The organism is Ralstonia mannitolilytica, assembly GCF_000954135.1.
In the GTDB taxonomy this organism is placed as follows: domain Bacteria; phylum Pseudomonadota; class Gammaproteobacteria; order Burkholderiales; family Burkholderiaceae; genus Ralstonia; species Ralstonia mannitolilytica.
Genome location: NZ_CP010799.1, coordinates 2715732 through 2828902, shown reverse-complemented (window position 1 = coordinate 2828902; position 113171 = coordinate 2715732). Strand labels below are relative to the sequence as shown.

Genomic DNA, 113171 nt, shown 5'->3' with positions numbered 1-113171 from the left:
ACGAGATCGAGCATGAGCACATCGCGCACGTGAGCGTCGATCTGCCGGTCCCGATCGGGTTCTGGCGCAGCGTTGGCCACTCGTATGCCGGCTTCTTCCTGGAGGGCTTCCTCAACGAGGTCGCGGCGGTGGCCAGGCTCGATCCGCTGGCGATGCGGCGGGACCTGCTGCGTGCGCATCCGCGCGAGTTGAAGGTGCTTGAGGCCGCGGCGCAGGCGGCGGGTTGGGGGCAGCCGCTCGCGCCGGGTGCCGATGGTGCCCCGCGAGCACGCGGCATCGCGCTGCACCCGAGCTTCGGCTCCGTGGTGGCGCAGGTCGCGGAGGTGTCGCTCAAGGACGGCAAGCCGCGCGTGCACCGCGTGGTGTGCGCCGTGGACTGCGGCACCGTGGTCAACCCGCGCATCGTCGAGCAGCAGATGGAGAGCGCCGTCATCTTCGGCCTGACGGCGGCGCTGTACGGGCGCATCGACATCAAGGACGGGCAGGTCGTGCAGTCGAACTTCCCAGACTATCCCGTGCTCAAGATGGCCGAGACGCCCGTGATCGAAACGCACATCGTGCCGAGCGCGGCCGCGCCCACCGGCGTCGGCGAGATCGGCGTGCCGCCCATCGCGCCCGCTGTGGCGCACGCCGTGGCGCAATTGACGGGCAAGCCTGTGCGGCAACTGCCAATGGCGTGATGCCGCTGCGGTAAAACGAAAAAGCCGCGGGCGCGAACCTGCGGCTTTTTCTTGTGCGGCGGCCGAAACCGCTCAGGCCGCGTCCGGAAACACCGGCTCGCCCAGGTTCAGCATCAGCCGGTTGGCCCACGCAAAGATGGCGACGGCGTGAATCAGGTCGAGAATCTCCGCATCGGTCAGCCCGGCGGCCTTGAGCGGCTGCAGGTCTTCCGCTCGGACGTCGCCGGGGCGCAGCGTCAGATCGATCGAGAACAGCGCGATGGCCCGTTCGCGCGCATTCGTGCCGGCGGTGTGCGGGTCTTCAAAGACCTGCTTGATCACGTCGTTGCGCTTGGCAAGCTGCTCGAAGCGCTGCGCGTGAACCGATGCGCAATACACGCAGCCGTTGACGCGCGACACCACCGCGCTGGCGAGTTCGCGCTCGGCACGCGACAGGCCGCCCGGCGCATACATGATCGCGTTGAATGCGGCCGAACGCTGACGCAGGATCTCAGGCTGGTGAACGAGAAACCGGTAGTAGTCCGACGTCTTCGCCTTCGGGTGGCTCTCTTCCAGCACGGCGATCTGCTCGGGCGTGGCGCGGTCGAGGTCGACCACATCGAGCCACGCCTTCCACTCCAGCGATTCGTTGGTGAAGCCGTGGGCGCGAATGATCTCGGTCATGCTGCGGTCTCCGTGGAAGCGGGGGAGGTGCTGGCGCCGTTCAGTGCCTGCAGCGCGCGCAGGCCGGCGACCAGCCGTGTCTGATACGACAGGAAGGCGATGAGCTGCGCCAGCGTCACGACGTCTGCGGTGGCAAGGCCCGCGGCGGGCAAGCGCAGCAGTGCATCGCGATCGCCTTCGATCGGGCGCTCGATCAAAGTGCGGGTGAACGTGAGGAGCGCACGCAGACGTGTGTCGGCAAGCGCGTCGACATCGCCGTGGTCCACGGCCTGCAGTGCGTTTGCGTCGACCGGTGTATCGGCCAGGCGCGCCCGGTAGTGGGCGGCCAGTTCGGGGGCGGGCGTGAGGCGGCACGCGTAGAGCGCCACGAGCAGCCGTTCGCTCAGCGTGAGGCCGGGCAAGGCCGCATCGAACAGTGCGTCGTAGCTGCCTTGCGTGGCAGCCGCGACTTTCTCTCGGGTGTGGCGCAGCGCGTGCGTGGCGCTGCCGTCGTCCAGGCCGGCAACCTGGTCCACCACATCTTGATCGGGCGTGAAATCCATCGATGAAAGGCTCCGGGAATCAGGTACGGACGCGCCGCGCGCGGCCACCGCGCTGGCGAGGAAGCGAAGCACTGCCGCCCACGACTGGGCATCGGCGCGGGCATTGGCACGCGGCTCGCCGCCACCCGTGCTGATGCGGCCCGACACCGGGTGCGCATAGACGAGCTGCGTGGTCGGCACGTACGGGAAGACGATGGCGTGGCCCGCGCCTTCGTAGTCGAAATGCTCGACGGGGTAGGGGTGGCGTACCTCGGCGAGCTTGGCGGTGACCATGCGCGAGTAGTCGCTCGACGGCCACGAACCATCGTCGGTGGCAGACAGCAGCAGCACCGGGCCACGCGTGCGTTCGACGCGGATGCGTGCGCGTGCCACGGCATCGGCGTCCTGCAGCGCGGTGCGGATCGCCCGTTCATGCCGATGCGGCGCAGGGCCTTCGTCGAACGGCGTCCAGGTGGCGGTGCGATTGCCTTCCCAGAGATGCGGCAGCGGCTGGCCGCGATACAGCCACGTCGGGCCTTCGCGGCCGACGGCGGGGTCGGCGGCGTTCTGCCCGCTGTGCACCACGGCGCCCGGCACGTAGCCGATCACCGCGGACACGGCCTCGGGGAAGGTCGCGCCAAGCAGCAATGCCAACTCGCCGCCGCGCGACTGGCCGCTCACGGCAACGAAGTCGTGCAGCGGCTGCACGCGCCTGCGCAGCCAGGCGAGCGCGCGCTCGAAATACTCCAGCGGCGTGTTCGAGATGTAGTCCGACAGCCCCGGCGCCTTGAAGTACGCCAGCGCGAAGGCTGCGTAGCCGTGCGAGGCATACAGCGCCGCACGTGGTTCGTTCATGCCGCCGCCCGAGCCGTTGAGAATCAGCACGGCGGGGCGCGGGCCCGGATGCGCATATGGGTCGGGCAGGTACAGCGTGCCGACCAGGCCTTCCCCGTTGTCGGCCGCACGCACCTCGTGGCGTGTCACGCCCGGCGCGGCCAGCCGCTGCACGAAGCGGGTGTGGACGGACTCGCCACCGGCCGTTGCCGTGAGCGTGGTGGTCAGCGGCTCGAAGCCTGTGGCGCACAGCGGCGGAAACACCTCACGCGCCTTGCCGTCCTCCGGGCGCTGGCTCCACACCAACCCCATGGCGCTGATGCCGGTGTAATCGCCGGAGACGGGCGCGTCGCGCGTGAGGTCGACCGCGCCCTGCGCATCGGCAACGAATGCGGCGCGGGCATGCCACAGCACGCCGTTGCCGCGGGCTGTCTGCGCGACGATGCCGACCTGCGCGCCCGGCGCCAGCCCCGTCACGACGATCTGGCGCGACACGTCGATCAGGTCATCCGCCGGCGTCACGCTGAGCGCGAAGGTTCCCATGGCGCTTACTTGCCGTCCTTGGTGACCATCTGCGCCGCGGTGCGGTCGCTCGTCATCGGCGTCACTTTCAGGCCCTTCCTGGCGGCCCAGACATTCTGGTAGTGGTACAGCGGCACCACGCCCACGTCGTCGGACACCAGCTTGACCGAGTGGCGCAGGATGGCCGCGCGCTTCTCGACGTTGAATTCCTCGGTGGAGGCGTTCAGTGCGTTGTCGACGGCCGGGTTGCTGTAGTGGCCCCAGTTGGAGGCGCCCAGGCCTTTCTTGGTGTCGACGGTGGCCAGCACGTTGACCAGCGCATAGCTTGCCTCCCCGGTGCCGTTGCCCCATGCCAGCATGCTCATCGCGTACTCATTCTTGTTGGCGCGGCCCGAGTAGACCGACCAGGGCACCACCTCCACGCGCGCCTTCACGCCGATGCGCGTCCAGAACTGCGCCACCGCCTGCGCGGTTTCTGGGCCTTGCGGGTAGCGGTCGTTCGGCACGTGCATCACGAGGTTGAAGCCCTGCGGAAAGCCCGCCTCGGCCAGCAGCTTCTTCGCCTGTGCGGGGTCATACGGAATGTCCTTCACGTCGGGGTTATAGCCGTACGTGTCCGACGGCATCCACTGGTTGGCGACGGTGGCGGCGCCTTGCAGAATGCGGTCCACGATGGCCTTGCGGTCGATGGCCAGCGACAGCGCGCGGCGCACGCGCACGTCAAGCAGCGGATTGTTCGGCAGCGGCTTGCCGTCGTTGCCGGTGATGTACTCGTTCGGCCCCTTGCGGAAGCTCGGCTGCAGCAGCATCACGCGCAGGCCGGGGTAGGCGAACACCTTCACGTTGGGCGACTGGCGCAGGCGCGCCAGGTCCGACACAGACACCTTGTCGATCACATCCACCTCGCCCGAGAGCAGGTTGGCCGTACGCGCGGCAGCATTGTTGATGTAGCGGTAGTTGACCTTCTCCCAGAGCTGCTTGCCGCCCCAGTAGTTGTCGTTGCGCGCCATCACCACGCGGTCGCCCGGCACATACGAGACGAACTTGTAGGGGCCCGTGCCCACCACGGCGCGGCCGGCGTTGTAGTCCTCAGTCGACGATTTTTCGCCAACATGCTTGCTGACGATGTGCACGGATGCGAGGTTCAGCGGCAGGTCCGGGTTGGGGATGTTCGTCTTGATGATGAGCGTCAGCGGGTCTTTGGCCGTGACGGACTCCACCGTGCGCAGATAGCCCGCGAACGTTGCCACGCTGCCCGGCACGCTGCGCGCGCGCTGGTACGAAAAGACGACGTCATCCGCCGTGAACGGCTGGCCGTCGTGCCATTTCACGTTCGGGCGCAGCTTGAATTCCCACGTCTTCGGATCCAGCGTCTTCCACGACAGCGCCAGGCCGGGCTGCAGCTTGTTCCACTTGTTTTCGACGAGCAGATCCCAGAAATGCACGTCGACGGAGCGGTCGCCGGCGTGGTTGTTCAACTGTGGGTCGAGCGACGACAGCGGATCGGCAAAGGCGATGTTCAGCGTCTGCGCGCTGACAGCGCCGGCAGCGGCAAACAGCGCTACAGCAAGCGACGAGGCTAGGAGGCGTTTCACGTGGGTTCCCTTTTCCTGTTTTTGGAATCGTTGGCTTATTGAATATCGTTCAGGTCGCGTCGTTCAGATGGCACGCGCTGACGTGGTTGACCGCAATGCCGCGCAGCGTCGGCGTCTCGGTCTTGCAGCGGGGCATGGCGTGCGGGCAACGCGGATGGAAATGGCAGCCGGTCGGCGGGTGCAGCGGGCTGGGCATCTCGCCTTGAATGGCGGTAAACGTCTTGTGCCGGGCCGACAGGCGCGGGATTTCCGCCAGCAAGGTCTGCGTGTAAGGATGATTCGGGCGGCGGAAGACTTCCTCCGCGGGGGCCGATTCCACCACGCGGCCGAGGTACATGATCACCACCCTGTCCGACAGGTGTTCCACCACGCCCAGGTCGTGGCTGATGAACAGGTAGGTCAGGTTGAGTTGCTCGCGCAAGTCCATGAACAGGTTCAGGATCTGCGCCTGGATCGACACGTCCAGCGCGGCCACCGCCTCGTCGCAGACGAGCATCGACGGCTGCACCGCCAGCGCGCGCGCAATGCCGATGCGCTGCCGCTGGCCGCCGCTGAACTGATGCGGATAGCGGTCGCGCAGAGCGGGGTCCAGGCCCGCGCGCTGCATCTGCGCAGCCACGTAATCGGCAAAGTTGGCGCGGTCGGTCAGGCCGTGCACGCGTGCCGCCTCGCCGACGATCTCTTCCACGCGCAGGCGCGGGTTGAGGCTCGCATACGGGTCCTGGAAGATCATCTGGATCTTCAGGCGGGCCGCGCGGGCTTCCTCGGCGGAGAGCGTGTCCACAGCCTTTCCGTCCACGCGCACCTCGCCGGCCGAGGGCGGCATCAGGCCCGCAGCAATCCGGCCGAGCGTGGATTTGCCGCAGCCCGATTCGCCGACGAGGCCGACGACTTCACCGGGCTGGATCGCGAGGTCGACGCCATCGACCGCACGAACGATCGCAGGCGGATGCGCCAGGCCGGCGCGCTGCAGAACGCGATCGGCCACGCCGACTTTGCGATCGCCAAAGCGTTTGCTGACCTGCTTGAGTTCGACGAGTGGCGTGCTCATGCGACCTCCTGCGAGGAAGCGTGCTGCGCGCCCGGATGGAAGCAACGCACGAGGCGGTTGGGTATTGGCTGCGTGATGTCGGGGCGTACGCCGCAGACCTCGGTGGCCCGCGGGCAGCGTGCCGCAAACGCGCAGCCCGCGGGCAGCGACAGCAGGTTCGGTGTCATGCCGGGAATCTGGCGCAGGCGCTGGCCGCGACGGTTCTCGCTGGGCAGGCTGTCGATCAGGCCCATGGTGTAGGGGTGCAGCGGGGCATCGAGCACCGCATCAACCGGGCCGTGTTCGACGATGCGGCCGGCGTACATCACGGCCACCTCGTCGGCCAGCCCGGCCACGACAGACAGGTCATGCGTGATCCAGATCAGCGCCGTGCCGTGCATGCGCGCGAGCTTCTGCACTTCGGACAGGATCTGCGCCTGGATGGTCACGTCCAGCGCCGTGGTCGGTTCGTCGGCAATGATCAGGTCCGGCCGATGCAGCATCGCAATGGCAATCGCCACGCGCTGTCGCATGCCGCCCGAAAGCTGATGCGGATAGGCACGCAGCCGTTCTTCGGGGCTCGGAATGCCCATCAGACCGAGCGTGTCCCGCGCATGGTCCCACGCCTGTTTGTGGCTCATGCTGCTGTGCGCGCGCACGGCTTCGATCATCTGGGCGTCGATGCGCAGCACGGGGTTGAGCGTCATCATCGGGTCCTGGAAGACCATGGCGATGCGGTTGCCCTGCAGCTTGCGCAATTCACGCGGGGGCAGCTTGGTGAGGTCGCGGCCCTGGTAGAGGATCTCGCCGCCGACGACGCGGCCGGGCGGGTCCACCAGGCCCATGATCGAGAACCCGGTGACGGACTTGCCTGAGCCGGATTCGCCCACCAGCCCGAGGATGCGCCCGCGCGCGAGCGAGAACGACACGTCGTCCACGGCCGGCAGCACGCCTTCGCGCGTGAAGAAATGCGTGCGGAGGTTGCGGACTTCGAGGGTGGTTGCGTTGGTGGACGCCGTCATCGTTGCGTCCTCGGGTTCAGCACTTCACGCAGGCGGTCGCCCACCAGGTTGATGGCCACCAGCGCCAGCAACAGCGCGATGCCCGGATAGAAACTGATCCAGTACTGGCCAGACAGCATGTATTGGTATCCGTTGGAAATCAGCAGGCCAAGAGACGGCTCGGTAATCGGTACGCCCAGGCCCAGGAAGGACAGCGTTGCCTCCAGCGTGATCGCGCGCGCCACCTGCAGCGTGCCCACGACGATCAGCGGCGGCAGGCAGTTCGGCAGGATGTGCCTGAGCGCAATGCGCCAGCCGGGCAGGGCGAGCGAGCGGGCGGCTTCCACGTATTCGCGCCGACGCTCGACCAAGGCTTGGCCGCGCACCGTCCGCGCGTAATACGCCCACTCCAGCAGCACGAGGGTCAGCACGACATTCGTGATGCTCTTGCCGAGATAAGCGAGGATCATCATCGCCACCAGCACCGACGGGAACGACAGCAGCAGATCGACCGTGCGCATGATGATGCTGTCGACGCGGCCGCCGGCATACGCGGCAATCAGGCCGAGCAGCGTGCCGATCATCGCGGCCACGGTCGCCGAGCCGATCCCCACGCCAAGGCTGATTCGCAGCCCATAGAGGATGCCCGAGTACAGATCGCGCCCCTGGCCATCGGTGCCGAGCCAGTACGTAAATGTCCCCAGGCCATTCGGCGAACCTGGCGGCAGGCGCGAGTCCAGCACGTCGAGCTGCATCAGGTCGTACGGGTTCTGCGGGGTGATCCACGGTGCGGCCAGCGCGGCGAGCATCAGGATCACGACCACCACGAGCCCAAAGACGGCGGTCTTGGATGCCAGAAAATCGGACACCACGCGGCGCCACGGCGATTGCTTGCGCGGGGCGGCAACCGCCGCTGCGGTGGTGGGTTGCGGAGTTGTATTCATCATGCAGCCTCCGCGCTGTCCGCCGCACGCACGCGCGGGTCCAGCAGCCGATACAGGATGTCGACGATCAGGTTGAGCGACACGAACAGGCACACCACGACGATGAGGTAGGAAACGATGACGGGCCGGTCCAGCGAGTTGATGCTATCGAGGATCAGCTTGCCCGCGCCGGGCCACGCGAAGATGCTTTCCGTCACCACCGCAAAGGCGATGGTCGAGCCCAGCTCCAGGCCTAGCACCGTCACCAGCGGGATCAGCGTGTTGCGCAGCACGTGCGCGAGCACCACACGCAGCGGCGACAGGCCCTTGGCCCGCGCGAACTTCACGAAGTCCTGCGGCAGCACCTCGCGCACGCCCGCAGACGTCAGCCGCAGCACCAGCGAGAGCTTGAACAGCGACAGGTTGACCGCCGGCAGCACGAGGTGCCGCAGGCCATCGACCGTCAGCCACGACCATTCGATGCCGAACAGGCGCGCGGTTTCGCCGCGTCCGCTGGCGGGCAGCCAGCCCAGGCTCACACTGAAGGCCATGATCAGCATCAGCCCGACCCAGAACGTCGGCAGCGAAAAACCCACCACGCTGCCCATCATCAGCAGCCGCGACACGGGATGCTGCGGATACAGCCCCGCGAACAACCCCAGCGGCACCCCGATCACCACCGCGATGATCAACGCGGCAAACGCCAGCTCCAGCGTGGCCGGCAGGCGCTGCAGGATCAGCTGGATGGCCGGCTCGTTGTAGACGAAGCTCTTGCCCAGGTTGCCGTGCAGCGCGCCGTTCAGGAACGCGACGTACTGCTGCCACAGCGGCTTGTCGAGCCCCAGCTCGGCAATGATGCGGGCGCGGTCGATCTGGTCGACGTCCTGCCCGATGAGGATGTCGACCGGGTTGCCGATGGCGTGCAGGCCGATAAAGACGATCACCGTCATCACCAGCACGACCACCAGCGCCTGACCGATGCGGCGGATCAGCCAGGCGGTCATCGTGCGGCCTCCTGGGTGGATGCAGCCTGGGCCTGCACGCCGGGCGGTGGGGCAGGCGTCCATTCATCGCCAAAGATCTCGGGTTCGGCATAAGCCTGGATGGCGGCGTAATGGGCTTCGATGTCTTCGCGGTAGAGGAGGCCGGCAATGCCCTGCGCCAGCCGTTTCGCGCCCTCGCTGATGGCCGGGATGTCGCCCGAGACGCTGCCGTGCGTGACGGATGCCGGATAGCAAAAGCAATGCACCCGCGACAGGCCGGGCAGCGCGCCGGGCGTTTTCTCGAGGAATTCGAAGGCGTGGCCCAGGTCAGGCGAGTCGGCCAGCTCTGCGTCCTCCTCGCCGGGCTGCGGCGTGTAGCGATCGCGCCACTGGCGCACGTGCGGCGCGAGGGTGCTGAATTCGGGCCGGGCCGCCCAGTCCGTGCGGAAACCCGTCGAAAAGATCAGGAAATCCAGTTCGAACATGCCTTTGCTCGTCATCACGTGGAGCACGCCATCGCGCTCCTCCACACGAAGGATGCCGCAACCGAGGTTGAAACGTGCATTCGGGTGTCGCGACACGCGCAGCGTGCTGCCGCGCGGCGGCGGCACCTGCTCCACGTTGATGTAATGGCGGATGCGCCATTTCCAGGCGTCGGGCAGGTGCAGATGCCCGTGCACCAGGCCGGGGCTGCCCGCGCCCTTGCCCTTGTTGACGCGGGGCAGGTCGGGACGCCGGATGAGCAGGTCGACACTGGCCGCGCCCGCTTCGAGCGCCGTCGCGGCCGAGTCCATGGCCGAGGCCCCTGCGCCGACGACGCCGACGCGCTTGCCGGCCAGCGTGCCGTAATCCATCTCGTCGGACGAGTGCGCCCACCGGTGGCGCGGCAGCGCACGCGCGAATTCCGGCACCGACGGGCCGCCGAGGCCATCACGGCCTGTCGCCAGGACCACGCGGCGCGCATAGATGCGCTGCGTCGGCTGGTCGGGCGCGTCGATGAGCAGCTCGACGGCGTCCTCGCGCGGATGAATCGCCTTGACGTGGTGCGCGTTGCGAACCTCGAGCTGCAGCACGCGGCGGTACCAGCGCAGGTAGTCCATCCACTGCAGGCGCGGGATCTTGTCGAGCGCTTCCCATGCGTCGGTACCGAACTGCGCTTCGAACCACGCGCGGAAGGTCAACGCGGGCAAGCCGAGCGCCGGGCCGGTCAGCTGCTTCGGTGAGCGCAGTGTCTCCATGCGCGCCGTGGTCGCCCACGGGCCTTCAAAGCCGGCAGGGGAGCGGTCGAACACCACTGCGCCCACGCCAAGGTGCTTGAGCGATGCCGCCGCCGCGAGGCCGGCCATGCCGCCCCCGATGACGGCGACATCGAGCACCGGCTCGCCATTGACGGTATGCGGCAGGGTCCACGCCTTTGCAGGCAGTTCAAGCCAGGCGAGGTCCTGGCGCAAACGGGCTTCCAGCGCCGCCAGCCCGGTGGCGTGCGGCGCGTTGTCGGGTTGCAGAGCGGTCATGCGGACGCGCCTTCGGTTTCGTTAAGGGGTTCCCCGTACAGCACCTGCAGCATGCTGGCGTGGCGTGCGGGGTCGTGCAGCTTGCAATCCGGCAGCAGCCGCTGCGCGGCGCGTGAGAGGGCGTCGATCAGCCACGTGACGGCGGGCATGGGGCGCTTCGCCTCGGGTGTGATCACGCCGAAGAAGAACGGGATATCGGCATCGATGGGGCGGACCGTCACGCCTTCGACGGGCACGCCATACGCCGTGACAGGTTCCAGCAGCCCCACGCCCAGCCCCGCGCGGACGGCAGTCAGGGCGTTGAGCGAGGCATTGGTTTCAATCAGCGAAGCCGGTACCACGCCGGCCTGCGCCAGCGCCTGATCGAGCCGGCGGCGCAGCCGGTACGGGTTGTGCATGGTCACAATGCGGCGGCCCGCGCAATCCGCCAGCGCCACGCGCTGTGCCTGGGCAAGCGGGTCGGTCTGATGGAGGGCGGCAACGCAGGCGGCTTCGCCAATCCAATGCACGGTGACACCGCGATGCTCCAACGGCAGGCTGCTGATGCCGAGATCCGCCGCGCCGGTCAGCACCGCGTGCACCACCTGTTCCGGCGAGGCGCTGCGGATCTGGACATGCTGGGCCAGCTCACGGTCGTCCGCCAGCGCCGCAGGCAGCAAGCCCGCCGCCAGCGCAGAGGTGGCCGCCAGCCGTAGCGGGCGGGGCTCGCCGCGGGCGATCTCTTCGGCGCGAGTGCGGATCTGCCGCAGGCTGATGAGCGTGTGCTCAACGTCTTCGTACAGCAGGAAGCCCTCCTCGGTCGGCGACACGCGCGGCCCAGCGCGGGTGAAAAGGGCGTAGCCGATCTCGGCTTCCAGATCCTGGATGAGCCGGCTGATGGCGGGCTGCGATCGGCCCAGCAGTCTGCCGGCCGCCGTCACGCTACCCGTCGACATGACGGCCGCAAATGCCTCGAGTTGTCGGAGTTCCATGTGCCGGGTTGATCGCCGTCATGCATGTGGTCTGTGCATTCTGGTAGAGGCAGTATGCGAATTCCAAATAGTATTTTCTTATGTACTCATGCGTTTTGCGTGGCGGCCGCTATACCTGGCGGGCGGCCCGGTTGCCCCGGGGTGTGTGCCATCCCAGAGAGAGCCGTCCCCCCCGGGAGGGCAAAAAAAACCGCCGTGCAAGACGGCGGCTTGTGCAGCAAGACAGTCGCAGATCAGTTGTTCTGCTTGGTGATCTTCGTACCCTCGATGGACGCACCTGCCATCAGGCCGGCATTGGTCAGGTTGAAGCCGATGACCGGCTGCTGAACCGTGTTGGTGTCCACCGCGCCATTGGCGCCGATCTTGGCCAGCGCCACGGTCGCGTCCACGCCGGCCGTCCAGCCATTGCTTTCCTGGAATTTGCGCAGCGCCTCGTCCGTCATGAAGAGGATGATGAGCGCGCGCGACTGGGCACCGGCCTGGAAGCCGACGGACGCCGAGGCGATGTTGTAGTAGCCCAGCGGACGGCCGCCGCTCGTGCGCAGTACGCCTTCGCCGTACTGGCCGCCGACCACGAAGCCGGCGTTGAGCACCGACGGGAACACGAGCACGCCCTTGGCGCGCGAAACCAGGTCGCGCGAGCCATTGGCTGTGGTGTACAGGCGCGAGAGCACCGAATCTGCCTGCGAGTTGGTGGTGGCGTGTTTGTTCGTCGACGTCATGACGTCAGAGCCCTGCGCATTCGGGCTCGTGGTGGTACAGGCCGCGATCTGGGTGCCCAGCAGGGCGGCGGCAGCGAGAGTGGCAGCGGTACGGCGGCTGATGAAGTTCTTTTTCATGGCGATCGTTCTCTCTGTCTCAGTTGAAGGAGGGGATACAGCCACGCGCATCCCGGCGATAACCGGGGCCCAAGCCATGGGCAACGGTGTCAACCACGAGGGAGCAAGCGGCGTGCCCGCCATATCGGATCAATACCGGGGCGCTCAGTTCCTGACATTAGGCGAGATTTGTGCCGCCGGTAGCGCTTTTTTCGTACAGGCTTGCGCCAACAAGAAAGCCGCGCAGAGGCGAGCGCCAACAAAAAACCGGCGCGAGGCCGGTTCCTGGGTTTTGCCGCTGCGGGATCGGTCAGAGCCAGATGATCAACGCCGCCACGCCAATGATGAGGCCGAACTTCACCACGTAGTAGACCTTGCGGTTCCACGCCTTGAAGCGGCGGCGGTATTGGCCCATCACCCAGACGTAACGGAACAGCTTGTTGATGCCGCCGGTCTGGTCGCCCTCGTCGTTGGGCGAGCTGGCGGCTGTCATGACCTTGCGGCCCAGCCACTTGTTGATGCGCTGCGCCCAGCCGTACTTCATCGGCCGTTCGATGTCGCAGAAGAGGATCAGGCGGTCCTTGTCGGAGCCGTTCTCCGCCCAGTGGAGGAAGGTCTCGTCGAAGACCACGCCCTGGCCGTCGCGCCAGCTGTGGCGCTGGCCATCCACCTCGATGAAGCAGCGGTCGTCGTTGGGCGTGGCGAGGCCGAGGTGATAGCGCAGTGAGCCGGCAAACGGGTCGCGGTGCGGGTTCAGCTTGCCGCCGGGGGGCAACTCGGCAAACATCGCGGCCTTCACGCTCGGCAGCTCGCGCAGCAGGGCGACCGTCTTGGGGCACAGTTGCTCGGCCGATGGGTGGCTCGCCTCGTACCACTTCAGGTAGAAGCGCTTCCAGCCATTCTTGAAAAACGAGTTGAAGCCTGCGTCGTCGTTCTTTTCGGCCGCCTTGATCTTGCGCAGGTTGATGAGCGCGAGACCCTCATCGCGGATCTGCGGCCATGCGGCTTGCAGCCTTTCCAGATCCGGAAAACGTTCCACCGGCACGTACGGCGTCTGGGGCACGCCCGAGAACGCATACATGAAGCAGTTGACCGGCGCGACCACGGCCGAGTGGTCGAACATCTGGCGCCAGAACTTCAGGCGCACCTTGCCGCGAAAATGCACATACAGAATGGAGCCCAGATAGAGGGCCACGATCATCCACTTGATCAAGACGGTTTCCTTGCCGCGCAAAAGGCGGTCAGCAATTGAAATGCAGGCGCTGGCTGCGCAATCCGCCATTTTACCCGCGGCGCGCCGCCTTCGCGTGGATGGCGGCCAACACTGGTGCCCGGTTTTGTGACGCAGCCTTACCGTTTGCGCGGTCTTCGCAATAGGAAGTTAGTGTGTAGATTTGTCGACAAATGTGCGCCGCGTTCTACAATCCGGCACGCACCCCATCCATCCAAAGGCTGGGGCGGATACCGGAGGCAGCCATGGACGCGAAGAAATGCTCGGAAGCACCCACTGAAATGCCGCGCGCTGGCATTGCAGCGGACGGCGCGGATTCGCTGGAGGCGTCCATCCGCCGTGCGCAGGAAGTGCTGTCTGCCGTGTCCGCACGGCTGGCGAGCCGAGGGCCCGCCGCTGGTCCCGCCGCCGAGCGCTTCATCGAGGCCGACGCCATGCAGCCCGCCGAGGCGCGCGCCGTGGCCGAGCGGTGCATGGCGGGCGAGCCGCAGGACGCCGCGCAACTGGCGCGGGCATTTTCCACGTTGCTTGGGCAGATCGATGCGCTGGAGGCCGACCAGGCCGGCCGGCGCCGCGTGCTGCGGCAGTGGATGGTGAGCCAGCTCACCTACAAGATGCTGTATCTGCATTACACCGGACAGGATCCGGCGGTGCCGCCTCGCGCGTTGCGGGCGCAGAAGGAGCGGGTGAAGGCGCGGGTTGCGGCGTTGCTCGACGCCGGGCGCTCCTACGCCGATGTGCGCCTGACCGATCTGCGCTTTGCCGAAGACGACAGCGCAGACGGCCAGGCCTAGGTGTCATTCCTCGTCGTCGTCCGGCTCGGAGTCGAGGAATTCGCGGCGGGCCAGCCAGTCGGCGATCGCCTCGTCGCAGGCCTTCTTCAGCTTGGCCTTGCTGTCCACCTTGTCGAACAGCGTGAAGTTCATCAGCGCCAGGCCCAGATCGGTGATGTAGAACATGCGCTTCGGGTTGTCGAAGTGGACGATCCGGCCGTCGATACCGGCGTCGTCTTCCGGTTCGGCGGGGGCGTCTTCGAGTTCGACCACGCGGCACGTAAAGCGCGGCGCGCGGGTGTGGGTCAGGTATTCGAACTCATCGTGCGACACTTCGCCGGACGGTGTGACGGCAATGGCGAACCCCCAGATAAAGCGCGGGGTCGGCAGATCCGACAGCTCGTCGATTTCATCCATCCTTGTTTCTCCAGTCTGATGACGGCTTGTATGAACGGCGCATTATCGCGCAGGAACAACACATTATGGCGCGGCGCAGAGCGTGCAATGCACGCGCGCGACCCGCGCGTGAGGCGCGTGGCCGAAGGGCTGGCCGTCCGCAGCGCTTTTGACGCCGATGCGCTGGTCCCGTGGATGGTGGCTGGCCAACCGGTCGGCTGGCTCAGCCGCGAACGTGCCGCGCTGCTTGCGCGCTGGCCGCGATGGTTCGAGGTGGGCGCATCGCGCGTCGACCTGGCGGACTCCCTGGCGAGCGAACCCGCCCGTACTGCCGCCCTGGACGAGGTCATCAGACGCTTGGCCGAAGACGGCCACGTGCGCGGCTGGCGCGACGAGCGCTTCCCCGTGGACACGGGCTGGGGAACGCCCGCGCTCGCGCTGATGGAGCGGGCCGCAGCGCGATTCTTTGGGATACGCACGTACGCGGCGCACATGAATGGCCTGATCGACGGCGCGCAGGTGATGCTCTGGCTGGCGCGCCGCGCCGACACCAAGCCGATCGACCCCGGCATGTGGGACAACCTCGTCGCCGGTGGCATCGGCTACGGTTTCGACGCACGCGGCGCGCTGGAGAAGGAGTGCTGGGAAGAGGCCGGCATCGGCGCCGAACTGTCGGCGCGGCTCGTTGCGCGCGGCACGCTCGACGTGTTGCGCGAAGTGCCGGAAGGCATCCAGAACGAAACGCTGTTCGCTTTTGACCTGACGTTGCCCCCCGACTTCATCCCCGCCAACCAGGACGGCGAGGTCGCGGGCCACCTGCGCGCCAGCCCCGACGCGGCGCTTGATATCATGGCGGACTGCGCGATGACGGTGGACGCCACGCTCGTCACCCTCGACGCCCTGGCGCGCCTGGAACCGCAACGGTTCGCGCCCGACAACAATACGTAAAACGATTGATGAGTCACTCCGGTTTCATTCTCACCCTGTCTTGCCCGGACCAGCCTGGCATCGTCCACGCCGTATCGGGCCTGCTGTTCGAGCAGGGCTGCAATATTCTCGATTCGGACCAGTTCGGCGACGAGTTCACGGGCCGCTTTTTCATGCGCGTCCATTTCGCTCCGCAGGGCCAGCCGCTCGACCTCGCGACGCTGCGCGAGCGCTTTGCGCCCATCGGCGACCGCTTCTCGATGCAGTGGGGCATGTTCGACGCCGCCATCAAGCCGCGCGTGATGATCCTCGTCTCGAAGATCGGCCACTGCCTGAACGACCTGCTGTTCCGGGCGCGGGCCGGCCAGCTGCCGATCGAGATCGCCGCCATCGTCTCGAACCACCGCGATTTCTACCAGCTCGCCGCGTCGTACGACGTGCCGTTCATGCACCTGCCGCTGCTCAAGGCCACTGACGCCCAGAAGGCGCAGCAGGAAGCCCGCATCTGGGAAATCGCCCAGGAGCAGCAGATCGACCTGGTTGTGCTTGCGCGCTACATGCAGATCCTCTCGGACGATCTGTGCCGCAAGCTCGAAGGCCGCGCCATCAACATCCACCACTCGTTCCTGCCCAGCTTCAAGGGTGCCAAGCCGTATTACCAGGCGCACGAACGTGGCGTGAAGCTGATCGGTGCGACGGCGCACTACGTCACGGCCGACCTGGACGAAGGCCCGATCATCGAGCAGGAGATCGAGCGCGTGGACCACAGCATGGACCCGGAGCAGCTCACCGCCGTCGGCCGCGACGTGGAATGCGTGGCGCTGGCGCGCGCCGTCAAGTGGCATGCGGAACATCGCATCCTGCTCAACGGCCACAAGACCGTCGTCTTCAAGTAATCCAGCCTCAGTAGGGAAGCGCGATGCGACAGATCGTTCTCGATACCGAAACCACCGGCCTGAACGCCGCCACCGGCGACCGCGTGATCGAAATCGGCTGCGTGGAAATGGTCAACCGGCGCCTCACCGGCCGCAATCTGCACTTCTACATCAACCCGGAGCGCGAAATCGACGCCGGGGCGATGGCGGTGCACGGCATCACCAACGAGTTCGTGGCCGACAAGCCGAAGTTTGCAGAAGTCGTCGACGAGATCCGCGATTACGTGCAGGGCGCCGAGGCCATCATCCACAACGCCGCGTTCGACCTGGGCTTCCTCGACATGGAATTCCAGCGCCTGGGCCTGCCGACGTTCCGCGAGCACCTGTCGGGCCATATCGACACCCTGCTCGAAGCGCGCCGGATGTTTCCCGGCAAGCGCAACTCGCTCGACGCCCTGTGCGACCGGCTTGGCGTGAGCAACGCGCACCGCACCTTGCACGGCGCCTTGCTCGATGCCGAGCTGCTGGCCGAGGTCTATCTGGCGATGACGCGCGGCCAGAACACGCTCGTCATCGACATGCTCGAGACGGGCGAGGGCGCCCTGGCCGAGGCGGTGGCCGTCGACCTGAGCGCGCTGCAGCTGCCCGTGCTGCTCGCCACGGAAGCCGAGATGGAAGCCCACGCCGGGGTGCTCAAGGACATCGACAAGGCCAGCGGCGGCAAGACGGTGTGGGCGCGGGAGATGCAAGACGCGGCGCCTGCCGCGTGATGCTCGAAAAAAGTGCGGTCGGGGTCTTTACACGATCGCGGCTTTTCGCCATAATCTCGTTTTCACCGCATTCGGGTGGTTAGCTCAGCGGTAGAGCACTGCCTTCACACGGCAGGGGTCACAGGTTCAATCCCTGTACCACCCACCAAACACACTTCCGGTAAGTTCCATGGAAGTCCAAAGACCCGCGAAAGCTCAAGGCTTCGCGGGTTTTTTCATTCCAGCGCCTTCCGATAAGTTGCATTGACATCCGGGGGTACGTGGGGGTATTTCTGGGGGTACATCTGATACCCCCAGCTGGAGATACCCCCAGATGGCACTCACCGACACCGCAGTCCGCAACGCCAAGCCTGCCGACAAGCCCATCAAGCTGTTTGATGGTGGCGGCCTGTTTCTCCACATCACGCCCGCCGGCCAGCGCTACTGGCGACTGAAGTATCGGTTCGCGGGTAAAGAGAAGCTGCTGGCCCTTGGCGTCTACCCGGACGTTGGCCTGAAAGAGGCGCGGGACCGGCGCGAGGAGGCCAAGCGGTTGCTGGGCGAGGGCATTGACCCGTCAGTCGAGCGCAAAGTGAGGAAGGTGGCGACCGTCGAGCGGGCGGCGAGCAGCTTCGAGGCCGTGGCCCGCGAATGGCACGCCAAGTACGCGCCGAACTGGTCCAAGAGCAATGCCGACAAGGTGCTGGCCCGCCTGGAGAACGATGTGTTCCCCTGGCTCGGCAGCCGGCCGATTGCCGAAATCAAGGCGCCAGAGCTGCTAGGTGTAGCCCGCCGTGTCGAGTCTCGCGGCGCCCTGGATACCGCGCACCGCGTGCTGCAGACCTGCGGCCAGATTTTCCGCTACGCAGTCGCCACTGGGCGGGCAGAGCGCGATCCATCGGGTGACCTGCGGGGAGCATTGCCGCCAGCCAAAGGGAGGCACTACGCCGCACCGACCGATCCCAAAGAGGTGGCCGGGTTGCTGCGCATGTTCGACGCCTTCACAGGCACATTTGTCGTGAAATGCGCTCTGCTGCTGGCGCCGATGCTTTTTGTCCGGCCTGGTGAACTGCGGGCAGCGGAATGGGCGGACGTTGACCTTGACGCGGCTGAATGGCGTTTCGTGTCATCCAAGCGGGACGTGGCTCACATCGTGCCGCTATCCAGCCAGGCCGTCGCAATCCTGCGTGATCTGCACGCACTGACTGGCCACGGGCGTTATCTCTTCCCAGGTGCTCGGGACAAAGCTAAGCCCATGTCCGAGGCGGCTATCAATGCGGCGCTCAAGCGCATGGGTATCGACACTCAGAAGGAATTCACCGGCCACGGCGTGCGCCCCATTGCCCGCACAATTCTGCGTGAGGTGCTTGGCTTTGAGGCCGAGGTGATCGAGTTGCAGCTTGCGCACCGGAAGAAAGACCCGAACGGGGCTGCGTATGACCGCGTGGCTTTTCTGGCCGTGCGCAAGCAGATGATGCAGGCGTGGGCGGACTATCTAGACGAGCTGAAACGCGGTGCGAAGGTGATTCCGATGCCGTCGAGCATGTGACAATCAAACGAGCCGCGCCTAGATCGGCCAATCGAAAACGGGTTCCCTCACCCGCCGGCGTGGCTCTCCTATTCGAGGGTTTTGCGCGAGGGCGCAGATGAAGAAGAAATCGCCCGCGGACATCAACGCGCGGAACGCCGAATTTTGGGCAGAGATCAAAAGCCGCATCGATCCTCTGTTGGAGGATCCCGAGCTGGTTGAGAGTGTCGCTACCAAGCAGTCACTCGATCTTGTGCGTGTGAGCGGAAACGTCGGCGCCCTCAATTCATTCGAGCACGATCTGATCGCCGAACATGAGCGGCGCGAGGGCTCAAAAGCGCGGGACACGTTGCTCAAGCGGCGCGAGAGCCAACTCAATAATCAGAAGAAGGCGACCGCTGAATCGCAGAAATACAGCGCCAGTGACAGGGCTACTTGGCAGCAGATTGCCGACACGCTTGCAGACCATTCCAAGGTCCGAAAAGCAGAAATCATCGCAGAGCGGCTCAAACTGCCATCGTCAGCAAAGCACACAATCCGTAAGGCCATCAAATAAACTTGGCAAGCCATTTAGGTTTGCCAAACTGTAAAAGCTTCAATGAGGCCATGTTCAACACGTTCCGAAAGGAGCCGTACATGGCCGCAAACATCCAAACAGCGATGATGATCCTGCGCAGGCCGCAGGTTGAAGCCGCAACGGGGCTCTCGCGCTCAACGATTTACGCCCGTCTCAGGGCAAAGACCTTCCCGCCTGCAGTCCGACTGGGCCCACGCTCGGTCGGGTGGCGCGCCGGCGACATTGACGCCTTCCTGGCCAACCCGGCCAGCTACCGCGCGGAGGGCTGAAGGATGGCAAAGAAAAAGGCCACGACTCGCGCCGCAGCCCTCAAGCAGATCCTCTTACAGATTCCCGGTAATGATAGCGCCTCGCAGCGCCAACGTGCGCTGACAGCGATGCAGGCGCTGGGCAGCGTTACCACCTTCGAGCTGATGCGTTACCTGGACGTGTACGACCCGCGTCCGCGCATTTTCGAACTGCGCCACCACCACGGCCACCGCATCAAGACCGTGACCCGCGTCGAGCAGACGGAAGCCGGCGTGCCTCACCGTGTCGGCGTGTACCTGCTGGAGGTCGGAACATGCTGAACTTTGCTGGCACTTGTAAACCTTCGGCAAAGGCGTATACTTTGCCTGTCGCCGAGACAACGGCGGCCGGGTGTGGAAACCCGATTCACGATGGCGGACATCGGCCGCTCTTGGCGGTATTTTTTCGTCCGTTGCGCTTGCGCACGCCTTCAATCATGGCGGGCCGGGCGGGGCAGCCTTCGGGCTGGCCGGTGCCATCGTGCCGGTTTTCCACCCCCGCTGTCAGGCCCGCCACCCCTCACGTGGAAATGAGCGGCGGGCCTTCCTCAATCACGATGGAGGCCGCCATGCGCCAATCTCACCACGCCCATTCGGGCATCGCCTATCGTTCTCAAACGCCAGACAGTGTTCGCCTGCTCGAACGCGTGTCGGTGGCATTGCTTGCCGCAGCAAAGGAGCAGCGCAAACCTGTTGCGATCTCCCTGACCGGTGACGCACAACATCGCCCGGCCACCCTCGCAACTGAGGAGGCTGCTATGCCTGAAGTTCTCGCTCGTTCTGAGCAATCCCGCTCTGTCTTTGCCCCGAAGGCTGGCAATCGCGCCGCTACGCCAGGCGCCGCGCATAAGCAGCGCAGTCAGGGGCAAGCTCGCCCGGCCCTGCGTATGACTGGCCACAGCATCGGTTTGGCCGACCGCGCTTTTGTCGGCTTGGTTGATGCTGCTGGCAATGAGCGGCCGTACGACCTTGCCGATGCGCTTGCCTTGGCGGAGCACATCGATCTACGCGACTTGCGAAACATAGTGGCGGTCCTGCGCTTTGACGCAGAGAAGGGCTACTTGGCCGCCGAAGATCTCGCAATCTGGCGAGGCCACGAGGCTCGCATCCTAGAGCTGCTGGGAGCCTGACATGACTCCAACACAACAAACCCACCTGCGCGGGCAGGTGGGCGGGGACGCTCACGCCTCGCGCTGCCCTGAGTGGCTGCAACCGCTGCATCGCGCCCGCGCATCGGGCCTGATACCTCGCGGCGGCTGGGTTGTCATTCAGGCCGGGGGCCGGCTCGGGAAATGGGTGCCCGCTATCTGCGTCACGCCCGGCTACAAGCCAAACCACGCCGATGACCTATCGGCTCTACAGGGCCTCGACTGCGAGCTGCTGATCGATGACGACACGAGCTATGGGCTAGTGCACGGCCTTGTCGCGGGCATCCTGCGGGCGGATCCGCAGCGCCTGCTGCTGTTGGCCTGCGGCCGGCGTCCCGCCATCGTTATCTTGAAGAAAGGGGGCACGCATGGGGCTCATTGAGAGCTTGGTCCCGGCCAGCCCTGAAGCGCAAGCCGCTTTCGAGGTGGTCCAGGCAAAGCAGGCGCAGCCGTCGGGCCTCCGCCTGTTGCTGACATGCGCCGCGGATGTCGTGCCTGAGGCGATCGTCTGGCTGTGGCCTGGATGGTTGCCGGCGGGGAAGATCTCGATCCTCGCCGGTTCTCCCGGGACCGGCAAGACCACGTTGGCGCTCGCCATGGCGGCGATTGTCAGCAACGGTGACACGTGGCCGGATGGCTCGCACATGAAGAAGCCTGGGCGTGTGCTGATCTGGTCCAGCGAGGACGACCCGGCAGATACATTGGTTCCGCGCTTGATGGCTGCTGGCGCTGATCTGCGGCACGTCCACTTTGCCCAAGCTGTGGCGGACGAGCACGGCGAGCTTCAGCCTTTTGATCCAGCGCGTGACATGCACTTGCTGTCGGAGCGCCTCTGCGAAATGGGCGGTGCTGACTTGCTGATTGTGGATCCGATCGTCTCGGCGGTGTCGGGCGACGCTCACCGAGTCAATGACGTACGCCGCAACCTGCAGGATCTGGTGAACGTCGCGGCGGCGCACCGATGCGCAGTGCTCGGAATATCGCACTTCGCCAAGGGCACCAAGGGAACGAGCCCAGCAGAGCGCGTTATCGGTTCCCAGGCGTTCGTTGCGCTGGCCCGTATGGTTCTGGTGGCCGGAAAAGATGAGGCTGCAGAGCGCCGCATCCTCGCCCGCGCTAAATCCAACATCAGCCCAGACGACGGTGGCGTGAGCTATGCCATCGAGCAGGTAGAGGCCGGTATCGGCATCACCGCTAGCCGGATCGTATGGGGTGAGCTGATCCAGGGCAGCGCGCGCGAGATCCTCGGCGACGTCGAGCAGGACGACGACCAAGAAGAACGAACCGAGCGAGACGAGGCCGCGGACTTTCTCCGCTCGCTGCTGGAAGGCGGCCCGATGTCGACCAAGGCAATCAAGGCTGACGCAATGGGTGCCGGGTTTTCCTGGCGAACGATTGAGCGGGCAAAACGCGAGTTGGGCATCGACGCACGCAAAGACGGAATGAAGGGCGGCTGGGTCTGGGTGCTTCCCGCCGAAGTCCGCCACGAAGGCGACGAACCCCGCCACTCTCTAAACGGTGGCGGTCTTCGTGATGATTGGCGGTCTTCTGGAAATACAAGGGTTTCCGGGGAGGTGAAGACCGCCACTTCTACCGAAGACCGCGAAGACCGCCACGCCACAGGGAGTGGCGGAGTTCATCCGAAATCCGACGAAACGGAGGATGACCTATGAGCGTCGCATCACTTTTGAGCAAGGCGCGCGCGATGGGTGTTCGCCTGATCCTGCATGGCGACGGGGTGAAGCTGCGCGGCCCGGCCGATTCAATTGCCGCGCTCAAGCCTGAGCTCGCAGCGCACAAATCCGAAATCGTCGAGTACCTGCGCCGCACCGCAAGCGAAGCCATGCAGATCCTCGGCTACCCGGTTCAGGACGGTCCCTTCACGCCGTACTGCGTGCCGATGACGCCGGAGCGTATCGATAGCCTGCTGACCGACCTCCGTACGACCATCGGCAAGGTGGCCGACTTGGAGCGATGGCCTGACGACCACAGGGCGCGCGTGCTGGGCCTAGTGTTGCGTCAGCCCATTTCCACCATCGCTGATGACCTGGCGCACTTCCGTGGGTGCCTAAGTGCTCTCGAGACCGTTGAGCGGGTCAGGCGTGACCGTGAAAGGGGGTACGCATGATCGATGTGCTGATCGCTGGAACCGTCAGCAACGAACCACGCGAGCGCATTGGTGATGACGGCCGACCGCGCACCCGCGTGAATCTCACCGCTTTGGATGGCAGCGGAAAAGTGCAGCTCATCTCATGCACATCTGGCAACCCAGAAGCACGGCGTGCGCTGATGCGCCTGCGCGTTGGCGATAGCGCTGCGCTGTCTGGGCACGCAACCGTGCATGTGTACCCGCGGCGGGAGGATGCCACGCGCGCCGCGATCCTTCGTGTCTCCGTAAACCGCGTGCTATCGCAGCGCGGCGACGATGACTTTGACGACTTCGAATAGGAATAGCCCATGAACGAACAACGGAAACGCCTCGCTGAGGCCATCGCAGCAAAGACAGATGCCGAAAGGCGGGTCGCAGATGCATCCGAGGCACACTGCCGCGCATTGCGCTTGCTCGCTGAAGCGGACACGGCCCTCGCGGCCATTGGTCAGAAGGCCAGGGCGGCGGCTGACTCAGACGCCGAGGCGATTGCCGAGCGCCTGCGTAAAGGTGAGCGGGTTGACTTGCTGCACCAAGAGGATTCCGACCTGCGAGAGCGACGTCTCGATGCAGAGCGTCGGCGCAGCGTAGCTCACTTGGCAGAGCAGGCTCTTGCCCGCGACCTGGAGAGAGCAAACGAGGCATTGCAGGCCACCAATGCAACCCTGGAGGCCGCCATGCGGGCTGCGATGGAGGGCGAGCGAGACAGGGTAGCGGCGGAACTCGCGGAGGTTCAGAAAACGGAGCGTCGGCTGCGCTACTTGCTGGTGGCGCTGGGTGACGCCCACATGCCTCCTGGACGGCCGATCTGGCTCACGAATGAACAGGGCCGCTTGCTCGATCCCCACAACGACCTCTTCATCCCACTCGGTGGCGAACATCATCCGACGAACATCGCCGCAAAGGAATGCGCTGCTTTTGTAACCGCGCTGAGGCACGACGCCGACGCGCAACTAGCCTAAGGAGGCTTTCATGAAAATGCGTTTTTGGGACCAAGTGCGGCACGTCAAGCCGACACGTGCCGGCGGGCGAGATGACGCCACCACGGCGCTTCAGACTGCCCTGCCTGGGGTGCCCGTTGTCGCTGAGTACTCGATGCTGGACTACATGTATGTGGTCGACGGCAAGACGATCAAGATCGTCCGGCGTGACACCCGGCTGGCCTCTCAGTCGCCAGGCGCGGCGACGGCAGACGCGATGGCCAAACAGATCAGCTCGATCAACCAGGCCAACGCACAGTACTGGAAGGAGAACGGTCTGAAGTAGTGCACAGCCCTCCGGCCCACCCGGCCGGAGCAAAACGCCGCAGCCATCTACATGCACTTAGGCAAGCAGCTTGGCAGCGGCCGTAACTCGATCCCACTGGTGAAAGATGACCCAACAATGGCTTAGAAAGGCTGAGTTGATTGTCGGTGACGATGCCGGCAATGCTCTGGATCTGTCGGCGCTGCACATTACGTTTTCAGTGCATGGAGCGACGACGCAGACCCTGAAGCGGGCGACGGTGCGCGTATACAACCTCGCTCAGGACACGATAAACCGCGTGCAGCGAGAGTTCACGCGATTCACCTTGCAGGCTGGCTACGACGGCGGCATTGGTCAGATCTTCTCGGGCAGCATCACGAAGATCAAGCGCGGAAGGGAAAACGCCACGGACAGCTTCCTCGAATTGGAGGGTGCCGACGGCGACAAGGTGTACAACTGGGGCGTGGTAAGCACGACGCTGGCGGCGGGCTGGACATACCAAGACAAGATTTCGGCCTTGGCGAAGGCCATGGAGTCCTACGGCATCCTGATGGGTGTGATGCCGCCGTTGCCATCCACGAAAGGGCCGGCCGGCATCACGATGTATGGCATGGTCCGGGACCATCTTCGTCAAACCGCAGATGCCATCGGCTGCGATTGGAACATCCACGATGGGCGTCTGAACTTCATTCCGAAGGGTGGGTATCTGACGAGTGACGCTATCGTACTGAGCCCGTCTACCGGGATGGTGGGTGTGCCCGAGCTGACGATGGAGGGCATCGTGGTCAAGTGCCTGCTAAACCCGAACATCAAAGCAGGGATGCGGGTCCAGATCGACAACTCTTTCATCACCGATACGGTGGTGAAGAAGCCGATGCAGCCGCAGACCCAGGACATCAAGATGCCGACCCTGGATGCGCGTGGCGTATACAAGGTGCTCTATGTCGTGAACAACGGCGACACGCGCGGTCAGACCTGGTACACGGAGATGATTTGTTCCGCGATCGATGGCACTGCGCCACTGAGTGGGCCGGCCGTCAACGCCGTGCCAGAGGTGACCCACTGAAGGCGCTCTAGCCTCCGGGTGGTTTGACAGGGCCTAGACAGGATGCAAATAGGACTTGCTGCGGAAGATGCCCGCAAAGCCCGTGCCGTAAGGGTTCTGGGGCAATTCCGATGCGCGCGCCGTTCAAATCCGGTCAAAGAGGTCTTCTGGGCATCAGGGCTTCCAAGCGCCTGGTATCCACGCCGGTATCCATGGTTTCCCCTCCGTGGTTACCGCCATGGTTACCACGAAGGTTTCCATGGTTTTGCCCGATTTCGAAACAGGGAAAACTGGCGTGGACCTGCTTGGCACAAGGGTTGGCGCCAGCAAGGTGCGTCGGGGTTTCTGAACGATTGGCGAGTTCGCCCAGGTTACGATACTTCTCCGGCCGCGGTGCGAGAGTCAGGCTGGGTTGCGGCTGAAAAAATGTCAACGGAAATCAAAGAGGGCGGGCGTCGCGAAACCACCCCATAAGGGGATACTCCTTGGAACCGCCTTTGACACCGGTAGGCACGCATGAAGATCAGTCTTTCGAAATGGGCCGCTAGGAATTACGACCCGCCGCCTCACATCAGTACGCTTCGCGCCTGGGCGCGCGACGGCAAGCTCTATCCACCGGCTCAGAAGGTCGGACGTGCCTACTACGTGGATGAGAACGCCGTGCACATAAGTGAGGTTACAAGCCGGCCGCGCCTGGTGGACCGTATCGGCTAAAGCAGTGCTCCAGACCGTGGATAAGTGGGGCAGCCGGGCACGTCTGGGGGTACTTTTGGGGGTGCTTTTTCTGCTGTAAAAAATGAGATGCCCACAAAGTGTGGCTTTGCGGCAACTATTTGGTAGCTGTACCACCACCAAATTGGCGAGAAATCGCCCTAAAAGGCCCTCAGGCAATCGCCGAGGGCCTTTTTCTTTGTGTTCGCACCGGCGTTGCCTGACGCCTTGCTTGGCAAAACTTTCTTTCCCGCGAAAAAAAAGACAACCCCGCCATGCCGGTGTCGGCCGTCTCGACGGTTGCCGGCTCGCTCCAGCCGGTTCAATCCTGCGCGCTCTGTTTTGAACAATGCGCTGTTGCGCGACGGCGAGAAGGCTTTCGCCGCAACGGGGAAAGCCCGCCGCCCACCCTGGCCATATCACGACGGCGTCGAACAACGAACGCAGGGATATCCCCATGCGGGCCGGCCCCCCAGACTGGGAACTCGCGCAGACCGGTTACGTACCAATTGCACGGGGCGCACCGAAGACATCGTGGGTATGGTTTCTGCTGGACTCGGGGTGCCTGTCCGCTGTGGCGTTGGCGCCGATAGGCCATGCAGAAGGATTTGGCACTGCAGGGTGCAGAGCGCTAACGCGGCAACGATTGGCTGTGCACCGCTTTGGGTTCTCAACCGTTCTTGTGCTCACGGGCGATTCGTCTACAGTGGAATTCAGCAACACCGGATTCAACGCACGCAAGAACTAGCCTGGCGCTCGCTCGACGGCGAACCCGGGAAGAAATCTACGGGGGAGATATGGATATTTTCCGCCACTACGCAACGCGTTTCGAAGCTCGCAAAGAGGACGAATACAGCATCCAGGAGTACCTGGACATCTGTAAGAAAGACCCGACCGCTTATGCGACCGCAGCCGAACGCATGCTGGCCGCGATCGGCCAGCCCGAACTGGTGGACACGCATCATGATCCCCGGTTGTCGCGGCTGTTCTTCAACAAGGTCATCAAGATCTATCCGGCCTTCCGGGAGTTCTACGGCATGGAGGATACGATCGAGCAGATCGTCTCCTTCTTCAAGCATGCCGCGCAGGGCCTGGAAGAGCGCAAGCAGATTCTTTACCTGCTCGGGCCCCCGGGCGGCGGCAAATCCTCGCTTGCCGAGAAGCTGAAGTCGTTGATGGAGCAGATTCCCATCTACGCGCTCAAGGGCTCGCCGATACACGAGTCCCCACTCGGGCTGTTCTCGCCCGAGGAAGACGGCAAGATTCTGGAGGAGGACTATGGCATCCCGAAACGCTATCTGAACTCGATCGCTTCGCCGTGGGCGGTCAAGCGGCTGCACGAGTTCAATGGCGATATCACGCGTTTCCGGGTGGTGAAGCTGCATCCGTCGGTGCTGTCGCAGATTGCCATTTCCAAAACGGAGCCCGGCGACGAGAACAATCAGGACATTTCGTCCCTGGTGGGCAAGGTCGACATCCGCAAGCTGGAGGACTATCCGCAGGACGATCCCGACGCATATTCGTATTCGGGCGGCCTGTGCCTGGCCAACCGCGGCCTGCTTGAATTCGTCGAGATGTTCAAGGCGCCGATCAAGGTCTTGCACCCGTTGCTGACGGCCACGCAGGAGGGCAACTACAAGGGCACCGAGGGCTTTGGCGCAATCCCGTTCGATGGCGTCATCCTCGCCCACTCGAACGAGGCGGAGTGGCAGAGCTTCAAGTCCGACCGCAACAACGAGGCGTTCCTGGATCGCATCTACATCGTCAAGGTGCCGTACTGCCTGCGCGTGTCGGACGAGGTCAAGATCTACGACAAGCTCTTGCGCAACAGCTCGCTGGCGGCCGCGCCGTGCGCGCCGAACACGCTCAAGATGATGGCGCAGTTCGCGGTGCTCACCCGCATCAAGGAGCCCGAGAACTCGAACATCTTCTCGAAGATGCGCGTGTACGACGGCGAGAGCCTGAAGGATGTCGACCCGAAAGCCAAGTCGTATCAGGAGTACCGCGACTTTGCCGGCATCGACGAGGGCATGACGGGTTTGTCGACGCGCTTCGCCTTCAAGGTGCTGTCCAAGGTGTTCAACTTCGACGGGTCCGAGGTGGCGGCCAATCCGGTGCACCTGCTGTACGTGCTCGAACAGCAGATCGAGCGCGAGCAGTTCCCACCCGAGACAGAAGCCAAGCTGATGTCGTACATCAAGGAGTACCTGACGACGCCTTATGTGGAGTTCATCGGCAAGGAGATCCAGACTGCGTATCTGGAGTCGTATTCGGAGTACGGGCAGAACATCTTCGACCGGTACGTCGTGTTCGCCGACCTGTGGATCCAGGATCAGGAGTACCGCGATCCGAACACCGGTGAGATTCTCGACCGCAGTGCACTGAACGACGAGCTGGAAAAGGTCGAGAAGCCTGCGGGCATTTCCAATCCGAAGGACTTCCGCAACGAGATCGTCAATTTCGTGCTGCGCGCACGTGCCAAGAACGGGGGCAAGAACCCGAACTGGACGAGCTACGAGAAGCTGCGCATGGTGATCGAAAAACGGATGTTCTCGACGACGGAAGATCTGCTGCCCGTGATCTCGTTCAACGCCAAGTCGTCGCATGACGACAAGGAAAAGCACGAGAACTTCGTCAACCGGATGGTCGAGAAGGGCTACACCCAGAAGCAGGTGCGCCTGCTGGTGGAGTGGTATCTGCGCGTGAGAAAGTCGTCTTAGGAGGAAAGCGCACCGGGCAGACCACTTTCAACAGAGGGCAGTCACATGGGCACGATCATCGATCGGCGGGAAAACGGCGGCGGCAAGAGTGCCGTCAACAAGCAACGCTTCATCAAGCGTTACCGAGACCAGATCCGTCGCGCGGTGGCCAAGGCGGTGTCGGGCCGGAAGATCATGGACATCGAGCAGAGCGGCCAGGTGTCCATTCCGGTGAAGGACATCTCCGAGCCCATGTTCCACCATGGCCCGGGCGGGCGCCGCGAGGGCGTTCACCCGGGCAACAAGGAGTTCATCCGCGGCGACAGCTTCGACCGCCCCCAGCAGGGCAGCGGCGGAACGGGCTCGCAGGCCAGCGACTCGGGCGAAGGCGAAGACGACTTCATCTTCACGCTCTCGCGCGAGGATTTCCTCAACTTCTTCTTCGAAGACATGGCGCTGCCGGATCTGGCCAAGCGCAGCCTGGCCAAGATCGCGGAGGTGCGAAAGGTGCGCGCCGGCTTCTCGCTCGACGGCACGCCATCGAACCTGTCGATCCTGCGCACGATGCGCAGCTCGATCGGGCGGCGCATCGCGCTGTCCAGCCCCTACCAGCGCCGTCTGCACGAGCTCGAGCAGGAATACAACGAAGAACTCGAAAGGGACGGCCCCTACAGCCCGCATGCCCAGGCGCTGATGAAGGAAATGCGGCATCTGCGCGCGTGCCTGGACCGCGTGCCGTTCATCGAAAAACTGGACCTGCGCTACAACAATCGCGTGATGCGCAAGCGCCCGCAGGCCCAGGCCGTGATGTTCTGCGTGATGGACGTGTCGGGCTCGATGGACGAAACGCGCAAGGATCTCGCCAAGCGCTTCTTCATGCTGCTGTACCTCTTCCTGAAGCGGAACTACGAGCGCATCGACGTGGTGTTCATCCGCCACCACACGGTGGCCAAAGAGGTAAACGAAGAGGACTTTTTCCACTCGCGCGAATCGGGCGGCACGGTGGTGTCGAGTGCGCTCAAGCTCATGGCGGAAGTGATTCAGGAGCGCTATTCGCCAAGCCAATGGAACATCTATTGCGCACAGGCCTCGGACGGCGACAACTGGGCGGGCGATTCGGAGCTGTGCGCTAAGCTGCTGCGCGAGACGATCCTTCCGGTGACGCAGTACTACGCCTACGTGGAGGTGGTGTCCACAGAACCGCAGAACCTGTGGGAGGAGTATCTTACGGTGAAAGCCGGGCACGACAACTTTGCAATGCAGCGCATTCTCAAGGCCGACGAAATCTATCCGGTGCTGCACGATCTGTTTCAGAAGCGCGCCGCCTGAGCGCGGCCAATCGCGCCGCCACGGCAACGCGCCCCACCCCGGCAATCATGTCGCGTGTGTGATGGACCAACGGGAACGAGCATGGCCTATCTTTCTACGGGCTCGGAGTGGACCTTCGATCTGATCAGGCGCTACGACCAAAGCATCGCCCACATCGCAGCCGAGTTCGGGCTGGACACCTACCCGAACCAGATCGAGATCATCACCGCCGAGCAGATGCTGGACGCGTACGCGTCCTCCGGGCTGCCGCTGGGCTACAACCACTGGTCATACGGCAAGCACTTCCTCGCCTCCGAGCGCGGCTACCAGCGTGGGCTGATGGGCCTGGCCTACGAGATCGTCATCAACTCGAACCCCTGCATCGCCTACCTCATGGAGGAGAACACGATGCCGATGCAGGCGCTGACGATCGCGCATGCCTGCTATGGCCACAACTCGTTCTTCAAGGGCAACTACCTGTTCCGCACATGGACGAACGCGGACGCCATCGTGGACTACCTGCTCTTCGCCAAGAATTACGTGGCCGAATGCGAGCAGCGCTACGGCGAGCAAGAAGTCGAACTGCTGCTCGACTCCTGCCACGCATTGCAGAACTACGGCGTGGACCGCTACCGGCGGCCCAAGAAGCTGTCGATCAATGAAGAGCAGGCGCGCCAGGCCGAGCGCGAGAAGTACCTCGAGGCGCAGGTCAACGATCTGTGGCGCACCTTGCCGACGCATCGCTCGCACGCGCTCACGGCGGAAGACGAAACGCGCGAACCCGAGCCGCAGTTCCCGCCCGAGCCGGAAGAGAACCTGCTGTACTTCATCGAGAAGAACGCGCCCAAGTTGCAGCCGTGGCAGCGCGAGATCGTGCGGATCGTGCGGAAGATCGCGCAATACTTCTACCCGCAGCGCCAGACCAAGGTGATGAACGAGGGTTGGGCGACGTTCTGGCACTACACCATCCTGCACAAGCTCTACGACGAGAAGCTCGTCAACGATGCCTTCATGCTGGAACTGCTGCAGGCGCATACGAATGTGATCTACCAGCCGCCGTTCAACAGCCCGTACTACAACGGCCTGAACCCGTATACGCTCGGCTTTCTCATGTTCCAGGACATCCGTCGCATCTGCGAGACGCCCGACGACGAGGATTACCGCTGGGCGCCCGAGATCGCCGGCAGCGACTGGCGCGAGACGCTCGACTTCGCCATGCGCAACTTCAAGGACGAGAGCTTCCTGCTGCAGTTCCTCTCGCCACGGGTGATCCGCGAGCTGAAGCTCTTCTCCGTGCTCGACGACGACCGCGACGCCAAGTTGCGCGTGACCGCCATCCACGACGAGGACGGCTACCGCATGCTGCGCGAATTGCTCGCCAGCCAGTACGACCTGTCCAACATGGAGCCCAACATCCAGGTGACCCATGTCGACATCGGCGGAGACCGCTCGCTGACGCTGCGCCACCTGCAGAGCGGCCGCCGCCCGCTGGCCTCGAATTACGAAGAGATGCTCCGGCACGTCGTTCGCCTGTGGGGCTTCACGTGCCGGCTCGAGGTGGTCTACGAAGATGGGCGGCGCGAGATGAAATACGAATGCAAGCCGGATTGACTGTTCCGGCGCGGGCCGCCGCCCGGATAGCTACATGCCGAAACGGAAATGTCCGCTGCGCAGCACGATGTTGTGCGAGTCGGTCAATTTGAAAAGCGACCGCGCCATGTCTTCGATGGTGCCGCGGTGTGTTTCCATGGCCTGCAGCAGGTCTTCCTGGCGCCATGAACGGGCGCCGAAGTGCTCCTCGAGTGCTTCGGCCGTCACCGCATAGCAGGCGGGCGTGCCGTCGACACTGGCGGTGCAGGTGAGTGTGAGGTCCGCTGCGCAATAGCGCGGCGGGCTGGCGTGGAATTCGATGGATTTCATGGCCGGCCTCCATGAAAAAACGGCGATGCCCCGCGCGTCGCCTGCCTCCAGTGTATGGCGCAACGGGGCGAATGCAATGCCGTTATGCGTTGCCGCTTGCTAGGCCCCGGCCTGCGCCGCCTGCCGCGCCATTTCCACACCCTTGTTGGCCAGCGCATCGGCGCGCTCGTTGCCGGGGTGGCCGGCGTGGCCCTTGACCCAGTGCCAGCTCACGTCGTGTCCGACGATGAGTTGATCGAGCAGGCGCCACAGGTCGTCATTCTTCACGGGCTTCTTGTCGGCGGTTTTCCAGCCGCGCGCCTTCCAGCCGGGCAGCCATTCGCTGATGCCTTTCTGCACGTACTGCGAATCGGTGTACACCGTCACGCGGCACGGGCGCTTGAGCGCGCGGAAGGCCTCGATCACCGCCATCAGCTCCATGCGGTTGTTGGTGGTGAGCGCCTCGCCGCCGAAGAGTTCTTTTTCGTGATTGCCCGAGACCAGCACGGTACCCCAGCCGCCTAGGCCGGGATTGCCCTTGCATGCGCCATCGGAATAGACGGTGACTTCCTGCATGAAAACAATGGGTAAGGGATGAGAGGGCGGCTGCCCGGCGGCCTCAGGCGCCGGAGTTTCCGTCGCATGCCGCAGCCGGCGGCGTCTTCGTCGAATGCGAACCGGACGGCGTGGCGACGGGCGTCCCGGCGGGCACCAGCGCTGGCGACTTGCGGGCCTTCCATGCGGGCCCGACCAAGCGCATGCCGCGCACGCGCTTGACCGCCTGCAGCATGTACACCGCGCCGAAGATCGGCCACCAGCGGTCGCCGGCCTTTTCCATGAAGGCGGTGCGCTGCAGCCATTTGTCGGTGCGGTTGGGTGGACAGTAGCAGCCAAAACGGCCGCGCACGATATCAAATCCGAGCAGCTTGAGCCAGTCCTTCAGGCGTGTGAAGGCAATCATCTGGCTCTGCGCCGGCAGGAACGATTCGGTGCCCAGCCGCCGCATGCCTTGGCGCATGCCCCACAGGCTCAGCGGGTTGAATCCGGTGATGACGAGCCGGCCTTCGGGCATCAGCACGCGGGCGACTTCACGCAAGACCTCGTGCGGGTCGTCCGTGAATTCCAGCACGTGCGGCAGGGCCACCAGATCGATGCTCTGCGAGGCAAACGGCAACTCGTCATAGCGGCACACGACGCGCGGTGTGGCTTGGCGCGGGAGTACGGCGGGGTCGGCTTCGCCTTCTGCAGGGTTGTTCGGGGGCTCGGCGGGGTCGCCGTCCATCGGGTCCAGTGTCTCGATGGGCGCGTTCGGGTCGATGTCGTCCACCACGCGGGCGATCATCGGGATGCGGTTTTCCCGCAAGGCGCCAAAGCCGGGGTGGCCAAGCTGCAATGCATGAAAGCCGAACATGTCGGCCACGGTGCGATCGAACTGGGCCTGCTCCCAGCGCAGGACGTATTGCCCAGGCGGCGAAGCGAGCCAGTGGTGCCAATCTATAATGCGACGATCGTTAGAGGAGTCGGACATGGTCCAGGGTGGTGTGCCGCCTGTAGTCGCGCTTGAGGTCGAGGCGATCGCTGCGTTTACCGACAATTATATTTGGGCACTTCACGATGGCCGCGTGGCCGCTGTCGTCGATCCGGGCGATGCGCAGCCGGTATTGCGCTTCCTGCGCGAACGCGGGCTCGCGCTCGGTGCCATTGTAATCACACATCATCACGGCGATCATGTCGGCGGGGTCCGTGAACTGGTGGCGGCATACCCGCAGACGCCCGAGGGCACGCCGCTGCCCGTGATCGGCCCAGCGCGCGAATCGATTCCATGCTGCACTCAGCCCGTGCAAGAGGGCGACGTCGTCACGCTCGCGCAGCCAGCCGCGATATTCCGTGTGATTGACGTGCCCGGCCATACCAGCGGCCACGTCGCCTATGTCGGTCGCCTGCAGGGCGAGGGGGCTCCCGCCAGCCTGTTTTGCGGCGACACGCTGTTCGCCACGGGTTGCGGCAGGCTGTTCGAAGGGACACCCGCGCAGATGCGGTCGTCGCTCGCCAAGCTGGCGGCGCTGGAGCCCGACACACGCGTCTATTGCGCGCACGAATACACTGTCTCGAATGTGCGCTTTGCGCGCGCCGTCGAACCGGGCAACGCTGCGCTCGCTGCCTGGGAGGACAAAGTGGCCGCGCTGCGGGCCGAGGGCCGATCGACCGTGCCGACCACCGTCGGCCACGAGCGCGCGACCAACCCGTTCATGCGGTCGGATGAGCCCGATGTGACGCAGGCGGTGGCGCGCCATGCCGGCGTCGATGCCGACGATCCGGTGTCGGTCTTCGCCGCACTGCGCGAATGGAAGAACGGTTTCCGTTGAAAAGATGTGTCGGCGGGCGTGCCGAGGCCGAATGGCGGGTGAACGCGGGTTGACGCGGCGGGATGCCTTTCATACTATCGGGGGCAATTTTCAGGTCCAACCCCTCAGAACTTGATGCGATCCGTGCGACTTCTTGCGGCATCTGTGCTCAGTCTGCTTCTCGCGGCCTGTGCCACGGCCCCCGGGCCGAATGCCGACACAGCCGGCACAAGCGCTTTCACCTCCACCGGCCAGGCCGCTGCGCCGGTCGTCAATGTCGATCAGCAGCCCGTGGCGTCCCTGAAGGGGCCCGCCAAGGATCTCTGGGCGCGCATTCGCCAGGGCTTCTCCATGCCCGACCTGCAAAGCTCGGCCGTGGACGACCGTACCGACTGGTATGCACAGCGCCCCGACGCGTTCCGCCGCATGGTGGAGCGCTCGAGCCGCTACCTGTATCACATCGTTGAAGAGCTGGAGCGGCGCAACATGCCCACCGAACTGGCGCTGCTGCCGTTCGTGGAAAGTGCGTTCAATCCGCAGGCTGTTTCCACCGCCAAGGCGGCCGGGATGTGGCAGTTCATCCCGAGCACCGGCAAAACCTACAACCTCAAGCAGAACGTCTTCCAGGATGAGCGCCGCGACGTGCTCGCCTCGACGGACGCCGCCCTCGACTATCTCTCTAAGCTGCACGACCAGTTTGGCGACTGGCAGCTCGCCCTGGCAGCGTACAACTGGGGGGAGGGTTCCGTCGCGCGCGCGATCGCCCGCAACCAGGCGGCCGGCCTGTCGACGGATTACGTCAACCTCAACATGCCGGCCGAGACGCGCATGTATGTGCCGAAGCTCCAGGCGGTAAAGAACATCATCGCCAACCCCGAGCGTTACGGCATCACGCTGCCCGAGATTCCGAACCATCCGTATTTCGTGACCGTCACCACGTCGCGCGACATCGACGTGGCTCTGGCGGCCAAGCTGGCCAACCTGCCGATGGACGAATTCAAGGCGTTGAACCCTTCGTTCAACCGCCCGGTGATCCTGGGTGCGTCGAACCCGCAGATCCTGCTGCCGTACGACAACGCTGAAACGTTCCAGTACAACCTGAACACGTATCGTGGCGGCCTGTCGAGCTGGACCGCGGTGACGGTTGGCAACCGCGAGCGGGTGGAAGCGCTGGCGGCGCGGCTGAAGGTGGACCCGGATACCATCCGAGAGATCAACCGGATCCCGAAGGGCATGCGCCTGAAGGCCGGATCCACGGTGGTCGTGCCGCGCGCGGATGGTGCCAAGACGGATGCGCCGGACATCAGCCCGGAACTGGCCGAGAACGCGACGATGGCCGTGGAGCCCGACATGCCGGACCTGCGCCGCGTGGTCGTGCGTGCCGGTCGGCGCGATACGGTGACGGCGCTGTCGCGGCGCTACGGGGTGTCGGTGGCGCAGATCCGCGCGTGGAACCAGTTGCCGGGCGACGCCATTCCGCGTGGCCACAACGTGGTCCTCATGCTGCCGCAGGCGCGCGCCGGCGGACGCGCCACCTCGCAGGTGCGCGCGATCCGCGTGTCGACGAAGGCAGCGCATGCCACCGCGGCTGCGACACGCGCACCGACGGCGAAGGTGGCCGGCAAGCCGGTCGTCAAAGCCAAACCGGTGGCAAGCACATCGGCCAAGCGCAAGAAGCGCTGAGGCCAGCAAGATGAGACGGCGTCCTGCGGGGCGCCGTTTTGCTTTTGGCGCGGGTAAGACCCGCGTAAGTTGAGGGCTGCACAGTAGGCAGATCCCGCACATCCATATCGAGCCGTCGAACACGATGGCCAGGAGACAACGTCATGCCCATGTCCGCCGCATACCGCGCGCTGTATCAGCGCTCCATCGACGATCCTGCCGGCTTCTGGGACGAGCAGGCCCGGCGCATCGACTGGCAGACGCCGTATTCCGCTGTGCTCGATGATGCGCGCCTGCCGTTTGCGCGGTGGTTCGTGGGCGGGCGCACCAATCTCTGCCACAACGCGATCGACCGGCATCTGGTCACGCGGGGTGAGCAGCCGGGGCTGGTGTACGTTTCCACCGAAACGGGCATCGAGACGACCTACACGTACCGGCAGCTGCACCGCGAAGTGAACCGCATGGCGGCCACGCTGCAGGCGCTGGGCGTCAAGCGCGGTGACCGCGTGCTGATCTATCTGCCGATGATTCCGGAGGCCGCGTTCGCCATGCTGGCCTGCGCGCGCATCGGCGCGATCCACTCCGTGGTGTTCGGCGGCTTTGCGTCCAACAGCCTCGCCACGCGCATCGACGACGCCACACCGCGCGTCATCGTCAGCGCCGACGCGGGCTCGCGCGCGGGCAAGATCGTCGAATACAAGCCGCTGCTCGATGCCGCCATCGACATGGCTGCGCACAAGCCCGAGCGCGTGCTGCTCGTCGATCGCAAGCTCGCGCCGCTGCAGCGCCATGCGCGCGATGTGGATTACGCGTCCTTCAGTGGTCGCTACGCCGATGCCGAGGTGCCCTGCGAATGGATGGAATCAAGCGAGCCGTCGTACATCCTCTACACCTCGGGCACGACGGGCAAACCGAAGGGGGTGCAGCGCGACACCGGCGGTTACGCGGTGGCGCTGGCCGCATCGATTCCTCTGATCTTCGGGGCGCAGGCAGGCGACACGATGTTCACGGCGTCGGACGTCGGATGGGTCGTGGGGCACAGCTACATTGTGTATGCGCCGCTGCTCGCCGGCCTGACGACGGTCATGTACGAAGGCACGCCGATTCGCCCCGATGGCGCGATCTGGTGGCGTATCGTCGAGCAATACCGTGTGAATGTGATGTTCACGGCCCCGACGGCCATTCGCGTGCTCAAGAAGCAGGACCCGGCGCTGCTGCAGCGTCACGACGTGTCGAGCCTGCGCCGCCTGTTTCTGGCCGGCGAGCCGCTGGATGAGCCGACCGCCAGCTGGATCGGCCAGGCGCTGGACAAGCCCATCGTCGACAACTACTGGCAGACGGAAACCGGCTGGCCAATGCTGGCCATTGCGCAAGGGGTGGAGCCATCCACGCAGAAGCTGGGCTCGCCTGGCTTTCCGGTGTATGGCTACAAGCTCGATATCGTGGACGAGGCGACCGGGCAGCCATGCGCCCCCGGCGAGAAAGGGCTGCTGGCCGTGGCGGCGCCGTTGCCGCCGGGCTGCATGAGTACGGTCTGGGGCGACGATGCGCGGTTCCTGAAGACGTATTGGTCGGCCTTCCCCGGCCAGCACATCTATTCGAGCTTCGATTGGGGGGTGCGCGATGAGGACGGTTACGTCACGATCCTCGGCCGGACCGACGACGTGATCAACGTGGCCGGCCATCGCCTCGGCACGCGCGAGATCGAGGAGAGCCTGTCGTCGCATCCTGCGATTGCAGAAGTGGCGGTGGTGGGTGTGGCCGACCAGCTCAAGGGCCAGGTCGCGATGGCGTTTGCCATCGTGCGGGATGCCTCGCGTGTGGCCGAAGCGGCGGACCGCCTTGCGCTGGAGGGCGAACTGATGCGTACCGTCGAGGCGCAGCTTGGCGCCGTGGCCCGGCCGGCGCGCGTGTTCTTCGTGGGGGCGTTGCCGAAGACGCGTTCCGGCAAGCTTCTGCGCAGAGCCATGCAGGCCGTGGCCGAAGGCCGGGATCCGGGCGATCTGACGACCATCGAAGACCCGACGGCGCTGGCCCAGGTGCAGGCTGCCATGCAAAGCGCAGAGGGCGCGAAAAAGTGACGCTTCCGGCGGTTTTGGTGCGGCCGGGACGGGCCACCCGGGGGTCACGGTTCCGCGCCCGTCCACTGTTAAGTCCTTCCTTTTATTGAGTTTTTTGTGGCGTCAGGGTATACTTTTCAGGTTTGAGTTCAGAAACCCCTCACCCTAGCGCCTACCGCTTCCTACCTCCCGTCTAACCGCCCCGTCTGCCTTGCTTTCCGGTGAATTCGCCCCGGGTGCAGCGCGCAAACGGCCCGGATTCCGCGCAGCCGGAATTCCGCTTTGGCGCCAAGACGTTCAGGTCGGCACAGGGTGAATCCAGCAGGAGCTACCCGTGTTGCCGTCTTTCCCGCCCGCCATTCTCGCGCTTGCAGACGGCACGGTCTTTCGTGGCTATTCCATCGGTGCGGCCGGTCATACGATCGGCGAAGTGGTGTTCAACACCGCGATCACCGGCTACCAGGAAATCCTCACCGATCCGAGCTACTCGCGCCAGATCGTCACGCTCACGTACCCGCATATCGGGAACGTCGGTGTGAACCGTGAGGATGTCGAAGCCACGAAAGTCCATGCCGCCGGTCTCATCATCAAGGATCTGCCGATCCTGGCGTCGAACTTCCGCAAGGAGCACTCGCTCTCGCACTACCTCAAGGGTGAGAAGGTCGTCGCCATTGCCGGCATCGATACCCGCAAGCTGACCCGAACCCTGCGGGAGAAGGGCGCCCAGAACGGCTGCATTCTCGCGGGCGAAGACAACGTGCAGAAGGCCATCGACCTGGCGCGCTCGTTCCCGGGCCTGTCGGGTATGGATCTGGCGAAGGTCGTGTCCGTGACCGAACCGTACGAGTGGACCCAGACCGAATGGGCGCTGGGCCGCGGCTACGGCAAGCAGGAAGCCCCGAAGTACCACGTGGTCGCGTACGACTTCGGCGTCAAGTTCAACATCCTGCGCATGCTGGCCGAGCGTGGCTGCCGCGTGACGGTCGTGCCGGCGCAAACCAGCGCAGCCGACGTGCTGGCGCATAACCCGGATGGTGTCTTCCTCTCCAACGGCCCCGGCGATCCGGAACCGTGCAACTACGCCATCGCCGCTGCCAAGGAATTCCTGGAGCGCCGCCTGCCGACGTTCGGCATCTGCCTGGGTCACCAGATCATGGGCCTGGCTGTCGGTGCCAAGACGCTCAAGATGAAGACCGGCCACCACGGCGCGAACCACCCGGTCAAGGATCTGCAGGACGGCCGCGTGGTCATCACCTCGCAGAACCACGGTTTTGCAGTGGACCCCGAATCGCTGCCGGCCAACGCACGCGTGACGCACGTTTCGCTGTTTGACGGCACGCTGCAGGGCTTCGAACTGACGGATCGTCCGGCATTCTGCTTCCAGGGCCACCCGGAAGCGTCGCCCGGTCCGCACGACATCGGCTATCTGTTCGACCGCTTCACCGCGGCGATGGACGCAGCCAAGCAGTAAGGCAACGAGAGCGCATCCACAATGAACGCCTTCATGCTCGCGCACTTCGGCATCACCGAGTTCTGGACCTTCCTGCTCGGCACGATCTTCATCGTGCTGCTGCCGGGCCCGAACTCGATGTACGTGCTGTCGGTGGCGGCCCGCCGCGGTGTGCGCGCGGGCTACCAGGGCGCGTGCGGTGTGTTCCTGGGCGATGCCATCCTGATGGTGTTGTCGGCAGCGGGCGTGGCTTCGCTGTTGAAAGCGAGTCCGGCGCTGTTCTACGTCGTGAAGTACATCGGTGCGGCCTACCTGGCGTGGATCGGCCTGCAGATGCTGCGTGGCGCGGTGCGCAATTGGCGCGTGCGCAAGGCCGGCGAGTCCGTCGCACAAGACGCGGCGCCGGCTGACGAGTCGCACCCGTTCAAGAAGGCGCTGATCATCAGCCTGCTGAACCCGAAGGCGATCCTGTTCTTCATCTCGTTCTTCATCCAGTTCGTCGATCCGCACTACGCGCTGCCGGTGGTGTCGTTCGTCGTGCTGGGGCTGGTCTGCCAGATCTGCAGCTTCCTGTACCTGACCACCATCATCTTCGTGGGCGCGCGGCTGGCCGCGGCGTTCCGCGCGCGACGACGTTTGTCTGCCGGTATGAGCAGCGGCGTCGGCGCCATGTTTATCGGCTTTTCCGCCAAGCTGGCGACGGCCACACTGAATTAATCGAATCGAGCGGGTTATGCCAAAACGTACAGATATCAAAACCATCCTGATCATCGGCGCGGGTCCGATCATCATCGGCCAGGCGTGTGAATTCGATTACTCCGGCGCGCAGGCTTGCAAGGCGCTCCGTGAAGAAGGTTTCAAGGTGGTCCTGGTCAACAGCAACCCGGCCACGATCATGACCGACCCCAACACGGCCGACGTGACCTACATCGAGCCGATCACCTGGGAAGTCGTCGAGCGCATCATCGCCAAGGAGCGCCCGGACGCGATCCTGCCGACGATGGGCGGCCAGACCGCGCTGAACTGCGCGCTGGACCTGCATCGCCACGGCGTGCTGAAGAAGTACAACGTCGAGCTGATCGGCGCATCGCCCGAGGCTATCGACAAGGCCGAAGACCGCCAGAAGTTCAAGGACGCGATGACCAAGATCGGTCTCGGTTCGGCCAAGTCGGGCATCGCACATTCGATGGACGAAGCCGTGGCCGTGCAGTCGCAGATCGCCAAGGAAACCGGCACGAGCGGCTACCCGATCGTGATCCGGCCATCGTTCACGCTGGGCGGCACGGGCGGCGGCATCGCCTACAACCGCGAGGAATTCGAAGAGATCTGCAAACGGGGTCTCGACCTCTCGCCGACCAACGAGCTGCTGATCGAAGAATCGCTGCTCGGCTGGAAGGAATACGAGATGGAAGTCGTGCGCGACAAGGCCGACAACTGCATCATCGTCTGCTCGATCGAAAACCTCGACCCGATGGGCATCCACACCGGTGATTCCATCACCGTGGCCCCGGCGCAGACCCTGACCGACAAGGAATACCAGATCCTGCGTAATGCCTCGCTGGCCGTGCTGCGCGAGATCGGCGTCGATACCGGCGGCTCGAACGTGCAGTTCTCGATCAATCCGAAGGATGGCCGGATGATCGTGATCGAAATGAACCCGCGTGTGTCGCGTTCGTCGGCGCTGGCGTCGAAGGCCACCGGTTTCCCGATCGCCAAGGTCGCTGCCAAGCTGGCGGTGGGCTACACGCTGGACGAGCTGAAGAACGAGATCACCGGCGGCGTGACGCCCGCGTCGTTCGAGCCGTCGATCGACTACGTGGTCACCAAGGTGCCGCGCTTCGCGTTCGAGAAATTCCCGCAGGCCGACAGCCACCTGACCACGCAGATGAAGTCGGTCGGTGAAGTGATGGCCATGGGCCGTACGTTCCAGGAGTCGTTCCAGAAGGCGCTGCGCGGCCTGGAAGTCGGCGTGGACGGTCTGGATGAAAAGTCCACCGACCGCGACGAGATCATCGAAGAGATCGGCGAAGCCGGTCCGGACCGCATCTGGTATGTGGGCGACGCATTCCGCCTGGGCCTGTCGATCGACGAGGTCTACGCCGAGACGTCCATCGACCCGTGGTTCCTCGCGCAGATCGAAGACATCGTCAAGACCGAAGCGCTGGTGAAGGCCCGCACGCTCGACAGCCTGTCGGCTGCTGAACTGCGTCTGCTCAAGCAGAAGGGCTTCTCGGACCGTCGCCTGGCCAAGCTGATGAAGACGACGGCCAAGGCCGTGCGCGAAAAGCGGATCGCCGAGAAGGTGCGCCCGGTCTACAAGCGCGTGGATACCTGCGCCGCTGAATTCGCGACCAACACGGCCTACCTGTACTCGACGTACGAAGCCGAGCATGGCGAGTGCGAAGCCGAGCCAACCGGCAACAGGAAGATCATGGTCCTGGGCGGTGGCCCGAACCGCATCGGCCAAGGCATCGAGTTCGACTATTGCTGCGTGCACGCCGCGCTGGCGCTGCGCGAAGACGGGTACGAGACCATCATGGTCAACTGCAACCCGGAAACCGTCTCGACCGACTACGATACGTCCGACCGCCTGTACTTCGAGCCGGTGACGCTGGAAGACGTGCTCGAGATCGTCGACAAGGAAAAGCCGGTCGGCGTGATCGTGCAATACGGCGGCCAGACGCCGCTGAAGCTTGCGCTGGACCTGGAAGCCAACGGCGTGCCGATCATCGGTACGTCGCCGGACATGATCGACGCCGCCGAAGACCGTGAGCGCTTCCAGAAGCTGCTGCACGAACTCGGCCTGCGTCAGCCGCCCAACCGCACTGCGCGTGCCGAAGACGAAGCGCTCAAGCTGGCCGAGGAGATCGGCTACCCGCTGGTGGTGCGTCCGTCGTACGTGCTGGGCGGCCGTGCGATGGAGATCGTGCACGAGCCGCGCGACCTCGAGCGCTACATGCGCGAAGCCGTGAAGGTGTCGAACGACAGCCCCGTGCTGCTCGACCGCTTCCTGAACGACGCCATCGAATGCGACGTCGATTGCCTCTCCGATGGCAAGCGCGTGTTCATCGGCGGCGTGATGGAGCACATCGAGCAGGCCGGCGTGCACTCGGGCGACTCGGCTTGCTCGCTGCCGCCGTACTCGCTGTCGCAGGCGACCGTCGACGAACTGAAGCGCCAGACCGCCGCGATGGCGAAGGCGCTGAACGTCGTCGGCCTGATGAACGTCCAGTTTGCCATCCAGCAGAAGGGCGGCGAAGACATCGTCTACGTGCTGGAAGTGAACCCGCGTGCTTCGCGCACGGTGCCGTACGTTTCGAAGGCGACCGGTGTCCCTTTGGCCAAGGTTGCAGCTCGCTGCATGGCGGGGCAGTCGCTGGATTCGCAGGGCGTCGAGACGGAAGTCGTGCCGGCGTACTACAGCGTCAAGGAAGCGGTGTTCCCGTTCAACAAGTTCCCGGGCGTCGACCCGGTGCTCGGACCGGAAATGCGCTCCACCGGTGAGGTGATGGGCGTGGGCAAGACCTTCGGCGAGGCGCTCTTCAAGAGCCAGCTTGCCGCAGGTTCGCGCCTGCCCGAGAAGGGCACCGTGCTGATGACGGTCAAGGACAGCGACAAGCCGCAGGCCGTGGAAGTGGCCCGCGCGCTGCATACGCTGGGCTACCCGATCGTCGCGACGCGCGGTACGGCCTCGGCCATCGAAGCCGCGGGCATTCCCGTGCGCGTGGTGAACAAGGTCAAGGACGGCCGTCCGCACATCGTCGACATGATCAAGAACGGCGAGATCGCGCTCGTGTTCACGACCGTCGATGAGACGCGCACGGCGATTGCCGACTCGCGTTCGATCCGCCAGGCCGCCCTGGCCCAGCGCGTGACGTACTACACGACCATTGCCGGCGCCCGCGCTGCGGTGGAGGGCCTGAAGCACATGCAGAATCTAGACGTGTACGACCTCCAGGGCCTGCACGCCGCCCTGTAAGGCGTTCGTCAGAACCCGCGGCGCGGCATCGCGTCGCGGCGGGCCGCCCACGGGGGGGCAGTTGCCGCCTCCGGACGGTTCGCCTACACTACAGCGTCCGTGTCAAAACAACGACAGCCGCCGTCAGGCGGGTGTGCGCTACGCGCCCTCCCGCTTCGCAGCGGCTGATTTTTTTGTGATTCCGAATTACTTACGATGAGCACCATTCCGATTACCAAACGCGGTGCCGAGATGCTGAAAGACGAACTGCAGCGTCTGAAGACCAAGGAGCGTCCGGCCGTCGTCAACGCCATCGCCGAGGCTCGCGCCCAGGGCGATCTGTCTGAAAACGCCGACTACGATGCCGCCAAGGAGCGCCAGGGCTTCATCGAAGGCCGCATCATGGAGATCGAATCGAAGCTGGCCGCAGCGCAGATCATCGATCCGGCCGCGCTGGATGCTGACGGCCGCATCGTTTTTGGCGCCACGATCGATCTGGAAGACCTCGATTCCGGCAAGGCCGTGACCTACCAGATCGTCGGGGACGACGAAGCGGACCTCGAAACCGGCAAGATCTCGATCAGTTCGCCGATTGCGCGCGCCTTGATCGGCAAGTACGAAGGCGACGTCGCTACCGTCGTCGCCCCGGGTGGCGAGCGCGAGTACGAAGTCGTCGCGGTCAAGTACCTCTAACGTATCCGTACCTCTAACGCACACTCGGAGTCGAACACCATGCCGCAGCGCTTTTTCCAGTTGCTTGTCACGGTGTGGTGCGGTTCGCTTTGGACGATCGGCTACATCGTCGCGCCGACGCTGTTTGCCATGTTGGAGGACCGCCAGCTTGCCGGCTCGATCGCGGGCCGCCTTTTTCACGCGCAGGCGTGGATCGGCCTGGCGACGGGCTGTCTGTTGCTGCTGACCGCCACGGCGTTGGTGCGGCGGGGGCAGTTCGGCTACAGGGCGGTGCGCTGGCTCGTGCTGGCCATGCTGCTCTGCGTGCTGATCGGCTACTTCGGGCTGCAACCGTTCATGGCGTCGCTGCGGGAACAGGCCGATACGCTGGGCGTGGCCGTCGGCGATTCGCCTTACCGCGCCCGCTTTGGCATGTTCCACGGTGTGTCGAGCATCTTCTATCTCGTGGAAAGCCTGCTCGGCCTGGTGCTCGTCTGGAAAGCGGCAGGTATCCGGCAAGGCGGTTGACAAAAAAAGACCGGCGTAAAGCCGGTCGATCTTTGTGCAGGCCAGAAACGAATCAGGAAAGCGCCTTTTTCTTCTGGCTGGACTGCCGCGGCTTGGCGCGCTTCACATTGCCACCGGCGGTGACGCGCTCGTTGCCGAGCACGCTCAGGCGAATCGGCTTGGGGCGGCGCGTGCTGTTCGGGTTGGGCTTGCGCACCACCACGGAACGCGGGCCGGCGCCGACGGAAGTCTTGCGGGGCGGCTTCAGGTCCTTCGGCTGGTTTTCCTTCAGATAGGCCGGACCTTCTCGCCAGATCACCAGCAGCTTGCCGATGTGCTGCACGGGCGCTGCCTGCAGGCGGGCGCAGATGGTGTCGTAGATTTCGATACGCGCTTCGCGGTCATCGCCTGCCACGCGCACCTTGATCAGCGTGTGTGCGGCCAGCGAGCGGTCGATTTCGGCCAGAACGGCCTTGGTCAGGCCCTCCGCACCGATGATGACGACCGGATTCAACGCATGTGCTTCCGAGCGCAGTTCCGATCGCTGGGCAGGGGTGAGGGTAAGGGCGGGCATAAATGAGGGCGGGATCGCGCAAATGGACAAACGGCGCGTATTATCCGCCAAAATCAGTCCAAGCCGCCATGATTGGCGCGACGTTTGGGCGATATTGCAACCAATTCGATGGCTAAGAACAAGTTCAACCAGTCGTGGCTGCACGACCATATCAACGATCCGTACGTGAAGCTGGCGCAGCGCGAGGGTTACCGGGCGCGCGCGGCCTACAAGCTCAAGGAGATCGACGAGCAGGATAAGCTGATCAAGCCTGGCCAGGTCATCGTGGATCTCGGCGCCGCACCGGGCAGCTGGAGCCAGTACGTGCGCAACAAGTTGGCCGCCTCGCCGCGCGCCAAGGATGGCCGGATCGACGGTGCCATCGTCGCCATCGACATCCTGCCGATGGAGCCGATTGCCGACGTCACGTTCATCCAGGGGGATTTCCGCGAGGAGGACGTCTTCCAGCAGCTCGAAAAGATCGTCCTGGATGCCACAGGCGGTGGCAAAGTGGACCTTGTTTTGTCGGATATGGCCCCCAATCTCTCAGGCGTGGCGTCGGCGGACGCCGCGCGCATGGAGCACATTGCCGAACTGGCTGTCGAATTTGCCATGGCACACCTGAAACCCGAAGGCGCCTTGCTGATCAAATGTTTTCACGGCAGCGGTTACAGTCAGATCGTCGAGATGTTCAAGCGCCATTTCAAGATCGTGGCGCCGCGCAAGCCCAAGGCTTCCCGCGACAAGTCTTCCGAAACGTTCCTGCTGGGACGGCAGCTCAAGCATGCGGGCTGACGGACGATACACGGGGTAGCATCCGGCGACAGGGCGGGAGTTCCGGTTTGCCGCCAATCAACCCGCGGCGGTGTCCGTGCATTACAATGCCAAGCATCCCGTCAAGGCATTTCTAAAGGAGTCTCGCCTTGAATAACAACTGGTTCCAGAAGGCGGCCATCTGGCTGGTGATTGCCTTGGTGCTGTTCACCGTCTTCAAGCAGTTCGACAAGCCGCGCGCCCAAGAGGGTGTGACGTATTCGCAATTCATGGACGACGCGAAGGGCGGCAAGATCAAGCGCGTCGAAGTCCAGGGCCGCACGCTGTTGGTCACGCCCAACGAAGGCAGCAAGTATTCCCTCATCTCGCCGGGCGACATCTGGATGGTTGGCGACCTGATGAAGTACGGTGTGCAGGTGACCGGCAAGGCCGAAGAAGAACAGGGCGTGCTTCTCACCGCGCTCTACTACCTGGGCCCCACGCTGCTGATCATCGTGTTCTGGTTCTACATGATGCGGCAGATGCAGGGGGGCGGGAAAGGCGGCGCCTTCTCGTTCGGTAAATCCCGGGCGCGGCTCATCGATGAGAACAACAACAGTGTCACGTTCGCTGACGTGGCAGGTTGCGACGAATCGAAGGAGGAAGTCGTCGAACTGGTCGATTTCCTGAAGGATCCTCAGAAATTCCAGAAGCTGGGCGGCCGCATCCCGCGCGGGGTGCTGCTGGTCGGCCCTCCGGGTACCGGTAAGACGCTGCTGGCGCGCGCCATTGCCGGCGAGGCCAAGGTGCCGTTCTTCAGCATCTCCGGCTCGGATTTCGTTGAAATGTTCGTCGGCGTGGGCGCGGCCCGCGTGCGCGACATGTTCGAAAACGCCAAGAAGCAGGCACCCTGCATCGTCTTCATCGACGAAATCGATGCGGTGGGCCGTCATCGTGGCGCGGGGATGGGCGGCGGTAACGACGAGCGCGAGCAGACCTTGAACCAAATGCTGGTCGAGATGGACGGTTTCGAGGCCAACTCCGGTGTCATCGTCATCGCGGCGACCAACCGTGCTGACGTGCTGGACAAGGCGCTGCTGCGTCCGGGCCGTTTCGACCGCCAGGTCTATGTGGGCCTGCCCGACATCCGCGGCCGCGAGCAAATCCTCAAGGTCCACATGCGCAAGGTGCCGATCGGCAACGACGTGGATGCCTCGGTGCTGGCACGCGGTACGCCGGGCTTCTCGGGGGCCGACCTGGCCAACCTCGTCAACGAGGCTGCGCTGTTTGCCGCTCGCCGCAACAAGCGCGTGGTCGACATGCAGGACTTTGAAGACGCGAAGGACAAGATCTACATGGGTCCGGAGCGCAAGTCGGCTGTCATCCGTGAAGAAGAGCGCCGCGCCACCGCGTACCATGAATCCGGTCACGCTGTGGTGGCCAAGCTGCTACCCAAGGCCGACCCGGTGCACAAGGTGACCATCATGCCGCGCGGCTGGGCTGGCGGCCTGACCTGGCAGCTGCCTGAGCACGACAAGCACTACGCGTACAAGGACACGATGCTCGAAGAGATCGCCATCCTGTTCGGCGGCCGTGCAGCGGAAGAGGTTTTCCTGGGCGCGATGAGCACCGGTGCTTCGAACGACTTCGAGCGTGCGACGAAGATGGCCCGCGACATGGTGACGCGCTACGGCATGAGCGATACGCTCGGCACGATGGTCTATGTCGATACCGAGCAGGACGGCTTCTTTGGCCGGATGGCTTCGAAGACGGTGTCGGAGGCAACGCAGCAGAAGGTCGACGCGGAAATCCGCCGGATCGTCGACGAGCAGTACGCCCTGGCCAAGGGCCTGCTCGAAGCCAACCGCGACAAGGTCGAGGCGATGACCGCCGCGCTGCTTGAGTGGGAAACCATCGACGCCGATCAGGTCAACGACATCATGGCCGGCAAGCCGCCGCGTCCGCCGCGCTACGGCTCCACGGGTGGCGGCAGCACGCCGCCGGGTGGTGGTACGCCGGCCGGTGTGAATCCGGGCAACGTGCCGGCGACGGCATAATTGCCGCCCCGGCGGCGACGCAAAGGAGCCGGTGCACGTGCACCGGCTTTTTTGTTGGCGCCTTTTTTGGCATGCTTCCGCCGCTGCTTCCTGACCAGTCTACCGTGCCTGCCTCCGTTCCCCCGATCACGCACTTCCAGTGCGGACGTTTCCGTTATCCGCGTGACCGGCGCCCGCTGGTCATGGGTATTCTCAATGTCACACCTGACTCGTTTTCCGACGGCGGGCAGCATGCCACGCGCGATGCAGCGCTGCGCCATGCCGAGCAGCTGATCGCCGAAGGTGTCGACATGATCGACATTGGCGGTGAATCGAGCCGCCCAGGTGCGGCGCCGCTGGCCCTCCAGGAAGAGCTGGACCGGGTGATGCCGATCGTCGAGGCGCTGCACGCGTGCGGCAAGCCGCTGTCGATCGATACGTACAAGCCGGAGGTGATGCGTGCCACGCTGGATGCCGGCGCGGACTTGATCAACGACATCTGGGGATTCCGGCGGCCGGGCGCGATCGAGGCCGTGGCAGGCACCAACGCGGGCCTATGCGTCATGCACATGCAGCGCGATCCGGAGACGATGCAGGAGGCGCCCCGTTACACGGACCTGATGAGCGAGGTCGCCGCGTTCCTGCGCGTGCAGACCGAGGCGCTGGCTGCCGCCGGCGTGGCGATGGAGCGCATCTCGCTGGACCCTGGATTTGGCTTCGGCAAGACGCCGGCCCACAATCTGACGATGCTCAACCGACTGGCGGAGTTCCAGCAGATCGGCTTGCCGCTGCTGGTCGGGCTGTCGCGTAAGTCGACCTTGGGGGCGGTGTTGGGTGGCAAGCCGCCCGCCCAACGCATCACGGCCAGTGTAGCGGCCGCGCTGCTGGCCGCGGAGCGGGGCGCCTTCATCGTCCGCGTGCACGACGTGCGACCCACCGTGGAGGCGCTCCAGACATGGTGGGCGATGCGTCAGGAACGCGTCGATCCGCCGCTGGAATGACAGCGACCGCACCTCGCACGGTCGGGGTCGGGCGAACAGACGATTGTCGGAGCAGGGCCGTCGCCTTACAAACAAAACAAACACTTTAGGAGAGATTCCCCATGTCCAGGAAGTATTTCGGCACCGACGGCATTCGCGGGCGTGTCGGCGAGAGCCCAATCACGCCGGACTTCGTGCTGCGTCTCGGTTATGCCGCCGGCCGGGTGCTGGCGCATGGAGGCGAAGCCCATGGCCACGGCCGGCCCACCGTGCTGATCGGCAAGGACACGCGCTTGTCGGGCTACATGCTTGAAGCCGCCCTGGAAGCCGGTTTCACGGCCGCGGGTGTGGACGTGCTGATGAGCGGCCCGCTGCCGACGCCCGGCGTGGCGTATCTGACACGCGCACTCCGGCTGTCTGCGGGCGTGGTGATTTCAGCCTCTCACAACCCGTATCACGACAACGGCATCAAGTTCTTTTCCGCCACGGGCGACAAGCTGCCCGACGAAACCGAGGCGGAGATCGAGGCCGAGCTGGAAAAGCCGATGGAGTATGCGGCGTCGGACGCCCTAGGGCGTGCGCGCCGCATCGACGATGCCGCAGGCCGCTACATCGAGTTCTGCAAGAGCACGTTCCCGAGCGATCTGAACCTGTTCGGCATGAAGATCGTGCTCGACAGCGCGCACGGCGCGGCCTACCACATTGCGCCGCACGTCTTCCACGAGCTGGGCGCGGACGTCATTTCCATCGGCAACCAGCCGAACGGCCGCAATATCAACGACGGCTATGGCGCGACGGCGCCAGGCAAGCTCGTCGAAGCCACGCGCGAGCATGGCGCCGACATCGGCCTGGCGTTTGACGGTGACGCCGACCGCCTGCAAGTCGTCGATCGCAACGGTCGTCTCTATAACGGCGACGAGCTGCTGTACGTCATGGTGCAGGCGCGCCGGGCTGCGGGGCTGCCGGTGCCGGGCGCCGTCGGCACGCTGATGACCAACCTCGCGGTGGAACTGGCCCTGAAGGCGCAAGGCGTGGAGTTCGTCCGCGCCAAGGTGGGCGACCGCTACGTGCTTGAAGAACTGAAGAAGAACGGCTGGCTGCTCGGCGGCGAAGGCTCCGGCCACCTGCTGTGCCTGGACAAGCACAGCACCGGCGACGGCATCATTTCGGCGCTGCAGGTGCTTGCGGCATTGCGCCGCAGCGGCCAATCGCTGGACGAGATGCTCGACGGCGTTCGTCTCTTCCCGCAAAAGCTGATCAATGTCCGGGTGGAGAAGGGCTTCGACTGGCGGGCCCACGCCGGCCTGGAGGCCGCGCTGAAGGCGAGCGAGGCCGAGCTCAACGGCAAGGGCCGCGTGTTGATCCGTCCCTCCGGCACCGAACCCGTAGTGCGTGTGATGGTGGAGGCGCAAGATGCCGATATGGCCAGCCAGCACGCCGAACGGCTGGCTGCCACGTTCCGCTGACGCACTTTCCTGCCTCACCACAAAAGCGACCTACGGGTCGCTTTTTTCGTGCGCGCGCGTCCACTTTCACGTACGCACCGTGAGCTGTGAGAAGTTTTCGTGTTGTCACAGAACTGTCATTTGGGCGGCCTAAAGTTCGGATGTCAAAAATTTGTCATCGCTCAACCGCTCCTCTGGAGGACACATGAAACTGGTCAAAACCGCGATCGCGGGCGTGGCTTCGCTGGCTTTCGTTGGTGTTGCGTTCGCTGCCGACATCACCGGCGCTGGCGCGACGTTCCCTGCTCCCGTCTACAGCAAGTGGGCCGATGCCTATCAGAAGGCGACGGGCACGAAGGTGAACTACCAAGCCATCGGCTCGGGCGGCGGCATCAAGCAAATCACCGCCAAGACCGTGGATTTCGGTGCGTCGGACATGCCGCTCAAGGACGCTGACCTGAACAAGGATGGCCTGCTGCAGTTCCCGACCGTGATCGGCGGCGTGGTGCCCGTGATCAACCTGCCTGGCGTGAAGGCTGGCGAGCTGATGCTGACCGGTGAAGTGCTGGGCAAGATTTACCTGGGCGAGATCAAGAAGTGGAATGATCCGGCCATCGCCAAGCTGAACCCCAAGGCCAAGCTGCCGGATCAGGACATCCTGGTGGTGCGCCGTGCAGATGCTTCGGGCACGTCGTTCATCTTCACGAACTACCTCTCGAAGGTGAACGCCGAGTGGAAGAGCAAGGTGGGCGAAGGCACGACCGTGAACTGGCCGACCGGCACGGGCGGCAAGGGTAACGAAGGCGTGGCGGCGTTCGTGCAGCGCCTGGGTGGCGCGATCGGCTACGTCGAATACGCCTACGCCAAGCAGAACCACATGACCCACGTGAACCTGCAGAACGCCTCGGGCGCCGTGGTGCAACCGACCGCCGAAGCCTTCAAGGCTGCAGCAGCAGGCGCCGAGTGGAACAAGTCGTTCTACCAGATCCTGACGAACCAGCCCGGCAAGGACGCATGGCCGATCGCCGGCGCAACCTTCATCCTGCTGCACAAGACGCAGGACAAGCCGGCGCAAGGCGCGGAAGTGATGAAGTTCTTCGACTGGGCCTACAAGGGTGGCGACGACGCTGCCAAGGCGCTGGACTACGTGCCGCTGCCGGATTCGGTCAAGAACCAGATCCGCACGACCTGGAAGTCGAACGTGAAGGACGCGTCGGGCAAGGCGGTCTACTGAACGTTGCCCCGGCATCGCACGCGATGCGTGCAAGGTGCGGGCGGCGGTGCAAAGACGGCCGCCCGCGCCAATTCAACAGCTTCACTCACGGCTGACCGGTTCCCACAATGGCCACGCTCTCTGATTCTTCTACCGCTTCCAGCATGCGCGCCCCGAGCCGCATCGGCGATCTGCTGTTCGGCGGCCTGACCCGCCTTGCCGCCATCGTCACGCTCCTGTTGCTGGGCGGCATCATCGTCTCGCTGATCGTCAGCGCCTGGCCGTCGATCCAGAAGTTCGGTCTGTCGTTCCTGTGGAATTCGGAGTGGGATCCGCCCGCCGACATCTACGGCGCGCTGGTGCCGATCTACGGCACGCTGGTCACGTCGCTGATTGCGCTGATCATCGCCGTGCCCGTGAGCTTCGGTATCGCGCTGTTCCTGACCGAGCTGTCTCCGGCGTGGCTGCGCCGGCCGCTCGGTACTGCCATCGAACTGCTGGCCGCCGTGCCGTCCATCGTCTACGGCATGTGGGGCCTGCTCGTATTTGCGCCGATCTTCGGCGAGTACTTTCAAAAGCCGCTGGCGGCGACGGTCGGCAAGGTTCCATTCATCGGTGCGTTGTTCCACGGTGCGCCGATCGGCATCGGCCTGCTGTGCGCCGGCGTGATCCTGGCGATCATGATCATCCCGTACATCTCGGCCGTCATGCGCGACGTGTTCGAGATCACGCCGACGCTGCTCAAGGAATCGGCCTACGGGGTGGGCTGCACGACCTGGGAAGTCATGTGGAACGTGGTGCTGCCGTACACGAAGGCCGGTGTGATCGGCGGCGTGATGCTGGGTCTGGGGCGTGCGCTGGGCGAAACCATGGCCGTGACGTTCGTGATCGGCAACACCAACCTGCTGGATAACGTCTCGCTGTTTTCGCCGGGCAACAGCATCACGTCGGCGCTGGCCAACGAGTTTGCGGAAGCGGGGCAGGGCCTGCACACGGCGGCGCTGATGGAGCTCGGCCTGATCCTCTTCGTCATCACGTTCTTCGTGCTGGCGGCGTCCAAGGTCTTGCTGCTGCGCCTGCAGAAGGGCGAGGGCCGCAAGTGAACCAACGCGATCTGCCTCAGGTGCCGACTCCAGCCATGAGACCGAATACCATGCGTACCCCTTCCATCCCTGCCGTCCGCGCCGACTCCGAGAAGATCAAGTCGCGCCTGCAGGCCCGCCGCCGCAACGTCAATCGTGTGGCGCTCACGCTGTCGCTTGCGGCCATGGCCTTCGGCCTGGTGTGGCTCGCCTGGATTCTGTGGACCACGCTGTCGCTGGGCGTGGGTGGTCTGTCGCTGTCGCTCTTTACCGAGATGACGCCGCCGCCCAATACGCCCGGAGGCGGTCTCGCCAACGCCATCGCCGGTTCGTTCCTGCTGGTGGGCCTGGCAACGCTGATCGGCACGCCGCTGGGCATCCTGGCCGGCATCTATCTGGCCGAGTATGGCAAGGGTTCGCCGCTGGCCAGCTGCACTCGCTTCATCAACGACATTCTGCTGTCGGCGCCGTCCATCGTGATCGGCCTGTTCGTGTACGCACTGGTGGTAGCGCGTGTGCAGCACTTCTCGGGGATCGCCGGCGTGATCGCTCTGGCGCTGCTGCAGATTCCGATCGTGGTGCGCACCACGGAAAACATGCTCAACCTGGTGCCGAATGCCATGCGTGAAGCCGCGATGGCGCTCGGTACGCCCAAGTGGAAGATGGTGTTGTCGATCACGCTCAAGGCGTCGTATGCCGGCGTGATTACCGGCGTGCTGCTCGCGATCGCCCGTATTGCCGGCGAGACCGCGCCGCTGCTCTTCACCGCGCTGAACAACCAGTTCTGGAGCCTGGATCTGAACCAGCCCGTGGCGACGATGCCGGTGGTGATCTTCCGCTTTGCGATGAGCCCGTTCCCCGAGTGGCAGCAATTGGCCTGGGCCGGGGTGTTCCTGATTACGCTGGGTGTGCTGGGGCTGAACGTCCTCGCGCGTGCCTTGTTCACCAAGAAATGACCATGACTGCTACGTCCCTCGAAGTGCGCGCGCAAAGCCCGAAGATCGATGTGCGCGACCTGAACTTCTACTACGGCAAGTTCCACGCGCTGAAGAACATCTCGCTGCAGATTCCAGAGAAGCAGGTGACGGCCTTCATCGGCCCGTCGGGCTGCGGGAAGTCCACGCTGCTGCGCACGTTCAACAAGATGTATGCGCTGTATCCGGAGCAGCGTGCCGAAGGCGAGATCAACATGGACGGCGAGAACCTGCTGACCTCGCGCATGGACATCGCCCTGCTGCGTGCCAAGGTCGGCATGGTGTTCCAGAAACCGACGCCGTTCCCGATGTCGATCTACGACAACATCGCCTTCGGCGTGAAGCTGTTCGAGCGCCTGTCTCGCTCCGAGATGGACGACCGCGTGGAATGGGCGCTGACCAAGGCCGCGCTGTGGAACGAAGTGAAGGACAAGCTCAACCAGTCCGGTTATGGCCTGTCGGGCGGCCAGCAGCAGCGGCTGTGCATCGCGCGCGGCATTGCCATCCGCCCCGAAGTGCTGCTGCTGGATGAGCCATGCTCGGCGCTGGACCCCATCTCCACGGGCAAGATCGAAGAGTTGATCGCCGAACTGAAGGATGACTACACGGTCGTCATCGTCACGCATAACATGCAACAGGCTGCCCGTTGCTCCGACTACACGGCGTACATGTACCTGGGCGAGCTGATCGAATTCGGCGAGACCGAGAAGATCTTCATCAAGCCCCAGCGCAAGGAAACGGAAGACTACATCACCGGCCGTTTTGGCTGATCCGGAGAACACGATGTCCGACAAACATCTGTCGACGCAATTCGATACCGACCTGACCTCCATCAGCACGAAGGTGCTGCAGATGGGCGGCCTGGTCGAAGCGCAGATCGCGCGTGCCATGCGTGCGCTCGCGAATTTCGACACGGCCATGTGCGACCAGGTGCTGGCCGTGGAGCTGGAGATCAACGCGCTCGAGATCGAGATCGACGGCGACTGCAACAACATCATCGCCCGCCGTCAGCCGACCGCACGCGACCTGCGCCTGGTGATGGCCATCTCCAAGACCATCACCAACCTCGAGCGCGCCGGCGACGAAGCCGAGAAGATCGCCAAGCGCACCAAGCGCATCATGCAGGACCCGTCGGCACACGCGCTGAACTACGCCGGCGTGGAGCGCTCGGGCGAAATGGCGGCGACGATCCTGCGTCACGCGCTGGATGCGTTCGCGCGGCTGGATACGGCGGCTGCGGTGTCGATCCTGCAGGAAGACAAGGCGATCGACGAGGAATTCCGGGGCTTCATGCGCGAACTCATCACGTACATGATGGAGAACCCGCGCACGATCTCGGTGGCGCTGGATCTGCTGTTCATTGCCAAGGCCATCGAGCGCATCGGCGATCATGCCAAGAACATCGCCGAGTTTATTATTTACATCGTCAAGGGAACCGACGTCCGTCACGCCTCGCGCGAAGCGCTGCAGCGCGAGATCCTGGGCGAGGGCGAATAAAAGGCAGGATTGGAGACGTGAGTATGCCGAGCAGTATTCTGGTCGTGGAAGATGAGCCGGCAATCGCTGAGCTGATTGCCGTGAACCTGCAGCACGCAGGGCATTACCCGATCCGCGCGTATAACGCTGAACAGGCACTGTCGCTGATGAGCGACGTGCTGCCCGACCTCGTCCTGCTCGACTGGATGCTGCCGGGCAAGTCGGGCGTGATGTTCGCCAAGGAGCTGCGCGCCAACGAACGCACGCGGCAGATCCCGATCATCATGCTGACCGCGCGCAGCGAAGAGCAGGACAAGATCATGGGGCTGGACAGCGGCGCGGACGATTACGTGACCAAGCCGTTCTCTCCCAAGGAACTGCTGGCCCGCATCAAGGCCGTGCTGCGCCGCCGCGCGCCGCAGCTGACCGACGACGTGGTCGCCATCAACGGCCTGAAGCTGGATCCGGCCACGCACCGTGTCACGGCCACGCAGCCGGAATCGGAGAATCCGATCAAGCTCGACCTGGGGCCGACGGAATTCCGCCTGCTGCATTTCCTGATGACGCACCCCGAGCGCGTGCACAGCCGCTCGCAGTTGCTCGACCAGGTGTGGGGCGACCACGTGTTCGTGGAAGAACGCACGGTCGACGTGCACATCAAGCGCCTGCGCGCGGCACTCGCGCCCGGCGGTTACAGCAACATGATCGAAACCGTGCGCGGCAGCGGATATCGCCTGGCCCGCAATCCGGGGCAGTAACACCGTCACCCGACCGGATACGCGAGCAGGTTGCCTGGTCGCGTATTCACACGATCTTCGCGGTCCAGCGCTTAGAATGCCTTCATGAACGTCTTCTGGACCCGCTTTTCCGTCTTTGCCGCGTTGCTGGGCATCGCCACGGCATGTCTCTATGTCTTCGTCGGCCATGCGGTTGCACTGGCTGCGCTCAGTGCGATGCTGCTGGCGACGCTGCTGTATTACGTCTACCAGATCCAGCGGCTGTGGCGTGTGCTGGACTCGCCGGCCTATGGCGAGATCCCCAGCGCGCTGGGCCTGTGGGGCGAGGTCTACTATCGCCTGCACCGGCTGATGAAAGGCTGGCGCACGCAGGTGCTGCAGGTCGAGCAGCAGCACAGCCGCTTCATCCAGGCCATCCAGGCGTCGCCCAACGGCGTGCTGATGCTCGATGGTGAAGACCAGATCGAATGGTGCAACGCCGTGGCCGAGGAGCACTTCGGCCTGTCTGCCCGGCGTGACCTGCGCCAACGCATTACCCACCTGATCCGCCGACCGGAGTTCGTGCGCTACCTGGCGCGCGGCGAGTTCGAGGAGCCGCTCACCATGCATGACGTGGGCCCGCACAAGCAAAGCATCGTCTCTGTCCAGGTCCTGCCGTATGGCGAAGACCGCAAGCTGCTGGTGTCGCAGGACATCACCAAGCTCGAGAACACCGAGGCCATGCGCCGCGACTTCGTCGCCAACGTCTCGCATGAGCTCAAGACGCCGCTGACGGTGCTCTCGGGTTTTCTCGAAACCGTGCGCGACATTCCGCTGCCCGAAGAAGACAAGAAGCGCTACCTGGACATGATGCACGTGCAGGCCATGCGCATGCAGCATCTGGTGGAAGACCTGCTGGCTCTGGCCACGCTGGAAGGCAACTCCGAGCCGCCGGCCGTCACGCCGGTGCCGATGCAGCGGATGATGCTGCAGCTCCAGCACGACGTTGAAGCGCTATCCGCCGGCCGTCACACCATCAGCATGACATGCGACCCAGGCGTGAGCGTGTGCGGGGCGGAGCTCGAGCTGCTGTCGGCCTTCAGCAATCTGGCGTCCAATGCCGTGCGCTACACGCCGGACGGCGGTGCGATCCGCCTCGACTGGAGTGTGAAGGACGGACACGCGGTGTACTCCGTGACGGACACCGGCATCGGTATCGCACCGGAACACATCCCGCGCCTGACAGAGCGCTTCTACCGCGTCGACCGCAGCCGCTCGCGTGACACCGGTGGCACCGGGCTCGGCCTGGCCATCGTCAAGCACGTGCTCTCGCGCCATGGCGGCGAGCTGCAGGTGACGAGCGAACACGGCAAGGGCAGCACGTTCAGCGCGGTGTTCCCGCCTGAGCGGACGGTGGTGCGCACCGCGGCCATCGGCGATGAACGCGCGGCCTGATCCAACGCCTGCGAGCTTCCGGAGCGCCCCATGAAAAACGCACGCCATTGAGCGTGCGTTTTCGTTGAGGTGGACCGGCTCTCAGCCAGCGGAAATCTCCACCGGAGCACGCACGGTCGGCTCAGCCGCTGTTGCCGCCGCAACCGCCGCTGCGGTTTCGGCAGCTGCAGCGGCCTGGGGCGAGAAGTGGTTCAGCAGCTCGAGCTGACTAACACGCACGTGCTTGCCGCGCGTGCGGCGCTGCACGTAGACCCCATCGGGCTGCATCACCCATGCCGATGCGTTGTCGCGCAGATGCACCTGCAGGCTTTCCTTGATGACGCGCGCCTTGAGCTTGCGATCGAGAACGGGGAAGGCCACCTCCACGCGGCGGAACAGGTTGCGGTCCATCCAGTCGGCGCTCGAGAGGTAGACGACTTCCTCGCCGCTGGCGTGGAAGTAGTACACGCGATGGTGTTCCAGGAAGCGCCCCACGATCGAGCGCACGCTGATGTTCTCCGACAGCCCCGGCACACCGGGCTTGAGCGCACACACGCCGCGCACGATCAGGTCGATCTTCACGCCGGCACGCGAGGCCTTGTACAGCTCGTCGATGATGGTGGGCTCCAGCAGCGCATTCATCTTGCCGATGATGCGCGCACGTTTGCCTGAGCGCGCGGCGCGCGCCTCGGCGCGGATATGCTCGATCAGGTTGTCGTGCATCGTGAACGGCGAGTGCCACAGATGATGCAGCTTGACCTGCGCGCCCGTGCCGGTCAGCAGCTGGAATACGTGATGCACGTCTTCGCAGATCTGCTCATTGGCCGTCATGAGGCCAAAGTCGGTGTAGAGGCGGGCGGTCTTGGGGTGATAGTTGCCGGTGCCCAGGTGCGCATAGCGGCGCAGCTTGACGGCCTTGCCCTTGCCGGCGGCCTCGCGGCGCACCACGAGCAGCATCTTTGCGTGGCACTTGTGGCCGACCACCCCGTAGACGACATGCGCCCCCGCCGATTCGAGCTGGTCAGCCCAATTGATGTTGGTCTCTTCATCAAAGCGCGCCAGCAACTCGACGACCACGGTGACTTCCTTGCCGTTGCGCGCCGCCTTGATGAGCGCTTCCATGACCGGCGATTCATTGCCGGTGCGGTACACCGTCTGCTTGATGGCCACCACATCCGGATCGCGCGCGGCCTGCTGCAGCAGCTCGAGCACGGGCGTGAAGCTCTCGTACGGGTGGTGCAGCAGGATGTCGCCCTGGCGGATGGCGTCGAACACGCTCGAGCTGTTGGCCACCTGCTTGACGGTGGCCGGCACGTGCGGGGGATATTTCAGGATCGGCTTGTCGACCATGTCGGGCACCTGCAGCAGGCGCACCAGGTTCACGGGACCCTTGACGCGGTAGCAGTCGGCCTCGGTCAGCCCAAATTCCTGCAGCAGCCGGCGTACGAGTGCCGGCGACGTGTCGTGGGCAAGTTCGAGGCGCACCGCGTCGCCAAAGTGCCGGGTCGACAATTCACCCTGCAGCGCCTCGCGCAAGTCCGTGATTTCGTCTTCGGACACGAACAGGTCGGAATTGCGCGTCACGCGGAACTGGTAGCAGCCGTGCACATCGATCTGCGGGAACAGCTCGTGCACGAAACCCTGCATGAACGACGACAGCAGCACGAACCCATACGGGTAACCCGACAGCTCGGGCGGCATCTGCACGAGGCGGGGCAGGGCACGCGGCGCCTGCACGATGGCGAGTTCGGCCTCGCGGCCAAAGGCGTCCTTGCCGGACAGCTCGATGATGAAGTTCAGGCTCTTGTTGAGTACCCGCGGGAACGGGTGCGCCGGGTCCAGCGCCATCGGCGTGAGGATCGGCACCAGCTCGCGCTGGAAGAAGCTGCGGCACCACGCGCGCTGCGCCTCGTTCCAGTTGGTGGTCATGTGGAAGAAGACGCCTTCCTTCTCCAGCAGTGGCAGGATCTCGTCCTGCAACATGGCATACTGTTGCGCGACCAGTTGTCGCACGCGCTCCGTGACCACGCCAAACGCCTGCTGCACCGATAGCCCATCGGGCGTCACCGACGACGGGTTGTCGCGCATCTGCTCCTTCAACCCGGCAATGCGGATTTCAAAGAACTCATCGAGATTGCTCGATACGATGCAGATGAACTTCAGCCGCTCCATCAGCGGCACACCGGGGTCTGCCGCCTGGGCCAGCACACGGGCGTTGAATTCCAGGATGCCCAGTTCGCGATTGAGCAGGTCGCCCGCGGGCAGAGTCGACATGTTGCGTTCAGACGGATGACGATCCAGCCACTTTTTCATAGTTAAGTGTCAAATTTGTGACACATTGGAATTGTCACGTTCGGGACACAATAAAGACATATTTTGTTGGCCGACGTTGCGAACCACAATACTCCGCGTTTCGAAGGCGCGCCTCACCCGTTCCCATTCATGAGTCCCACCCCCCGTCTGCTGGCCGCTGTCGACATGGGCTCCAACAGCTTTCGGCTGATGATCGGCCGCGTCGACGAAACGATCGGTCCCAACGGTGCCAGCAGCACCCAGATCTTTCAGGTTGACGCGCTGCGCGAGCCGGTGCGTCTGGCTGCCGGCCTGACGCAGGACAAGTACCTCGACCAGCCGGCGCGCCGGCGCGGTGTGGACGCCCTGCGCCGCTTTGGCGACCGCCTGCGCGATTTCGCGCCCGACCACGTGCGTGCTGTGGCCACCAACACACTGCGCGTGGCCAAGAACGCGCAGGAATTCCTGATCGAAGCGGAGGCGGCGCTCGGCTTCCCCATTGAAGTGATTGCAGGCCGCGAAGAGGCTCGCCTGATCTATCTCGGGGCGTCGCACGATGCGCCGGCGTGCCAGGGCAACCGTCTTGTCGTCGACATCGGCGGCGGCTCGACCGAATTCATCATCGGCAACGGATACAAGCCCAGGCTGATGGAGTCGCTGTATATCGGCTGCGTGTCGCACAGCCGCCATTTCTTTCCGAATGGCAATGTCGACGAGTACGCGATGAAGCAGGCCGAGCTGGCCGCGCGCCGCGAGATCCAGGTGCTCGTGCAGCAGTACCGTACCGCGGGCTGGAACCAGGCGGTGGGCTCGTCGGGCACCGCCCGCGCACTGGCCGAGCTGATCGAGCTGAACGGCTTCAACGAGAAAAGCACCGAGCACGGCATCACGCGCGAGGGGCTGGAGCGGCTCAAGCGCGCGCTCGTGAAAGCCGAGAACACCAATCGCCTGAAGCTCAATGGCCTCAAGCCCGACCGCATTCCGGTGTTGCCGGGCGGCCTGTCGATCATGCTGGGCGTGTTTGCCGAGCTCGACATCGATCGCATGGACGTGACGGATGGCGCGCTGCGCCTGGGCGTGCTGTACGACCTGCTCGGTCGCACGCACCATGAAGACATGCGCACGGTGACGATCGAGCAGTTCATGCGCCGCTACAACGTCGATCGCGCGCAGGCGCAACGCGTGCGGGATGCGGCGACGGCGCTGCTCTCGCAGTTCCCGGATCCGGCCGACGAGCGCCGCGAAGACAACCTCGCCCTGCTGGGCTGGGCCGCGAGCCTGCACGAGATCGGCATGAGCATCTCGCACAGCGGCTACCACAAGCACTCGGCATACATCGCCAGTCATGCGGATATGCCGGGCTTTTCCAAGACCGACCAGGCGCGCCTGGCGACGCTGCTGCTCGGGCATGCGGGCAAGCTGGGCAAGCTGTCGGGCGGCGGCAAGTTCCTGGATTGGCGGATGCTGTTCAGCCTGCGCCTGGCGTTCGTGCTGTGCCGCCGCCGCGGGGCGATCCAGTTGCCGGACCTGCGTGTGCGCCACAGCGAAGGCGAGCTCAACGAAGGCGGCTTCGAGGTGGAACTGCCCAAGAGCTGGATCGAGCAGAATCCACTGGTCGAATACAGCCTGGCGAAAGAGGCCGACGAATGGCAGCGCATCGGCCGCCGATACAAGGTGGTGTACGTGTAGCGCCGCGCGGTGGCAGCGGCCCAATGCAAACGGCCCGGAAGACTCCGGGCCGTTTTGCTTGTATGGCGAACGCGCCTCAGGCGCGCAGGAAATGCCGTGCGTAGCGCGGGTTGATGTCGGACAGGCGCAGCAGGGTGAGGAAATCGGCGACGTTGAAGTCCGGATCCCAAGCCGGTGCGCCGCAGATGCGTGCACCCAGGCGCAGGTACCCCTTCACCAGCGCGGGCGGCTCTACTTCAAGCGTCTGGTTCAGCTCCTCAACCGGCAGCGCCACACGCGGAAACGCGTGGTATTCGATGGGCGCGAGCGAGCCGTCTTCCACGAAGCTGCGGTACAGGCTTGCTGCAAAGTGCCCGCCATCGCCCATCGACACGCTCGCGCAGCCCAGCATCGATTCAAAGCCGTAGCGCTGCATGTATTCGCCAAGTCCCGCCCACAGCGCCATGATGACGCTGCCCGAACGGTAGTCGCGGTGCACGCACGAGCGACCCAGCTCGACCATCTTCGGGCGCAGGTGAGCCAGGCGCACGAGGTCGAACTCGGACTCCGAGTACAGGCAGCCGATCTGCTTTGCGGCGTCCGGGCGCAGCACGCGGTAGGTGCCGACCACGCGCAGCGTCTTCTGGTCACGCACGATCAGGTGGTCGCACACGGCGTCGAACATGTCGACGTCCAGCTCGGCGTGGGCCGAGGCCAGGCGGGCGCCCATCTCTTCGGCAAAGACCTTGTAGCGCAGGCGCTGCGCCTCGGTCACTTCATCCTGGTGGCGCGCCCACGAAACGGCCAGAACAGGCTTGTCACGCGTCGGAACAGCGTCCGGTGTGCGAGGAAGACCCCTCCGTGCGTTGGCTTGCCCGATATTCGCCAGGCTCAGGCTCGGCAGTGCGTCGATCAACGGCTGGGTGGGCGTCGGCAGGTCTCGCATTCATCATCCCCATGGGTGAATTTCGGGGCGATTCTAGAGACGCTGCGTGACAGATCAGCGACAAAAGGGTGTCAATCGTGACGGTTGCGTGAATTTTGCGTGGCGTTGGCGTGACAGGCACGTCGTGTCACACAAGATCGGGGTTCACCACGGCGCGCAGCACGGTCTGCGCCTCGCCTTCGCGCACGCGCCGGCATAGCCACCACACGCCCGCCTTCTTGACGCTCCAGTCCATCTCGTTGCCGGCGATGAGGAGGCTCGCCAGCCGCCCGATCCACGGTTGGTGGCCGACCAGCAGCAGATTCGTATTCGACGGCCAGTCCAGTGCGTCGAGGATGGCGCTGACGTCCGCGCCCGGCGAAAGCGCGGGCAGGGTCTGGTAGTGCTCGGTCAGCGCGCGCGCTGTCTGCTGCGTGCGCACTGCGGGGCTGGCGAGCACCAGCGTGTCTTCGGGCAGGCGGGGACGCAGCCATGCGGCCACTTTCTCGGCCTGCTTGTGGCCGCGCTTGGTGAGTTCACGCTGGAGATCGGTGCTGCGCTGGATGCGCAGCGGTGCGGCCACGTCTTCGGCTTCGGCGTGGCGCCACAGGATGAGGTTCATGAGCAGGTGTCAGGCAGTGCAGCGATGCTGTCGTTATAGCACCCGCATATGACACGGCTTGTCGTGCACGAAGCAAAACGGCTTACGCGATGAACGTAAGCCGTTTTGCTTGACTGCTTATTGTGGTCGGAGCGATAGGATTCGAACCTACGACCCTCTGATCCCAAATCAGTAGGTCGCCTCATCTACCGACATCTATGACTGTCTTTATCCATTGATTTTATTGAGAAAAATCTGGATGCTGGGTAGACTGGAAGTGATGTGATTGTGTCATTTTTCACTCAAACTGTAACCCCGGCGTAACCCCAGATGACCGACGAGAAGCATATCAATTTCACCAAAGCAGTGTTGCTCGCCATCCCGGCGCCCGCCGAGGGGAGAGTCACCTATCACGACGCTAGGACCCCGGGGCTCCAACTGCGAGTGACTCCTGCGGGGGCCAAGACATTCTGCGTATTCCGGCGAGTCAAGGGTGGCAGCCCGGTCCGCCTGACGATCGGTCGCTTCCCTGACGTCACCATTGAGAAGGCACGGCAACTAGCCATGTCTCACGCCGCTGAACTGGCTGTTGGTACCGACCTTGCCGAACGCCAGCGGAAAGCCCGTGCGGTGATGACGTTTGAGGAATTGTTTGGGGAGTACATGAGGCGGCACAGCAAGATCAAGAAGCGAACTTGGCAGCAAGATGAAAGCCAGTACAACCAATACTTGGCTGCGCCGCTTGGGAAGAAACGGCTATCGGAAATCTCCCGCAAAAATATCGCCAGCATCCACTCGAAGATCACGGCGGAGGGGCACGCCACCACTGCTAACAGGGTTCAGGCTCTGGTGTCGAGTGTCTTCGGATGGGCGATCTCGGTGGATATGTGGGATCAAAATCCAGCCGCCGGCGTCAAGAAGAATACAGAAAAGTCCCGGGATCGCTTCATCCAGGGCGCAGAGTTCCCCGACTTCTTTCGTGCTGTCCAAGCGGAGCCTAACGACTGTATTCGGGATTTCTTCCTGATGTCACTGTTGACGGGCGCACGGCGGGCCAATGTTTTGGCTATGGCCTGGATGGAGGTCCAGTTGGCTGACGGCGTATGGCGAATCCCTCGGACCAAGAACGGTGAGTCGCAGACAGTCATGCTTGTCAAGGAGGCGGTCGACATTCTGGAGCGCCGAAAGAAGAGAAGCGTGAGCCCGTTCGTCTTCCCTGGACCTGGAGGCACTGGTCATCTTGTTGAGCCAAAGAGCGGATGGCACCGAATCAAAGCCCGCATGGCCGGACAAGCGCTGTTGCGGCAGATAGGCGAGCGCTCGGACTGGGACGAGCACTCACTCCAGGTCGCACTTGAGGAATTCCTGGCATCGACGGACGTTGACAAAGCGCTCGTGTCAGTATGCGAGCGGGCGGAGCAGGCTGGTGTGGCCGTCCCAACACCGGTGTTGCCTGATCTGCGCATCCACGATCTGCGCCGCACTCTGGGAAGCTGGCAGGTGATGACAGGTGCCACCCTGCCGGTCATTGGCAAAAGCTTGAATCACCGCTCACCATCGGCGACGGCTGTCTATGCACGCCTAGATCATGATCCTGTCCGAGCGGCGGTGACGAAGGCGACGGACGAAATGTGGAACGTTGGCAATGCCCGGGAGCATCTGCAGGGGTAGGGCCAACATTCAGGGGGACTGCTACGGCTGACGCAGGCTGAATAGCCCGACGCCGCTAGGAGATCAACGAAAGACGCTCCGCCGCAATTTCCGCCATTCGCCTTCGGCCCTCGGGGTCAAAAACGTAGCAGCGCAGCAACGATTCAAGATCGAAATCGGCTGCTCCTACATGCTCACCTTGCCCAAGGTAGGTCAGTGCCATGCGGGCGGCACATTTCACGTGCTCGATCGACAATCGCTCGTGGCAATCCTGCGGAGAGCACTTCTCCGGCGGGAAGCTTGGCTCTGGTTCGGCGTAGAGCCTCACGACCTCATACAGGTCGTTCTGAAAGCTGCGTGAAAAGTAGTCATCCGTCATAGCGTCCCCCGCAACTGCTGGACATCGATGCCGCTGAGCTTGGCAAGCTTAGTGGCGTGGTCGATATTCGGGATGCGTCGATTCTTGATCCAGGTGTGGATCGTGTTATTGGCGATGCCAATGAGATTAGATGCCTTGGTGACGCCGCCGACTCGGTCTACAGCGACTCGAACATGATTGGTTATGCCGAAAAACATGGAATTACCTCCTGAATTGATGTGACATTGCAATGTGCAAGCGATGTCAATTCCATGTCTTTATTTTAATCTATTTTGTTCCTACATAACATTAAGTGCGGGATTTATGTCGTGATGGGTGAATGATTTTGTGGGATTCGAGTAAGCTGCTAAAATTAATCGGGTACAACGCCGCCCGGATATCCCGCCAAAATTTTGAACTCCATATGTGCCTCGGGTGGTGGGGCGTCACGCCGCTTCAAACGTTCCTCGGCTTTTGCCAACATGTACGAACGTGAGGCGCAAAATGCTTCGCTGCAGTCTGCCGTAGACATTTCTTTATCCAATTTTGCCAAGAAAATCCAGTCAGCTAGGGACTGCGGATTAGAAAGTAGGTCGATTTCCCGTTGAGTGAGCTCCGGATCGCCGGCAGCAGGTACGTCAGGGTCGAGTGCCTTATATTTTGATTCAAGAGTCGGTGTGCCTGAGTGGGGCGAAGTCAGGGATGGCACAGGCTGCTGTCCCTGTGAATATTTTGCAGGTGAAGCTGATGTTGAATCCTGACGTTGTGACGTATTTTCAGCTGCATTCGTGCTGGCTTGTGGAGATGCAATTCCAAGCGTCAAATTCCTACATTCAGTCATCCTGTCAATGTAAGCTGAGATCTTCTTTTGAGCGTCGTTGATTACCGTCTCCTGGCCAGTCCGGGAGGCCGTAATTTTTTGCATTGATTTTAGGGCGTTGAGTTTCGAGGAGTGTAGCGCCTCGGAACATTGCATCAATCGCCGTGCGTAGAACGGTATGAACCAGCGACCGGATAACGGTTCAAATGCCTGTTGCTCCAAAGATTCGGCAGAAGAAATTTCTTTCTCAATATTGTCACGACTACCCATCCAGCCGTAGAAACCTGGCATATTGTTGAAATGAACAACCTGAATATCTGACAATATGCTCAACAAATCATCTTTGTTTTGGGTCGTGGTTTCTATGTAGGTTTGAATTTCACTTTTCGTGTTCAGAATTCGATAGCTTAGCGCCACAAAAAATATTGAAACAATGGCAAGTGCTGCATAAATTGTTTTCTTTGGCATCTTGGCGTGCAACTTTATTGAATTCAGTGGGTATGAGGCTATTTGTCAGCTGCGCCCTAAAAAACAAAAGCCTTGATTCTATTAATTTCCTCGGGTGATAGAGCCTCGCTTTTCACCAGTGGAATGAGTGCTGCCAAAAAGTCCTCCGCAGACTCCCTGGGTTTTTTTGATTCAAGTGACGACAATACGTGGGCCTTCCGCTCGTTGAATTCGTTTTGATTCAACAAGCCAGACGTTGCCAATTGGCGCAGTTTGTCAATCTGCTCCACCAAGTCATGCACGGAGACGGTACTCTTCTCGATTGAAGCTTGAGCTTCATCTTCCTGTTGCTTTTTTGCAATGTCTTCTCGTATTCGAGCATTGATAGTCTTGGCTACCTTACTCGCATCGTAGACCCCGTAAAAAATCACCGGGATTGCGAAAATAATTGCTCCCCAGCCAAGTAGTAGCCCAAGTAGCAAGAGTGGAAAGAACATGGCTGCGGCTTTCACAGGCTCGCCGTTGTAGAGTTGCCCAGCCCCAGCGCACAAAAAACTCAGCAGCCCTGCGATGCTTGGGTCTTTGCTGCCTGGCAAAACGTCATCCGATGCCGTAGAAATGCCGGTACTCATGTTTTCCTCCCCCGAGGCGTATCCATGTAGAGGTGCATCATAAACCTAGCGGTTGTTTATGAAAACCATATGGTTTCCTCGGCGTGACGCAGCTCTTCGAAACTGCGGGCATGCTCAGCCCGGAAGAAAAGCAAGCCTTCGCCGCCCGCCTGAAACAGGCCCTGACCCGCAGTTCGAAGAAAATCGAGACTGCAAGCGAACTCGCCCTCCAATTCAACCTCCGAAACCCAAGCGAGCCCATCTCAGGTCAGGCTGCCCATAAATGGCTGACGGGCACGGCTATGCCGACCGTAGACAAGATGGAGACGCTGGCGACCTGGCTGAACGTTCCGCTGCAGTGGCTTCGATATGGGATTCCGGAATCGGCCGGTAAGCCCCGCAAGAAGCAGGCAAAGGCGGGCGAGCTGGGCGCCCTGGCGGCAGATGAGGCAGAGCTGATTGTGCGGCTGCGAGCGATGCCGGAGGTCCGGCGCAAACTCGTACTGGACTTGGTGGGGCAGCTTTCGCTCGATGGCGAGATGTGGGCAGGACAGTGAGTCCGGTCGCTGTGACGGCCGTGACGGGTCTGTGACGACCGCCAAAACTCGAAAAGCCTTGCCAATACTGGGTTGTAACAGAGCCTGTCAGGAATTTTGTGTTTGAGGCATAGCATGTTGGAAAGGAGCATCTATGCCAAGCAAGAAGAAACCGGCGGCAGCCGGCACGGCGGCGCTGCCGTCTATTCCCCACGAACTCATTGAACAACTGACCGGCGGCACCACGCCGATGACGGCCGAACAGATCAACGCCACCACCATGGCGCTGAAGAAAGCGCTGATCGAGCGGGCGCTGGGCGCAGAACTGTCGTACCACCTGGGCTACCCGCCCGGCAGCGCCCGCCCCGAGGATGCAGCCAACCAGCGCAACGGCAAGTCCGCCAAGACGGTGCTGACTCAGGACGGGCCGCTGCGCATCGAAGTGCCGCGCGACCGCGCAGGCTCCTTCGAGCCCATCCTGATCCCCAAGCACGAGCGGCGTTTCACCGGCTTTGACGACAAGATCGTAGCCATGTACGCGCGGGGCATGACGGTGCGTGAGATCCAGGGCTTTCTGGCCGAGCAGTACGGCACCGAGGTCAGTCCTGAATTCATCAGTTGCGTCACGGATGAGGTAATGGCCGAGGTCACCGCCTGGCAGGCACGCCCGCTGGAGCCGATGTACCCGGTCGTATTCTTCGACTGTCTGCGGGTCAAGATCCGCGAGGATGCCGTGGTGCGCAACAAGGCCATCTATCTGGCGCTGGGCGTGCTGCCCGACGGCACCCGCGACATCCTGGGCCTGTGGATCGAGAACACCGAGGGGGCCAAGTTCTGGATGAAGGTGTTCAACGATCTGAAGACCCGTGGTGTAGCCGACATCCTGATTGCCGTCACCGACGGCCTCAAGGGCATAGCCGAGGCGCTTGGGGCGGTGTTTCCGACCACGACGCTGCAGACCTGTATCGTGCACTTGATCCGCAACAGCCTGGACTATGCCAGCTGGAAGGACCGCAAGGCGCTGGCAGCGGCGCTCAAGCCCATCTACACGGCGCCCAGCGCAGAAGCCGCAGCGGCCCAACTCGATGCCCTGGAAGCTGGTCCCTGGGGGCAGAAGTTTCCCACGGTGGTGGCGGCCTGGCGCCGGGCCTGGGAGCGCGTCATTCCGTTTTTTGCGTTCAGCCCGGCGGTGCGCAAGGTGATTTACACGACCAATGCCATCGAGAGCCTGCACAGTCAGCTGCGCAAAATCATCAAGACGCGGGGGCACTTTCCCAGCGATGATGCCGCCACCAAGCTGCTGTGGCTGGCCTTGCGCAACATCACGGCTGACTGGGGCCGAGCAGCCAGGCAGTGGAAAGACGCCATGAACCAGTTCGCCATCGCCTATGGGGAGCGCTTTACACGACCGGCCGCGTAATATGTCCACCGGGCTCGTCTGAAACGGCAGCCCGAATAAAAAGCCTTGAACACAAAAATTCAGACAGCCCCTTGTAACACTGTGACACTGTGACACTGTGACACTGTGACAGTTGTGACGGACAAAAACATATAGTCACCGGCTGCGCTCTGCCTCAGTTTCCGGGGATGGCATCTTGGGGGCAGATGCCTGTCAATAGAGGTCTGGCAAAGACGGTTCGCTGCCGTGGACGAGTTCTATCCCGACAATGAAGCGCCGGGCAATCCGGCAGCACCAAACGATCTACCCCACCAGTCTGAAGGTGAAGCTCGACCAGAAGGCCGAAGCCGGGAGGTGCAGCATGATCTTTCTCACGGCATTCTTTGGGCTAGTAGTCGTGCCCTCCGGCCTCTGCGTACTCGGTGCCTTCCGGTTGTGGGGCGGGCACAAGCTACTACGGCCGCTCTACGGGGGGGGGCGCACGTCGCTCCCAGAATCACGGGAGCTTTTTAGATTCGATCAGGTACCGAACGACTCGTGGAGATATTTCAACGTAGCCTCGTCTCGGAGTTTGCAGACGACTTGCTGGTTGGCGAAGATCCCGGAATATTTCTTTGCTTGCTCTCTCGGTAGAGCATTAATCCACCGGACGCCTACGACATATTCAGACAGTTCTTCGCTGTCGGCATTTTCATCAGGGCGTTCGGCTCTCAGTCCAGCATCGAGCAGAGAGGTATCTGTGCCCGGGACATTAAAATTACGAATCATGACAGCGGTACTTTCAACCTCGCCGAGCCCAACGTAGCCTATCCCCTTCATATAAGCGTAGAACTTGTCTCCAACGGAAAGCCGTTTCAAGGCGGATGAGTAGCTGGTGCCTTGTCCTGCGCCGATGAACTTAAATTCCCGGTTGTCGTCCCAGTTCCGATGTGGTCCTTCCCCGACGTTAACAAACCAATAGCCAGTCCAATCGCTGGCGACGTTGGAAATCTTGCGTTGCTTGATTTCCTTCTTCTCAATGTAATCTTTGGCCTCGGGTAGTGGGATCAGCGTCTCTGGCTTGATGAACAGTCTATCGTTATGATCAAGGTATGGGGCCAGGCGGGTGCATTGGATATCCACGTCGAAGTCACGCAGCCAGAGCACGGCCGAAATGACCTCGGGATTGAACTCTTTCGAGACCAGGATTATTCGCTGAGCATTATTCAGCGATTCGATTTCCGCAAAAATAAATTCCTGAATGGCCTTCGAGGCGTCTGCTTCAGTGATCCCTTTGTATTGGGCATATTGCTTAAAGATGTCTCCCGGCGAAAAGGTCGAGCAGTACGATGCGTATTTGATTGCCTGCCACTCCACTGATGAGCCCGAGTCGTCTCGCTTGAGCTCAACGACGACCAGTGCTGCATCCTTGTCGATACACAGCAAGTCGAGCCGCTTCCCAGAGGACAGCGTTACCTCCTTCCCAATAACCAGTAAGTCCTCGCCGAGGATACTGGGGCTCTCCGCGATCCATTCCTGGATGTCAAAGCGTTCTCGCAAGTTGAGTTCAGAGAAGCTCGTCTGACGAAGTTCGATTAGCTTTTTGTTGGCAATGTCGACCTGAAACATGCGTTCTCACTTGAGAGATGCTGATGGTGGGTTGTCGCTACCGTCGTGGCAGTCACAGTACTTCTTTTCATTGTATATTAGGAAATGCTTACGCACGAAAACCCCTGTGGTGCAAGGATTTCGGCCAGATCATTGCCCACGAGATTTTAAATTTCGTGAGCAAATACCCGAGACTTTGGGCACCCTGAGCGTCTGACGGCTGCGGTGGATGAGGTGGCCGCACAACCGGCAAGTCCATACTCGTACTCGATACAGTTACCGGGGGCGATGCTGAAAGGCTTTATGAGCGGGCAGGTTTGCAACGTGTCGGAGACATGCTCAACTATGCACTGATACCCGACGGAGAGCTCTGTGGGGACGGACTACATTCTTCAACAAGCAACCACCTTAGGCTCGCCTGACTGCCCCCATACACACGTCGCCGACAACCTAAAAAAGCCCCCGCCGAGCGAGAGCGAACGAGCGCATCAGCGCCCAAGGAGATGGGTCAGCAGCTTGTGTCCAAGCCACAGCCAAGCCACGCCAACGACAATCAAGATCGCCGGGGCACCGATCAGCAACAGAATGATGCCCAGGAAGATCACGATGCCTCCCCAGTGCTGGCTGTAGCCTTGCGGTCCAGTTTGTCTTTCAGCGTGGTTGCCGTGTTGACTGGCTCCTGATTGCCTACCTCGTTGTTGTTGTAGAACTCATCAACGATGGCCGGAATCTCTTCTTCGGTTTCCTCGAACGGACCATCTCCAAAACCAGCTTTTGCCACCGCATCTAGCGCAGCCTGATCGAAGCCGGAAGCCTTGCGGCGAGCGTCAACCTCCCGAGCTTCGGCGATAGCGTCCTCCAAGGACATGCTGCCCCGAACCGTTAAGTCAACGTAATAGATCGGCGCACGATGGCTTTGCGTGGTGGATTTCGCCCGCAGCCGCAGTTCCAACGGCAACGCTGCCAGCAGACCACCGGAGACGGCATGGAAGTAGCGAAGCCTGGCTGTCAGCGTCCGGATGCTGTTGAATCCCGTCGTGCGGAAGATGAAAGACCCCAACTCATCTTCCTCGCCGATGCGCACGTTGAGCCTGCCGTATGGCTTACACCCACCGTTGGCAAAGTCGCAGCCGTTCGGTGACGGGCAAGGTAACGATTGCAGCCCGCTGTCGGTGTAGCGGCGGCAGGTCTCACCATTGCCAACGCAAACTGGCCTCCCCGTTTGACGGTCGAACAAGCTGTACTCTGCCCTCAAGCTCAGATTTGGGTCATCGAATATCACGGTGACGGGGATCGACCGGAGCTTTCCGTTGCAGGCTTTGCGTAAGCCCTCGTCATATGGGTGCAGAACCCACCCGTCCTTGCCTTGCACCTGCGTTGTGATGGTGAACTGGTCTTCCATTTGTGGCAGACGCTTCCCGTTCTTCTCCACGACACGGCCTATCGAGATGCGGCCAAGCACAGGCGGTGTTATCGCCAAGTTCTTCAGCATAGATGTACCTCCATGAAAATTGCGCAAGCCCGCCCTCGACAGATCCGCAGGGCAGGCGCAGCACAGCCCCAGCGGATTAGGGCATTGGTTACAGGAACAGGAATCGGCGGCAGCCGGGTTTGGTGAGGGGGTAGCGTTGGAGCAGATCAGGCTGGTCTTGCAGGAGCTTGTCGGTATCCAGGCCCTGGCTGTCCTTGCTGCGCTTCCACGAGACTTCGCCGGTCTCGAACTTCGCCTTGGTGGCTTCGCCCATCGCTTGCTGTAGGCATTGCTTGAGTTGGGCTTCGAGCGTTGCCCGTTCAGCAATCTCGGCCCGGACAGAAACCAGATCGGCAAAGGCTGCTGACAGGCCTCGGTCTTCGGTGAAGTCGACGGTTTGGCCCGAGTCACGGGGATAGAGACACTGCAGGGCGGTCGCAGCCGAGTCCGAGCCGTCTGCTGGCGGTGGCGTGTCCGTCTCGACGTATCGCCAGAACCGGGCTTCTAGCTCGATCAGCCGAGCGATCAGGTCGTCGTCACGCTCGACTCGGTGGACTTGGAGTTCCTGGCCGCAGATCAGCACAGCCACATCGCCAGCACGCTTGCCCGTCACCGCCAGTTGATGCTGTACTTGGAGTTGAACGTATTCCGGCACCCCGTCACGCCAGAGCTTTGCTCCATTGATGCCTGCGGTCTTGCACTCCAGTATCTGCACGTCGGGACTGCCAACCACGTCTCGATCGATGTTGGCGAGCATGAACGGCACTGTCGGATGCTGAAGGACGGCATTGATCTTGCGGACCCGGTTACCTGTCTGCTGTGTGTAGGCAGCAGCGACGATGGGCTCCAACAGCGTGCCCCAATACACGGGCTCGGTTGTGTCCGTTGGATCAAGCTTCGGCAGGTTGGTATCTCGGCCTGTCTTCTCAAGCCAAAGTTCGAGCTGTGATTTGTACGGACTGAGTCCAACCGCCGCTGCTGCATCCGAGCCTCCGATACCTTGCTTGCGGACTTGTAGCCAGTCCGATCGACTCATGTCCTGCGTTGAAACTAGGCGAAGGGCTGGCCGCTTTCGAGATAGGGCATGTCCTGTGGCAATGCTCATGTTTCTCTCCTTCAATGAAGAAAGCCCGGCGAACCGAAGTTCAACCGGGCTTGTTCTGCTGCGGTGAATGGATGTCAGGCGATGAGTCGTAGTGCTTCGTCCCAGGCCTTCTGTTTCAGATTGGCCCCTTGACCGAACCACGCTGTGTCCCTGCGGTGGTCTTCGCTACGTGCACGGCGCTCGTGATCGACGAACTCGGTCACAGCGTTGACGAGACCCCATGCTGTCATGGAAGCCGAAGCCATGTCCGAGCCTTTGCCCCGACCGGAGAACAACTCGGATACAGCCTTGATAGCTCGGTCGTTCGTTGGTGCGGCGGATTGGTCGGCAGCCGTGCGGATCGGATAAGCCAGGACACGACGGAAATATTCGTGTGCCGTTTCGGGCTTCACCTTGCGTTCGGCCAGGGCCTTCATCCGGTACATGAACTCGTCCCAGTGCGAGGTGGCGATGCCAAGCTGACGCTTCACGGCCTGTGCGTCGAACTGGCTACGATGCGGCACCTTGATCGCACCAGCACTGTCACCCAGCGCAATTTGCAATGTGTTGTTGCACACGACACGAACCGAGGTGAACTGCGCAGTAGTCGCCAGTGTTCCGTCGCAGGCAGTGGCAAGCAGCAGGTAGCCGTTGACTTCGTCCCGACCCTTGAGCGTTGCTGACTGTCCGGTGCGGGCCAGTGCCCAGAGCTTTTTCCCGTCCTTCAGCACACCGGCAGTTTCCAACTGGTAGCCACCGACTTCTGTGAGGTCACGATAGAACTCAAGAATTTCTCGGGGCTGGACGACTTGATAGCGAGACGAGACAACCGACAGCGGGGCTTTGGTGTCGGATCGGTACAGCACCTTCTGCTCGGGGTAGGCATGGATGGAGCCCAGGCCATCGTTTCCGGCAACGAACCGGACATCGGCAGACTCGATATTCCAGTCCATGCCGGCGGCGGTGGCCCAAACTTCGAGCGGCTGGTTGGAAGCGAGTTTGTTGCCGAGGCCGTGCCAAGGGGTTTCGTCAACGTAGGCCATTGTTTGGACGAGATGCATGTGAACTCCTGTGTATGGACGAACGCATCCCCCGGACATGCCCGGTGATGCGTCAAGTGATGTGGGAATGAACCTGGCCAGGACGGCCAGGTGTTGCCGGGGAGAATCCGGCTATGGAAAGTTGCGGTTAAGCGAAAGCGTGGTCGTCGAAAACGTCACGGCCATCCGGATGCAGATGCCGCATGAGGTGGCCTTTCAAGCATGCGACGACTGCGGAGATGGCTTCGACGAGAACGACAAGCAGCAGGCTGACGATTGGTTTGTGCATGGGGTTTCCTTGGTAGTGAACGTGGATGGGTGATGCGCCTTTCTAATGTTCTTGTACCAAGGAAATGCTCGGAAATTGAGCAGTCAGTGTGAGGGAGTTTACCTATAAAAGTGCTTCATCGTGCATGCCAAACAGTGACCACGATCGTTGATGTTACTTGCCGGTGGTAGGTGCTCATTCGAGCGAGGCATTGTGCACATTGTTTTCACATAATTTGGTACGATTTGCGATCGATGCGCCGAAATATCTACGGACTGGCGGCATCGAGGCGAAAAAGAGGATGGGCGGGGCATAGGTGTGAATCGCCCGCAGACTAGGGATCGAAGATACCAAAAAAAGGGGGAAGTAAATGAAACGGCTCGTTCCGCTCTTGCTCGTAATTAGCTTAGCTGCCTGCTCCCAAAAACAGGAAGCTGCTTGTAACGGTGAGGATGCAAAATCATTGGTGGCTTCGATCATTAAGGACGGCTTGGTCAAGCAGGTCACGTCCGATTTCGCCAGCCAAGATGCGCACACAAACTTCAACGTTGATAGCGCTCTTATTAGAGCGACTGTAGATAAAGTTGTAATCACTATCGAAGACGTGCTTACAACAAAGAGTGACCCGAATAGCACGAAGAAATTCTGTGAGGGAAAGCTTAAATTAGCCGTGCCGACCGAGGTTGTGCAAGATGCGGATGCGGTTAGAAGTATGCTTTCGCTGAAAAATTCTCATCAGGATGCGATGCAAGAGGGTGTTGATTTCGATGCGAATGCGCTTAAATCATCACTCGACTATGACGTCCAGCCAACCGATGACGGAAAAAAGATTTATGCCGCTACAGATGGGAAAAGCTTGGCTGTTAAGTTTGCATCGACCCTGATTGAGCAATCTTTGCTGAAAACGACGCTAGAGAAGCGGAAGGCTGATCAAACGCAGCAGGAGCAGCAAAAAGCGATGCAGGAACAGCAAAAAAATATCGAGATTGCGCAAGCCCAGGCTGCAGAGGGCCAAGCGGCGCTGCAGAAAGCACAGGCAGATATTAAGGCTGCTAACGATGCGCTCAATGTTGTCTGGAATGCTGGAAGCAAAGAGTGGCGGCAAGAACTGTTGCCAGAGCAACGCTTGTGGCTGGCCCAACGAGAAAATGGTTGCAAAATCAAAGCTCTAGACAGCGGCAGTGCCGATTCGGTCGCCTTTCAGACAAGTAGGTTGCAATGCGAGGTTCAGATGACTGTTGAGCGAACCCAAGCTCTGAAGGCATCGCTCCAAAAGAATCTGTCGCAGCAATCGACTTCGCAGGCGCCAGCCCCCAATGCTGCCCTAGTTGGAACGCCTGCGCTAACGACCAGTTTCGATTGCTCGAAAGCAAGGTCTGATGCCGAGCGCCTGATTTGCAGCGATCCAGTACTAGCTTCGAATGATGTCGAGCTGGCGAAGATATTTGTCAGGGCGAAGGCGGCTGCGATTGATCAAACCGCTTTCCGTGAACGGGTTCGGCAACAATGGAACTACCGTGAACAAAACTGTCATGATCGAGAATGCTTGGTCCGCTGGTATGCAGACCAGAAAACGGTCCTGACACAAATTTCTCAAACAGGGAAGGTAAATTAATTCCGCCTTTCCAGGCCAAAGGCTTTTAGGGTCACCCCAAAGTGAGGAGCAACATATTGTGACCCTAAGAGCGGAAAATCCGGGTGGCTGGGGCAGTTGGAGGGTTAGGTCGCCCGATTTTTTCTTACTTATATATAAGGAAATGCTCGCAACCGGAGCCTCAGTATTGGTGCGGCTTTCCTGCGCTCCGTCGCCCACGAGTTTCCAAATTTCGTGGGCGGCTCGGAGGTTGCCGCCTCGCTGCCGACAAAGCTAGAAGAGCCTCAGCACCAACTTTCCGGCGATAACGAGGACATCCACTCCTCCAGAGTTGTCAATCAACTAGCCACTAGTTTGGCGAGCAACAAAATTCCCAAAGCCCACGCATCGGTGGCGTCTAGGCACGGAGCAAATCCGTCACGTCTACGACAGTGGGGTGCGCTAGGAGCGAAGGCCGGACATACAAAACATGGCCGTTCACATGCTTCCGATAGTCAGCAAGCTCGGCGACTGTCTGATGTGGGACCTTGATTGCGCACTTGATCTGCCAGTCGGATCGAAAGACAACGGCGATCAGGAAATCGAACTCCTGACGCTCCAAGTCCCTTATGGCGCTCAGTTGGCTTGATGCGGTATCGGATGAGAGTCGACGTCCCTTGATCTGGTATCGCATGCCCGCAGCATCTATCGCATCGTAGCCTTTCTTGGAGTTGCCGTCCAAAGCTAAACCGAGCCTCTGGGCGACAAGCCACTCTGTGTAATCACCTGTCGGATTGTTGCCCGTTCTCACTACCTGCCTACGCTTGAGCTCGTCCAGCACAGCGCTGTGCATGTTCAGTAGTTCCAAGACGGAACAGGAATCCATTTCACTTGCGTTGGTCATGCTGGTCCGATAGTGCGAAGACGTTTCAGAAGTGGTAACTCAGCACGTTGTTCGCCTCGGAAACCAGCTTCCGCTTGAACATGCTATCGATCAGCGCAGTCAACTTGGCCTCTGGCAACTTGTTGCCCAGCATTGCGCTCACGTGTTTGGTCAGTGTTGCTCGCTTCCGTGGCCTCTTATTCTTCTGAGTCTTGGCAAGGATGGTCTTGATGCGTTCGAGCTCGGAGCTGGCAGGGGCCGATGCTTTGGGCGGCGATCTGGGAGCCGGTACGGTTTGCATGACCGGTATCCCGTGGAGCTCTCCGACTGCCGCAATGCGTCTGCAAGGCACGCCTAGCGAACTGATATGGGCTACCAAAGGGTCGTAACCAGTGTCCTTAGCCAGGATGACGAACTCGCCGGCCTCCTTTCGCTCAAGAACCCGGCCCATATGAAAGGCGAGGTGGAAATCCAACGCATTCTTGCCGCTGCCCGTGACCCGATGCCATTGCACCCGTGAACCGAGAGGCTGCAATCGGCTTGTCAGGTCGAGCGATGCGCTCTTCTGGTTAGCACCACAGAAAATTGCGATCCGATAATCCGGCGGCACAAATTCAACGTCGATCGCTTGGACGTTCTCAAAATCCACCAGTAACAGTGGCTGCGTCATGTGACCCCTGCTTGTTTTGTTCTTGTCCCGGTCATTCTAGAACAACGCGGTCAGTGGATATGCTGTCACAGTAAGGCAGTCCGAGACCCATTGCGTCGGATAAGGGGTGCAATTGGACCAATGCCGGAACCCTGCCTGAAGCTTCCCTACCGAATCGCCCGCAACCTAGCATTCACCGCGTTCACGTCAAACCCGGCCGGATCAAAGATTCCACCGATCCATGTCCGATAGTCTTTGTGCTGATCGTGCTTCGGATTCGCCAGCGCCTCCAGAAACTCATCATAGCCCGATACGCCACCGACATCCTCTGGCGGGCAAGCGTTCTCGCCAGCAAGACAGACAGGCAGCGTCAGGGTCAAGTCCGGATTGCCCATGGCTTCCACGACGATGCGATGCCGCCAGTTGTCCCCGAAGTCATATTGGTACTCGAATTCGGTGTTCGAACCAAGTGCCTTGCTCAGCCGCACGCCCTTCTCGGACAGCGTGGGGTCATCAGGGTATTCGTCGCTGGGTGTGCCGTACTCGGTTCCGGCGAACGTGAACTGGTGAGCTTGCACTTCTGGGGATCTCGGCAGACCAGTCCTTTGCCTGTACGCTGCTCGCTTCGAGGCGGATCTACCCGCATGCCCTGAATCACAGGCTATCAACACTGGCGGACATGCTGCAACTGCCCAAGGCCGGGCGTGCTCACCGGGCAATGGCCGATGCTGAGGTGACCAGTCATCTATGGTTCCGGCTACAACAAGATATCGCTCAGATTTACGGTGTGAATCGGGTCGATTACGACCTCATGGCCCGTGTACAGGCTACCAGCAAGGCTCAGGTTCCGAGGTTCCTGCGTTCGCTGGGCGGAGGCTAGACGCCAACCCGGGTCATGACCGAGCCCAGGAAGAGCGGACGGTTCGGCTGGCAGCAACGGAAATGACGCCGACAGGGTGGGGCCAGGGGTGGGCAGAGGGGTGAGGAGACTCGAATAGGCCGAAGCAGAAAGCTCGGCTATCACGGTACTTTTATATTCTCGGGGTGGGTGGGGTGAGGAAATCTTCATAACATTTCTCATATATAGATGCTTCTATTGCTCCGGCTCAAATTTTTTTGGCTAGTTTTTCGTGAATCCCCCTCCCTGCTCACCCCAGAAGTGCCAAATGACTGATAAATAAAGGAAAAACTGAGAGTGGGGATGACAAGTCTCCCCACCCCTCTGCCTGCCCCATCCCTCCCCCCTGATGCCGGATGGTTTTGCCGGTACGGTCGACCTCTGTGCCGGTCACACGATGTAGTTGGCGGCGAGACTGGACACCCCAGCCGTTGTCGTTGCTTTTGTCGAATCGTTTGCCGGAGACATGCCCGTGTCGTATGACAGGTCAGCATTAAGAGCTGCATACTCGGCGGCGTCGCTTGTCACGGCGACTTTCCAATAGTTGTGGCCGTTCACTTTTTTCTGCTCGAACCCGAGCGCTTTCAGGGCTTTACCAAACGTGGAATCGTTGCGCGGTTGATAACCATACCGCCTGCACCACTGGGCATACAAAGGGTAAACATCCCTTGTCCGCATACCTCGTCCGTTGGGTGCCGGAACCAGACACTCCTCAGCAAACAACTGCACCGGGTTGGCTTCAGCCCGATATGTGGCGAGCGCCTCTTCGGACGAGGGGGGAATGGTGAACCGCTGTTGCCTTCGAAGCCTTCGCAGGCCTTCGACAGCCCAGTTCAAGATCCCCGGCAACTCCTCCATTAACTCCTGAGTCAGGTTGGGGTTCTGCTCGCTGGCGCTGAACTGACGATTGAACTGCAGGATGATCGTGCGCCGAAAGAAACCGTGGCTCAGGTCGTTCGTCCTCGGCAGGTTGTTGGTGGCTGCCATGAGGCGGACGAAGGGCCGGAACGAGAACGACGGCTTGAACTTGCGAGCGGCCTCGATGGCGTCACCCGCCACGATTGCCTTGATGAAGCCGTCGTTGATCATTGCGTCAGCAGCCATTTCCCCGGCGATGTTGACGAGCTTGCCGTCCAACTCGGCACGGACGTAGGGCAGATGAAAGCTGTCGAGCATGGCATTCGAGATGTTCTGTCGCCCCACCAGCGCCGCCACGATCGACAGGAATACCGACTTGCCGTTGGCGCCGGAGCCGACAAGCCAAAGCATCTTTTGCATGCCGGTGTCGGGCACGAGCAGGTAGCCCATCCACTCCTGAAGAAAGGCGATCTTCTCGGCCTTGTCGGGATCATCCCGAAAGACGCTTTCAAGGTAGGCCAACCATTTTGGTGCTAACGCTTCCGGCTGCCACTCAATGTTCAGGCGAGTCCGCAGACGATGCTTTGGGCTATGCGGCTCCAGCTCAAATGATTTCAGGTTCAACGTGCCATTCAACAAGCAGAGATGGTTTAGGTCCGGTGCGAACTCGTCCGTGGCTTGGGCTTGCTGAATAACTAGGAGGTCACCAAGCTGTTTGACGAACTGAGACGTTGCCGCATCGCCCAGGAACTCCACCAGCTTCTTGTCAACTTCCGCTACCTTGTCTAGCGCCTCGAAAGCTCCGGCCCGGTATCGGTGAAACTCGCTGTTTGCAAAGACCAGCCCGTCCTTGAAATGGGTATCCAGAAACGACCGCAAAACGATCGGATGCGGGATAGCCGAGGCCTTAAATTGAGCTGGCCACACGGCAAGTCCGGCCGGTGCTCTGGTTGGTTGTCCATTCGGCAACACGCAGCCGCCATGAGGGCAGCCCGTGTAGCCGTGGCGCTGAATCTCGGCGCAAGTAATTGGCCCAGATTGCGCCACGTGGCGTTCCAGTCGGCCGTCCACTTCGTCCTCATCATAGCGAGGGTGGCGCTGACTCGCCGCATGAGCGAATGCCCGCCCGCCTGCGAAGCGTCCGACATTGGAAAGCATGGCCCGCCACAGCGGTTCCGAGATAACTGCCTGGTTCCCGGGATCGGCAATGTAGCGTATGGCATGACAGCGTTTCAGGACCTCCGAAAGACCTGGCTGACCGTCATCGGTGACATCGGTGTCATTCGCCCGACCAGAACCGCTCGCCGTCGCTACATTGACCGTCTTTACCTTGTGCGTGCCGACCAGAGCAGCGCCCCGCGTGACTGGCACTTGCAGCAAAGGCGGCAGTGTAGTCATGTCGAGCAGCACTCCTTCGACGAAGCCACGGCCGTGGCCTTGCGCACCAGGCGGCATGCTCGGAACGAAGTAGATGCGGGAAGCGTCCTTGGTGGCGGGGTCGAGGTGGCCGCCCATCCACGCTTGCGCACGCAGCCATAAGTCCCCCCATTGTTCGGCCGGCACAGGCGCTGCCAAAAACACGACGATCCGATACTTCGGGTGCTCTTGGGTGTGGCTGTACGACGTATGCCAGAAGTAAGCGTAGCCTTCCAGGCGTTGATGGAAATGCTCAATCGGCGTGCCGTCGTCCACGTCCATGACGAGCGCAGTCACAGCAGCTACGCCGCTCTTGGACCGTTTCACGCCTTCGGGGTAGATGGCCGGAGACCAAGTCGGCCCACCTTTCTGCGGCAGTTGCAATGGCTTGCTGAACAACTCTACGAACTGAGGGATTGCCAGCGTGCGACGCACGGGCACGATATCGGTAGCTGACTGGAACGTCGAAAGCTCGATGGCCGCCGGGGCGGGGGCTGTTGCTTCGCCGTCAAGAACGATGTCGTCACTGTCGCCAGAGAGAGGGGTGTTAGCCATTTGCACCCTCCGCTGCGATTGCCTCGAAACCGGTGCCGTGGAGGTTGCGCCGGATGAACGCATCCAGATCTTGCCTGCGGTAGCGGACGTTGCGGCCCACTTTGACATAGGGCAGGTTGTAGCGCTGGGTGCAAGCCCACGTTGCGAGAGTGTTCGGCTGAACGCCGATGTAGGCAGCAGCTTCCTGGCGGGTCAGCAGGGCCTGGGCTTCAGGGGAAGAGGGAGCGGCAGATGCGTTGACATTGCAGCGGGGGCTGTCTGAATTTTTGTGTTCAAGGCTTTTTATTCGGGCTGCCGTTTCAGACGAGCCCGGTGGACATATTACGCGGCCGGTCGTGTAAAGCGCTCCCCATAGGCGATGGCGAACTGGTTCATGGCGTCTTTCCACTGCCTGGCTGCTCGGCCCCAGTCAGCCGTGATGTTGCGCAAGGCCAGCCACAGCAGCTTGGTGGCGGCATCATCGCTGGGAAAGTGCCCCCGCGTCTTGATGATTTTGCGCAGCTGACTGTGCAGGCTCTCGATGGCATTGGTCGTGTAAATCACCTTGCGCACCGCCGGGCTGAACGCAAAAAACGGAATGACGCGCTCCCAGGCCCGGCGCCAGGCCGCCACCACCGTGGGAAACTTCTGCCCCCAGGGACCAGCTTCCAGGGCATCGAGTTGGGCCGCTGCGGCTTCTGCGCTGGGCGCCGTGTAGATGGGCTTGAGCGCCGCTGCCAGCGCCTTGCGGTCCTTCCAGCTGGCATAGTCCAGGCTGTTGCGGATCAAGTGCACGATACAGGTCTGCAGCGTCGTGGTCGGAAACACCGCCCCAAGCGCCTCGGCTATGCCCTTGAGGCCGTCGGTGACGGCAATCAGGATGTCGGCTACACCACGGGTCTTCAGATCGTTGAACACCTTCATCCAGAACTTGGCCCCCTCGGTGTTCTCGATCCACAGGCCCAGGATGTCGCGGGTGCCGTCGGGCAGCACGCCCAGCGCCAGATAGATGGCCTTGTTGCGCACCACGGCATCCTCGCGGATCTTGACCCGCAGACAGTCGAAGAATACGACCGGGTACATCGGCTCCAGCGGGCGTGCCTGCCAGGCGGTGACCTCGGCCATTACCTCATCCGTGACGCAACTGATGAATTCAGGACTGACCTCGGTGCCGTACTGCTCGGCCAGAAAGCCCTGGATCTCACGCACCGTCATGCCCCGCGCGTACATGGCTACGATCTTGTCGTCAAAGCCGGTGAAACGCCGCTCGTGCTTGGGGATCAGGATGGGCTCGAAGGAGCCTGCGCGGTCGCGCGGCACTTCGATGCGCAGCGGCCCGTCCTGAGTCAGCACCGTCTTGGCGGACTTGCCGTTGCGCTGGTTGGCTGCATCCTCGGGGCGGGCGCTGCCGGGCGGGTAGCCCAGGTGGTACGACAGTTCTGCGCCCAGCGCCCGCTCGATCAGCGCTTTCTTCAGCGCCATGGTGGTGGCGTTGATCTGTTCGGCCGTCATCGGCGTGGTGCCGCCGGTCAGTTGTTCAATGAGTTCGTGGGGAATAGACGGCAGCGCCGCCGTGCCGGCTGCCGCCGGTTTCTTCTTGCTTGGCATAGATGCTCCTTTCCAACATGCTATGCCTCAAACACAAAATTCCTGACAGGCTCTTGCAGCGAGCAGTGCCAGACAGCACCTGCGTGAGAGGGGCTGTACGATTGCTGCCGATCGTTGATTGAAGAGTCTTCGAATACATGATAGTCCTAGGTCGTTTGACAACGGCAGCGATGCGCCGCCGTTGACCCGGACTATCGTGGTTTGAGCGATGTTGATCGAGAGCAAAAATTACGGGGAGTTTTTTCCCCCTTGACGGTTCTCCTCGAAGGCCATGCGGGTCATCACGTCGAGCCATGCCTCGCTCAGAAAGGTGGTTCGATGGTCCTCAAGCCATTCTTCGACTGTCTCCCATTCGTCTGGCGATGAGTCGTCGTGTAGCAATTCTTCCAGCATCCCGGCGCCGAAGTCTTTTTCGGTGAGCCTAGCGACCAGCTTCAAGTCGATGTACGGGATCAGGTGTCTATCCAGCCATCGATCAATCTCGGTTTGAACCCAATCGAGCTTCTCTTTCGAGGCATTCCTGCGGACCTTGCCGCCCGACACCTGGCGCCATTGCCTCAGCCACTTTGTAAAGTCGGCTAGCAGCAATGAGTCGTCCTGACTAAGGTCGATCTCCAGCAACGCACGTTGTGAAGTCGGATCCGTCCCGATGAAAGGCTGACACTGCGGAACTCCGTCCAAGGTGCCAAACAGCTCCCCGCTGAGGGCATCGGCGTGGGGTGGCGGTGGACCTTTGTAGTCCTGAGGCACAAGCTTGATGAACGTCGTCTCTAACGCGGTGGAGGCGTCAATCAGTCGAGGAAGCTTGAAAACGCAGCCCAGCGGGTTATCGAGAAGGGAAGCTGCAACATTGGCTGCTAGCGCTCGGACGTGGGAGAAATAGAACTCGGTCCCGGCCGGGATGACGCCGTTATCAGTGGTCGCCGTCGCAACCAGAAGTGCATCGAGGGAACTCCTGTTGCCTGCTTCCATATGCAGGTGAGCTACATACGAGCGGAGTGCAGTCGCATACAGGCGTAGATCAGCATCGCTGGGAGTCTCCATAGTCCGCAGCAGATCCGTGAAATGCCAAAGCGTCGAGCGATGGAGAATCAGGTCCCGCCACTGTGCATACGAGAACTTGCCAAGACCGGAGTAGTTCTCAAGCGAGAACTTTTTCAGTTCTTCCGTTGTGAATTTGCGACGACTCACCTTGGCCTCAGCTTGTTCCAAGAGGACGCATTCGGCTGCACTCCTGATGCCGAGATGGATGGGGATGCACTCTGGCTGTAACCCCGGCGTAACCCCAAAGAAAAAGGGTTCGCAGGCACTAACCCACAAACCCTTTTAGGTATTGGTCGGAGCGATAGGATTCGAACCTACGACCCTCTGATCCCAAATCAGATGCGCTACCAGGCTGCGCTACGCTCCGGAACCGGCGATTGTACCGCTTTCGCAACAATCCGGTCAAATAAAGGCCCTGGCGATCAATCCGAGCGCGACCACGCCCGCAAATGCGGCGAACCCGCGCTGCAGTGCGGGCCCGGCCAGATGGCGCGCAAAGCGCCGGCCGACAAGCATGCCGGTCAACGCACCGGCGGCAAACGGCAGCGCGACAGACCAATCGACATGCCCACCGATCGCCGCGGCAACCACGCCCCCCGTCGACACCAGCGCGATGACGGCAAGCGACGTGGCGACGATGGTCTGCATCGGCAGATCGGTGGCGCGGCGAAGCGCCGGCACGATGACGAAGCCCCCGCCCACACCCAGCAGGCCGGAAAGGAACCCGGCCCCCGCTCCGGATGCGGCGAGCGCGCGGGCACAGGGGAGCGTCCAGATGAGCCTGGCAGTCGTTTGATCGAGGTGGCAGGGCGGGGCGGCATGCCGATGCTGCGGTTCGGTATGGCCGGCGGCCTGCGCCTGACGGAACATGCGCATCGCCACATGGCCCAGGACGGCAGCAAACACGACGGTCAGCGGGGTATTCGGCACCCGGTGCGCGACCCAGAGGCCAAGCGGCGACGCCACGATGCCACATGCCGCCATCAGCGCGGCGGCCTTGTAGCGCACCTTGCCTTCGCGCAGGCCCAGCACCGCACCGAGCCCCGCTGACAGGCCGACCGCAAGCAATGCGATCGGCGCGGCCTGCTGCACGGACAGATGCAACCCGAAGATCAACAGCGGCACCGCCACAATGGCGCCGCCGGCCCCGGTCAGCGCAAGAATGAGGCCCACCACGGAACCGAGCCCCGCGCTGAGGATCCAGCCCATCTCCGACGGCGACATGCTCAGCGCCCCGCGACCGTGATGCCGCGCGGCGGTCGCCGCGGGCGCAGGCCGGCAGCCACGCCAATGCGCGCGGCGCAGCCCAAGGGCGGTACAGAAGGGAGTTCGGTCAGCATGCGATCTAGTGGAGGCCGCCGGGCAATCCGGCGGGTGCATCGATGGAAGGGTGCGGCAGGCGGCCTATGTGACCGTCTTCAAGACCTTGCCGCAGTACAGGGCGGAGAGCGTCTGCATGATCTGGATGACCTCGAAGCTCGCCAGCCGGTAATAGATGTATTTGCCTTCGCGGCGCGTAGCCACGAGGCCTTCATCGCGCAACACGCCCAACTGCTGCGACAGGCTGGGCTGATGCAGCCCCACCAGCGCCTCGAGTTCGCCCACGTTGCGCTCGCCCTGGGTGAGCTGGCACAGCAACAGCAGGCGGTCTTCGTGGGCCATGGCCTTTAGCACCGCACACGCCTGCGAGGCAGACGCGCGCAGCATGGAGATGGCCGCCTCGGGCAGCGGCACAACGTCGGGTGGGGCGGTGGTCGAATCGGTCATCGGGGCGGTGCGCAGGCGAAATCTGCGCTATTGGCAGACACAATGTCTGACGATATTCTATAAAAATATAGATTGTTTGCGAAAGCCCGCCATGCACGCCCAGATCGAACCGTTCTTCGACCCCGATACCTGCACCATGAGCTACGTGGTCCACGCAGGGCCGGGCACGCAATGCGCCATCATCGATTCCGTGCTCGATTACGACCCCAAATCGGGCCGCACGCGGACGCACTCGGCCGATCGTGTGGCGGCGTTCATCGAGACGCAGGACTTGCGCGTGCAATGGCTGCTCGAGACGCACGCGCATGCCGATCATCTGTCGGCTGCGCCGTACCTGCGTGCGCGCTTTGGCGGCCGCATTGCCATTGGCGAGTCGATCCGCGTGGTGCAGGGCGTCTTCAAGCCGATCTTCAACCTCGAGCCCTCGTTCCGGCTGGATGGCTCGCAGTTCGACCACCTGTTCGCGCCGGATGAGGTCTTCCGCATTGGTGAGCTTGAAGCCAGGGCGCTGGCCGTGCCGGGCCACACGCCGGCCGACATGGCGTATCAGGTGGGCGACGCTGTCTTCGTGGGCGACACGCTGTTCATGCCGGATGTCGGCACCGCGCGCTGCGACTTTCCCGGCGGCGATGCGGGCACGCTGTATCAGTCCATCCGCCGCCTGCTGGCGCTGCCGCCCGACACGCGGCTCTACATGTGTCACGACTATCCGCCCGCCGGCCGGGAGGCGATGTGCCAGACCACGGTGGCGGAACAGCGCCGCGCCAATATCCACGTGCATGACGGCGTGACCGAGGCCGAGTTCGTGCAGATGCGCACGAAGCGCGATGCGACGCTTTCCATGCCGACCCTGATGTTGCCCTCCATTCAGGTCAACATCCGCGCGGGCGCGCTGCCGCCTGCCGAACCGAACGGCGTGCAGTACCTCAAGATCCCGCTCAACGCGCTGTAGCGCTCACGGCGCCCGGAGCGCCGAGCGCGCCGCGGCCATCACTTCGCGGCTCAGCCCATCGAGCAATGTGGAAGCCGCCCGCGCGTATTGCCAGTGCAGCGGTACATCCAGCGGGGTATCGGGCACCAGCTCGACCAGCGCGCCGTCTTCAAGATGCGAGGCAATGAGCGCCTCTGGATGCATGCCCCATCCCATGCCAGCCAGCGCGGCCGCCACAAATGCCTGCGACGAAGGCAGCGTGTGGCGCGGCAGCTCGACATGCCGATGGCAAAGGCGCCGTGCCCAGCGCGTCTGCAGTTCGTCCTTGGTATTGAAGACGAGGCTTGGCGCCTTGGCGAGGGTGCCGGCGCCCACGCCGTCGGGGAAGTGCCGTTGCATGAATGCGGGGCTTGCTGCGGCCAGGTAGCGCATGGAGCCGAGCGGACGGCTGTTGCAGCCCGCGGCCGGGCGTGCCGTCGCCGTGACGGCCGCCAGTACCGCGCCGCTGCGCAGCCATTCGGTCGTGTGGTCCTGGTCATCGACCGCCACATCCATCAGCACCGGATGCGCTGCCGCAAAACCGGCAATGGCCGGGGCCAGCCATGTGGCGAGGCTGTCTGCATTGACAGCAATGGGCAGTGCCACACGCGCCTCGCCTTCAGGGGCCAGGGTGGGCAGCGCCTCGTGCAGCTCCTGTTCGAGCAGCCGTACGCGATCGACGTGCTGACACAGGCGCCGGCCCGTTTCGGTGGCGCGGCAAGGTTGATCGCGCACTACCAGCGCGCAGCCAACGCGCTCTTCCAGCAGCCGGATGCGCTGCGACACGGCCGAAGGTGTGACATGCAGCGCCCGCGCCGCGCGCTCGAAGCTGCCTTCGCGGATGACGGCGGCCAGCGCGGCCAAGGCGGAGTAATCGAGCATGGGAATTAGCAAAACTGAATCCGGTAAAGAAAAGATAGTTTGTCTTCATCGCAACGTGCCGGCAAGCTGCACGCATGACGACCGCACTTTCCTCGGCTCCGCCGATGTTTTCCGTGTTTCTGCAGGGCCTCGCACTGAGCCTCGGGCTGATTGTCGCCATTGGCGCCCAGAACGCTTTCGTGCTGCGCCAGGGACTGCGACGCGAGCACGTCGGCAGCGTGGTGCTGTTCTGTGCGATGGCCGATGCGCTGCTGATTTCAGCCGGCGTGCTCGGCATGGCGCATGCGCTGGGGGAGCGTCCAGCGCTGGCGAGAGGGCTGGCGGTGGCGGGCGCCGCCTTCCTGCTGCTCTACGGCGTGCAGGCGCTGCGGCGCGCACGGCATCCGCACCAGCTGAGGGCGGCGGCGGGCGGCGAGGGTATGAGCCGGGTCGCGGCGCTTGCGCAGGCGGCGGCCTTCACGCTGCTCAATCCGCACGTCTATCTCGACACGGTCCTGCTGGTCGGCAGCATTGGCGCGCAGCAGGCGGCCGGATTGCGCGGGTGGTTTGTGGCGGGCGCAAGCTCGGCCAGCCTCTTCTGGTTTACGGGGCTGGGGTTTGGTGCGCGATGGCTGGCACCGTGGTTTGCGCGGCCAGGGGCGTGGCGCGTGCTGGACGGCCTGATCGGCGTGACGATGCTCGTGCTGGCAGCGCTGCTGCTGCGTCACGCCGTGGCCGGGCTCTGATCGGCCCTCCATTGGCCGCCGAAGAGGCGGCCGACCGATGCGCCCGTGCCGTCACCGTAAGGCCGAGAGGCACCCCCTGCGGGCCGGCGTGCGCATGACGCCGAGCGACTTCAACAACGCATGTCCCTGAACCGTGACGCGCGGCTCGCTCAACCCCGAGTCCATCGGCTCGAGCGTAATGAGCTGATGTGCGAGCAGCGCCTCGATGTCGGCCATGTCGAGATCGCGGGGTTTGGACTCCTCGCACACCAGGACCAGCGCCGCAATTTCATGGGGGCTCAACATGGTTGTCTCCTGTGCTCCTTTCTCTTTATTGGATGGCCGGCCGCACCATGCGCGACGCGTTTGTACAAGCTGCGCGTAACGGCTACCGGCTTCACGCCTCGGCTGCATGGCCGCCACAGTGCCGCAACCGGCGGTTATGCGGCCTGCCACGCGCTTCACGTCGGCCTGGCGCGAGGCACCGTGCCCCGGGCGCGTGCGGTTACGCAATTGGCGTTCCCGCTGGCCGTGCATGAAGCGTTCGAATGGGTACGGCCCGTGCTGGGTGATCAGTGTTCCATCGGCGTAACGCGCCGGCGCCCTTGGGGCAACCGGTCATCCAGTCGGCGCATGAGGAGATTCCATGAGAGTTCGAGAAGCGATGACGCAGGACGTCAAGCTCGTCAATCCGGATCAGACCATTCAGGACGCCGCGCGGCTGATGTCCGAATGCGACATCGGTGCGCTGCCGGTCGGGCAGGGTGACCGGCTCGTCGGCATGCTGACGGATCGCGACATTGCCGTACGCGCGGTAGCGGAAGGGCGCGGGCCCGACACCCGGATCGGCGATGTGATGTCGCAGGAAGTGATGTACTGCTACGACGACGAAGACCTCGACCACGTCACGCACAACATGGGCAACATCCAGGTGCGGCGCCTGCCCGTGGTGAGCCGCGACAAGCGCCTGGTGGGCATCGTCTCCATCGGCGACATCGCGGGCTGCGGCAATCCGAAGAAGACGGGCCAGGCCGTGAGCGGCATTTCCACGCCCGGCGGCAGCCACTCGCAGACCGCGCACTGACGCGTAACTGCTTCAGCAGCGGGTAAGTTCTGAACGGACGCCTGCCGCCTTAACGACGCGCCGGGTCTCTTGTAGATTCGTGTCTGCCTCCCCAACCGGAAAGCGAGACATGCAACAAGTCACATTGCCCGATGGAGAACGCGTCCCGGCGCTCGGCATGGGCACGTGGAACATGGGCGACCGCCCGGCCGCGCGCGCAGAAGAAATCGCCACGTTGCGCCTGGGCCTCGACCTGGGCCTGCGCCTTATCGACACCGCCGAGATGTACGGCGAGGGCCTCTCCGAAACCTTGATCGGGGAGGCCATCGCCGGGCGCCGCGACGAGGTCTTCCTCGTCAGCAAGGTCTACCCGCACAACGCGACCCGGCGCGGCATTGCCGCCGCGTGCGAGCGCAGCCTGCAGCGGCTTGGCACCGACCGCCTCGATCTCTACCTGCTGCACTGGCGCGGCAGCGTGCCGCTCGAAGAGACCGTGCAAGGCCTGCAGGCCCTGCAGCGCGAAGGCAAGATCCGCCATTACGGCGTCAGCAACCTCGATCTGTCCGACATGGAGGAACTGTGGGAGGTGCCCGGCGGCGATGCGGTCGCGGTCAACCAGTTGCTGTACAACCTGAGCCGCCGTGGCATCGAATGGGACCTGCTGCCGTGGCTGCGCCAGCGCCGCGTGCCGGTGATGGCCTATTCGCCCATCGAGCAGGCGCGGCTGCTCCGGCACCCGAAGCTCGTCGGCTTTGCGCGCGAATGCGGCATGACGCCGGCGCAGGTCGCCCTGGCATGGCTGCTGGCCCGCGACGACATCATCGCCATCCCCAAGACCGGGCACCGCCGGCGGCTGAAGGAGAACGTCGGCGCGTTGTCGCACACGCTCTCGGCTGAGCAGCTCGCCGCGCTGGACGACATCTTCCCGCCGCCGAAGGGGCCGCGCGCGCTGGAGATGCTGTAGCGCTCTAGCGCGAGTTCGCCACGTAGCGTTCGTGTTCGACGTAGCCGGTGAGGTAGACGCGCGCTTTCTCGCGGGTGTCTTGCGTGACGCGGTCGGAGGCCCGGCGCGCGCCCGACGACGACATCTGCGTGCTGAGGTGGTCGCGGAAGGCGTCGTGCATGGCACTCAGGTCGCCTTCGCACGCGCTCAGGGCCGCTGAGACGACCGACTTGGCCTGGGCCGTGCCGGGGATGCCGTCTGCGGCGCGGCGCTGGACGCAGTCCATGTATTTGGCACGCAGCGCCTGCCAGCCGTTGTCGGCTGCGGCTGCGCTCGTGGTGTCTGTGAGGGCGGCGTCGGCTTGTTGCTGGGGCGTGCGTGAAGCGCACGCGGCAAGCAAGGCGAACACGATCAGAGGCGAGTAAAGGCGGGCGTCTTTCATGACATGGACTTTACTGCACGGCCACGCCCGCTGCGTAGTGCCGAAGTCGGCATTGGCTCACGCCGGTAACATTTGGAAACGAAAACGTGGCGGAAGGCTGGGCCGGATGTGAGGCGCGTTCGCTGGGGCTGATCTTCGTGCCGAACAATCGCGGCGCCCGGCGCACAAAAACGCAATTCGCTGCCGCGTCGTGGTCGGTGAACGGTACCATCGCCCGCACCGCTGCTTCTAAGCTTGATGCCGTGCAAGCGGGTTGGCGCGCCGGTCGGCCCGTTGTCTGCTTTCGGCGTTCACTCACTCAGGAGCATTTCATGGCCCTTCGGGATTTCAAGGTGCTGACTTTCGACGTCGTCGGGACGTTGATCGATTTCGAGGGCGGCATGCTCGCCTACCTGCGCCGCGCCGTGCCCAACAGCACGGTGACGGACGATGCGTTCCTCGCGGCGTATCGCGCAGCCCGCAAGCGCGGCCAGACGGAGTGGTACCCCGATGACCTCGTGCCGTGCTGGCACATCGTCGCGCAGCAGCTTGGGCTGCCCGATACCGATGCGCTTGCCAAGGGCTTTCGCGATTCGGTGGCCGAGTGGCCCGCGTTTCCCGACTCGGTGGAGGCCCTGCAGCGCCTGCGCAAGCGCTTCAAGCTAGTGACGATGACGAACGCGCAATCCTGGGCGCTGGCGCATTTTCAGCGCACGCTGGGCTCGCCATTCGACCTGCTGCTCTCGTGCGATGACGCGCTGTGCGAAAAGCCCGACCCGCGCTACTTCGCCTACGCGCGCGGCCGCTACGAAGGCGCCTGGGGCTACAGGCAGGCCGACAACCTGCACGTGGCGCAGAGCCAGTATCACGACATCGGCATCTCCAAGCGGCTTGGCATCGCCACGTGCTGGATCGAGCGTCGCCATGGCATGCCGGGCTCGGGCGGCACCATCGAGTCCGAACACACCGTGCCGGACTATCACTTCCACACGCTGGCGCAACTTGCCGATGCGGTGGAGGCTGGCCAATGAAGCCCGACGCCGTCGTGGAGCCCGTGGCGGACCTGCTGCCCGAACTCGTCGCCCTGCGCCGCGACCTGCATGCCAACCCGGAACTCGCGTACGAGGAACACCGCACCGCGGGCATCGTGGCGCAGTCGCTGCGGGTGCTGGGGCTCGAGGTGGAAGAGGGCGTCGGTGGCACCGGCGTGGTCGGCACGCTGCGCGGCGGCCGGAGCGGCCGCAGTGTCGGGCTGCGTGCCGACATGGACGCGCTGCCGATGGTGGAACTTGGCCGCGCGCCGCATGCCAGCCGCGTGCGGGGCCGGCACCATGGCTGCGGGCATGACGGCCACACGAGCATGCTGATCGGCGCCGCGCGCCAGCTTGCCCGCACGGGCATCGATGGCACGGTCCGTTTCATCTTCCAGCCCGCCGAAGAGGGTCAGGCGGGCGCGCGCCGCATGATCGAAGACGGCCTGTTCGAGCGCTTCCCGTGCGACAGCGTCTATGCCTTGCACAACTGGCCCGACCTGCCGCTGGGCCACGCACAGACGCGCCCCGGCCCGATCATGGCGGCCGCCGATCGCTTCGACATCACCCTGCGCGGACGCGGCGGCCATGCCGCGCAGCCGCACCACACGCCCGACGCCATCCTCGCCGCCAGCCAGCTGGTGGCACAGCTGCATACGATCGTGTCGCGGCGTATTGATCCGGGCGAATCGGCGGTGCTGTCGGTCACGCGCATCGAGGGCGGCCACAGCCATAACGTGCTGCCCGCCGAAGTGCGCGTGACGGGTACGGTGCGCAGCTTCGATGCGGCTTCACAAGACCGCATCGAAGCTGCGCTGCGCGACACGGCCCACGGCGTTGCGCTGGCCAGCGGCACGCAGATCGACGTCGAGTATCGGCGCTACTACCCGGCCACGATCAACACGGCAGCCGAAGCCCAGCTTGCCCTGGATGCGGCGAAGGCGATCGGCCTGCAGGCCGACATGGCGCCGCGCGCGGCGTTCACCTCGGAAGACTTCGCCTTCATGCTGCAGCAAAAGCCGGGTGCGTATCTGTGGCTCGGCCAGGGGCGCGCGGAGCCAGGCCCAGATGGCGAATACCCGCTCCATCATCCGTGCTACGACTTCAACGACGATGCGCTGCCGCTTGGCGTGCGCTGGTTTTGCGAAGTCGCCCGCCGCGCGCTGGCCGCCGTCCCATCCGGTTCCTGAACTGTGGCCATGTGGGATGGCCCCCCGGTATTGCCGCCCTAGAAGTCAGCGACCTTGCCCCAGGCCGAGTGCCTGAAGCGCGCCGGGTCGTAGGGGGCAGGGTCGAAGATCGGCTTTTCACCCGTCACCAGATCGGCAATCAGATGGCCGGCGCCGGGACCGATACCGAACCCGTGGCCCGAGAAGCCCGCGGCCAGGATGAATCCGGGGACCTCCGGGACTTCGCCGATGCCGGGCACGCCGTCGGGCGTGTTGTCGACGAAACCGGCCCAGGCATTGGCGATACCGGCCTGGCCGAACACCGGCAGCAGTTCGACGGCGCGGTCGTAGGTTTGCCTGACCGCGACCGGATCGGGCCGGGGGTCGAGGATCCGCATGCGCTCCATCGGTGTGGGCGTATCGAGCCGCCACCGCGCGAGGGTTTCGTGGCCCGCGCGAATGCCTTCCAACCCGCCGGGGAACACATTGCGCCAGCGCTTCGCGAACATCGGCAGGAACTGCGGCGCAAAGCGCAGCAGCTGCGCCGTCGGGTCGACGCGTCCGCGCCCGCTGATGGCGAGGTTGTAGCTGCCATCGCTGCGGCGGGTGATGGACACGCGCGCCGTATGCAGGGCGTCGGGCACCGGTTCGGTCACGCCGGTCACCCGCACGATGGACTGGCGAACCGTTGCCTGCGGAAAGCGGATGCCCAACTGGCGGCAGAACGACGAGGCCCATGCCCCGCCTGCAAATACCACGGTGCGCGTCTTGATGGTGCCCGCTTCGGTGACGACGCCGCTCACGCGGCCGCCCTCCACCTCAATGCCCCGCGCGGCGCAGTTCTGGTGCACCGTGCCGCCGAGTTTCATGAGCGCCGCTGCGACCGACGGTGCCGCCTTCGCCGGGTCGGCCGTGCCGTCGCTCGGTGAAAACACGCCGCCCTTCCACGTGCGGCCCGTCAGACGGCCCCGCTCGGAGGCCTCGCGGCTGCTCAGCATGTGCGTGGTCACGCCGGCCGTCCTGGCGAAATCGCGCCACTTCGTCCAGCGCGCGAGTTCGTCTTCGTCGTTGCTGAGATAGAGCAGGCCGCAGCGGCGGAAACCCGTGTCTTCGCCGGTGTCTGCGGCAAATTGCTCCCACAGTTCAAGGCTCTTGGTGGCCATCGGCAGCTCGCGCGCATCGCGGTTTTGCTGCCGGCACCAGCCCCAGTTGCGGCTCGACTGTTCGGCGCCGATGCGGCCCTTTTCGACGACGGCCACCGACACGCCGCGCCGGGCCAGGTAGTAGGCGGCAAACACGCCGATGATGCCGCCGCCGATCACGACGACGTCGGCTTGCGCTGGCAGGGAAGAGGCGCTCTCGATGAGACGCAGCGGCTGGGACATGGATGGCTCTCCTCGCTCTTTCAGGCTTGCGCGTTTTGCACCACGTAGAACTTCGCCACGCGCTGCGTGCTCTCCCACCCGATGGGCGCGCCCTGCGGCACGAAGATGGCGTCGCCGGTGCTCACGGCGACTGCGTTGCCGTCGGGGCCGGCAAATCGCACAACGCCATCGAGCACGTACATGAATTCATTCACCGGATGCGGGCGGACGATGCGGTGGTAGGGCGTCGAGTCCCAGGTGCCAGCGCGGTATTGCGTGGGCTCGTCGGTGAAGACGTTGTCGCTGCGGCATTGCGGGGAGGGCCCGAGCAGCACCTCCGGGGCCGGGCCGCCGGACGGCTTGAAGTTTGCATCTGCGCGCAGCGGGATGAGAGCCGGCGACGTGGGCGTGTTACCCGCGGCGGCGCAGAACACAAACCGGACGCCGGCAGCAGCCTCGATGCGCACGGCCGTGCCGGCGGCGATCACCGCGCCGGCGCCCGCGCCGATGACGTGCCGCGCCGAGCCCGGTGCACTGAGTGTGAGTTCGCCCTCCACGACGGCGAGTGTCTCCGTATGGGGATAGCTCGCGACGTCGCGTTGGCCAACAAAGCTGGCGCGGCCGGCGCTCATTGCATTCGGGCCCTCCCAGGCAATCTCGCGGCCTTGCGCGAACGGGTCTTCGGCGCTCAGTGCCGCTTGCCGGAATGCGGTCGACAGGGGCGCGCCATCGGCGCGGTGCAGCATCAGGGCAGTGCTCATGCGGATTCTTCCTCACCGTATCGAAGAATGGCCTGGCTTTCGCGGTACGCCTCAAGGCCTTTGACTGGAGTCATTGCAACATAGAGTTGCGAGGCGCTTGTCACGAAATGCCGCATCGATCATGAGGAAGCTGCTGTTTTGAAACGGGTTGCCAGCATGGCGTGCTGAGCGTGCGAAAGGCCTGCATGAGCGCCCGTTCCCGGGTGGCGAACGCCGTACGGAAAGGGCCGGTGTAACGCCGGCCACGGCGATCGCGGCGAACGGCAAGCGGCACCCTCGTGCGCCCGCCAGCGTCAGGTACGTGGCATCAGCGCTGGTTGGGAAACAGCCGCTCGATCGGGCAGTACGTCTTCACGAACGGCGACTTGATGACGATGTAGCTGAAGTACTTGGCGATGCCGATATTGCGCTCCAGCAGGCCCTCGATGACTTCCTGGTAGTGGTTGACGCCCCGCGTGATGAAGCGCAGCAGGTAGTCGTAGCCGCCGCTGAGCAGGTGGCATTCGAGCACCTCGTCCACGTCTCGGATGGCGGCTTCGAAGCGCGCGAAGGTTTCGCGGTGGTGGTCCGACAACGTGACTTCAGTGAAGACGGTGAGCGTGTCGCCCAGCTTCTCCATGCGGATGTGCGCGCCGTAGCCCGAGATATAGCCGGCCTGCTCAAGGCGCTTGACGCGGATGAGGCAGGGGCTGGGCGAGAGGCCCACGGCGTCCGCCAGATCCACGTTGGTCATGCGGCCGTTCTTCTGCAGCTGCGCGAGGATGCGCAAGTCCAGGCGGTCGATCTTGAGAGCTTCGGTCATGGCGGTGGCGCGTGCGTGGAAGATGGATCGATTCTGCGGCAGCCAGCGTCTCTTGTGTCAGGTTGTTGCGTCAACCGAGCGCCGCGCGTACGGCCGGCACGGCCAGCACGTCGTCGAGCGTCGTCTTCAGCCGGGTGAACAGTTGCGCGAACTCGTCTTCGGTATACGTCAGCGCGGGGGCAAAGCCGAGGATGTTGTCGCCGAACGCCCGGAACACGATGCCGTTGCGATAGGCAGCCGAGGCAATCAGATCCGGCAGGCCGAGGCTCGCGTCAAAGCCGCGTTTGGTGGCCTTGTCGCTCACCAGTTCGAGCGCGCCGAGCAGGCCACGGTGGCGTGAATCGCCCACCAGCGGATGCGCCAGCAGCGCATCGAGCCCCGCCGCAAAGCTGGCCGCACCGCGCTGGCCGTTGGCGAGGATGCCGCCTTCCTCGTACAGCCGCAGCACTTCCAGCGCGACCGCCGCGCTTACCGGGTGGGCGGAATACGTGGCGCCGTGGCCGATGGGTGCGCCGGCGGGTGCGCCGTCGGCAATGCCGGCATAGATCTCGTCGGAGATCATCGTGGCGCCCATGGGCACGTAGCCGGCGGTGAGGCCCTTGGCCATCGTCATGACGTCGGGCTCCACACCCTCGGCATCGCACGCAAACATGGGGCCGGTGCGGCCAAAGCCGGTGATGACTTCATCGACGACAAACAGGATGCCCAGCTCGCGCGCGGCATCGCGCATGGCCTTGAGCCAGCCCTTGGGCGGCACGATCACGCCGCCCGACCCCTGGATCGGTTCGCAGAAGAACGCCGCGACGTTGTCGGCGCCCAGCTCGGCCACCTTCGCACGCAAGGCAGCCACGGAGCCGGCGATGATGCCTTGCGCATCCGCTGGGTCGGCCGCCCGGTACGGGTTCGGCGACGGGATGTAGTGCTGCGTGGCCAGCGGCAGGTCAAAGCCGCGATGAAACGCGGGCAGCGCCGTCAGCCCCGCGCCCGTCGACGACGAGCCGTGATACCCGCGTTCCAGCGCAATGAAGTGCTTCTTCGTGGGTTTCCCGATCGCGTTGAAGTACTGCACGATGAAGCGCACGGCAGCATCCACGGCTTCGGAGCCGCCCAGCGTCAGGTACACATGGGTCAGCGAGCGGGGCGCGATCTGCACGAGCTTCTCGGCCAACTGGATGGCGGGCTCGCTGCTGAAGTGGAAGTAGCCGGTGGCGTAGGGCAGGCGGCGCATCTGCCCGGCGGCAGCCTGCACCACGCTTTCCTGGCCGTAGCCGACGTTGACGCACCACAGGCCGGCAAACGCATCGAGCAGTTCATGGCCGTGCGCGTCGGTCAGCCATGCGCCCTTGCCGGACGAAAGCACGGTCGGCCCGCGTTGCTCGTGCGTGCGCCACGACGCCACGGGGTGGATCAGATGGGCACGGTCAATGGCATCGAGCGAGGCAAGCTGGGGCAGATCGGTTAGCTGGGTCATGGCGGAGTCCGTGCGTGCGGGAGAGCAATCGATGGACTCAAGAGTAGGCCGTGGTGCCCAAGGCTTGGTGCTGCTTTGCGGGCAGGAAACGCACTGTGCTGCTGTTGTTCGGGCAGCGGCAGCACATCGTGCCGAGCGTCGTTTCCCGCCTCGTTTCAATAGCCGCGCTTGCGGTCCACCAGCCCGAGCAGGGGCTCCCCGGCGGCCAGGCGGCGCAGGTTGTCGATGACTACGGCTGCCGCAGAAAGCGGCTGCGTCATGCTCGCGATGTGCGGCGTGATCTGGATGCGCGGGTGCCGCCAGAGCGCATGTCCGGACGGCAGCGGTTCGGGGTCGGTCACGTCGAGCATGGCTTCGCTGAGCCTGCCGCTGTCGAGCGCGGCGAGCAGGTCATCGCTCACCAGCTGCGGGCCGCGGCCCACGTGCACCAGCATGGCGCCTTGCGGCAGCTGGGCGAACAGCGCGGCGTTCAGCATGCCGCGCGTGGCGTCCGTCAGGGGCAGCAGGCACACGAGGATGTCGGTGCGCGCCAGGAACGCCCGCAACTCTGCCTGCCCGGCAAAGCACTGCACGCCGTCGATCGCATGGCGGGAGCGGCTCCAGCCCGCGCAGTCAAAGCCAAAGCCGCTCAGTTGTTCGAGCACCGCCTGCCCGAGCGAACCCAGGCCCAGCACGCCGACGCGGCGCTCGCCCGCCTGACGCACCGGCAGCGGCCGCCATTGTCCGGCCGACTGCTGGCGCCGATACGCGGGAATGTCGCGGTGCAGCGCAAGGACGGCATGCGTGACGTACTCCACCATGCCGCGCACGATGCCGGGCTCGACCATGCGCACGACCGGCAGCGTTGGCGGCAGCGCGGCGAAGTTGAACTGGTCGACCCCGGCGCCCGATGAAAACAACACTTCGAGGTTCGGGAACTGCGCGGCGATATCGGCCGGTGGCTCCCACGCGGCAAGAAAGCGCACCTTGTGCGGATCGCCGATGTCGGGCCAGATGCGGAAGTCGATGTCGGGCGCGTGCTGGCGAAAAACCTCGGCCCATTGCTGGCCGCGCACGGGGTCGGACTTGTAGAGGAAGGTCGTGGTCACGGAGAAGCGTCTGTGCAATGTGGAGATCAGCCCACCGCCTGGGCGACGATGGCAACCAGCGCGGCCGCCCCGGGCGGCGTTGACAGCGGCGCGCCGCGCACCATGGTGGTCGACGTATCCACGCGCAGCAGGCCGATGCTCTCGAGCCATTCGGCCAGCCCGCTGTCGAAGTCGATGTCGATGCGCGTGAAATGCCCCGCGTTGATGCCGGCCAGATGCGCAATCAGCGCCTTGGCACTCTCGGCGTCGGGCGCCACGACGGGGCCGATCGCATGGCCGCGCCCGAAGCGGCGCAGCATGGCGAAGCCGCGCGGCTCGCCGTCGTCGTCCAGCACGACGCAGGCGTCGGCGATGGCGAGCAGGTCGTCGATCAGCGCGTCGCGGGGCATGCCGCGCGCCTGCGCGTCGAGCCGGCGCAGCGTTTCGGCTTCATTGGTGCCAGCCGGCCGCAGCCGCCAGCCCGCGGGCAGCGCGATCAGCGGCGTGGGTTGCGCAATGCCCTGGTGCTGGCGGATTTCACCGGTACGCACGAAACCGAGCCGCTCATACAGGCCACGCCCTTCGGCCGTGGCGTGCAGCAGCACGGTGTGGTCCTCCAGGCCATCGAGCAATGCGCTCATCAGGCGATGGCCGACGCGCCGGCCCTGACAGGCGGGCGTGACGATCACCAGCCCGATCGTCGCGTGGCGCGGGCCCCAGCGCCAGCGCTGGGCCGTGGCGATGATCTGTCCGTCGCGCTCGGCCACGAAGCCTTCGGCGTGCGCAAACATCTGGGCCCAGTCGGCAGGGCGATGCGGCCAGCGCTGTTCTTCGGACAGCGCGTGCGCCGCGGTGAGATCGTCGGCGGTCATGGGACGCAGCACCACGCCGTCGGCGGCGGCGGTGGTCTGGGTGGACGCAGGGGAGCTGAGCATGGAGGACGCCTTCTGAAGGTGGGCATAACACGCTCTCATCTTGGACGACATCGCGCCGCTGGGCCAGATCGAATTGGGGTTTGCCCGCAATTTGCAAGCATCGTCTGCCGAGGGTGCGGGTTTCGCAATTCGATGCGGTGGCGGCCGGCGTTACGAACACAAATGCCGGGCCATCCTGCCTAGCATCAATAACCTCCATCCGATATGGGTGCCCGGCTGCGGCACCTCCTCATCCTGTGCCGATCTTCAACCCTGAAACCATCCGCGTGCCTTCGGGCCATTTCATTGGCGGCGAGCATGTCAGCGACGCCCGCCACACCGGGGCGCTTGCCGTGCGGCGGCCGTCCGATAACGCGGTGCATGCCGATTTGCCGATGGCCGATGCCGACATGGTGGACATGGCCGTGCAGAACGCCTGGCAAGCGTGGGGCACCACCGACTGGGCACGCCGCGCGCCGCGCGAGCGGGCCCGCGTGCTGCGCCGCTGGGCTGATCTGATCGACGCGGACGTGGCGCATCTGGCGCCGCTGGAAGCCGTGTGTTCCACACGCCCCGTGCGCGATGCCGTCGCCTGGGATGTGCCGTTCACCGCCGAAGGCCTGCGCTTCTTTGCCGAATACGCCGACAAGCTCGGCGGCGACGTGGCGGCCACGCGCCACGATCATCTGGGCATGGTCGTGGCCGAGCCTTACGGCGTGGTGGGCGCGATCACGCCGTGGAATTTTCCGCTGGTCATGGTGTCGTGGAAGGTCGGTGCGGCGCTGGCGGCCGGCAATGCCGTCGTGCTCAAACCATCCGAGCTGACGCCGTACTCGGCCATCCGGCTCGCCGAACTGGCCGTGCAGGCCGGTGTGCCGGCCGGGCTCTTCAACGTGGTGCAGGGCGATGGCCGCACCACGGGCGATGCGCTCACGCGGCATCCGCGCATTGCCAAGATGACGTTTACCGGTTCGACACGCACCGGTGCCGCGATCATGGCGACATGCGCGTCGCACGGCCCCAAGCCCGTCACGCTGGAGCTGGGCGGAAAGAGTCCGCAGCTGGTGTTTGATGACGCGCCGCACATCGACCGGCTGGCCGGCATCATTGCCGGCGCCATCACGGGCAATGCGGGGCAGGTCTGTGTGGCGGGGTCGCGCCTGATCGTGCAGCGCGGCGTTGCCCAGGCATTGATCGACCGCATTGCGGCGCGCTTTGCGGCGCTGCGGCCGGGTGCCACGTGGGACGACACGGCCACGCTGCCGCCCATCATCTCTGCCGTGCAGGCGGCACGCATCCAGGACATCGTCGATCGCGCCAAGGGCGCCGGCGCGGACGTGCGCTGCGGCGGCGGCCTGTTCGACGGCGGCCCCGGCGGGGCGTATTACCAGCCAACGCTCATCGAAGGCGTGCGCGCAGACAACCCCGCCGTGCAGGAAGAGATCTTCGGCCCGGTGCTGACCGTGCAGACCTTCGACGACGAAGAGGAGGGCCTGGCCCTGGCCGCGCACGAACACTACGGCCTGGCCGCCGGTGTGCACACGGCCGACATCGGACGCGCGCTGCGCGCCATGCGCGGCATTGCGGCCGGCACGGTCTGGATCAACCGTTACGGGCGCAGCGCCGATTTCGTCATCCCCACCGGCGGCTATCACCAGTCGGGCATCGGCAAGGATCTCGGCCGGCAAGCCGTGGAGGCCAACCTGCGCTTCAAAAGCGTGCTGATCGACTTTGCTGCAGCGCATTAGCAGTGCGTCCGGCACACCGGCGGTGCAGACCGCATGGCATGCCGCGAGCGCCATCGCAAACAGCAGCTTTCTCACGTGAGGCACCGCAATTCCCTACAACGCGTGCGGGCCTGCATGCTTCAATGATTTCGTCATAACCCTGTCGCACAGACCGCATCAGTGCACCGACCCTGAGGATCACCGCCATGACCTTCCGTCCCAAGTACATCACGTTCGATTGCTACGGCACGCTCACCCGTTTCCGCATGGGCGAGATGACGCGCGAGCTGTTTGCCGACCGCATTCCGGCCGAGCACATGGAGCAGTTCATTGCTGACTTCACCGCTTACCGCTTCGACGAGGTGCTGGGCGACTGGAAGCCGTACGAGGTCGTGCTGAAGAACGCCGTGCGCCGCCTGTGCAAGAAATGGAAGATCCAGTATTTCGATACGGACGGGCAGGCCTACTACGACGCGGTGCCCACGTGGGACCCGCACCCCGACGTGCCGGCCGGCCTGGCGAAGGTCGCCAGGGAAATCCCGCTGGTGATCCTGTCGAACGCCGACGACGCGCAGATCCAGAAGAACGTGGCAATGCTGGGCGCGCCGTTCTATCGTGTCTATACCGCGCAGCAGGCCCAGGCCTACAAGCCGCGCCTGAAGGCCTTCGAATACATGTTTGATTCGCTCGGCTGCAACCCGGAAGACGTGCTGCACGTGTCGTCCAGCCTGCGCTATGACCTGATGTCGGCCGACGATCTGGGCATCGTCAACAAGGTGTTCGTCAATCGCGGCCACGGCCCCGGCAACCCGGCGTACCGCTACACCGAGATCCAGGACATCGGCGGCCTTGCCGGCGTCGTGGGTCTGTAAGCACGACGTGCCTGACCGCGCCATGACCTCCATGAAACTCGACTCCTACTGGAACGACTCGGTGCCCGCGCTGGCGCTCGATCCGCACGATCTGCCGGCGCAGGTGGATGTGGCGATCGTGGGCGGCGGCTTCACGGGGCTGTCGGCGGCCCTGGCGCTGGCGCGGCGCGGTGCCAGCGTGGTCGTGCTGGAGGCCGGCAGCACCGTGGCCGTCGAAGCCTCGGGGCGCAACGGCGGCCATGTCAACAACGGCCTGGCAGTCGATTACGCCGAGCTGGCCGGCAAGGTCGGCGTGGACCGGGCGCGGGCCTGGTATCACGCCTACGACGCGGCCGTGGACACGGTGGAGCGCATCGTCCGCGAAGAAGGCATCGCCTGCGACTTCCAGCGCAATGGCAAGCTCAAGCTCGCCACCCGGCCGTATCACATGGATGCGCTGCAGCGCAGCGCGGACCGGCTCATTGGCGACGGCGTGGACCTGGACGTGGAGATTCTCGATGCCGCCCGCGTGCGCGCCGAGGTGCAGAGCGAACGCTTCCACGGCGGTTTGCTGTACAAGCGCAGCGGCCAGATGCACATGGGCCGCTTCGCGCAAGGCCTGGCCCTGGCAGCGCAGCGGCAGGGCGCGCAGATCCACACGCGCACGTGCGTGCAGCGCCTTGAGCGCGTGCAGGGGCAGGTGCATCGCGTGCATACCTCGCGCGGCACGGTGCTGGCCAGCCAGGTGCTGCTCGCCACGGGGGCTTCGCGCCACGGCGGCTACGGCACGTTCGGCTGGCTGCGTCGGCGCATCGTGCCGATCGGCAGCTTCATCGTCACCACGGAGCCGCTGGGCGCGGAGCGCGCGCACGCCTTGCTCGCGGCGCGCCGCACCTATGTGACGGTGGCGAACATCCACCATTACTTCCGCCTGACGCCCGACCACCGCCTGGTGTTTGGCGGCCGCGCGCGCTTTGCGGTCTCCAGCCCGCAGCAGGACGCCATGAGCGGCGAGATCCTGCGCAGCGGCCTGGCCGAGACGTTTCCGCAACTGCGCGACGTGCGCCTCGATTACTGCTGGGGCGGCCTCGTCGACATGACGCAGGACCGCCTGCCGCATGCTGGCGAGCGCGACGGCCTGTTCTATTCGATGGGCTACAGCGGCCACGGCACACAGATGTCCGTGCACATGGGCGAGCGCATGGCCGCGGTGATGGCCGGCGATGCCTCCGCCAACCCGTGGCGCGATCGCGGCTGGAGCGCCATTCCCGGCCACTTCGGGCCGCCGTGGTTCCTGCCCGCCGTGGGCATGTACTACCAGCTCAAGGACCGGTTCGCCTAGCCGCGCACCGTCTGTATTCCCATTACAAGCAACGCAGTGTTCGCTGTTCCCACATCAGATCCATCAGGAGCCCCACCATGAGCGACCGCCGTAATGAGTTCGAGAACCTAGTTGGCCCCAGCGAAAGCCTGCGCGTGATGGAGTCGCTCAAGCGCGGTGCCTCGCGCCGCGACGTCCTGAAGATGCTGATGGCGGGCGGCATGCAAGCCACGCTGGCCGGCAGCCTCGCGGGCACGGCCGTCAATGTGTACGCGCAGACGCCGCGCCGCGGTGGGCGCATCCGCGTGGCCGCCGCCACCGCCGCCGCGACCGACACGCTGGACCCGGCCAAGCAGTCGAACCAGAACGACTACGTGCGCTGCAACATGGTCTACAACGGCCTGTTCGCGCTCGACGGCAGCCTCACGCCGCGCCCGGCGCTGGCCGAGTCGTACCAGACGGCGGATGCCAAGACGTGGGTGATGACGCTTCGCAAGGGCGTGACCTTCCATGACGGCAAGGCGCTGTCCCCGGCCGATGTGGTGTATTCGATCATGCGCCACAAGAACCCGGCCACGGCATCCAAGGCCAAGGTATTGGCCGACCAGATCGACAGCGTGAAGGCCACGGGGCCGAACGAGGTCACGGTGGTGCTGACGGCACCGAACGCCGATCTGCCCGTGATCCTGGGCACCTTCCACTTTCACATCGTCAAGGACGGCACGACGGACTTCAACGCCGGCATCGGCACCGGCCCGTACAAGATCAAGGAATTCAAGCCGGGCGTGCGTACGCTCGTGGTGCGCAACGAGGGCTACTGGAAGCCTGGCAAGCCGTACCTGGATGAAATCGAGTTCGTCGGCATTGGCGACGACAGCGCGCGGGTGAATGCGCTGCTTTCCGGCGGGATGGACCTGGTGGCCTCCGTCAACCCGCGCGCCGTGGCCCGCGTGAAGGGCACGCCGGGGTATGCGATCTTCACCACGCAATCGGGCCAGTACTCCGACCTGATCATGCGCAAGGATACGGGCCCGGGCACGAACGCCGACTTCGTGATGGCGATGAAGTACCTGTTCGACCGCGAGCAGATGAAGAAGACCATCGCGCTGGACCACGCCGTGCTGGCCAACGACCAGCCGATCGACCCGACCAACCGGTTCTACTTCAAGGAGCTGCCGCAGCGCGCGTTCGACATCGACAAGGCGAAGTTCCATCTGCAGAGGTCGGGCGTGACGGGCAAGGTCCCGGTGGTGACGTCGCCCGCGGCCATGTATTCGGTCGAGATTGCGCTCGTGCTGCAGCAGACGGCCCAGCGCATCGGGCTGGACCTCGACATCAAGCGCATGCCGGCCGATGGTTACTGGTCCAACCACTGGCTCAACAGCCCGGTCGGCTTCGGCAACGTCAACCCGCGCCCGAGTGCGGACACCATCCTCACGCAGTTCTTCAAGTCCGACGCGGCGTGGAACGAGTCGCGCTGGAAGAGCCCGAAGTTCGACCAGCTGCTGACCAGCGCACGCGCCGAGACGGACCTCGCAAAGCGCAAGCAGATGTACGCCGACATGCAGACCATGATCCACGACGAGGCGGGCATCGGCATTCCGCTGTTCCTGGCGAGCATCGACGGCCATTCGACCAAGCTCAAGGGGCTGGCGCCGATTCCGCTGGGCGGCCTGATGGGCTACGCATTTGCCGAGAACGTCTGGCTGGACGCCTGACGGACGGTGCGGTGCGGCGTGTTTTTGCGTAAGGGGCTGCCATGAATGGAGTGATCCTCAAGCTGCTGGCGCGGCGCGTGGCGATGGCGCTGCTGTCGCTGCTGGCCGTATCGGTGATCGTGTTCTCGATCACAGCCGTGCTGCCGGGCGACGCGGCGCAGGAGCAACTCGGGCAGGACGCGACACCCGAGGCGCTGGCCGCGCTGCGGGCGCAGATGGGCCTCGACGTGCCTGCGCCGCAGCGCTACCTGCATTGGCTCGGCGGCATTGCCCGGGGCGATCTCGGGCAATCGACCACCACGCAGATGCCGGTGGCGGAGCTGGTGGCGAGCCGCCTGCCGAATTCGCTGCTGCTGGCCGCGGTGACGGCGGTGTTCTCGGTGCCGATTGCGCTCGGCCTCGGGATAGCGTCTGCCGTGTGGCGCGGCTCGTGGTTCGACCGGCTGGCGTCGACCGCGTCGGTGGCGGTGGTGTCGGTGCCGGAGTTCCTGGTGGCGACGCTGGCGGTGCTCGTGTTTGCCGTCAAGCTGCGCTGGCTGCCGGCGCTGTCGTACGTCAACGATATCGAATCGCTCGGGCAGATGCTGCAGGCCTTCGCCATGCCGGTGCTGAGCCTGTGCTGCGTGATCGTCGCGCAGATGATGCGCATGAGCCGCGCCGCCGTCATCGACCAGCTCGAAGCGCCGTACATCGAGATGGTCCGGCTCAAGGGGGCATCGCCCATGCGCGTGGTGCTGGCGCATGCGCTGCCCAACGCCGTGGGGCCGATCGCCAATGCCGTGGCGCTGTCGCTGTCGTACCTGCTCGGCGGCGTGATCATCATCGAGACGATCTTCAACTACCCCGGGATCGCCAAGCTGATGGTGGACGGCGTGTCGCAACGCGACATGCCGCTCGTGCAGGCCTGCGCCATGATCTTCTGCACGGGCTACCTGCTGCTGGTGACCACGGCCGACGTGCTGGGCATCGTTGCGAACCCACGTTTGCGCCATCGCTGACATCGCGCCAAATGCGGATGCTGACCTTATGAACAAGAGCCTCACGATGGAAACCACGCCCACCTCTCCGACCTTGCCGGCCGCCACGCCGCCAGCACCGCGCCATCCGGTGCGGCGTCTGCTGGGCGGCTTCGGCAGGCTCGGCACAAGCGGCCTCATCGGCCTGGCCGTGCTGGTGTTCTGGCTGCTGGCGGCGCTGGCTGGCCCCGCGCTGTTGCCGGCCCACCTGATCACCAGCGGCGACGGCAATGGCGCGGTCTTCGGCCCCATGAGCGCCGCGCACTGGTTCGGTACCGACTACCTCGGCCGCGACATGTTCGTGCGCGTGGTGGAAGGCGCGCGCTACACCGTGGGCGTGGCGCTGGTGGCCACGCTGCTGGCCAGCGGCACGGGCACGGTGCTGGCGCTCTTCGCCGCCGCGATGGGCGGCTGGGTCGATACCGCACTGAGCCGCCTGCTCGACACGCTCACCGCCATCCCGAGCAAGATGTTCGCGCTGCTGATGGTTGCCGGCTTCGGGTCTTCGGTGACGATGCTCGTGGTGACCGCCGCCATCATCTATGTGCCCGGCGCGTATCGCATCGCCCGCTCGCTGGCGGTCAATATCAACGCGCTCGATTACGTGACCGTGGCCCGCACGCGCGGCGAAGGCACGCTCTACATCATGCTGCGCGAGATCTTTCCGAACATCGTCGGGCCGATGCTGGCCGACCTGGGCCTGCGCTTTGTCTACGTGGTGCTGCTGCTCGCCAGCCTGAGTTTTCTGGGCCTCGGCATCCAGCCGCCGTCGGCGGACTGGGGCTCGCTCGTGCGCGAGAACATCAGCGCGCTGCCCGATGCCGGCGCGTCCGTCATCTTGCCGGCCCTGGCGATCGCCAGCCTGACCATCTCGGTCAACCTCGTCATTGACAACCTGCCGGGCCGCGCGGCCCGCGAACGCGGAGGGCGTTGACCATGGGCGCATCCGTCGTTGTGGAAGGCCTGCACATCACCGCAGGCGAACAGACCCTGGTGGACAACCTCAGCTTTGCCATCGAGCCCGGCGAAGTGCTGGCCCTGATTGGCGAATCCGGCTCGGGCAAGACCACCACCGCGCTGGCACTGATGGGCTTTGCGCGCCATGGCTGCGCAATCGCATCGGGCAGCGTGCGCATCGGCGATATCGATGTCCTGCATTTGCCGGCCGCACAGCAACGCGCCTTGCGTGGCCGCACCGTTGCCTACATCGCGCAGAGCGCCGCCGCGTCCTTCAACCCGTCGCGCACGATCATGGACCAGGTGGTGGAGCCCGCCCGCATCCACGGCACGATGACGCGCGCAGAGGCGCAAGCCAAGGCCGTGCAGCTGTTCCGCGAGCTGGCGCTGCCCGAGCCCGAGACCATCGGCCAGCGCTACCCGCACCAGGTGTCGGGCGGCCAACTGCAGCGGCTCATGGCTGCGATGGCGCTCATCACCGATCCGGATCTGGTGATTCTCGACGAGCCCACCACCGCGCTGGACGTGACCACGCAGATCGAAGTGCTGCGCGCGTTCCGCCGCGTCGTGCGCGAGCGCCGCGCCACGGCCGTCTACGTGAGCCACGACCTGGCGGTGGTGGCGCAGATGGCCGACCACATCCTCGTATTGCGCGGCGGCCAGATGCAGGAGCTGAACCCGACGGGGCACATTCTTGCCACGCCCGATCACGACTACACCAAGAGCCTGCTGGCCGCCGCACGGCCCGCACCGCGGCCGCTCGAGCATTGCCTGGGCGAGGGCGAACTGCTGCTCGACGTGCACGGGCTCAGCGCCGGTTACGGCCCGGTCGACGCCAACGGCCAGCCGGCCACGCGCATCCTCGACGACATCGATTTCAAGCTCTATCGCGGACAGGCCATCGGGGTGATCGGCGAATCGGGTTCGGGCAAGACGACGCTTGCACGCGCCATCGCGGGCCTGATCGCGCCCTGCCACGGGGGCATGACGTTCCGGGGCAGGCCGCTCCAGCCGCGGCTCGCCAACCGCACGCACGATGAGCTGCGCCGCATCCAGATCGTGTTCCAGATGGCCGATACGGCGCTCAATCCGTCGCACACCATCGAGCGCATCCTGGCGCGGCCGCTGCAGTTCTACAAGGGGTTGAAGGGCGAGGCACTGCAGCGTCGCATTCGCGAGCTGCTCGATCTCGTGCGGCTGCCGCATAGCGTCGCGCGGCGCCTGCCCGGCGGGTTGTCCGGCGGGCAGAAACAGCGCGTGAACCTGGCGCGCGCACTGGCTGCAGAGCCGGACCTGATCCTCTGCGACGAGGTGACCTCTGCGCTGGACACCGTGGTGGGCGCCGCCGTGCTCAACCTCATGGCCGATCTGCGGCGCGACCTGGGTGTGTCGTATCTGTTCATCAGCCACGACCTGCACACCGTGCGCGCCGTCTGCGACGAGATCGTCGTGATGCAGCACGGCCGCAAGCTCGCGCAGGTGGCGCGCGCCGATTTTGACCGCGGCCCGCACCATCCGTACTACGAACAGCTCGCCAACTCGGTGCCGGAGCTGCGGCAGGGCTGGCTCGACGAACGGGACCACGCGATGCCGCATCCGGTGCCGCTCTCCGCCTGACAAGACAAAGGAACACCATGAACCCAGCATTCCGCATCGCAATCATTCCCGGAGACGGCATCGGCAAGGAGGTCATGCCCGAGGGCCTGCGCGTCATCCAGGCGGCGGCCGAGCGCTTCGGTTTCGAGCTGGAGTGCCATCACATCGAATGGGCCAGCTGCGATTACTACGAGCAGCACGGCCAGATGATGCCCGACGACTGGAAGACCCAGCTCAAGGGCATGGATGCAATCTTCTTCGGTGCCGTCGGCTGGCCGGCCACCGTGCCGGACCACGTTTCGCTGTGGGGTTCGCTGCTCAAGTTCCGCCGCGAATTCGACCAGTACATCAACCTGCGTCCGGTGCGCCTGTTCGAAGGCGTGCCGTGCCCGCTCGCCCACCGCAAGCCCGGCGACATCGACTACTACGTCGTGCGCGAGAACACCGAAGGCGAATACACGTCGCTCGGCGGCATCATGTACGAAGGCACCGACCGCGAAGTCGTGATCCAGGAATCGGTTTACTCGCGCAAGGGTGCAGAGCGGCTGCTGAAGTTCGCCTTCGACCTCGCGAAGAGCCGCGCACGCAAGCACGTGACGCTCGCCACCAAGAGCAACGGCATCGCCATCAGCATGCCGTGGTGGGACAAGCGCGCGGATGAAGTCGCGCGGCAATATCCCGATGTCACGCTCGACAAGCAGCACATCGACATCCTGACCGCGCGCTTCGTGCTGCAGCCGGGCCGCTTCGATGTGGTGGCCGCCACCAACCTGTTCGGCGACATCCTCTCGGACCTTGGGCCCGCCACCACCGGCACGATCGGCCTGGCGCCATCGGCCAACCTGAACCCCGATCGCACGTTCCCGTCGCTGTTCGAGCCGGTGCACGGCTCGGCGCCCGACATCTACGGCAAGAACATCGCCAACCCGATCGCGATGATCTGGTCCGGCGCGTTGATGCTGGATTTCCTCACGCAAGGCCAGGGGGCGGGACGCGCCGCCCACGACGCGATCGTTGCCGCCATCGAGGCGGTGCTCAAGGACGGCCCGCGCACGCCCGACCTGGGCGGCACCGCCAACACCACGCAGGTGGGCGAGGCGATTGCCGCGCACGTTGCCTCCGCCTGATCGTTCATTTGCTGCCGACTCCACACCATGTCTCTCTCGATCCAACGTGCGGATCTGATCCGCAACGCCAACTACATTGCCGGCGAATGGCAGGCCGCTGCCGGCGCGCAGCTCGACGTGACCGACCCGGCCACCGGCAACCTGATCGCGCGCGTGCCGGATTCGGGCGCGGCGCAGGCCCGTGCCGCGCTCGATGCCGCGCATGCTGCATTTCCGGCCTGGCGCAAGGTGCCGGCCAAGCAGCGCGCCCAGATCATCAAGCGCTGGAACGATCTCGTGCTCGCGCATCAGGATGACCTGGGCGCGCTCATCTCGCTGGAGCAGGGCAAGCCGCTGGCCGAAGGCAAGGGGGAGGTCGCCTATGCCGCAAGCTACATCGAATGGTTTGGCGAAGAGGCCACGCGCATGAACGGCGAGACCATTCCCGCGCCCGTGCCAGGCCGCCGCATGTTTGCGTTGCGCGAGCCGGTGGGCGTGGTGGCGGCCATCACGCCGTGGAACTTTCCCGCGGCGATGATCGCGCGCAAGATCGCCCCCGCGCTGGCGGCGGGCTGCACGGTGGTCTGCAAGCCGGCCGAGGACACGCCGCTGACTTCCCTCGCGCTCGTGCGGCTGACGCAGGAGGCGGGCGTGCCGCCCGGCGTGCTGAACATCGTGACGGCCTCGCGCGAGCGCACGCCGGAAGTCGTCGATGTGTGGCTGGACGATGCGCGCGTGCGCAAGATCACGTTTACCGGCTCCACCCCCGTGGGCAAGCACCTGGCGCGCCGCAGCGCCGACACGCTCAAGAAGCTGTCGCTCGAGCTGGGCGGCAATGCGCCGTTCATCGTATTTGATGACGCCGATATCGACGCGGCCGTCGACGGCTTCATGGCCGCCAAGTTCCGCAACGGCGGGCAGACCTGCGTATCGCCGAACCGCGTGTTCGTGCACGACGCCGTGCACGATGCGTTTGCCGCCAAACTGGCTGCCCGCGTGGCAGCGCTCAAGGTGGGCCCCGCCAGCGACCCAGCCTCCCAGATCGGCCCGATGATCAACGCCCGCGCCGTCGAGAAGATCGATCGGCATGTGCGGGACGCCATCGGCAAGGGCGCCAGGCTGATGGCAGGCGGCGAGCGCCTCACGCAGCTCGGCCCGAACTACTACGCCCCCACGGTGCTGACCGGCGCCGATGCCACCATGGCCTGCGCGTGCGAAGAAACGTTCGGCCCCGTCGCACCGCTCACGCGGTTCTCCAACGAGGCGGAGGTCGTTGCCGCCGCCAACGACACGCCGTTCGGCCTGGCCGCCTATTTCTACAGCCAGGATGTACGCCGCATCTGGCGCGTGGCCGAAGCGCTGGAAACCGGCATCGTGGGCATCAACGAAGGTGCGCTGGCCGCGGAGGCCGCACCGTTCGGCGGCGTCAAGGAATCCGGCTATGGCCGCGAAGGCTCGGTGCACGGACTGGACGACTACCTGCACATCAAGTATGTCTGCCAGGGACAGCTTGATTAGGGCGATGCGGTAGAGCGGTAGGCATCCGGAGGGGGAGATGCGTGTCCTCCTGTGCGTTCGTCCTTGAGGACATTTCGCCAAGACAGTGCCGACGCGAGCCGGCGAGCGGGGCTTATGTCGCGTAGGCTTTCAGGATGTCTGGTGTGCTGCTGGCGTTGCATGCCAACGCCGCTGTTGCGGTCGCACTGTGCTTTTGCTACCTGGCGCCGAGCGCCGTCGAGACGCCTCGGCGATGCGCGCCCCGGCCGGGTGGCGCGAGGGCTCACACCGCTGCCGCCGCGTCGCCTTCCCTGACCGCCGGCAGCGGCAGCTGCGCGATTCTCTCTGCTTCCGCGCGCTTGACTCCCAGTGCCTGGAGTACGAAGACGGCCGCACGTTCGGCCAAGTGTTCGATGCGAACCGCAGCGGCCCGCTGACTGCGCTGCGCGGTGGCGGGGGCTGCCGCAAAGTGCAGCTCGGCCGCCACACCCGCGAGCACGGTGCCAATCACCGACAGCACGCTTGTCAGCGGATCCGACACCACGAACCGCTTGGCTGCCAGCCCGCGCCTGCTGTCGCGTAGCAGGCGCAAGCCCAGGCCGCGCGTCAGGGCGCGTGTCGACAAGCCTTCGCGCATCAGCAGCCGGCCCCAGACCGGTTCGCGCTGCGCCCGCAGCAAGGTATGGCGGACCGAGATGGCGATGACCTCTGCCGGATCGCTCAGGCCATGCGCAATGCCATCCAGCCTGTCGGCAAAGTCCTCGAACGCCCAGTCGATCAGGGCGGTAACGAGCCCCTCCTTCGATCCGAAGTGGTTATAGAACGAGCCGAAGCCCACATCAGCGGCTTCGGTGATCTCGTTGATGGCGACGCGCTCGATGTTCCTTTCAGACAACAGCAACAGCGCCGCCTGAAGCAGACGTGCCCGTGTTTCTTGTTTGCGCCGTGTGCCGCGCCGCTCGCGGCAGCCTTCTGCCACGCGATTCGTGAGGTTCCGCATAGGGGTCTGGAATGGTGTTCTCATCCGCGATGATAGTGTCTTACGTCATAGTTGACAAGATTATCAGTTATGAGTTTAATGTCGGAATGTAGGGTCGATCAGGGTGATGCGCCCTGAGTTAGGACGCGGTGATGGGGCAAGCACCCAGGCGAAAAGGCCAGAGAGCCGTCCGCCGTTGCTTGCCGGCTGAGTGCAGCCATTCGCCGAGAAGTGGTTCCTGAACGCCGTGGAGACAGGCGACTCGCGTACCCGACATCCGAGTTCCGTTACGCGTAACCGGAGAGCCGATCGCACAGAAGAGGCGCGGCTCCTGGGTTTGCGTTACCCATTGTTCGTTAGGCCATCACTTGCTTGGAAACATCGTGAAACATCCCGGTCGTCATGCGCAAACGACAGCGCGCCCCCACCTGTCCGTTGTCGGGCGTTCCAAACGTGCGCCCCTTGTCATTGCTGCCTGCTGCGCTGTACTGCTGGCGGGCTGTCACCACAGCGAAACCCTGGTCAGCGCGCCCAAACCGGTCGTTGCGCTGACGCTGCACCCGGACGGCAACGCCGTTGCCAACACACTGCCGGGGCAGGTGCAGGCGCGGTACTCCACGCCGCTGTCGTTCCGTGTTGCCGGCAAGGTGGTCGAGCGCCGCGTGCGCATCGGCGATAGCGTCAAGCAAGGCCAGGTGCTGGCGATGCTCGATCAGGCTGATTTGCGCAACGACCTTGCCAACGCTCGGGCGCAGCTGGAAGCTGCTGAACATCGTCTCGTCTATGCCAAGCAACAGCTTGACCGCGACCGCGCCCAATTGCAGGCGAACCTGATCGCGCCGGCGCAGATGGAGCAGACGCAGGACGCCTACGCATCCGCGCTTGCGCAACGCGATTCGGCGCGCGCACAGGCCGCACTCGTTGGCGATCGCCTGCGCTACGCGACGCTGGTGGCAGACCACGATGGCGTCATCACGTCAGAGGACGCCGACACCGGTCAGAACGTCCAGGCAGGTCAATCGGTCTATCACCTCGATTGGACGGGCGACGTCGACATCGTTTGCGATGCACCGGAGAGCGCACTGTCCTCGCTGACCGTCGGCAGCAAGGCTCGCGTGAGCCTTCCCGCCGCGCCCTCGCAAACGTTCGAGGCGCGCGTGCGCGAGGTATCGCCGACGGCCGATTCGCAAAGCCGGACGTGGCGGGTCAAGTTGTCTCTCGTGGCGCCGAACGCGGCGGTGCGCATGGGCATGACCGCCACGATCGCCTTCGATGCCAAGGGCGAGGCGGGAGCCGCGCGCCCGTTCAAGCTCCCGGTCACGGCGCTCTTTCACCGTGGCGAGGAGCCCGCGGTCTGGGTGGTGCGCGCCAACACAGATACCTTGGAGCTGCGCCCGGTCACCATCGCGCGTTACGACGAGCGCAGCGTGCTGGTCGCTTCCGGCCTGCACGACGGCGATCGCGTTGTGATGCAGGGCGTGCACGCCGTGAACGCCGGCCAACACGTGCAGGTGGTTGCCCCGCTGCACCCTGAGGACTTCGCATCATGAGCGCCGACGATCGCGAAACCGTGCAAGGCACGGCGCCGGCCGCGGCGTCTGCATCTCAGGCGGACGAAGGCGGCTTCAACCTGTCGGCATGGGCTCTGCGCCACCAGCAGCTGGTGATCTTCCTGATTGGGCTGGCGACGCTTTTTGGCGTGATTGGCTACACGCATCTCGCGCAGTCGGAAGATCCGCCGTTCACGTTTCGGACGATGGTGATCCAGACGTACTGGCCCGGCGCCACCGCGCGCGAAGTCCAGGAGCAGATCACCGACCGCATCGGGCGCCAGCTCCAGGCGGCGCCGTATGTCGACAACATCAAGAGCTATTCGCGCCCCGGCGAGTCGATGATCTTCTTCGCCATGAAGGACTCGGCGCCGGTGAAGGACGTG

General features: G+C 63.8%; 109 protein-coding genes, 2 tRNA genes and 2 pseudogenes (2 of these 113 cut by a window edge). 66 read left to right on the top strand and 47 right to left on the bottom strand.

The annotated features are described in order from the left end of the window. Positions 1-680 carry the 3' end of a xanthine dehydrogenase family protein molybdopterin-binding subunit gene (locus tag TK49_RS13370; protein ID WP_045787138.1) on the top strand. It extends 1618 nt beyond the left edge of the window, so only the last 680 of its 2298 coding nucleotides appear in the window; the start codon falls outside the window, past its left edge; it ends in the stop codon at positions 678-680. Between the two features lie 72 nt (positions 681-752). On the opposite strand, the gene TK49_RS13365 is transcribed toward TK49_RS13370, so the two are convergent. From TK49_RS13365 to lpxO, 11 genes are all read right to left on the bottom strand, one after another. Beyond that, positions 753-1343: a peroxidase-related enzyme gene (locus tag TK49_RS13365; protein WP_045787137.1), complete on the bottom strand. Its 591-nt coding sequence runs from the start codon at positions 1341-1343 to the stop codon at positions 753-755. Further along, positions 1340-3241 carry an acyl-CoA thioester hydrolase/BAAT C-terminal domain-containing protein gene (locus TK49_RS13360; RefSeq protein WP_045787136.1) on the bottom strand — a complete coding sequence of 634 codons (1902 nt, stop codon included), beginning with the start codon at positions 3239-3241 and terminating at the stop codon, positions 1340-1342. Before TK49_RS13360 ends, TK49_RS13365 begins: the two co-directional genes overlap by 4 nt. A gap of 5 nt (positions 3242-3246) precedes the next feature. Further along, on the bottom strand, positions 3247-4815 hold the full coding sequence (locus tag TK49_RS13355) for an ABC transporter substrate-binding protein (protein WP_045787135.1): 1569 nt from the start codon (positions 4813-4815) through the stop codon (positions 3247-3249). Between the two features lie 49 nt (positions 4816-4864). After that, positions 4865-5866 (bottom strand): ABC transporter ATP-binding protein, encoded by a 1002-nt coding sequence (locus TK49_RS13350; RefSeq protein ID WP_045787134.1) that lies wholly within the window; start codon positions 5864-5866, stop codon positions 4865-4867. Further along, positions 5863-6867, bottom strand: a complete 1005-nt coding sequence (locus tag TK49_RS13345) for an ABC transporter ATP-binding protein (protein ID WP_045787133.1) — start codon at positions 6865-6867, stop codon at positions 5863-5865. The genes TK49_RS13350 and TK49_RS13345 overlap by 4 nt, the downstream gene beginning before the upstream one ends. Then, positions 6864-7793, bottom strand: a complete 930-nt coding sequence (locus TK49_RS13340) for an ABC transporter permease (RefSeq protein ID WP_045787132.1) — start codon at positions 7791-7793, stop codon at positions 6864-6866. The genes TK49_RS13345 and TK49_RS13340 overlap by 4 nt, the downstream gene beginning before the upstream one ends. After that, a complete protein-coding gene (locus tag TK49_RS13335; RefSeq protein WP_045787131.1) occupies positions 7790-8773 on the bottom strand; it encodes an ABC transporter permease in 984 nt (327 codons plus the stop codon). Before TK49_RS13335 ends, TK49_RS13340 begins: the two co-directional genes overlap by 4 nt. Continuing rightward, positions 8770-10266: a flavin-containing monooxygenase gene (locus TK49_RS13330; RefSeq protein ID WP_045787130.1), complete on the bottom strand. Its 1497-nt coding sequence runs from the start codon at positions 10264-10266 to the stop codon at positions 8770-8772. Before TK49_RS13330 ends, TK49_RS13335 begins: the two co-directional genes overlap by 4 nt. Next, positions 10263-11237 (bottom strand): LysR family transcriptional regulator, encoded by a 975-nt coding sequence (locus TK49_RS13325; RefSeq protein ID WP_045787129.1) that lies wholly within the window; start codon positions 11235-11237, stop codon positions 10263-10265. The genes TK49_RS13330 and TK49_RS13325 overlap by 4 nt, the downstream gene beginning before the upstream one ends. A gap of 233 nt (positions 11238-11470) precedes the next feature. Further along, complete coding sequence (locus TK49_RS13320) at positions 11471-12076, bottom strand: BPSL1445 family SYLF domain-containing lipoprotein (RefSeq protein ID WP_045787128.1); 606 nt, start codon at positions 12074-12076, stop codon at positions 11471-11473. 289 nt (positions 12077-12365) lie between these two features. Then, positions 12366-13268: a lipid A hydroxylase LpxO gene (gene lpxO / locus TK49_RS13315; RefSeq protein ID WP_045787127.1), complete on the bottom strand. Its 903-nt coding sequence runs from the start codon at positions 13266-13268 to the stop codon at positions 12366-12368. A 263-nt stretch (positions 13269-13531) separates the two neighbouring features. Between lpxO and TK49_RS13310 the strand changes: the two genes are divergently transcribed. Next, on the top strand, positions 13532-14080 hold the full coding sequence (locus TK49_RS13310) for a hypothetical protein (protein ID WP_045787126.1): 549 nt from the start codon (positions 13532-13534) through the stop codon (positions 14078-14080). Positions 14081-14083: 3 nt separating this feature from the next. Here TK49_RS13310 and TK49_RS13305 read toward each other — a convergent pair whose 3' ends face one another. Beyond that, positions 14084-14476 (bottom strand): hypothetical protein, encoded by a 393-nt coding sequence (locus TK49_RS13305; RefSeq protein WP_045787125.1) that lies wholly within the window; start codon positions 14474-14476, stop codon positions 14084-14086. Between the two features lie 87 nt (positions 14477-14563). Between TK49_RS13305 and TK49_RS13300 the strand changes: the two genes are divergently transcribed. The 20 genes from TK49_RS13300 to TK49_RS13205 all read left to right on the top strand — a co-directional run bounded on the left by TK49_RS13300 (position 14564) and on the right by TK49_RS13205 (position 31314). Further along, positions 14564-15403: an NUDIX hydrolase gene (locus TK49_RS13300; protein WP_045787124.1), complete on the top strand. Its 840-nt coding sequence runs from the start codon at positions 14564-14566 to the stop codon at positions 15401-15403. Between the two features lie 8 nt (positions 15404-15411). After that, complete coding sequence (purU, locus tag TK49_RS13295) at positions 15412-16278, top strand: formyltetrahydrofolate deformylase (protein ID WP_045787123.1); 867 nt, start codon at positions 15412-15414, stop codon at positions 16276-16278. Between the two features lie 23 nt (positions 16279-16301). Next, positions 16302-17027 carry a DNA polymerase III subunit epsilon gene (dnaQ, locus tag TK49_RS13290; protein WP_045787122.1) on the top strand — a complete coding sequence of 242 codons (726 nt, stop codon included), beginning with the start codon at positions 16302-16304 and terminating at the stop codon, positions 17025-17027. Positions 17028-17100: 73 nt separating this feature from the next. Further along, positions 17101-17175, top strand: a tRNA-Val gene (locus TK49_RS13285). A 165-nt stretch (positions 17176-17340) separates the two neighbouring features. Then, complete coding sequence (locus TK49_RS13280) at positions 17341-18555, top strand: tyrosine-type recombinase/integrase (RefSeq protein ID WP_045787121.1); 1215 nt, start codon at positions 17341-17343, stop codon at positions 18553-18555. A gap of 97 nt (positions 18556-18652) precedes the next feature. Further along, positions 18653-19090 (top strand): hypothetical protein, encoded by a 438-nt coding sequence (locus TK49_RS13275; protein ID WP_045787120.1) that lies wholly within the window; start codon positions 18653-18655, stop codon positions 19088-19090. Between the two features lie 80 nt (positions 19091-19170). Beyond that, a complete protein-coding gene (locus TK49_RS13270; RefSeq protein WP_045787888.1) occupies positions 19171-19380 on the top strand; it encodes a helix-turn-helix transcriptional regulator in 210 nt (69 codons plus the stop codon). A 3-nt stretch (positions 19381-19383) separates the two neighbouring features. After that, complete coding sequence (locus TK49_RS13265; RefSeq protein WP_045787119.1) at positions 19384-19680, top strand: helix-turn-helix domain-containing protein; 297 nt, start codon at positions 19384-19386, stop codon at positions 19678-19680. Positions 19681-19967: 287 nt separating this feature from the next. Continuing rightward, the gene (locus TK49_RS13260; RefSeq protein WP_157774003.1) at positions 19968-20528 is read left to right on the top strand and encodes a hypothetical protein; all 561 of its coding nucleotides are present in this window, start codon (positions 19968-19970) and stop codon (positions 20526-20528) included. 1 nt (position 20529) lies between these two features. Continuing rightward, positions 20530-20928, top strand: coding sequence for a hypothetical protein (locus TK49_RS13255; protein WP_045787117.1), 399 nt, complete (start codon positions 20530-20532; stop codon positions 20926-20928). After that, complete coding sequence (locus tag TK49_RS13250) at positions 20915-22219, top strand: AAA family ATPase (RefSeq protein WP_045787116.1); 1305 nt, start codon at positions 20915-20917, stop codon at positions 22217-22219. The genes TK49_RS13255 and TK49_RS13250 overlap by 14 nt, the downstream gene beginning before the upstream one ends. Further along, the gene (locus tag TK49_RS13245; protein WP_045787115.1) at positions 22216-22674 is read left to right on the top strand and encodes a TubC N-terminal docking domain-related protein; all 459 of its coding nucleotides are present in this window, start codon (positions 22216-22218) and stop codon (positions 22672-22674) included. Before TK49_RS13250 ends, TK49_RS13245 begins: the two co-directional genes overlap by 4 nt. Then, positions 22671-22994 carry a hypothetical protein gene (locus tag TK49_RS13240; RefSeq protein WP_045787114.1) on the top strand — a complete coding sequence of 108 codons (324 nt, stop codon included), beginning with the start codon at positions 22671-22673 and terminating at the stop codon, positions 22992-22994. Before TK49_RS13245 ends, TK49_RS13240 begins: the two co-directional genes overlap by 4 nt. Before the next feature lie 9 nt (positions 22995-23003). Beyond that, positions 23004-23657, top strand: coding sequence for a hypothetical protein (locus TK49_RS13235; protein WP_045787113.1), 654 nt, complete (start codon positions 23004-23006; stop codon positions 23655-23657). 10 nt (positions 23658-23667) lie between these two features. Next, positions 23668-23961, top strand: coding sequence for a hypothetical protein (locus TK49_RS13230; RefSeq protein ID WP_045787112.1), 294 nt, complete (start codon positions 23668-23670; stop codon positions 23959-23961). 106 nt (positions 23962-24067) lie between these two features. Next, complete coding sequence (locus TK49_RS13225) at positions 24068-25006, top strand: phage protein (protein ID WP_045787111.1); 939 nt, start codon at positions 24068-24070, stop codon at positions 25004-25006. Positions 25007-25501: 495 nt separating this feature from the next. Continuing rightward, complete coding sequence (locus tag TK49_RS13220; RefSeq protein WP_045787110.1) at positions 25502-25699, top strand: excisionase; 198 nt, start codon at positions 25502-25504, stop codon at positions 25697-25699. A gap of 794 nt (positions 25700-26493) precedes the next feature. Continuing rightward, on the top strand, positions 26494-28416 hold the full coding sequence (locus TK49_RS13215; protein WP_045787109.1) for a PrkA family serine protein kinase: 1923 nt from the start codon (positions 26494-26496) through the stop codon (positions 28414-28416). A 45-nt stretch (positions 28417-28461) separates the two neighbouring features. Continuing rightward, entirely contained in the window at positions 28462-29724 is a 1263-nt protein-coding gene (locus tag TK49_RS13210; RefSeq protein WP_045787108.1) for a YeaH/YhbH family protein, read from the top strand. Between the two features lie 81 nt (positions 29725-29805). Next, complete coding sequence (locus TK49_RS13205; protein ID WP_045787107.1) at positions 29806-31314, top strand: SpoVR family protein; 1509 nt, start codon at positions 29806-29808, stop codon at positions 31312-31314. Positions 31315-31344: 30 nt separating this feature from the next. Here TK49_RS13205 and TK49_RS13200 read toward each other — a convergent pair whose 3' ends face one another. From TK49_RS13200 to TK49_RS13190, 3 genes are all read right to left on the bottom strand, one after another. Beyond that, complete coding sequence (locus tag TK49_RS13200) at positions 31345-31623, bottom strand: DUF1488 family protein (protein ID WP_045787106.1); 279 nt, start codon at positions 31621-31623, stop codon at positions 31345-31347. A 99-nt stretch (positions 31624-31722) separates the two neighbouring features. Further along, complete coding sequence (gene rnhA, locus TK49_RS13195) at positions 31723-32178, bottom strand: ribonuclease HI (RefSeq protein ID WP_045787105.1); 456 nt, start codon at positions 32176-32178, stop codon at positions 31723-31725. Positions 32179-32221: 43 nt separating this feature from the next. Then, positions 32222-33130 (bottom strand): class I SAM-dependent methyltransferase, encoded by a 909-nt coding sequence (locus tag TK49_RS13190; protein WP_164491044.1) that lies wholly within the window; start codon positions 33128-33130, stop codon positions 32222-32224. On the opposite strand from TK49_RS13190, the gene gloB reads away from it, so the two are divergent. The 8 genes from gloB to TK49_RS13150 all read left to right on the top strand — a co-directional run bounded on the left by gloB (position 33129) and on the right by TK49_RS13150 (position 44277). After that, positions 33129-33968, top strand: a complete 840-nt coding sequence (gloB, locus tag TK49_RS13185; RefSeq protein WP_045787103.1) for a hydroxyacylglutathione hydrolase — start codon at positions 33129-33131, stop codon at positions 33966-33968. The genes TK49_RS13190 and gloB overlap by 2 nt on opposite strands. A 114-nt stretch (positions 33969-34082) precedes the next feature. Further along, positions 34083-35630 carry a transglycosylase SLT domain-containing protein gene (locus TK49_RS13180; RefSeq protein WP_045787102.1) on the top strand — a complete coding sequence of 516 codons (1548 nt, stop codon included), beginning with the start codon at positions 34083-34085 and terminating at the stop codon, positions 35628-35630. A 143-nt stretch (positions 35631-35773) separates the two neighbouring features. Next, positions 35774-37690, top strand: a complete 1917-nt coding sequence (gene prpE, locus TK49_RS13175) for a propionate--CoA ligase (protein WP_045787101.1) — start codon at positions 35774-35776, stop codon at positions 37688-37690. Between the two features lie 313 nt (positions 37691-38003). Continuing rightward, positions 38004-39140: a glutamine-hydrolyzing carbamoyl-phosphate synthase small subunit gene (carA, locus tag TK49_RS13170; protein ID WP_045787100.1), complete on the top strand. Its 1137-nt coding sequence runs from the start codon at positions 38004-38006 to the stop codon at positions 39138-39140. Positions 39141-39161: 21 nt separating this feature from the next. Next, a complete protein-coding gene (leuE, locus tag TK49_RS13165) occupies positions 39162-39836 on the top strand; it encodes a leucine efflux protein LeuE (protein ID WP_004634267.1) in 675 nt (224 codons plus the stop codon). 16 nt (positions 39837-39852) lie between these two features. After that, positions 39853-43098, top strand: a complete 3246-nt coding sequence (carB, locus tag TK49_RS13160; protein ID WP_045787099.1) for a carbamoyl-phosphate synthase large subunit — start codon at positions 39853-39855, stop codon at positions 43096-43098. Between the two features lie 195 nt (positions 43099-43293). After that, a complete protein-coding gene (greA, locus tag TK49_RS13155; protein WP_045787098.1) occupies positions 43294-43770 on the top strand; it encodes a transcription elongation factor GreA in 477 nt (158 codons plus the stop codon). A gap of 39 nt (positions 43771-43809) precedes the next feature. Next, positions 43810-44277, top strand: coding sequence for a DUF4149 domain-containing protein (locus TK49_RS13150; protein ID WP_045787097.1), 468 nt, complete (start codon positions 43810-43812; stop codon positions 44275-44277). Positions 44278-44329: 52 nt separating this feature from the next. Here TK49_RS13150 and TK49_RS13145 read toward each other — a convergent pair whose 3' ends face one another. Continuing rightward, positions 44330-44830 (bottom strand): YhbY family RNA-binding protein, encoded by a 501-nt coding sequence (locus TK49_RS13145; protein ID WP_045787096.1) that lies wholly within the window; start codon positions 44828-44830, stop codon positions 44330-44332. A 108-nt stretch (positions 44831-44938) separates the two neighbouring features. On the opposite strand from TK49_RS13145, the gene TK49_RS13140 reads away from it, so the two are divergent. From TK49_RS13140 to phoR, 11 genes are all read left to right on the top strand, one after another. Beyond that, complete coding sequence (locus TK49_RS13140; protein WP_045787887.1) at positions 44939-45604, top strand: RlmE family RNA methyltransferase; 666 nt, start codon at positions 44939-44941, stop codon at positions 45602-45604. A 128-nt stretch (positions 45605-45732) separates the two neighbouring features. Next, a complete protein-coding gene (ftsH, locus tag TK49_RS13135) occupies positions 45733-47619 on the top strand; it encodes an ATP-dependent zinc metalloprotease FtsH (protein ID WP_045787095.1) in 1887 nt (628 codons plus the stop codon). 71 nt (positions 47620-47690) lie between these two features. After that, positions 47691-48599, top strand: a complete 909-nt coding sequence (gene folP, locus TK49_RS13130; RefSeq protein ID WP_157774002.1) for a dihydropteroate synthase — start codon at positions 47691-47693, stop codon at positions 48597-48599. A gap of 101 nt (positions 48600-48700) precedes the next feature. Continuing rightward, a complete protein-coding gene (gene glmM, locus TK49_RS13125) occupies positions 48701-50044 on the top strand; it encodes a phosphoglucosamine mutase (protein WP_045787093.1) in 1344 nt (447 codons plus the stop codon). A 184-nt stretch (positions 50045-50228) separates the two neighbouring features. Then, positions 50229-51257, top strand: coding sequence for a phosphate ABC transporter substrate-binding protein PstS (gene pstS / locus TK49_RS13120; protein WP_045787092.1), 1029 nt, complete (start codon positions 50229-50231; stop codon positions 51255-51257). A 107-nt stretch (positions 51258-51364) separates the two neighbouring features. After that, entirely contained in the window at positions 51365-52339 is a 975-nt protein-coding gene (pstC, locus tag TK49_RS13115) for a phosphate ABC transporter permease PstC (RefSeq protein WP_045787091.1), read from the top strand. Positions 52340-52389: 50 nt separating this feature from the next. Continuing rightward, entirely contained in the window at positions 52390-53274 is an 885-nt protein-coding gene (pstA, locus tag TK49_RS13110; RefSeq protein ID WP_045787090.1) for a phosphate ABC transporter permease PstA, read from the top strand. Then, positions 53271-54062, top strand: coding sequence for a phosphate ABC transporter ATP-binding protein PstB (pstB, locus tag TK49_RS13105; RefSeq protein ID WP_045787089.1), 792 nt, complete (start codon positions 53271-53273; stop codon positions 54060-54062). Before pstA ends, pstB begins: the two co-directional genes overlap by 4 nt. A 13-nt stretch (positions 54063-54075) precedes the next feature. Next, a complete protein-coding gene (gene phoU / locus TK49_RS13100; RefSeq protein WP_045787088.1) occupies positions 54076-54789 on the top strand; it encodes a phosphate signaling complex protein PhoU in 714 nt (237 codons plus the stop codon). A gap of 23 nt (positions 54790-54812) precedes the next feature. After that, positions 54813-55526, top strand: a complete 714-nt coding sequence (phoB, locus tag TK49_RS13095) for a phosphate regulon transcriptional regulator PhoB (protein WP_045787087.1) — start codon at positions 54813-54815, stop codon at positions 55524-55526. Between the two features lie 84 nt (positions 55527-55610). After that, positions 55611-56939: a phosphate regulon sensor histidine kinase PhoR gene (gene phoR, locus TK49_RS13090; protein ID WP_045787086.1), complete on the top strand. Its 1329-nt coding sequence runs from the start codon at positions 55611-55613 to the stop codon at positions 56937-56939. A gap of 81 nt (positions 56940-57020) precedes the next feature. On the opposite strand, the gene ppk1 is transcribed toward phoR, so the two are convergent. Next, the gene (gene ppk1, locus TK49_RS13085; protein WP_045787085.1) at positions 57021-59192 is read right to left on the bottom strand and encodes a polyphosphate kinase 1; all 2172 of its coding nucleotides are present in this window, start codon (positions 59190-59192) and stop codon (positions 57021-57023) included. Positions 59193-59360: 168 nt separating this feature from the next. On the opposite strand from ppk1, the gene ppx reads away from it, so the two are divergent. After that, positions 59361-60899, top strand: coding sequence for an exopolyphosphatase (gene ppx / locus TK49_RS13080; RefSeq protein ID WP_045787084.1), 1539 nt, complete (start codon positions 59361-59363; stop codon positions 60897-60899). 76 nt (positions 60900-60975) lie between these two features. On the opposite strand, the gene TK49_RS13075 is transcribed toward ppx, so the two are convergent. Beyond that, on the bottom strand, positions 60976-61824 hold the full coding sequence (locus TK49_RS13075; RefSeq protein WP_045787083.1) for a GNAT family N-acetyltransferase: 849 nt from the start codon (positions 61822-61824) through the stop codon (positions 60976-60978). A 127-nt stretch (positions 61825-61951) separates the two neighbouring features. After that, on the bottom strand, positions 61952-62425 hold the full coding sequence (gene sixA / locus TK49_RS13070) for a phosphohistidine phosphatase SixA (protein ID WP_045787082.1): 474 nt from the start codon (positions 62423-62425) through the stop codon (positions 61952-61954). Positions 62426-62734: 309 nt separating this feature from the next. On the opposite strand from sixA, the gene TK49_RS13060 reads away from it, so the two are divergent. Continuing rightward, entirely contained in the window at positions 62735-64075 is a 1341-nt protein-coding gene (locus tag TK49_RS13060) for a tyrosine-type recombinase/integrase (RefSeq protein WP_045787081.1), read from the top strand. A 55-nt stretch (positions 64076-64130) separates the two neighbouring features. Here TK49_RS13060 and TK49_RS13055 read toward each other — a convergent pair whose 3' ends face one another. The 4 genes from TK49_RS13055 to TK49_RS23740 form a co-directional block, all read right to left on the bottom strand. Next, complete coding sequence (locus TK49_RS13055) at positions 64131-64433, bottom strand: hypothetical protein (protein ID WP_045787080.1); 303 nt, start codon at positions 64431-64433, stop codon at positions 64131-64133. Next, positions 64430-64630: a helix-turn-helix domain-containing protein gene (locus TK49_RS13050; protein ID WP_045787079.1), complete on the bottom strand. Its 201-nt coding sequence runs from the start codon at positions 64628-64630 to the stop codon at positions 64430-64432. Before TK49_RS13050 ends, TK49_RS13055 begins: the two co-directional genes overlap by 4 nt. A 155-nt stretch (positions 64631-64785) precedes the next feature. After that, positions 64786-65700 carry a hypothetical protein gene (locus TK49_RS24565; RefSeq protein WP_157774001.1) on the bottom strand — a complete coding sequence of 305 codons (915 nt, stop codon included), beginning with the start codon at positions 65698-65700 and terminating at the stop codon, positions 64786-64788. A gap of 56 nt (positions 65701-65756) precedes the next feature. After that, a complete protein-coding gene (locus tag TK49_RS23740) occupies positions 65757-66311 on the bottom strand; it encodes a hypothetical protein (protein WP_052698610.1) in 555 nt (184 codons plus the stop codon). A 110-nt stretch (positions 66312-66421) separates the two neighbouring features. Between TK49_RS23740 and TK49_RS13040 the strand changes: the two genes are divergently transcribed. Continuing rightward, positions 66422-66847, top strand: a complete 426-nt coding sequence (locus tag TK49_RS13040; protein ID WP_045787885.1) for a hypothetical protein — start codon at positions 66422-66424, stop codon at positions 66845-66847. Positions 66848-66980: 133 nt separating this feature from the next. Next, complete coding sequence (locus TK49_RS13035) at positions 66981-68246, top strand: IS256 family transposase (protein WP_045220114.1); 1266 nt, start codon at positions 66981-66983, stop codon at positions 68244-68246. Positions 68247-68744: 498 nt separating this feature from the next. Here the strand turns inward: TK49_RS13035 and TK49_RS13030 are convergent, their stop codons facing one another. Further along, entirely contained in the window at positions 68745-69833 is a 1089-nt protein-coding gene (locus tag TK49_RS13030) for an endonuclease NucS domain-containing protein (protein ID WP_045787078.1), read from the bottom strand. A gap of 177 nt (positions 69834-70010) precedes the next feature. On the opposite strand from TK49_RS13030, the pseudogene TK49_RS24970 reads away from it, so the two are divergent. Next, a pseudogene (locus TK49_RS24970) lies at positions 70011-70234 on the top strand (GNAT family N-acetyltransferase); the annotation flags it as partial. A gap of 179 nt (positions 70235-70413) precedes the next feature. Here TK49_RS24970 and TK49_RS13025 read toward each other — a convergent pair. From TK49_RS13025 to TK49_RS13015, 3 genes are all read right to left on the bottom strand, one after another. Then, positions 70414-71304: a recombination directionality factor gene (locus TK49_RS13025; protein WP_045787077.1), complete on the bottom strand. Its 891-nt coding sequence runs from the start codon at positions 71302-71304 to the stop codon at positions 70414-70416. An 88-nt stretch (positions 71305-71392) separates the two neighbouring features. Then, positions 71393-72388, bottom strand: coding sequence for a YqaJ viral recombinase family nuclease (locus TK49_RS13020; RefSeq protein ID WP_045787076.1), 996 nt, complete (start codon positions 72386-72388; stop codon positions 71393-71395). A 74-nt stretch (positions 72389-72462) separates the two neighbouring features. After that, complete coding sequence (locus TK49_RS13015) at positions 72463-73428, bottom strand: DUF932 domain-containing protein (RefSeq protein ID WP_045787075.1); 966 nt, start codon at positions 73426-73428, stop codon at positions 72463-72465. 67 nt (positions 73429-73495) lie between these two features. Here TK49_RS13015 and TK49_RS13010 point away from each other — a divergent pair, with 67 nt between their 5' ends. Next, entirely contained in the window at positions 73496-73729 is a 234-nt protein-coding gene (locus TK49_RS13010) for a hypothetical protein (protein ID WP_157774000.1), read from the top strand. Positions 73730-74045: 316 nt separating this feature from the next. Then, positions 74046-75290 carry a lysozyme inhibitor LprI family protein gene (locus tag TK49_RS13005; protein WP_045787073.1) on the top strand — a complete coding sequence of 415 codons (1245 nt, stop codon included), beginning with the start codon at positions 74046-74048 and terminating at the stop codon, positions 75288-75290. A 376-nt stretch (positions 75291-75666) separates the two neighbouring features. On the opposite strand, the gene TK49_RS13000 is transcribed toward TK49_RS13005, so the two are convergent. The 3 genes from TK49_RS13000 to TK49_RS12990 all read right to left on the bottom strand — a co-directional run bounded on the left by TK49_RS13000 (position 75667) and on the right by TK49_RS12990 (position 77358). Beyond that, positions 75667-76152, bottom strand: coding sequence for a DUF6998 domain-containing protein (locus tag TK49_RS13000; protein WP_052698609.1), 486 nt, complete (start codon positions 76150-76152; stop codon positions 75667-75669). 25 nt (positions 76153-76177) lie between these two features. Next, on the bottom strand, positions 76178-76801 hold the full coding sequence (locus TK49_RS12995; protein ID WP_045787072.1) for a PIN domain-containing protein: 624 nt from the start codon (positions 76799-76801) through the stop codon (positions 76178-76180). A 146-nt stretch (positions 76802-76947) separates the two neighbouring features. Further along, on the bottom strand, positions 76948-77358 hold the full coding sequence (locus TK49_RS12990; protein WP_240479881.1) for a plasmid pRiA4b ORF-3 family protein: 411 nt from the start codon (positions 77356-77358) through the stop codon (positions 76948-76950). Here TK49_RS12990 and TK49_RS12985 point away from each other — a divergent pair. Beyond that, positions 77349-77660, top strand: a pseudogene (locus TK49_RS12985) (exonuclease domain-containing protein); the annotation flags it as partial. The gene TK49_RS12990 and the pseudogene TK49_RS12985 sit on opposite strands and share 10 nt — an antisense overlap. 408 nt (positions 77661-78068) lie before the next feature. Here TK49_RS12985 and TK49_RS12980 read toward each other — a convergent pair. From TK49_RS12980 to TK49_RS12955, 7 genes are all read right to left on the bottom strand, one after another. After that, positions 78069-80507, bottom strand: coding sequence for a DNA primase family protein (locus TK49_RS12980; protein ID WP_045787071.1), 2439 nt, complete (start codon positions 80505-80507; stop codon positions 78069-78071). After that, positions 80500-80895 carry a helix-turn-helix domain-containing protein gene (locus tag TK49_RS24965; RefSeq protein ID WP_240479880.1) on the bottom strand — a complete coding sequence of 132 codons (396 nt, stop codon included), beginning with the start codon at positions 80893-80895 and terminating at the stop codon, positions 80500-80502. The genes TK49_RS12980 and TK49_RS24965 overlap by 8 nt, the downstream gene beginning before the upstream one ends. Continuing rightward, positions 80829-82094 (bottom strand): IS256 family transposase, encoded by a 1266-nt coding sequence (locus TK49_RS12975; RefSeq protein WP_045220114.1) that lies wholly within the window; start codon positions 82092-82094, stop codon positions 80829-80831. Before TK49_RS12975 ends, TK49_RS24965 begins: the two co-directional genes overlap by 67 nt. 228 nt (positions 82095-82322) lie before the next feature. Further along, complete coding sequence (locus TK49_RS12970; RefSeq protein WP_045787070.1) at positions 82323-83306, bottom strand: DUF6387 family protein; 984 nt, start codon at positions 83304-83306, stop codon at positions 82323-82325. A 122-nt stretch (positions 83307-83428) separates the two neighbouring features. After that, positions 83429-83505: transfer RNA gene (locus TK49_RS12965), tRNA-Pro, on the bottom strand. A 35-nt stretch (positions 83506-83540) separates the two neighbouring features. Then, positions 83541-84362, bottom strand: a complete 822-nt coding sequence (locus TK49_RS12960) for a sulfite exporter TauE/SafE family protein (protein WP_045787069.1) — start codon at positions 84360-84362, stop codon at positions 83541-83543. Positions 84363-84542: 180 nt separating this feature from the next. Further along, positions 84543-84905: an ArsR/SmtB family transcription factor gene (locus TK49_RS12955; protein WP_045787068.1), complete on the bottom strand. Its 363-nt coding sequence runs from the start codon at positions 84903-84905 to the stop codon at positions 84543-84545. Between the two features lie 91 nt (positions 84906-84996). Between TK49_RS12955 and TK49_RS12950 the strand changes: the two genes are divergently transcribed. Further along, entirely contained in the window at positions 84997-85857 is an 861-nt protein-coding gene (locus tag TK49_RS12950) for an MBL fold metallo-hydrolase (RefSeq protein ID WP_045787067.1), read from the top strand. 3 nt (positions 85858-85860) lie between these two features. Here TK49_RS12950 and TK49_RS12945 read toward each other — a convergent pair whose 3' ends face one another. After that, positions 85861-86757 (bottom strand): LysR family transcriptional regulator ArgP, encoded by an 897-nt coding sequence (locus TK49_RS12945; protein ID WP_045787066.1) that lies wholly within the window; start codon positions 86755-86757, stop codon positions 85861-85863. Between the two features lie 74 nt (positions 86758-86831). Here TK49_RS12945 and TK49_RS12940 point away from each other — a divergent pair, with 74 nt between their 5' ends. Continuing rightward, entirely contained in the window at positions 86832-87482 is a 651-nt protein-coding gene (locus tag TK49_RS12940; protein ID WP_045787065.1) for a LysE/ArgO family amino acid transporter, read from the top strand. Positions 87483-87533: 51 nt separating this feature from the next. Here the strand turns inward: TK49_RS12940 and TK49_RS12935 are convergent, their stop codons facing one another. Then, positions 87534-87767 (bottom strand): hypothetical protein, encoded by a 234-nt coding sequence (locus TK49_RS12935; protein WP_045787064.1) that lies wholly within the window; start codon positions 87765-87767, stop codon positions 87534-87536. A gap of 340 nt (positions 87768-88107) precedes the next feature. Between TK49_RS12935 and TK49_RS12930 the strand changes: the two genes are divergently transcribed. Further along, complete coding sequence (locus TK49_RS12930) at positions 88108-88545, top strand: CBS domain-containing protein (protein WP_045787063.1); 438 nt, start codon at positions 88108-88110, stop codon at positions 88543-88545. 109 nt (positions 88546-88654) lie between these two features. Further along, on the top strand, positions 88655-89488 hold the full coding sequence (locus TK49_RS12925) for an aldo/keto reductase (protein WP_045787062.1): 834 nt from the start codon (positions 88655-88657) through the stop codon (positions 89486-89488). A 4-nt stretch (positions 89489-89492) separates the two neighbouring features. Here the strand turns inward: TK49_RS12925 and TK49_RS12920 are convergent, their stop codons facing one another. After that, positions 89493-89909: a hypothetical protein gene (locus TK49_RS12920; RefSeq protein ID WP_045787061.1), complete on the bottom strand. Its 417-nt coding sequence runs from the start codon at positions 89907-89909 to the stop codon at positions 89493-89495. Between the two features lie 311 nt (positions 89910-90220). On the opposite strand from TK49_RS12920, the gene TK49_RS12915 reads away from it, so the two are divergent. Further along, positions 90221-90919: an HAD-IA family hydrolase gene (locus TK49_RS12915; protein WP_045787060.1), complete on the top strand. Its 699-nt coding sequence runs from the start codon at positions 90221-90223 to the stop codon at positions 90917-90919. Beyond that, the gene (locus TK49_RS12910; RefSeq protein WP_045787059.1) at positions 90916-92109 is read left to right on the top strand and encodes a M20 aminoacylase family protein; all 1194 of its coding nucleotides are present in this window, start codon (positions 90916-90918) and stop codon (positions 92107-92109) included. Before TK49_RS12915 ends, TK49_RS12910 begins: the two co-directional genes overlap by 4 nt. Before the next feature lie 38 nt (positions 92110-92147). Here the strand turns inward: TK49_RS12910 and TK49_RS12905 are convergent, their stop codons facing one another. The 6 genes from TK49_RS12905 to TK49_RS12880 form a co-directional block, all read right to left on the bottom strand. Beyond that, positions 92148-93473: an NAD(P)/FAD-dependent oxidoreductase gene (locus TK49_RS12905; protein ID WP_045787058.1), complete on the bottom strand. Its 1326-nt coding sequence runs from the start codon at positions 93471-93473 to the stop codon at positions 92148-92150. A gap of 20 nt (positions 93474-93493) precedes the next feature. Continuing rightward, positions 93494-94213, bottom strand: coding sequence for a cupin domain-containing protein (locus TK49_RS12900; RefSeq protein WP_045787057.1), 720 nt, complete (start codon positions 94211-94213; stop codon positions 93494-93496). A gap of 307 nt (positions 94214-94520) precedes the next feature. Beyond that, entirely contained in the window at positions 94521-95015 is a 495-nt protein-coding gene (locus tag TK49_RS12895) for an Lrp/AsnC family transcriptional regulator (protein ID WP_045787056.1), read from the bottom strand. 70 nt (positions 95016-95085) lie between these two features. After that, positions 95086-96486 (bottom strand): aspartate aminotransferase family protein, encoded by a 1401-nt coding sequence (locus TK49_RS12890; RefSeq protein WP_045787055.1) that lies wholly within the window; start codon positions 96484-96486, stop codon positions 95086-95088. A gap of 155 nt (positions 96487-96641) precedes the next feature. Continuing rightward, on the bottom strand, positions 96642-97574 hold the full coding sequence (locus tag TK49_RS12885; RefSeq protein WP_045787054.1) for a 2-hydroxyacid dehydrogenase: 933 nt from the start codon (positions 97572-97574) through the stop codon (positions 96642-96644). 26 nt (positions 97575-97600) lie between these two features. Continuing rightward, the gene (locus tag TK49_RS12880; protein WP_045787053.1) at positions 97601-98488 is read right to left on the bottom strand and encodes a GNAT family N-acetyltransferase; all 888 of its coding nucleotides are present in this window, start codon (positions 98486-98488) and stop codon (positions 97601-97603) included. Between the two features lie 236 nt (positions 98489-98724). Here TK49_RS12880 and TK49_RS12875 point away from each other — a divergent pair, with 236 nt between their 5' ends. The 9 genes from TK49_RS12875 (at position 98725) to TK49_RS12835 (ending at position 110277) form a co-directional block, all read left to right on the top strand. After that, entirely contained in the window at positions 98725-100215 is a 1491-nt protein-coding gene (locus TK49_RS12875; protein ID WP_045787052.1) for an aldehyde dehydrogenase family protein, read from the top strand. 185 nt (positions 100216-100400) lie between these two features. Beyond that, positions 100401-101066: a haloacid dehalogenase type II gene (locus TK49_RS12870; protein ID WP_045787051.1), complete on the top strand. Its 666-nt coding sequence runs from the start codon at positions 100401-100403 to the stop codon at positions 101064-101066. Positions 101067-101097: 31 nt separating this feature from the next. Next, the gene (locus TK49_RS12865) at positions 101098-102387 is read left to right on the top strand and encodes an NAD(P)/FAD-dependent oxidoreductase (protein WP_045787050.1); all 1290 of its coding nucleotides are present in this window, start codon (positions 101098-101100) and stop codon (positions 102385-102387) included. A gap of 77 nt (positions 102388-102464) precedes the next feature. Next, a complete protein-coding gene (locus tag TK49_RS12860) occupies positions 102465-104084 on the top strand; it encodes an ABC transporter substrate-binding protein (RefSeq protein ID WP_045787049.1) in 1620 nt (539 codons plus the stop codon). 41 nt (positions 104085-104125) lie between these two features. Next, positions 104126-105082, top strand: coding sequence for an ABC transporter permease (locus TK49_RS12855; protein WP_045787048.1), 957 nt, complete (start codon positions 104126-104128; stop codon positions 105080-105082). Positions 105083-105128: 46 nt separating this feature from the next. Then, positions 105129-106034, top strand: a complete 906-nt coding sequence (locus TK49_RS12850) for an ABC transporter permease (RefSeq protein WP_045787881.1) — start codon at positions 105129-105131, stop codon at positions 106032-106034. 2 nt (positions 106035-106036) lie between these two features. Then, on the top strand, positions 106037-107674 hold the full coding sequence (locus TK49_RS12845) for an ABC transporter ATP-binding protein (RefSeq protein ID WP_045787047.1): 1638 nt from the start codon (positions 106037-106039) through the stop codon (positions 107672-107674). A gap of 17 nt (positions 107675-107691) precedes the next feature. Continuing rightward, a complete protein-coding gene (locus TK49_RS12840) occupies positions 107692-108780 on the top strand; it encodes a tartrate dehydrogenase (protein ID WP_045787046.1) in 1089 nt (362 codons plus the stop codon). A 27-nt stretch (positions 108781-108807) separates the two neighbouring features. Continuing rightward, positions 108808-110277, top strand: a complete 1470-nt coding sequence (locus TK49_RS12835; RefSeq protein WP_045787045.1) for an NAD-dependent succinate-semialdehyde dehydrogenase — start codon at positions 108808-108810, stop codon at positions 110275-110277. Between the two features lie 262 nt (positions 110278-110539). Here the strand turns inward: TK49_RS12835 and TK49_RS12830 are convergent, their stop codons facing one another. Then, entirely contained in the window at positions 110540-111256 is a 717-nt protein-coding gene (locus tag TK49_RS12830; RefSeq protein ID WP_045787044.1) for a TetR/AcrR family transcriptional regulator, read from the bottom strand. A 362-nt stretch (positions 111257-111618) separates the two neighbouring features. Between TK49_RS12830 and TK49_RS12825 the strand changes: the two genes are divergently transcribed. Beyond that, entirely contained in the window at positions 111619-112785 is a 1167-nt protein-coding gene (locus tag TK49_RS12825; RefSeq protein ID WP_045787043.1) for an efflux RND transporter periplasmic adaptor subunit, read from the top strand. Further along, a protein-coding gene (locus TK49_RS12820; protein WP_045787042.1) for an efflux RND transporter permease subunit crosses the window boundary here: on the top strand, positions 112782-113171 show its 5' end (the start). 2778 nt of this gene lie beyond the right edge of the window; only the first 390 of its 3168 coding nucleotides appear in the window; its start codon is at positions 112782-112784; its stop codon lies off the right edge, out of view. Before TK49_RS12825 ends, TK49_RS12820 begins: the two co-directional genes overlap by 4 nt.

What these genes read in the sequence shown, in the direction of transcription:
- TK49_RS12845 (WP_045787047.1), top strand. Translation starts at nt 106,037, where the DNA reads ATGGGCGCATCCGTCGTTGTGGAAGGCCTGCACATCACCGCAGGCGAA.
- TK49_RS13040 (WP_045787885.1), top strand. Translation starts at nt 66,422, where the DNA reads ATGCTCAGCCCGGAAGAAAAGCAAGCCTTCGCCGCCCGCCTGAAACAG.
- TK49_RS12920 (WP_045787061.1), bottom strand. Translation starts at nt 89,909, where the DNA reads ATGAAAGACGCCCGCCTTTACTCGCCTCTGATCGTGTTCGCCTTGCTT.
- pstC (WP_045787091.1), top strand. Translation starts at nt 51,365, where the DNA reads ATGGCCACGCTCTCTGATTCTTCTACCGCTTCCAGCATGCGCGCCCCG.
- TK49_RS13305 (WP_045787125.1), bottom strand. Translation starts at nt 14,476, where the DNA reads ATGGATGAAATCGACGAGCTGTCGGATCTGCCGACCCCGCGCTTTATC.
- leuE (WP_004634267.1), top strand. Translation starts at nt 39,162, where the DNA reads ATGAACGCCTTCATGCTCGCGCACTTCGGCATCACCGAGTTCTGGACC.
- phoR (WP_045787086.1), top strand. Translation starts at nt 55,611, where the DNA reads ATGAACGTCTTCTGGACCCGCTTTTCCGTCTTTGCCGCGTTGCTGGGC.
- TK49_RS12830 (WP_045787044.1), bottom strand. Translation starts at nt 111,256, where the DNA reads ATGCGGAACCTCACGAATCGCGTGGCAGAAGGCTGCCGCGAGCGGCGC.
- TK49_RS13270 (WP_045787888.1), top strand. Translation starts at nt 19,171, where the DNA reads ATGGCCGCAAACATCCAAACAGCGATGATGATCCTGCGCAGGCCGCAG.
- TK49_RS12835 (WP_045787045.1), top strand. Translation starts at nt 108,808, where the DNA reads ATGTCTCTCTCGATCCAACGTGCGGATCTGATCCGCAACGCCAACTAC.
- TK49_RS12940 (WP_045787065.1), top strand. Translation starts at nt 86,832, where the DNA reads ATGACGACCGCACTTTCCTCGGCTCCGCCGATGTTTTCCGTGTTTCTG.
- TK49_RS12935 (WP_045787064.1), bottom strand. Translation starts at nt 87,767, where the DNA reads ATGTTGAGCCCCCATGAAATTGCGGCGCTGGTCCTGGTGTGCGAGGAG.
- TK49_RS13350 (WP_045787134.1), bottom strand. Translation starts at nt 5,866, where the DNA reads ATGAGCACGCCACTCGTCGAACTCAAGCAGGTCAGCAAACGCTTTGGC.
- TK49_RS12915 (WP_045787060.1), top strand. Translation starts at nt 90,221, where the DNA reads ATGGCCCTTCGGGATTTCAAGGTGCTGACTTTCGACGTCGTCGGGACG.
- TK49_RS12945 (WP_045787066.1), bottom strand. Translation starts at nt 86,757, where the DNA reads ATGCTCGATTACTCCGCCTTGGCCGCGCTGGCCGCCGTCATCCGCGAA.
- TK49_RS13180 (WP_045787102.1), top strand. Translation starts at nt 34,083, where the DNA reads ATGCGATCCGTGCGACTTCTTGCGGCATCTGTGCTCAGTCTGCTTCTC.
- TK49_RS12955 (WP_045787068.1), bottom strand. Translation starts at nt 84,905, where the DNA reads ATGACCGATTCGACCACCGCCCCACCCGACGTTGTGCCGCTGCCCGAG.
- TK49_RS13325 (WP_045787129.1), bottom strand. Translation starts at nt 11,237, where the DNA reads ATGGAACTCCGACAACTCGAGGCATTTGCGGCCGTCATGTCGACGGGT.
- TK49_RS13035 (WP_045220114.1), top strand. Translation starts at nt 66,981, where the DNA reads ATGCCAAGCAAGAAGAAACCGGCGGCAGCCGGCACGGCGGCGCTGCCG.
- TK49_RS13140 (WP_045787887.1), top strand. Translation starts at nt 44,939, where the DNA reads ATGGCTAAGAACAAGTTCAACCAGTCGTGGCTGCACGACCATATCAAC.
- prpE (WP_045787101.1), top strand. Translation starts at nt 35,774, where the DNA reads ATGCCCATGTCCGCCGCATACCGCGCGCTGTATCAGCGCTCCATCGAC.
- TK49_RS13020 (WP_045787076.1), bottom strand. Translation starts at nt 72,388, where the DNA reads ATGAGCATTGCCACAGGACATGCCCTATCTCGAAAGCGGCCAGCCCTT.
- TK49_RS13245 (WP_045787115.1), top strand. Translation starts at nt 22,216, where the DNA reads ATGAGCGTCGCATCACTTTTGAGCAAGGCGCGCGCGATGGGTGTTCGC.
- TK49_RS13250 (WP_045787116.1), top strand. Translation starts at nt 20,915, where the DNA reads ATGGGGCTCATTGAGAGCTTGGTCCCGGCCAGCCCTGAAGCGCAAGCC.
- TK49_RS12930 (WP_045787063.1), top strand. Translation starts at nt 88,108, where the DNA reads ATGAGAGTTCGAGAAGCGATGACGCAGGACGTCAAGCTCGTCAATCCG.
- TK49_RS12910 (WP_045787059.1), top strand. Translation starts at nt 90,916, where the DNA reads ATGAAGCCCGACGCCGTCGTGGAGCCCGTGGCGGACCTGCTGCCCGAA.
- TK49_RS12850 (WP_045787881.1), top strand. Translation starts at nt 105,129, where the DNA reads ATGGAAACCACGCCCACCTCTCCGACCTTGCCGGCCGCCACGCCGCCA.
- TK49_RS12950 (WP_045787067.1), top strand. Translation starts at nt 84,997, where the DNA reads ATGCACGCCCAGATCGAACCGTTCTTCGACCCCGATACCTGCACCATG.
- TK49_RS12855 (WP_045787048.1), top strand. Translation starts at nt 104,126, where the DNA reads ATGAATGGAGTGATCCTCAAGCTGCTGGCGCGGCGCGTGGCGATGGCG.
- TK49_RS13200 (WP_045787106.1), bottom strand. Translation starts at nt 31,623, where the DNA reads ATGAAATCCATCGAATTCCACGCCAGCCCGCCGCGCTATTGCGCAGCG.
- TK49_RS13025 (WP_045787077.1), bottom strand. Translation starts at nt 71,304, where the DNA reads ATGCTGAAGAACTTGGCGATAACACCGCCTGTGCTTGGCCGCATCTCG.
- pstS (WP_045787092.1), top strand. Translation starts at nt 50,229, where the DNA reads ATGAAACTGGTCAAAACCGCGATCGCGGGCGTGGCTTCGCTGGCTTTC.
- TK49_RS12995 (WP_045787072.1), bottom strand. Translation starts at nt 76,801, where the DNA reads ATGACGCAGCCACTGTTACTGGTGGATTTTGAGAACGTCCAAGCGATC.
- folP (WP_157774002.1), top strand. Translation starts at nt 47,691, where the DNA reads ATGCTTCCGCCGCTGCTTCCTGACCAGTCTACCGTGCCTGCCTCCGTT.
- TK49_RS12880 (WP_045787053.1), bottom strand. Translation starts at nt 98,488, where the DNA reads ATGCTCAGCTCCCCTGCGTCCACCCAGACCACCGCCGCCGCCGACGGC.
- rnhA (WP_045787105.1), bottom strand. Translation starts at nt 32,178, where the DNA reads ATGCAGGAAGTCACCGTCTATTCCGATGGCGCATGCAAGGGCAATCCC.
- TK49_RS12865 (WP_045787050.1), top strand. Translation starts at nt 101,098, where the DNA reads ATGAAACTCGACTCCTACTGGAACGACTCGGTGCCCGCGCTGGCGCTC.
- TK49_RS13340 (WP_045787132.1), bottom strand. Translation starts at nt 7,793, where the DNA reads ATGATGAATACAACTCCGCAACCCACCACCGCAGCGGCGGTTGCCGCC.
- TK49_RS12925 (WP_045787062.1), top strand. Translation starts at nt 88,655, where the DNA reads ATGCAACAAGTCACATTGCCCGATGGAGAACGCGTCCCGGCGCTCGGC.
- TK49_RS13150 (WP_045787097.1), top strand. Translation starts at nt 43,810, where the DNA reads ATGCCGCAGCGCTTTTTCCAGTTGCTTGTCACGGTGTGGTGCGGTTCG.
- TK49_RS13015 (WP_045787075.1), bottom strand. Translation starts at nt 73,428, where the DNA reads ATGCATCTCGTCCAAACAATGGCCTACGTTGACGAAACCCCTTGGCAC.
- glmM (WP_045787093.1), top strand. Translation starts at nt 48,701, where the DNA reads ATGTCCAGGAAGTATTTCGGCACCGACGGCATTCGCGGGCGTGTCGGC.
- ppk1 (WP_045787085.1), bottom strand. Translation starts at nt 59,192, where the DNA reads ATGTCGACTCTGCCCGCGGGCGACCTGCTCAATCGCGAACTGGGCATC.
- TK49_RS13235 (WP_045787113.1), top strand. Translation starts at nt 23,004, where the DNA reads ATGAACGAACAACGGAAACGCCTCGCTGAGGCCATCGCAGCAAAGACA.
- TK49_RS13145 (WP_045787096.1), bottom strand. Translation starts at nt 44,830, where the DNA reads ATGCCCGCCCTTACCCTCACCCCTGCCCAGCGATCGGAACTGCGCTCG.
- TK49_RS13265 (WP_045787119.1), top strand. Translation starts at nt 19,384, where the DNA reads ATGGCAAAGAAAAAGGCCACGACTCGCGCCGCAGCCCTCAAGCAGATC.
- pstA (WP_045787090.1), top strand. Translation starts at nt 52,390, where the DNA reads ATGCGTACCCCTTCCATCCCTGCCGTCCGCGCCGACTCCGAGAAGATC.
- TK49_RS13320 (WP_045787128.1), bottom strand. Translation starts at nt 12,076, where the DNA reads ATGAAAAAGAACTTCATCAGCCGCCGTACCGCTGCCACTCTCGCTGCC.
- TK49_RS12960 (WP_045787069.1), bottom strand. Translation starts at nt 84,362, where the DNA reads ATGTCGCCGTCGGAGATGGGCTGGATCCTCAGCGCGGGGCTCGGTTCC.
- TK49_RS13205 (WP_045787107.1), top strand. Translation starts at nt 29,806, where the DNA reads ATGGCCTATCTTTCTACGGGCTCGGAGTGGACCTTCGATCTGATCAGG.
- TK49_RS13230 (WP_045787112.1), top strand. Translation starts at nt 23,668, where the DNA reads ATGAAAATGCGTTTTTGGGACCAAGTGCGGCACGTCAAGCCGACACGT.
- TK49_RS13050 (WP_045787079.1), bottom strand. Translation starts at nt 64,630, where the DNA reads ATGTTTTTCGGCATAACCAATCATGTTCGAGTCGCTGTAGACCGAGTC.
- TK49_RS12870 (WP_045787051.1), top strand. Translation starts at nt 100,401, where the DNA reads ATGACCTTCCGTCCCAAGTACATCACGTTCGATTGCTACGGCACGCTC.
- TK49_RS23740 (WP_052698610.1), bottom strand. Translation starts at nt 66,311, where the DNA reads ATGAGTACCGGCATTTCTACGGCATCGGATGACGTTTTGCCAGGCAGC.
- TK49_RS13310 (WP_045787126.1), top strand. Translation starts at nt 13,532, where the DNA reads ATGGACGCGAAGAAATGCTCGGAAGCACCCACTGAAATGCCGCGCGCT.
- TK49_RS13345 (WP_045787133.1), bottom strand. Translation starts at nt 6,867, where the DNA reads ATGACGGCGTCCACCAACGCAACCACCCTCGAAGTCCGCAACCTCCGC.
- TK49_RS13075 (WP_045787083.1), bottom strand. Translation starts at nt 61,824, where the DNA reads ATGCGAGACCTGCCGACGCCCACCCAGCCGTTGATCGACGCACTGCCG.
- TK49_RS13220 (WP_045787110.1), top strand. Translation starts at nt 25,502, where the DNA reads ATGAAGATCAGTCTTTCGAAATGGGCCGCTAGGAATTACGACCCGCCG.
- TK49_RS13275 (WP_045787120.1), top strand. Translation starts at nt 18,653, where the DNA reads ATGAAGAAGAAATCGCCCGCGGACATCAACGCGCGGAACGCCGAATTT.
- TK49_RS12905 (WP_045787058.1), bottom strand. Translation starts at nt 93,473, where the DNA reads ATGTCCCAGCCGCTGCGTCTCATCGAGAGCGCCTCTTCCCTGCCAGCG.
- TK49_RS13255 (WP_045787117.1), top strand. Translation starts at nt 20,530, where the DNA reads ATGACTCCAACACAACAAACCCACCTGCGCGGGCAGGTGGGCGGGGAC.
- TK49_RS13060 (WP_045787081.1), top strand. Translation starts at nt 62,735, where the DNA reads ATGACCGACGAGAAGCATATCAATTTCACCAAAGCAGTGTTGCTCGCC.
- dnaQ (WP_045787122.1), top strand. Translation starts at nt 16,302, where the DNA reads ATGCGACAGATCGTTCTCGATACCGAAACCACCGGCCTGAACGCCGCC.
- TK49_RS13335 (WP_045787131.1), bottom strand. Translation starts at nt 8,773, where the DNA reads ATGACCGCCTGGCTGATCCGCCGCATCGGTCAGGCGCTGGTGGTCGTG.
- TK49_RS13300 (WP_045787124.1), top strand. Translation starts at nt 14,564, where the DNA reads ATGCACGCGCGCGACCCGCGCGTGAGGCGCGTGGCCGAAGGGCTGGCC.
- phoB (WP_045787087.1), top strand. Translation starts at nt 54,813, where the DNA reads ATGCCGAGCAGTATTCTGGTCGTGGAAGATGAGCCGGCAATCGCTGAG.
- sixA (WP_045787082.1), bottom strand. Translation starts at nt 62,425, where the DNA reads ATGAACCTCATCCTGTGGCGCCACGCCGAAGCCGAAGACGTGGCCGCA.
- TK49_RS12900 (WP_045787057.1), bottom strand. Translation starts at nt 94,213, where the DNA reads ATGAGCACTGCCCTGATGCTGCACCGCGCCGATGGCGCGCCCCTGTCG.
- TK49_RS12980 (WP_045787071.1), bottom strand. Translation starts at nt 80,507, where the DNA reads ATGGCTAACACCCCTCTCTCTGGCGACAGTGACGACATCGTTCTTGAC.
- TK49_RS13055 (WP_045787080.1), bottom strand. Translation starts at nt 64,433, where the DNA reads ATGACGGATGACTACTTTTCACGCAGCTTTCAGAACGACCTGTATGAG.
- TK49_RS13005 (WP_045787073.1), top strand. Translation starts at nt 74,046, where the DNA reads ATGAAACGGCTCGTTCCGCTCTTGCTCGTAATTAGCTTAGCTGCCTGC.
- TK49_RS13215 (WP_045787109.1), top strand. Translation starts at nt 26,494, where the DNA reads ATGGATATTTTCCGCCACTACGCAACGCGTTTCGAAGCTCGCAAAGAG.
- TK49_RS13000 (WP_052698609.1), bottom strand. Translation starts at nt 76,152, where the DNA reads ATGACCAACGCAAGTGAAATGGATTCCTGTTCCGTCTTGGAACTACTG.
- TK49_RS13190 (WP_164491044.1), bottom strand. Translation starts at nt 33,130, where the DNA reads ATGTCCGACTCCTCTAACGATCGTCGCATTATAGATTGGCACCACTGG.
- purU (WP_045787123.1), top strand. Translation starts at nt 15,412, where the DNA reads ATGAGTCACTCCGGTTTCATTCTCACCCTGTCTTGCCCGGACCAGCCT.
- TK49_RS13260 (WP_157774003.1), top strand. Translation starts at nt 19,968, where the DNA reads ATGCGCCAATCTCACCACGCCCATTCGGGCATCGCCTATCGTTCTCAA.
- TK49_RS12860 (WP_045787049.1), top strand. Translation starts at nt 102,465, where the DNA reads ATGAGCGACCGCCGTAATGAGTTCGAGAACCTAGTTGGCCCCAGCGAA.
- carB (WP_045787099.1), top strand. Translation starts at nt 39,853, where the DNA reads ATGCCAAAACGTACAGATATCAAAACCATCCTGATCATCGGCGCGGGT.
- TK49_RS12840 (WP_045787046.1), top strand. Translation starts at nt 107,692, where the DNA reads ATGAACCCAGCATTCCGCATCGCAATCATTCCCGGAGACGGCATCGGC.
- TK49_RS13365 (WP_045787137.1), bottom strand. Translation starts at nt 1,343, where the DNA reads ATGACCGAGATCATTCGCGCCCACGGCTTCACCAACGAATCGCTGGAG.
- TK49_RS13210 (WP_045787108.1), top strand. Translation starts at nt 28,462, where the DNA reads ATGGGCACGATCATCGATCGGCGGGAAAACGGCGGCGGCAAGAGTGCC.
- ppx (WP_045787084.1), top strand. Translation starts at nt 59,361, where the DNA reads ATGAGTCCCACCCCCCGTCTGCTGGCCGCTGTCGACATGGGCTCCAAC.
- phoU (WP_045787088.1), top strand. Translation starts at nt 54,076, where the DNA reads ATGTCCGACAAACATCTGTCGACGCAATTCGATACCGACCTGACCTCC.
- TK49_RS12890 (WP_045787055.1), bottom strand. Translation starts at nt 96,486, where the DNA reads ATGACCCAGCTAACCGATCTGCCCCAGCTTGCCTCGCTCGATGCCATT.
- TK49_RS13030 (WP_045787078.1), bottom strand. Translation starts at nt 69,833, where the DNA reads ATGTTTCAGGTCGACATTGCCAACAAAAAGCTAATCGAACTTCGTCAG.
- TK49_RS24565 (WP_157774001.1), bottom strand. Translation starts at nt 65,700, where the DNA reads ATGCCAAAGAAAACAATTTATGCAGCACTTGCCATTGTTTCAATATTT.
- TK49_RS12975 (WP_045220114.1), bottom strand. Translation starts at nt 82,094, where the DNA reads ATGCCAAGCAAGAAGAAACCGGCGGCAGCCGGCACGGCGGCGCTGCCG.
- TK49_RS13330 (WP_045787130.1), bottom strand. Translation starts at nt 10,266, where the DNA reads ATGACCGCTCTGCAACCCGACAACGCGCCGCACGCCACCGGGCTGGCG.
- TK49_RS13360 (WP_045787136.1), bottom strand. Translation starts at nt 3,241, where the DNA reads ATGGGAACCTTCGCGCTCAGCGTGACGCCGGCGGATGACCTGATCGAC.
- TK49_RS13010 (WP_157774000.1), top strand. Translation starts at nt 73,496, where the DNA reads ATGAACCTGGCCAGGACGGCCAGGTGTTGCCGGGGAGAATCCGGCTAT.
- gloB (WP_045787103.1), top strand. Translation starts at nt 33,129, where the DNA reads ATGGTCCAGGGTGGTGTGCCGCCTGTAGTCGCGCTTGAGGTCGAGGCG.
- greA (WP_045787098.1), top strand. Translation starts at nt 43,294, where the DNA reads ATGAGCACCATTCCGATTACCAAACGCGGTGCCGAGATGCTGAAAGAC.
- TK49_RS13225 (WP_045787111.1), top strand. Translation starts at nt 24,068, where the DNA reads ATGACCCAACAATGGCTTAGAAAGGCTGAGTTGATTGTCGGTGACGAT.
- TK49_RS13280 (WP_045787121.1), top strand. Translation starts at nt 17,341, where the DNA reads ATGGCACTCACCGACACCGCAGTCCGCAACGCCAAGCCTGCCGACAAG.
- pstB (WP_045787089.1), top strand. Translation starts at nt 53,271, where the DNA reads ATGACCATGACTGCTACGTCCCTCGAAGTGCGCGCGCAAAGCCCGAAG.
- TK49_RS12895 (WP_045787056.1), bottom strand. Translation starts at nt 95,015, where the DNA reads ATGACCGAAGCTCTCAAGATCGACCGCCTGGACTTGCGCATCCTCGCG.
- TK49_RS13240 (WP_045787114.1), top strand. Translation starts at nt 22,671, where the DNA reads ATGATCGATGTGCTGATCGCTGGAACCGTCAGCAACGAACCACGCGAG.